We start from the raw sequence: 89,205 nt of genomic DNA, 5'->3' as shown, positions 1-89,205 counted from the left end.
AGGAACCCGTCACCGACAACCCCGACGCCAGCACCACCGGAGCATCACCGACCCGATAGGTCACCAACAACCCACCCGGCACCACCACCGGCAACGTCAACGCCGGCAACACCGTCAACACCACCGGCACCGACACCGCCGGCAACAACGCCCCCGGATCGGTCACCCCATAGGTAATCGCGCGGGCCAACAACCCCACCGTCGTCGAGGAGAACGTCACCGACTGCAACGCCGCCTCGTACTGCGCCACCGTGCCCGTACCGGACAACGTCAACGTCCCGGCCGCCGCGTCATACCCCACCGAGGAGATCAACCCGGTCGCCGCCGACGGCGTCCAACTCAACACATCCCCCGCCGACTTCACCCCAATGGTCACCGTCGCCGAAGACAACTGCGCCGAGGAACCCGTCACCGACAACCCCGACGCCAGCACCACCGGAGCATCACCGACCCGATAGGTCACCAACAACCCACCCGGCACCACCACCGGCAACGTCAACCCAATCACGGTGACCGCCAACGGCACCGAGATACTCGACAGATCCCCGTCGTCGGTCACCACGAACGACACCGTTCGCGCCCCAACCAACGCACCCGCCGTGGTCGAGAACGTCACCGCACGCAACGCTTCCTGATACTGCGCCACAGTCCCCGTACCGGACAACGTCAACGTCCCGGTCGCCGCGTTGTAGGCGCCCGTGATCGGATTGTTCTGCGGCGCCGTATAACCCAGCTTGTCACCAGGACTGAAGCCCAAGCCCAGCGAAACCTGAGCACCCTTCATCGATCCGGAGCCATCGATGATGGTGACATTCGAATCGAGGGTGACCGGCGGGCTACCGACGGTCACGATCGGCCCCACTACCGACGTCGTCACGATAGGCGGCAGATTCAACGCCGACACGGTCACCAAGAGGGGTACCGAGATACTCGGCAGATCCCCGTCGTCGGTTACCACGAACGACACCGTCCGCACCCCAATCAACGCCCCCGCGGTGGTGGAGAACGACACCGCCCGAAGTGCTTCCTGGTACTGGGCGACCGTGGCGGTCCCCTCCAGCGTCAAGACACCGGTAGCGTCGTCGTACGAACCGGTGATCGGGTTGTTCGCCGGCGGCGTATAACTCAGCGTGTCACCGGGTTTGAAGCCCAAGCCGACCGACACCGTGCCACCCGACAGATTCGACGACCCGTCGATGACCTTCAGATTGGAATCCAGCACCCTTGGTGCGCTGCCCGCCGTGTACGGAATCGGGTTGATCACCGAGGTGACCACGAGCGGCGGCAGGTTGATTCCGGTCCCCACCACCGTTACCGGCACCGTCTTGACGATCGTGTCTGGCTGTGCGATTCCGATCAATTGCGCAAACCCGTGCAGGATCCCCTGGACGACGCCGAAGATGCCGGGTAGCTGCGTGCCGACCGAATCGTCGATGGTCACGCTGAAGCTGTCGGTCAGGGTCGTCGTCGGAGCACCCGCCGTCGGCGTGTAGGTGTACGTCCCATCGGGCCGCACCACCACGGTGCCGTGCGCAGGCTGTTGCGTCACGGTGTAGGTCAAGGGCTCGTCGCCATTCGGGTCGGTGGCATTGAGGTTGCCCGACACCTCACCGGTCACGGTCTGGCTGATCTGCACCGGGTTGGCGATGGGGCTCCGGTTGAAGAAGGTGTGCGAGATTTCCCTTCGCACCCAAGCCAATACGGTCCACAGCAACGGCATCTGGGCCGGCGCATTGGGAGTAGGCGCCAGGAATGGGGTGATGACGAGGGCGACGAAACCCGAGGCGAAGTCGAACACTTGGCCCGGAATCGCCAGGAGGGCGCCAACGGGATCGAACGGGGCAGGCGTAGGTGCCTGGACCTGCGGGGCGGCGAACGTTGACATCTGTGCGTTGTTGGACGAGTCCGCCGTTTGGACATCGGCGGTCAACGCCGACCTGTGTCGCGCGGTGTCGTCGGCCGCCGCCGATGCCGTGTCCGATCCGCCCTTGTCAGTGGGCCCGCTCTGCACGTGGTCCACGACGACGCCGGGCTTCCCGTCAGAGCCGGCGGTCTGCCCGTCAGAGGGCTTCGGTGAATCATTCTGAGGGTCAGTCGGATTCACCACCGGCTCGACCGGCACCTCTACGACCGGAACCACCGGCACCTCTACGACGGGCTCCACTACCGGAACCACCGGCTCTACCGGAGCCACGGGCTCCACCGGAGTCACTTCCGCCGGGGCAACGGTTTCCTCACTGGTGCTTGGTTCGGAAGCGGTATCCGACGCCGCGGGCGTCGACTTCGCCGCAGCCTCACCGGCGGTGTGATGGGTGGACGTGAGCGCTCCACCGGAGCTGTCCACCTTCATCGTGGGGACGCGATCGTTGGCCGGGGTGGTGTCGCTCTTCGAGGGCGATCCGTCGGTCGACGTCTCGGTGGCCGTGGTCTGCGACGTGGTTTCCGTGTCCGGCTTCGATGGCGTCGACGCATCGGGCTTGGAGTCGGGCGACGTCTTGGGGCCAGGCGATGCCGACGCGCCGGGATCGGAGTCGGCATCCGGCGCCGCCCACGCCATACCCGGAGTGGTGGCGACGGCAACCCCGACGCCCAGCGACACGGCCAACGCCCCGATGCGGCCGACGTACTTGGCGTAGGTGGTTTCCGCCTTGCGCGCATGCTTCGGCGAGCGGGACGCCTCCAGACCCCGGAGCGACATCAGGTCGATCGTCGGGGGATCGACCCTCGCGATCAACGCCTGAGGCCTGTGCGCGGGCTCATTCGCGCGGCGTTCGGCACGATGCCGGGGTGTGTTTGCGCACATTTGATCGCCTCCGGGGGTAGGGGGACAACTTCGCCGACTGGAGGCGGACTTCGCTGAGGAGACAGGACGGCCGACGCATTGTGCCGACGCCCACCTGCGGCCGCGTTTGCGGGCTCATGCTGCTCCAAGGTCCGTGCCGCTGGTCTCCGACGCCTGTTTCGAGCTGGGTGTTGCCAGCGGGCGCCCAGAATCGCCAGCTTATGCTGCTGGATTGACGCGACAGTTATTTTTGTGGGTGTAAATTAGAATATTGTTGCAAACGTAAATACTTTGCCGTAGCGGGTTTGCGGAACAAGATCAAAAAGCTGTGCTCAGAGCGGGTGCACGCGCCAGTAGGCCGGTAGCGACGGCAAAAAAATTGGTAGGCGAAATCCGCCTAGCTCAGAGCGGGGATGACCTCGCGTTCGAATTGCTCGATGCCCGATCGGTCATACGCCGCCTCGGGGAAGTTCAGGATCGCGTACTCACAGCCGAGGTCGCGCAGACGGCTCAACCGTTCGACGATCTGCTCCGGCGTTCCGCTCGCGGAGTCGGGCGAGGTGATGGTCGTCAACATGCCCTCGACCACCTCCGGGGCGGCCTTCGTGATTAGCCGGGAACGGATCCGTTCCACGCGGTCCTTCACCTCGGCCTCGGACGATCCGACCACGGCGTTGAAGTTTGCCGAGCGCACGATCGATCCGTAGTCGGTTCCCACGTCGCGGCAGTGCCCTTCGAGCACCTCCGACTTGTGCCGGAAACCCTCGGGATCGGACACGAAGTTGGTGTACTGCGCGTACTTCGCGGCGATCCGCAGCGTCACCTTCTCGCCACCACCGGCGATCCACAGTGGGATGCCATTCTCCTGCAACGGTTTCGGCGCCACGATCGCGTCGTCGGCCTGATAGTGCTTGCCGTCGAAGGTGACTCTGCCGTCACGCCAGGCACTGCGCATGATCTGCACGCCCTCGTCGAGGCGGGCCAGACGCACGCCGGCTGACGGGAAGCCGTATCCGTAGGCGCGCCATTCGTGTTCATACCAGCCGCCGCCGATGCCCATCTGAACACGACCGCCGGAGATGATGTCGACGGTGGCGGCCACCTTCGCCAGGTAGACCGGATTGCGGTAGCTCATCGCCGTGCACATCTGGCCGAGCTTGATCCGCGACGTCGTGGCCCCGTAGGCCGCCATCAGCGACCACGCCTCGTGGGTGGCCTCGTCGGTCGGCACCGGCACGGTGTGGAAGTGGTCGTAGACCCAGAGCGAATCCCACGGCCCGCCGTCGGCGTAGGTCGCGAGGTCGCGCATCACTCCCCACTGGCTTGCGGTGGGGATGTCCACCAGATCCAGTCGCCAACCTTGCGGGATGAACAGTCCGAAACGCACGGTGCCCAACTCTAGGGCGTGGCGAACGACTCTGCGCGGGTTCTGCTCAGCCCCTCTCGCGCTGGGAACGCGACGGAATCACCACACCAGCGGGACGCCGGGCTCGCACCGTTCCGTCGCCGCGTGAATCAGGGCATCGTGAATGGCGACGGCCGATATGACGTGCTCCGAGCCCCTCCATCCGCAGCTGCATTCGCCGTGCGCCCATATCCGCCCCTTGGCGACGATTGCCACACCGCCTGCCATCGCGTCGAGCCGGCCGTACGGCTGGCCCATTTCATGCATGGACGCCGAAGCTAGCACCCTCGTCGCATGACCGGGACGGCTTCCAACTACACGCTGAACCGTGCAAACATCCAATTCATTGCCCAAACGAGCATGGAGGTTTGGTTATCGCACGTAGACATCGAAATAGCGGGCCCCCAAGGGATTTGCTCAGTTCGCATGTTCATTACCAAAGATCGAGATAGGTGGATCGGCGATTCCGCGTGGCGGTAACGTGCCATGCTGTGCCGCGATCATTCGTCGTTTCGGCCGAATCCCCCGGCACCGTCGATCAGGTCCACCGGGCATTCGGAAGCGAGACCTACTGGCAGGCAAGGCTTGCCGCATTCGATACGGGTTCGCCGACGCTCGACTCGTTGACCACCGACGCGGACGGCACCACGACGGCGACCATGACACTGAGCTTCGGCGGGGACCAGTTGCCTCCACCGCTGAACCGCTTGCACACCGGCGTGCTGCACGTGCTTCACCGCGAGCGTTGGTACGCACCGGAAGACGGCCGCACCCATGGCGAGATCACCGTCGACGCCCGCGGCCTGCCACTGTCCGGCGGTGGCGCGCTGTCGCTGACACCAGTTCCCAACGGCTTGCGGTTCGAGTGCACTGCGACGGTGACGGTCAACGTTCCGTTGATCGGCGGCACGATCGCCAAGCTCATCGCCGAACCGCTGGCCGACGGCATCCTCGACATCCACGTGTTCACCAATGAATGGGTAACCGAGAACCTCTGACCGCGGCCCGCGGCGTTACACGATGTTCACGCGGGCAAACCGACGGGTAACACGTATACCGCATCGTATACAGCAACGAAGATGCCGGTCGGCGTCCGCTCACACGACGAAGGAACCCCAGCCGTGGCCACTTCCTCCACGACGTCCGCGCCACCCGGGACTCACCAGGAGTCCGCCCTCGGCGAGGAGTACGAGCACGACCCCGTCCCCCTGTCGGCCCGCCGCTCACTGTTCTCGCGGTTTGGGTCGGCTTCCCGATGATCATGACGTCCGCGGTGTTCGCGGGCATCATCGTCTACAACCTCGGGTTCACCACCGGAATGCTCGCCATCCTCCTCGGCAACGCGGTGCTGATGGTCTATGTCGGGACACTGAGCTACATCGCGGGCCGGTCGGGCAAGAACTTCGCATTGACCGCGGCAGACACGTTCGGCGGCAAGGGTTTCCGCGTCGTGTCGGCCTTCCTTTCCACGTTGGTGATCGGTTGGTTCGCCTTCCAGACCGGCATGGTCGGACCCACACTGAACATCTCGATGGGTTGGAGCGTCGGGTGGATCACGCTGCTCGCCGGCGTGCTGTTCGTAGCGTTGACGTTCATCGGCATCCGGGCGATCTCGTGGATCGGCGTCGTGGCCTCGATCATGTTCGTGCCGCTTGGCATCGTCGCGGTCGTCATCGCAGCGCGCGACGGCGGGATCGGCTCCGCGATGTCGTATCAGGGTGGCGCGGGAGCGAGCGCGATGAGCTTCGGCGTCGCCGTCACCATGGTGATCGCATGCTTCGCCGACTCGGGCACCATGACCGCCGACTTCACCCGCTGGGCGAAGGACGGCAAACAAGGTGCGCTGGCAGCGTTCGCGGCCTTCCCCGTCGCCTACTTCATCGCCCAACTGGTCGGCACCTTCGTGGTCGCCCTCGGCGCCTCGGCCGAACCGCAGAAGACCGGCGGCGACTTCCTGCACGTCCTGGTCAACAACGGCGGCGTGCTGCTGCCCCTCGGGGTGCTGTTCGTGTTCGTCAACCTCGGCAGCGTCTGCGCCCACTGCCTCTACAACGGCGCCGTCGGTTTCGGCCACATCACCGGCAGGACGATGCGCCAGCTGACGATCGTGCTCGGCATCGTCGGAACCATCGCCGCCGTCGCAGGCATCTGGTCCTACTTCGAGGCCTGGCTCAACATCCTCGGCGTACTCGTCCCGCCGATCGGCGTCATCCTGATCCTGGACCAGTTCATCTTCGCCAATCGGCGCGCGCCGGCCGCAGTGCTGTACTGGAAACCATTCGCGGCCTGGGCAATCGGCGCCGGTGTCGCACTTCTGACCCACTTCGAGGCGCCGCAGTTGTCCGACGCCGTCGTCGCCATGGTCGTCGGCGGGCTCGCCTTCACCGCCCTGACCTACCTACCGGCGGCGCCCCTCGAGTCGCAGGAACCCGCACTGAGCGGTGAGGCCGCATGAGCATCCACCCACCGATCACCGTCGACGCCAACCCCTACGCATGGCCCTACGACGGCGACATCCCCGTCGGCCGGACGGCGCTGATCAACATTGACTGGCAGGTCGACTTCTGCGGCGAGGGCGGCTACGTCGACACGATGGGCTACGACCTGTCGTTGACCCGGACACCGCTCGGCCCTGCTCAGACCGTGCTGCACGCCGCACGCGAGATCGGCCTGTTCATCCTGCACACCAGGGAGGGTCACCGACCCGACCTGTCCGACCTCCCCGCCAACAAGCGCTGGCGGTCGGCCCAGATCGGTGCCGAGATCGGGTCGCGCGGCCCACGCGGCAGAATCTTGACCAAGGGCGAGCCGGGGTGGGAGATCGTCGACGAGATGGCGCCGCTGCCGGGTGAGCCCGTCATCGACAAGCCCGGCAAGGGTAGTTTCTATGCCACCGACCTCGACCTGATCCTGCAGAGCAACGGCATCTCGCACATCGTCTTCACCGGGATCACGACCGACGTGTGCGTTCACACCACGATGCGCGACGCCAACGACCGGGGCTACGAATGCCTGGTGCTTTCCGACTGCACTGGCGCCACCGACTACGCCAATCACGTCGCGGCGTTGAACATGGTGACCATGCAGGGCGGCGTGTTCGGAGCGCACGCCACCAGCGCAGCGCTCCTGGACGCATTCGACGCGATTCGCGGAAGGGTAGCCGCCGCACCGGAACCGGTGCCCGTGCAGTAGTTCGTCGGCCCGGGCCACCAGTCGGTGGCCAGGACTAGCCTGGCGACCATGGCCCTTTCACGAGAAGAACGCGAACTATTTCTCGCCGAGCCGCACATCGCGGCGCTGGCGGTGAACGCCGGCGACAAGCGGGGACCGTTGACGGTTCCGATCTGGTACCAGTACACCCCGGGCGGTGAGCCGTGGGTGATCACCGGAAGCGGTTCCCGCAAGCACCGCCTCATCGAGGCGACGGGGGAGTTCTCGCTGATGGTCGACCGCGTCGAACCAACCGTGCGCTACGTCGCGGTCGACGGGGTGGTCAGTCGTATCGAGCCCGGCACCGATGATCAACTCGTCGAGCTGACCAAGCGCTATCTGCCGCCAGAGAAGGTCGAGCCCTACCTCGAATTCGCCCGCCGCGAGCATGGCGACAGCGTGGCCATCTTCCTGAAACCGCAGCACTGGCTGTCCGCGGACCTGGGTTCTCTGTAGGCCCATGTCGTCGCGACGGCGGTTGTTCCAGGTGCTCTACCGGTTGGGGTTCACACCCTGGGACGGGCACCCGATGTCGACCACTCTGGCAGCCCTCGTCGAGGGCGATGGCGCACTGGCGGCGGGTCCCGCACTCGACATCGGTTGCGGCACCGGTGACAACTCCATCTACCTGGCCAAGCACGGCTGGCGGGTCACCGGAGTCGACTACGTGGCCAAGCCACTGGAGGCGGCGCGCGCCAAGGCCAGGGCGGCGGGCGTCACCGTCGACTTCCGCCTGGCCGACGCCACCCAACTGGAGTCGGCCGGTGTCGGTACGGGCTTCACGCTGATCGTCGACAGCGGCTGTCTGCACGGCATGTCGGCCGAAGACCGTGACGCGTACGTCCGCGGCGTCGAGTCCGTCATCGCGCCCGGCGGCCGGCTCCTGGTCATCGCCTTCACACCGGGTGGTTCATTCGGCGTGCCGGGGATCTCGCCGGACGAGGTGACCCGCCGCTTCGGCGACGGCTGGACCGCGATCTCGTCTGGACCCGAGTCGGAGCTCTCCAAGGCCGCGCGGCACTACTCGTTCCAGCGCGACGCCTGACGGGAGGCTAAATGCCCAGCGCCGCAAGCGCTCCCGTCAGCCCCCCGACTATCCATTGCCGGTCGCTTAGACGACGCAGCCCCCGGGACGTCGCCGGAGCCGCCTGGCGGCGACATTCAGCGGTGGTCCCGGGGGCCTTGCCTACTACTGCTAGCTGGTGAGCGAGGCCGGCGGGATGAAGCGGTCGCCGTACTTGGCTGCCAGTTCATTGGCGCGGGCCACGAAACCTGCCTTGCCGCCGGGGTATCCGACGATGTACTGCGCCGAGCCACCGGTCCACGGCGGGAAGCCGATGCCCATGATGGAGCCGATGTTGGCGTCGGCGGTGGTGGTCAGCACGTTCTCGTCGAAGCACTTCTGGGTCTCCAGCGCCTCGGCGAACAGCATGCGGTCGATCATGTCCTGCAACGGCGGCTGCGAGCTTCCGGAATTGAACGTCTCCTTCAGGCCCGACCACAGGCCGACGCGCTTGCCGTCGGCGTACTCGTAGAACCCAGCACCCTTCAGTCGCGACGGGCGTCCGAGCTCGATCATCTTCTCGACGACCGCCTCGGCAGGATGGGGAACATGGACTCGTCCCGCATCTTCTTCGCCCAAGCGCGTAGCTACGGCGATCTTGTGCATGAGCTCCAGGTTGAGCTCGTCGGACAGCTGCAGCGGCGGCGCCGGGTAGCCGGCCTGCGAACCCGCCTGCTCGATGCTGGCCGGCGCGACGCCCTCACCCAGCATGGCGAGCGCCTCGTTGACGAACGTGCCGATAACGCGACTGGTGAAGAAGCCGCGGCTGTCGTTGACCACGATCGGCGTCTTGCCGATGGCCAGCGTGTAGTCGAACACCCGGGCCAGTGCCTCGTCAGAGGTCTTCTCGCCCTTGATGATCTCGACGAGCGGCATCTTGTCGACCGGCGAGAAGAAGTGGATCCCGATGAAGTCCTCTTGACGCTTCACTCCGGCCGCGAGGCCGGTGATCGGCAGCGTCGAGGTGTTCGACCCGAGCAGCGCGTTGGGCTCGACGACGTCTTCGATCTCCTGGAACACCTTGTGCTTCAGTTCAACTGACTCGAAGACGGCCTCGATGACGAAGTCGACGCCCTTGAAGTCGGCGGCGTCGGCCGTCGGGGTGATGCGGGCGAGCAGCGCGTCGGACTTCTCCTGCGTGGTCTTACCACGCTCCAACGCCTTGGCCTCGAGCTTCTCGGAGTAGCCCTTACCCCGCTGCGCCGCTTCGAGTTCGACGTCCTTGAGCACGACGTCGAATCCGGCCTTGGCCGAGACGTAGGCGATGCCCGCGCCCATCATGCCCGCGCCAAGCACGCCGATCTTCGTGATCGGGATCTTGCCGATGCCGTCGGGGCGCGAACCTCCGCCGTTGATGGACTGCAGGTCGAAGAAGAACGCCTGAATCATGTTCTTCGAGACCTGGCCGGTGACCAGCTCGGTGAAGTACCGGCTCTCGATGCGGCTGGCGGTGTCGAAGTCCACCTGCGCGCCCTCGACGGCCGCGTCGAGGATCTTGCGCGGCGCGGGCATCGGTGCACCCTTGAGCTGCTTCTTGAGCAGTGCGGGGAACGACGGCAGGATGCCCGCCAGTCCTGGCGACGACGGCGTGCCGCCGGGCATCTTGTAGCCCTTCTTGTCCCAAGGCTGTTCGTGCGCATCGGGATTGGCCTTGATCCACGCCTTGGCGGCCGGCACCAGTTCCTCGACGGTCGGCAGGACCTCGTCGACCAAGCCCGTCTCGAGTGCCTTGGCCGGCTTGAACCGGGTGCCCTGGCTCAGGATCTCCATGAACGCCTTCTGGATGCCGAACATGCGCACGGTGCGGGTGACGCCGCCGCCGCCGGGCAGCAGACCCAGTGTGACCTCGGGCAGGCCGATCTGGCTGCCCTTGACGTCAGCGGCGATGCGGTGATGGGTGGCCAGGGCGATCTCGAGGCCGCCGCCAAGGGCGGCGCCGTTGATGGCCGCGACGACGGGCTTGCCGAGGGTCTCGAGCTTGCGCAGGTCGGCCTTGATGGTCTCGACGGTGCTGAAGGCCTCGCCGGCATTCTCCGGGCCGATCTCGATCATGCCCTTCAGATCGCCACCGGCGAAGAAGGTCTTCTTGGCGCTGGTGATGACGACACCTGTGATCGAATCCTTCTCGGCGACAAGGCGTTCGACGGCGTTGTGCATGGACTCGGCGTAGTGCTCGTTCATCACGTTGGCCGACCCGGTGGGGTCGTCAAGCGTCAGTGTGACGATGCCGTCGGCATCCTTGTCCCACTGAATGGTGTTCTCTGCCATGGTCTTAAACCCTCTCGATGATGGTGGCGACGCCCATGCCGCCGCCAATGCACAGTGTGATGAGCGCGCGCTTGGCGCCGCGGCGCTCGAGCTCGTCGACCATGGTTCCGGTGATCATGGCGCCGGTGGCGCCGAGTGGGTGGCCCATCGCGATGGCGCCACCGTTGACGTTGAGCTTCTCGTCGGGGATGTTCAGGTCCTTCTGGAACTTCAGCACCACCGAGGCGAAGGCCTCGTTCAGCTCGAACAGGTCGATGTCGTCGACGGTCAGCCCGGCCCGGTCGAGCACCTTCTTGGTGGCCGGGGTCGGGCCGGTCAGCATGATGACCGGGTCGGCGCCACTGGTCGCGGTGGCCACGATGCGCGCCCGCGGGGTCAGGCCCTGCGACTTGCCCGCCGCCTCCGAGCCGACGAGCACCAGCGCGGCACCGTCGACGATGCCGGAGCTGTTGCCGCCGGTGTGCACGTGATTGATCTTCTCGACGTAGTGGTACTTCTGCAGCGCCACGTCGTCGAAGCCGCCCATCGCGCCGAGTCCCTCGAACGCGGACTTCAGCTTGCCGAGGCTCTCCACGGTTGAACCGGGCCGCATGTGCTCGTCGTTGTCGAGAATGACCAAGCCGTTCTGGTCCTTCACCGGCACGACGGACTTGGCGAAGTAGCCGCCCGACCACGCAGCCGCAGCCCTGTCCTGCGAGCGCGCTGCATAGGCGTCGACGTCCTCGCGGGAGAAGCCCTCGATGGTGGCGATCAGGTCGGCACCAATGCCCTGGGGCACGAAGCCGACGCTGTAGTTGGTCTCCGGGTCGGTCGCCCATGCGCCGCCATCGGAGCCCATCGGAACGCGGCTCATCGACTCGACGCCACCCGCGAGCACCAGGTCGTCCCATCCGGAACGGACCTTCTGGGCGGCCGTGTTGACGGCTTCCAAGCCCGAGGCGCAGAACCGGTTGAGCTGGAATCCGCCGGTCGTCTCGGGCAGCTTCGCCACCAACGCCGCGGTGCGGGCGATGTCGCCACCCTGGTCGCCAACCGGCGAGACGACGCCGAGGATGAGGTCGCTGATCAGATTCTCGTCGAGGTCGGGGAAGCGGACGCGCAGCTCGTCGATCAGGCCTACGACCAGGTTGACGGGCTTGACCTCGTTCAGCGACCCGTTGCGCTGCTTGCCGCGCGGCGTGCGGATGGCCTCATAGATGAAGGCTTCTTCGGACATGGTGAATTTCCTGTTCGTCAGATCTGGGGACCCCTCTTATGGCAGAATAACAGCCCCTCCCAACCTGTTGGTTGGGCGGTCTAAGTACTGCTCTCACCGCTAAGCCGCAGGCGGCGGACCCGTCGACCCGCGCACCACGAGTTCCGTGGGCAGGAGTCGATGTACCGGCTCGCCGCGTTCTGCCATCCGGCCCAGAATCAGCTCGGCGGCTGCGGCTCCGATGTCGTATTGCGGGATCGCGACGGTGGTGAGCGGAGGATCGAGAAAGCCCGACAGCGGCATGTCGTTGAATCCGACGACCGACACGTCAGCGGGGCAACGGGCTCCTCGGCTTCGAAGGGCCGCATAACACCCGATCGCAATCATGTCGTTGCCTGCGATCACCGCCGTTGGCGTGCGCCGCTCAAGGAGGCTCGCGAAGGCACGGTTGCCCTCGTCGACCGCGTAGCGCTCGGCCGTCTCGATGAGCGCCGGATCCGCGGTGAGGCCGACTGCGCGCATCGCCTCCTCGAATGCGGTGAGCCGAACCTGGGTCATGGACAGCGCGTCGGGCCCGGTCACGTGGGCGATCGCGGTGTGGCCCAACTCAACGAGGTGGGCGACGGCCGCCCGCATCCCGGCGGCGTCGTCACTCGCCACGGAGGACGCCGCGGCGCCGACGAGTCGGTTGACCAGCACCACGGGGGTCGCCGACCTCACCAAGCTCTCGACTGCGGGGTCGTCGCGCCGCGACGAGGCGATGACGAACCCGTCGCACTGCCGGGCCTTGAGTAAGTCGATGAGTCGCTCTTCGCGCTCCGCGCTGTCGTCCGTGTTGGCGATCACCGCCTCGTAGCCGGCGCCGCGCAGGGTGTCCTCGATGCCGCGCACGATCGGCGGGAACACCGGGTTGCCGAGGTCTGGGATCAGAACCCCGATCGTGTGGGAGCGACGGGTGCGCAGGTTCCTGCCGAATTGGTCGGGTACGTAGCCGAGCCGCGCGGCCGCCTCCTCGACGCGCCGCGTGGTTTCGGTCGTGACGCGGCCTGCGAGCTCCGGGTTCAGCGCGCGCGACACGGTTCCCGGGTGGACGCCCGCGGCACGCGCGACGTCCTGGATCGTCGGCCTCGCCACGCGGGCAATCGTAGTCGGATCCGGCGGCGGGGTTGTGTTCCAACGCTCCTGGAGCTAGATTCTTGGCAATCGATTGCCAACAGCTAGGAGGAGTTCTCATGCCACGCATCAGCTACGTTGACCCCGACTCGATCACCGACCCCGAGCTCGCCGGGTACATCGCCGACTCTCGGAAGTACGGCACACCCCGCGTCGAGAGCCAGGCGATCCGCGCACACGTCCCCGCCGTACTGCGCTCGTTCAACCAGTCGTGGCAGGCGGTCTTTCGCGAGGGCGTGCTCGATCACACCATCAAGGAGCTGGCCCGCGTGTTCGTCGCCAAGTCGCTCGACTGCGGTTACTGCGCCGGCCAGCGATCGCACCTCGCCACCGCCGCCGGCCTGACGGAGCGCGAGTTCGACGACGTCATCGAGTTCCGTCGGTCCGACGTCTTCAGTCCGCGCGAAAAGGCAGCACTGCTGTTCGCCGAGGCGATCGCCTGGGATCCGACCCTCGCCGACGACGATGTCTGGACGGCACTGCACGCAGAGTTCACAGAGCCCGAGATCGTCGAACTCGGCTACTTCATCGGCCTCACCATGGGTCAGCAGAAGTTCCTCAAGACGCTCGGCATCCAGCACGGAGACCTCGGCACGGCGTCGACCGCAGGCCTTGCGCCCGCGGTGGCGGAATCCCTCGCAACGTCCGCCCGCGGCTGAGCGACTCCGCGCCATGCGCCAGACGATCATCGTCGGGTCCGGGCCAGCCGGATACGCGGCCGCGATCTATGCGGCCCGCGCCCGCCTGCGACCGCTGCTCATCGCCAGCTCGGTCGACGTCGGTGGTGAACTCATGAAGACCACCGACGTCGAGAACTTCCCTGGATTTCCCGAGGGCATCATGGGGCCGGACTTGATGGTGAAGATGCGGGAGCAGGCCGAGCGCTTCGGTACCGAGATCGTCCACGACGACGTCACGAAGCTCGAACTCAGCGGCGACATCAAGCGCGCCACACTCGGCGACGGCGGCGTGCGCGAGGCGCTCACCGTGATCTACGCTGTCGGCTCGGCGTACCGCAGGCTCGGCCTCGACGACGAGGTTCGGCTCTCGGGACATGGCGTGTCGTGGTGCGCCACGTGCGACGGCGCCTTCTTCAAACAGCAGACCGTCGCGGTGGTCGGGGGCGGCGACTCCGCCCTCGAAGAGGCGACCTTCCTAACCCGCTTCGCGGACAAGGTGTTTCTGGTGCACCGGCGCGAAAGTCTGCGCGCCTCGGCCGCCATGCAAGACCGCGCGCGTGCGAATCCGAAGATCGAGTTCTCGTGGAACCAGAAGGTGGCGAACATCTACGGAGACGAGAAGGTTGATGGTATCGGCCTTGTCGGCACCGACGACGGCGCCGAGATCAGGCTCGATGTCGCGGGTCTGTTCGTGGCGATCGGTTCGGACCCGCGTACCCACCTGGTGCACGGACAACTTCACCTCACAGCCGAGGGCACGATCGCGGTCGACGGCCGTTCGTCCCGCACCAACCTTCCTGGCGTGTTCGCGGCAGGGGACGTGATCGACCCGACCTACAAGCAGGCGATCACAGCGGCGGGATCGGGAACCGTGGCCTCCCTTGACGCCGAGCACTATCTCGCCGCACTTGCGGCACACAGCAGCCCCGCCCCAGTACCGGTGTGACCCGCGCCGAGTTCGCCACGACGAAAGCAGGAACGATGCCAAGCACCAAGGCTGTCACCGACGCCACCTTCCAAAGCGAGGTGCTCCATCACGAGATTCCGATCCTGGTCGACTTCTGGGCGGAATGGTGCGGTCCGTGCCGTGCCGTTTCACCGATCCTCGACAAGATCGCCGAGGAGAACACCGGCAAGTTGTCGATCGTGAAGATGGACGTCGACGAAAACCCGGAAACCGTAGAGAAATACGGAATCGTTTCGATCCCGTCGATGCTGGTATTCGACGGGGGCGAGGTGGTCAAGCGCATCACCGGCGCAAAGCCGAAGCCAGTGCTCGACGCCGACCTGAAAGAGTTTCTCGCCTAACTACTTCCGGAGCTGGTCAGGTGGCAGGCGTGGTGTGCACGGCGCCGCCGAAGTAGAGGTCGGCGATTTCCGGGTTGGCCAGCACCGAGGAGGCCTCCCCTGTCAGCAGCACCCTCCCGCTTTCCATCACGATGCCGGTGGTGGCCATGCGCAACCCGAAACGCACGTTCTGCTCCACCATCAGCACGGCCTTGCCGCTGCCGCGCATGATCGCGACCGCCTCGTCGATTACGGTGAGCGACTTGGGATCCAGGCCCAGCGACGGCTCGTCGAGTAGGACCAATTTGGGGTCGAGCATCAACGAGCGGGCGAACTCCACCATGCGGCGCTGGCCGCCGGACAGGTTGCCGCAGCGGATCGAGGTCTTGTCGCGAACCAGCGGGAACATGTCGAGCACCTCGTCGTAACGTTGCCGCACCAACGCGCGCTGCCTGCGAATGATGTACGCGCCCATCAGGATGTTCTCCCGAACGGACAACGTGGAGAAGAGCCCGTTGCTCTGCGGCACCTGGGTGACGCCCCTGCCGAGCACGGCGTCGGGTGAAAGGCCGGTGATGTCGTCGCCGTCGAGCAGGATGCGGCCCGCGCTCGGCTTCAGCAGGCCACTGACCGCACGCAGGACGGTCGACTTCCCCGCGCCGTTGGGTCCGACGATGCAGCCGAGCTCGCCTGCTCCGACCTCGAGGTCGACGCCCTGCAGGACGTTGCCGCCGCCGTAGCCCGCAACCACTCCTTCGAGCCGAATCATGCCGGATTCCTCTCCACTGCAGGGACATTCGCGGCCTGCTTGGCCTTCGACCGCGCTTCGAGCAGGTAGTCGTCGCCGAGGTAGGCGTCGAGCACTAGCGGGTCCTTCTGAATCTGCTCGGGTGTGCCGTTGGCGATCACCGCGCCGCGCGCCAGCACCCGGATCGGGTCGCACAGGCCCACCACGAACGGCATGTTGTGTTCGACCAGCAGGAACGTGGTGCCCTTGGCGTTGAGATCGCGGATCAGATCGCCCATCCGCTCGATCAGGGTCGGGTTGATACCGCCTGCCGGCTCGTCGAGCAGGATCAGCTTCGGATCAAGCATGAGCACCTGGGCCAGCTCGACCAGCTTCTGCTGGCCGTAGGACAGCGACCCGGCACGGGCGTCGCGGTAGGCCGACATCCCTACGAACTCGAGCAGTTCGGCGGCGCGGGCGGCCTCCGAGCCGCTCACCGCGTCCAGTCCCAGTTGGCGCACCGAGAAGTCGCGCAACGGGGCGACGGTGTTCTCCAACACCGTCATCTCGCGGAACAGCCGGGTGATCTGGAAGGTTCGACCCACCCCGCGGTGGGCCCTCGACCACGGCGAAAGACGTTCCATGCGTTCGCCGTCGAGCAGGATCTCGCCTTGGTCGGCGATCATGGTGCCCGAGATCAGGTTGAACACCGTGGTCTTGCCCGACCCGTTGGGTCCGATCAGCGCGGTGATCGAGCCCTCGGGCACCGTGAAGCTGCAGTCGTTGACCGCGTGGTTGCCGCCGAAGCTCTTGTGCAGACCGCGGACCTCAAGCAGGGTGCGCCCCGTCGGCACGGGCCGCTTGACGTCGACCGGCAGGAGCGGGCGGTCCAACGGGTTGAGTCGAGCACCGGAAAGACCAACGGTCCCTTTGTTTCTCGCCTTCTCAAGCAGTGCCGCCACGGTCGGCAGGATGCCCTTGGGCAGCAGGATCACCAGCAGCACCAGCAGACCCCCGAACAGCACGAGGCGGGCGTTGCCGCCTCCGAAGGTGTCATTGGCGAAGGTGTTGACGGGTTGGATGATGAACGCGCCGAGCACCGGTCCGAACAGCGTGCCGCGCCCGCCGAGGATGACCGAGAGCACGATCAGCGCGCTGGTGACGATCGAGAACATGCCGGTCGGGTCGACGAACGACAGGTAGTAGCCGTACGCAGATCCGGCCATGCCGACGAACAGCGCGCTGGCGCCGAAGGCCAGCAGCTTGTACACGGGAGCGTTGACGCCGATCGTGCCTGCCTTGCCCTCGTCCTCGCGAATCGCGATGAGCCCCATACCGAATTTGGTGCGCCGGATGGCCCACGTCATCAGCAGCGACAGCGCCAACAGCGTCACGAGGACCAGGTGGAACGGCCAGTTGCCCCACGCGTCCGGCCAGTCCGGTAGCGGCAGGGTCAGCCCTGCGGTGCCGTTGGTCACCGGCACCCACTGAATGGCGACGAACTGCGCAAGGAACAGGAAGGCCACCGTGATGATCACGAACGCGGGTCCCCGGGAGCGGTAGGTCACCAGACCAAGCAGCATGGCGATCGCCGCGGCGAACACGCCGGCGACCGGCACCCACACCAGCGGCGGAACGTCGGGGATCCGGATGGCCAGGATTGCGCCAACGTAGGCACCGATACCGATGAAGGCGCCCTGGCTCAGTGACAGGTAGCCGGTGAAGCCGGTGATCACGTTGAGACCGCTGGCGCCGATGGCCAGCACCAGCGTCATGATCACCGTGTTCTGCGCGGATATGCTGGGCGACAAGGGGAATAGCACGATCACGGCGGCGGCGACCACGACGACGGCCCGAGTCACCAGCGTCTGCAGCCTGGGATCCAGCAGTCGGGCGGCCGAGGTCTTCGTTATGGTGCTCATGCGACCGCGTCCTCTCGTAGCCGGGTGCCGAGGATGCCCTGCGGGCGGGTGATCAGCACGACGATGATGACGAGGAAGGGCACCGCGACTGGCCAGGCCGCGCCGAGGTAGCTGGTGGCCGCGATCTCACCAACGCCGATGACGAGCGCCCCGAGGATGGCGCCGGGAAGGCTGCCAAGACCGCCGAGCACGACGATGGCCAGCAGTCGGGCGATCCACTGGTAGTGCGAGCCGGGCAGGAACGGGTAGATGGTGCTCAGCATCGCCCCGCCCGCGCCCAGCGTCGACACACCGATGGCGAAGGTGAGCGCGGCGATCGTGGCCACGCTCACCCCGACCAGCAGCGCACCGGCCTCGTTGGCAGAGGCGGCGCGGATGGCGCGACCCGCCCAGGTGTGGTTGAGCAGCAGGTAGAGACCGCCGAGGATCAGCATCGCGATGCCTGCGCCGATGAGCATCACCTGAGGTATGTACAACGGCCCCAACGCAATCGAGGCGTCGGTGTACGACACCCGGACCGCGGTGGACGTGTTGCCCCAGATGAAGCCCATGATCCCTTCCAGCATCAGAGCGATGCCGAAGGTGGCCAACACAGTCATGCTGACGTGGGATCCCCGGACGTGCCGGATCACCGCGACGTAGACCAGCCAGCCGACGGCGAACATCACCGCCATCACGATGGGAATCGACAGGATCGGGTCAAGCCCGAGGTGTTGCCACAGCGTGAAGGTCAGGAATGCCGCCAGCACCGCGAAGGCCCCGTGGGCGAGGTTGATCACCCGCATGACCCCGAAGATCAGTGTCAGCCCCGAGGCCATCAGCGCGTACAGCGCGCCGACCAGCAGGCCAAGGATGAGGGTTTGGATGAACGACGTCATGAGGTGAGACTCCTAGCGCTGCGTCGGTCCTGCGGCGTCAGATCGGGCCGCCCTGCCAATGGAGGATCTTGTCGGTGGTGGCGACATCGGTGGGCAGCACGACCTGCGAGACTCCGCCCTGCCACTGACCCACCAGGAACTCGCCCTTGGGGCTTCCGTCGGCGTTCCAGCTCAGCGGGCCGAGGATGGTTTGGACGGTGTTGTTGCGCAGCCAGTCAGCCAGCTTGGCCTGATCGTCGATGGAGCCGACTGCCGTGACGGCAGCGGCGAGCACCTGCCCTGCGGCGAATCCGTCGGCGGCGTCCTCGGGCGGGAGCCCGCCGAACTTCTCCCCGAACTTCTTGACGAACTCGGCGTTCTGATTCGTCTTGGCAAGTGAGCTGTAGCTCGACGAGAAGAACACGCCCTCGGCGTTCTGCTCTCCGACACCTTCGAGGTACTGCTGTCCGTAGGTGGGCGAGCTGCTCTGGTACACGATGGACGGCTTGTAGCCGGCACGGTTCATCGACCGGATCATGTTGACGCCATCCTCGAATTGTGCGCCCTGCACCACGATTTCGGCCCCGGCATCGCGCATGGCGTTGACGATGGGGTCGAAGTTCTTCGTCGTCGCCGGGTATTGGTCCTTGTAGACGGTCTTGATGCCCGCCGCGGACAGGATCTTCTCGGCTCCTTCGACCACCGGGCCCGCGAACGGATCATCCAGCGTCGGGTAGGCAGCGGTCTTCGGCCGCTGGTCGGCGGGCAGGTTGGCGATCCATTCGGCGAACACCTTGGCCTGGTCGGTGGCGACGGTCTGTTGGGAGAAGAAGATGTACTTGAAGCCCCGGTTGTACATGTCAGGCGAGCCGCAGGACGGGCAGACGAACAGCATCTTGTTCTTCTCGGCGACCGCCGAGGACGGGATGTTCAGCAGCGACGACTGGCTGCCAAGCACCAGATTGACCTTGTCCTTGGAAATCAGGTTGTTGTAATTGCTGACGGCCGTGTCCTGAGTCGTCGCATCGTCACGGACGATGACTTTTACCTGCTTGCCGAGCAGCCCACCCGCCTCGTTGGTCATCTCGACCCAGGTCTCGTACCCGTGCTGGGTGTCAAGGCCGCCCTGACTGAACTCACCGGTCAGCGGTAGCGAGGCGCCGATCGTGATGGTGTCCCCGTTGTTCGGGCTGTCCGCACTACACGCCGATACGGCGAGTGCGATGGCGGCGATCCCGACCATCGCGCGAAATGCAGTTGTTCTGCGCATGTCCAACCTCTCTGTCAGACCGATTGTCACTGCAATTTGCAATCGATTGCAGTGAATCGTGCCACAGTCCGAGGCGACCCGTCAACGGTTTGGGCACAGACTGCATCAACTGGTGCGCTTCACGTGAATGAATTCGTCACGGCCCCTTCCGCGCTCGCCGCCGCAAGAGCTATGCTCTGCCCGCAATCGATTGCAACTGCTTTCGAGCGCGCACACAGACCCAACGGAGTGGCAGATGACGTTGACCGACACCCATTTCGCCGAGCATGGACCCCTCGATCGCCAGGAGTGGGGCGCATTCATCGACGGCGCGTTCGTCCCGATGGGCCACGGCGCGACGTTCGAGGTCATCGAACCGTCGACGGCAACAACGCTTGCTCGGGTGGTGGCCGGTGACGCTGCCCTCGTCGACCAGGCGGTCTGCTCGGCGCGCGCCGCCCTGCCTGCATGGCGGTCGCTGAGCGGCAGGCAACGCGGCGCGTATCTGCGCGACGTCGCCGCTCACATTCGTTCGCATGCCGATGAGCTGGCCGAGCTGGTATCGCGCGAGAACGGCAAGCCCAAGCGCGACGCGCTGGCCAACGACGTTGCATTCAGCTCGAACTGCTTCGACTTCTTCGCAGGCCTCGGCGACACGCTGCCCGGCGAGATCATCGACCAGGGGCCCATCGAGACGCGGGTGATCTACGAGCCCTACGGCGTCGTGGCGTGCATCCTGCCCTTCAACTGGCCCCCGATCCACTTCGCCAAGAAAGGCGCCCCCGCGCTGGTCACCGGCAACACCGTGGTGATCAAACCGGGTGAGCAGGCGCCGCTGACGGTGCTGCGACTCGTCAAGATCGCGAACGAGGTGCTGCCGCCGGGGGTGCTCAACGCGGTGCCTGGCATCGCGGCGGGCGCCGCGCTGGCCACACATCCGAAGGTCGAGCGCATCAGCTTCACCGGGTCGACGGCCACCGGACGCCGCGTCCTGCAATCCGCTGCGGAGAATCTCACCTACGCGACCATGGAACTCGGCGGGAAGAACAGCCTCATGGTGCTCCCCGACGCCGACCTCGACCAGGCCGTCGAGATCGCGGTGGAGGGCATGTTCTACAACCAGGGCGAGGCGTGCACGTCGACTGCGCGCATCCTCGTGCACGACGAGGTTTACGACGCGTTCCTCGAGCAGTTCACCGCCAAGGCGGTCGCCCTCGTCGTCGGCGACGGGCTCGACGCGCGCACCGACATCGGCCCCATGGTCGACGCCAAGCAGCGCGACCGGGTGCTCGGCTATCTGCAAACGGCGATCGACGAAGGCGCGCGCATCGTCGGCAGGGGCGTCATACCGATGGACCCCGCATTTGCAGGCGGCTACTGGGTGCCGCCGACGGTGCTCGCCGACGTGACCCCGGATTCGACTGTGGGACAAGAGGAGATCTTCGGTCCCATCGCCCTGATCATGCGATTCTCGACGCTCGACGAGGCTGTCGAGATCGCCAATGGCACCGCGTACGGGTTGACGGCGGCGATCTGCAGTCGCGACGAGGCGCAGGCGTGGCACATCGCGCAGCGGCTCGAGGCGGGCATGGTCTTCGTCAACAACTACATGCGCCGCTCGTTCCTCGGCTCGCCCTTCGGCGGGGTGAAGGGCAGCGGGTTCGGACGGGAGAACGCACCCGAGACGCTGCACGAGTTCGTACGGTCGAAGGCCGTGCGGTTCCGCTCGGGACGTGGCGAGGTTCCGGTATGGCCACCCAAGCGTTGATGGCTCACCACTGATCGCGCGCACGCGCGGATGACGGACCAGGAGGCCCGGCTAGGCTCGACGGCCATGACGGTGACTCGGCTCCAGCCCTACGCCACCACGATCTTCGCGGAGATGTCGGCGTTGGCCGCGCGCATCGGCGCGGTGAATCTCGGCCAGGGCTTCCCCGACGAGGACGGCCCGCCTGCGATGCTGAAGACCGCCGAGAATGCCATCGCCGACGGGATCAACCAGTACCCGCCAGGACCCGGCATCCCTGCGCTGCGCGAGGCGATCGCCGCGCAGCGCAAACGCCACTACGGCGTCGAGTACGACCCGGACACCGAGGTGCTCGTCACGACCGGCGCGACCGAGGCGATCGCGGCGGCCGTCATCGGTCTGATCGAGCCGGGATCGGAAGTCGTCCTGATCGAGCCGTTCTACGACTCCTACTCCCCCGTGGTCGCCATGGCCGGGTGTCATCGGCTGACGGTTCCCCTGGTTGCCGACGGCCGGGGCTTCGCGATCGACGTCGACGCGTTGCGCACGACGATCACGCCACGGACCCGCGCGCTGATCGTCAACTCACCACACAACCCCACCGGCATGGTGGCCACCGACGCGGAGCTCTCCGCGATCGCGGAGATCGCGGTGACCAACGATCTCCTGGTGATCACCGACGAGGTGTACGAGCAGCTGGTGTACCCCAACTCTGCTGGCCATCGTCACCTGCCGTTGGCCGGCTACCCGGGGATGGCCGAGCGCACCGTCACCATCTCCAGTGCCGCGAAGATGTTCAACTGCACCGGATGGAAGATCGGGTGGGCCTGCGGGCCAAGCGAACTCATCGCCGGGGTGCGGGCCGCCAAGCAGTACCTGACCTACGTCAACGGGGCACCGTTCCAGCCCGCGGTGGCTCACGCGCTGGACACCGAGGATGCATGGGTAGCCGCGCTGAGGGAGTCGTTCCAGGCCAAGCGCGACCGGCTGGCCTCCGCGCTCACCGACATCGGCTTCGGCGTGCACGACAGCTTCGGCACCTACTTCCTGTGCGCCGACCCACGCCCGCTGGGGTACGCCGACAGCACGACGTTCTGCGCCGAGTTACCCGAGCGGGCCGGGGTGGCGGCCATCCCGATGTCGGCGTTCTGCGATCCCGGCGCGGCGCACATCGGCGACTGGAATCACCTGGTGCGCTTCGCATTCTGCAAACGTGACGACACGATGGAAGAGGCGATCAGGCGCCTTGGCGTGCTTCGCCAGGGTTGATCAGACCTGCTTCTGCCCTGGGATGCCCTCGTAGGCGATGTCACCGGTCTTCAGGTTCGACTTCGTCAGCGCGACCAGGCCGTCCAGAAACTTCTGCCGCTCGGTCACCACGTGCTGGATCGCGACGTCGACGTTGTCCTTCGTGATCGCGGGCATGATGTAGACCGGATCGGTCTTGACCTGCTCGCCCTTGACCAGCGCGTCGGCGACGGCCAGCCCAGCCGACAATTCGACGGTGCCGTTCTGCAGTGAAGTACCGATGAACTCGCCGCTCTTGACGGCGTTCAGGCCATCCTCGATACCGTCGATGCCGACGATCGGCACGCCGATGCGGCCCGCCTCCTTGAACGCCTGCAACGCGCCGAGGCCCATGTCGTCGTTCTGCGCAACCACGCCGTCGATCTGCGGCCCGAAACTGGAGATCCAGTTCTTGGTCTTGTTGACGGCCTCGTCGCGCTTCCAGTTGGCGGTGTCCTTGGCCAGCACCTTGATGCCGGGATACTTCGCCAGCACTTGGTCAATGCCCTTGCCGCGGTTGATCTCACCGGATCCGCCGAGTGGCCCCTGCAGGACGACGACGTTGCCCTTGCCACCGAGTCGGTCGGCCATCATCTGCATCTCCTGCGCACCGGCCGCAACGTCATCGGGCTGCACGTTCCCGGACAGCTCGGTGCTCTCCAACGCCGCGTTGACTGCCAGCAGCGGGATCTTCTTCGCCTTGGCCGATGCGACCTGCGGGCCAAGCGAATCCGCCTGCGCCGGAACCACGATGATGGCGTCGACGCCCTGGTTGATCAGCGAATCGACCTGGCTGGCCTGGGTAGAGACGTCGTTGTTGGCCGAGTTCCACAGCAGCTCGATGCCATTGGCCTTGGCGTAGGCGTCCATACCTTCCTTGCCTGCGGTGATGAACGAGCTCATGTCGTACACCGTCACGCCGATCCGGGTCTTGCCGTTGTTGGCCTCGGTGTCACCCGCGCCGCAGGCCGTCATCCCGAACCCCAGCGCGGCCGCCGAAGCGATGGCCGCGATCTTGGTGGTCAGTCTCATCGCTGCACTCCTCCTCATCGCTGCATTCCTCGGGGGAAATCGATCACTGCTGCTTCTGGCCAGGAATGCCTTCGTAGGCGATGTCGCCCGTCTTGAGGTTCTGTGCGGTCAGCTCACTGAGGCCGTCGAGGAACTTCTGCCGGTCGCTGACGACGTGCTGGTAGGCGACGTCGACGTTGTCCTTGGTGATCGCGGGCATCATGTAGACCGGCTCGGTGTTGACCTTCTCCTTCTTGACGAGGGCGTTGGTCACGGCGAGCCCGGCCGACAGCTCGACGGTGCCGTTCTGCAGCGAGGTACCGATGAATTCGCCGCTCTTCACCGCGTTCAGGCCGTCCTCGATGCCGTCGATGCCGACGATCGGCACGCCAGCGCGACCGGATTCCTTGAGCGCCTGAAGGGCACCGAGGCCCATGTCGTCGTTCTCGGACACCACGGCGTCGATCTGAGGCCCGAAGCCCGAGATCCAGTTCTTCACCTTGTTGACGGCTTCGTCGCGCTTCCAGTTGGCGGTGTCCTTGGCCAGCACCTTGATGTCGGGGTACTTGGCCAGGACCTGTTCGATACCCTTCGTGCGGTCGATCTCGCCGGACTGCCCAAGCGGACCCTGCAGGATGACGATGTTGCCCTTGCCGCCGAGGCGGTCGGCCATCATCTGCATCTCCTGCGCGCCCGCGGCGACGTCGTCGGGCTGCACGTTGCCCGCCACGTCCTTGTTGTTCAAGGCGGCGTTGACGGCCACCAGCGGGATGCCCTTTGACTTCGCGGTCTGCACTTGCGGGCCAAGCGAATCCGCTTGAATCGGAACGATGATGATGGCGTCAACGCCCTGGTTGATCAGCGAGTCGACTTGGTTGGCCTGCGTGGAGACGTCGCCGTTGGCGGAGTTCCACAGCAGCTCGATGTCGTTGGCCTTGGCATAGGCATCCATGCCTTCCTTGCCTGCGGTGATGAACGAGCTCATGTCGTACACCGTCACGCCGATCCGGGTCTTACCGCTCTTGGATTCGGTGTCACCCGCGCCGCAGGCGGTGAGGCCGAGTCCCAGCATTCCTGCGGAGGCGATCACGGCCAACTTCGTCGTCAGTCTCATCTATCTCTCACTCTCTTGGTGACGTTCGGTGGTGAAGGGTATTGCGTGCCAACGGATCACGTTCGTCTTCTGGTCGACCACACGTCGACGGCCACCGCCGCGACGATGAGCACACCCTTGATGACGTCCTGCCAATAGGCGGGCACCACCAGGATGTCCAGGCCGTTGTTCAGCGTCTGGATCATGAACAGGCCCAGCACCGTTCCCCATACGGTGCCGCGGCCGCCCATCAGGCTGGCGCCGCCGATGACCACGGCGGCGATGGCGTCGAGTTCGTAACCCTGCCCGAGGTTGGGTGGCCCGGAGATGACGCGCGAGGCCAACATCACCCCGGAGATGCCCGCCAGCAGACCGGAGAAGGCGTAGACACTGAACAGGACGTTCTTCGCGTTGATGCCTGCGATCTCAGCGGCATTGCGGTTGCCGCCGACGGCGTACACCCGCATCCCGTAGGTGGTCCGCTTCATCACCACGGCGAGAACCACGATGCCGATGATCATCACCAGCACCGGGATCTGCAGTCCCATGATCTTCGTGTTGGCGATCGAGCCGAACTCCGCGGGCAGACCGTTGATCGGGGCACCGCCACCGATGACATACGCAAGTCCGGAGCCCGCCGTCAGTGTGCCGAGCGTCGCGATGAACGGTGGAACGTTGATGCGCGACACCAGGATTCCGTTGACCGAACCGACCGCCAGTCCGACCACCATCGCGACGAGCACGGTCATCCATACCTGGCCGGGGTTGGCCTTGGCCGTCGCCGCGGACGCCATTGCCGATACCGCGATCACGCTTCCGACCGAGAGGTCGATGCCGCCGGTGAGGACCACCAGGGTCTGGCCAAGCGCGATCAGCGCGAACGGGGCGGCGGCGACCAGGATGGTCAGCAGGTTCTCGGGAGTGCTGAATCGTGCACTGCGGTAACTGAAGTACATGATCACCAGCAGCATCACGATGACCATCGAGTAGCGCAACGCCACTCCGGCGAACCACTCCCTTGACAGCAGACGGACCGGTTCACCGGTGGTCGGGGATGGAACGATCGCCTTGTCGATTTCGGGTGGGGTGTCGTCGGTGCTGAGACCGGTTGTCACGATTCTGCCTCCGGTGGTTCTGGCGAGCGCACGGCGGTTGAGGAGGGTTCGGGTGTCCGACCGCCGAGGGCGGTCGCCATCCGGAAGACGGATTCCTGCACGGCGTGATGATCGAGGGCGTCGCGGTCCAGTTCGCCGACGAGGGCGCCGCCCCGCATGACGAACGCCCGGTGCGACAACCCGACGATCTCGGGCATGTCCGACGAAGCCATCACGACGGCCATCCCGGCCGCCGCGAAATCGGTGATGATGCGGTAGATCTCGCTGCGCGCGCCCACGTCGACGCCGCGGGTCGGCTCGTCGAGCAGCAACACGTTGACGTCACCGGTGAGCCATCGGGCCAGGACGACCTTCTGCTGGTTGCCACCCGACAGCGTGCCGACGGACTGCTTCAACCCGTTGCTGTGCAGGTGGACGGACGACATCACGTCCGAGACGGCCTTGGTGCGCGACTTGCCGCGCAGCCAGCCGGCGACGGACAACGACGACAGTCGTGGCAGCGAGCCGTTGTCGAGCACGCTCATCGACAGGACGACGCCGGAGAGCTTGCGGTCCTCGGGGACCATCGCCATGCCCTCGGTGATCGCGGCGGCGGGGGCATTGCGCTTGACCCGCTTGCCCTTCACCGTGATCTCACCACCCGTGGTCTTCCTGGACCCGAAGACCGCTTCGAGCAGTTCGGTGCGGCCCGCCCCGACAAGGCCTGCAAGACCAAGGATCTCGCCGGCCCTCACCGAGAACGACACCGGCGCCGAAGCCCCAGCGACCTGCAGATCCTTGACCTCGAGCACCGCATCCGCTCTTGGCACGCCACGCTCGGGGAACAACGTGTCGAGTTCGCGGCCGATCATCGCGGTGACGATGTCGTCGTCGGACACTCCCTCGATGGGCTCGTCCATGATGAGTCCGCCATCGCGCAACACCACGACACGGTCGGCGATGGCGCGGATCTCGGCCATCTTGTGGGTGGTGTAGACCATCGCCACGCCGTGCTCACGCAGTCGGCGCACGATCTTGTAGAGGCCTTCGACCTCACGCTCGGAGATCGCCGACGTGGGCTCGTCGAGCATTACCACCTGGGCACCGGTGCGAGAGGCCTTGACGATCTCGACGATCTGCCGCATGCCGACCGGCAGGCTCCCCATCCGGGCCGTCGGCGAGATCGCGACGTCGAACGCCGCCAGGGTCTCCGCGGCCATGCCGATCATCGCGTGCCGGTTCAGGAATGGGCCGACCCGCAGTTCCCTTCCGACGAATAGGTTTTCGTAGACCGTCATGTCCTCGATGGACGCCAGCTCCTGCGGCACGATGGCCACGCCGTGCTTGACCGCATCGCGGGTATTGCCAGGGGCGAGGTGGCTGCCCTTGACCGAAACGGTGCCGTGATCGGCGCTGTACTGACCGCTGACGATCTTCATCAACGTCGACTTGCCAGCGCCGTTCTCGCCGGCCAGCGCGGTCACCGTCCCCGGCTGGAGATCAAGGGTGATGCCCTTGAGCACCGGCACCCCGCCGAAACTCTTGTGGATGTCGGCGCATTCGAGCACCGCCTGGCTCATCGGGATCTCCCGGGATCGCTTCCGACGGTGACGAGCACCTTGACGTTCTCCGCATCCGCCGACGCGGCGAACGCCTCCGCGGAATGTTCGAGATCGAACTCGGCGCTGATGATCTCGTCGACCGGCACCGCACCGGAAGCCAACATGTCGAGCGCGGCAATGAAGTCCTCGCGGACGTACATCAGGCTGCCGATCAGGGCCAACTCTCGGTCCTGGATGAGGTCCAGCGGCACAGGGGTGGCACCTGCGGCGACGCCGACGATCATGATCGCGCCGCCCTTGTCGACCAGCTCGACGGCCTGTGCCACCGAGCTCTCCCTCGCTACGCAGTCGATCACCACGGCAGCCGGGCCGCCGAGGAGCCTGCGTGCGGCGGCGATCGCGTCAGGTGCCGTCGGGTCGAACGTTCCAGCAGCACCGAGACGTTCGGCCCTGGCCCGCTTGGACTCCAGCAGGTCGGCGACGATCACCCTTGCTCCGACGTGCCGTGCCGCGAGTAGCGCGAAGAGCCCGATGGGTCCGGCGCCGATCACCACTACGGGCCGGTCGAACAGATCGCCGACAGTCTCCTCGGCCCGGCGCACCGCGTGCACCGGGGTGGCCAACGGCTCGATCAGCACGGCGTGCCGGTCGTCGAGTTCGTCGGCCAACCGGACCATCCTGTCCTCGGCGATGGTGAACGAGTCGGCCAGCGCACCGGGTGTCTGGCAGCCGAACACCTGCAACTCACGACAGATGTTGTACCGGCCGGAGCGGCACTGCGTACAGTGCCCGCACGCCAGATTCGGTTCGATCGTCACCCTTCTCCCGATCCAGGATTCGTCGACGCCGGGCCCGACCGCCTCGACAACGCCGACCGCTTCGTGGCCGGGCCGATAGGGCAGATCGATGAACGGATGGTGGCCGGACGCGGCGTGCAGGTCGGAACCGCAGATCCCGACGACGGTGGTCCGCACGCGGGCCTCGCCTGCGACGGGCACCGGTTCTGCCACCGTCTCCACGACGACGTCGTGGAGCCCGTTGACCACGACGCGCCGATTCACCGCCGCACCAGTCACCATGCGGTGTACCCGCCGTCCGCGACGAGCACCGAACCGGTGATGAACGAGGCAGCGTCGCTGGCCAGGAACACCACGCTCGGCGCGATCTCCTCGGGCAGGGCATAGCGCTGCTGCGGCGTGTCGTCGATCCAGTGCCGCTTGAACTCCGGCCGGTCGACGGGCGCCATTTCCGTCTTCACGTAGCCGGGTGCCAGAGCATTGACCCGGATTCCGAGCCGAGCCCATTCGGCGGCAAGCGATTTGGTGAGGTGGTGCACAGCGGCCTTCGAGGCGTTGTACGCGGGTTGCATCTGAGGTCGGTTGACGATGAGCGCGGAGATCGATCCGATGTTGACGATCGAGCCGCTACCCCGCTGGCGCATGTGCGCGCCCACGGCGAGCGAGCACGCCCACAGCGCCTTCACGTTGAGGTCGAATACCGCGTCCCATTCGCCTTCGGTGACCGTCCAGGACTCACCGTGATAGCAGGTGCCTGCGTTGTTGACCAGGATGTCGAGGTGCCCGAGGGCCTCGATGGCTTGGCCCGTCATCCGGTCGACGTCCGCGGCGCGGGTGATGTCGGCGGTGATCGGATGGATGCGATGGCCGGCGGCGGCCGCTTCTGCGACCACCTCGTCGTTGCGCTCGGCACTGCGTCCGGCGATCGCGACCTCCGCGCCCGCCTCGGCCAGGCCGATGGCGAACGCCTTGCCGAGCCCTTGGTTGCCGCCGGTCACCAGGGCGGTGCGCCCGGTCAGGTCGAACGGTGAGCGTCCCGTCACGACGGCCTCACGATCGACTTCAGGCTGGTCGGTTCGGTATCGCTGTCGAGGGCGTCGGCGACGTGTTCGAGGTCGTACCGGCCGGTCACCAGCGAGTCCAGATCGACTGCGCCCGAACTCACCAGATGTATTGCCGCGGGCCAGGTATCGGTGTACCGGAAGACCCCGGTGACGGTGATCTCCATGATCTGGATGTAGCCGATCGGCAGCGCGTAGTCACCAGGGCCCATGCCGACGAGCACCACCCGGCCCGCCGGGCCGACCGCCATGATTCCGCTGACCACGGCAGGCGGCGCACCGCTGGCGTCGACGAAGGCGTCGACTTGCGGGTCGAGCGCTGCGACGTCGTCGACGGCGGGATCGAGGACTTCGGTGGCGCCGAAGCGCAGCGCCCGTTCCCGACGCGACGCCACCAGATCGGTCACCACGATCCGGGAGGCGCCGAAGGCACGGGCGGCCTGGGCGCAGATCACGCCGATCGGCCCCGCGCCCGCGATGAGGACGGAGGAGCCGGGGACGATCCCGGCCTTGCGCATCGTGGCGATCGCCACCGAAAGCGGTTCGAGTAGTGCCGCCGCGTCGTCCGACATGGAATCCGGTACCGGATGGGCCATTTCGGCGCCGATGGTGACGTAGCGGCAGAACGCCCCGTCGACCGGCGGGGTGGCGTAGAACTTCATCTCGGGGCACATGTTGTAGCGGCCCGCGGCGCACTGCTTGCACCGGCGGCAGGGGTGCTGCGGCTCGACGGCGACACGCTGCCCCACCCGGTCTGCGTCGACACCGTCACCGACCGCGACGATGCGCCCCGATAGTTCGTGGCCGAGGATCATCGGTTCCTCGACGATGAAGTCGGCGATCCGGCCGTGCCGGTAGTAGTGCACGTCGGAGCCGCACACGCCGACGGCGGCGACCTCGACGAGGACTTCGTGCGGGCCGGGTGACGGGGTGGGACGGTCCTCGACCACGAGGGTGCCGACCCCTGTCATCACGCTCGCACGCATGGTGGGGCTGATCGGGGTGGCGCTACTCATGGTTTCCCTTCGTTCGAGATGGCAAACAGGCCAGGTGTTTCGGCGGTTCCGCCAAGCAGCGCCCGCCCGACGACGATGGAGCGGGCACCCGCGGTGACGCTGCGCTCGGCGACCGATTCGGTGACGCCGCCGTCGACGGCGACCGGCAGGTGGCCCGCGCAGGCCGCCACGACGTCCAGTCTTCTGATTGCACTGCGGCCCCGGCTCCCCGGTTCGATGAGCATGACCAGGAGCCCGTCGGGGGTGGCACGCCACGGCGGCGCCGACGGGTCGAGGCCGTCCCACTCCCGCCACAGCGCGATCCAGGCCGAGCTGCCAACGGCTCGAAGGGCGTTGGCCCGCCGCTCGGTGAACGCGTCCCACGGCAGAAACACCTTGGCGGGGCGCAAGTGCAGGATGCGGAGCAGCTTGGTGTCGACGAACTCGGGCGAACCGATCAGGTGCACCTCGACGCTGGACGAGCCGACGGCGGCGACGATGTCGGCCAGCTCGGCCATGCCCACCCCGGCGGGCAAGCCCTCCGTTTCGGCCATCACGTCGACGTGCACGGCCATCCCTGCCTCCGAGAGAGCGTGGGCGGCAGTGATCCTCGATCCGGGCGGCGCGGCGTACACCGAGCCGGCGAGCTGGCCGCGGAATCGGTAGTGCCACGGGGCGAGGTAGGGCGCCGCGGTCACGAGGCGGGCCCGCCGTCGATCAGCGGCGACTCGGCCACCGCCGCCCAGCGCGCCCGCAGCGCGGGCACGTCGCGACCGGTATGCCGCGGTACCGCGGCGGCCCGCACCGCGGGCTGCCAGCGCTTGGCGAGATCGACGAGGCCGCCGGTGTCGGCACCGGCGGCGACCGCCGCGGCCTGAATGCAGGCCCCGCGAGCAGTCGCCTCCTCGGCATCGAGGGTGACCACCTCCTCGCCCGACAGGTCGGCCAGCAGCTGTCGCGTTGCAGGCGAGCGCGACCCGCCACCCACCGCGGTGATTCGCGCGTTGAGTTCAACTCCACAGGCGCGCAGGTTGTCTCGTCCACTCAGCAGCGACAGCAGCGGCCCTTCGACGAACGACCGCGCCAACTCTGCACGACTGGTGTGCGAAGTGATGTCGACGAAGGTGCCACGGGCATCGGGGCGGTCGGGCTTGCGCTCGCCGTCGAGGAATGGCACCAACACCGGCCCCTGGGTATCGCCGGCGTCCAGCGCCAACTCGGTCAGCCCGTCGAGGTCGGTGCCAAGCAGCCGGGCGGCCACGTCGCCGACCCTTGCCGCGTTGAGGGTGCTGACGAGGGGCAGGTAGCCGCCGGTCAGGTCGGCCACCCCGTCGACCAATCCGCTGGGATCGAACACCGGGGTGCGCGACGACGTCGCCACGACGCCGGAGGTGCCGATGCCGAAGTACTGGTCCCCGTCGATCAGGCCGAGCCCGAGGTAGCCGGCGTGCTGGTCACCGCCCCCTGGGCCAACCAAGACTCCTGACGGCAATCCGAGCTGGTCGGCCGCTACGGCGCGCACGGTTCCTGCGACATCGGTCGGGTCAAGGACGGTCGGCAGCTTCGGCGCCCAATCGCGGGCGCCCGCAGCCAGATTCAGATACCCGGTGATCCATTCGCGGGCAGTGGCATCGAAGTAGCCGGTGCCCGATGCGTCGGAACGGTCGGTCACCCTGGCGCCTGTCAGCCAGTAGGTCAGGTAGTCGTGGGGCAGCAGGATCGTGGCCACTCGGTCCAGCAGGCCGGGTTCGTGTTCGGCGACCCAGGCGAGCTTGGCGATCGTGAATGCGGCCGTCGGCAACGACCCGATGCGAAGCACCCAGCGGCGCGTACCGATCCGGTCGGCCAGCCGGACCAGGTTGGGTGCGCCCGTGGTGTCGTTCCACAGCTTCGCGGCCCGCAGCGGCTGCCCCGCCGCGTCGAGCAGCACGAGCCCGTGGCACTGCGCGGCCACCGAGATGGCGCGGACGGTGACGGGCCGCTCGCAGGAGGCGAGTGCGGCGCGGGTCGCCGCGACGAACGCCGCCACCCAGTCGCTGGGGTGCTGCTCGCTGCGGGGCGGGAAGGCGGGCGGGTGCGGTGCCGCGCCGGTACCCAGCAGTTGTCCGGTGTCGACGTCACGCAGCTCGACCTTGCAGGATTGCGTCGACGAATCGACGCCGAGCACGGCGTTCATCGTCGGACCACCTGAGCCGATTCGTCGCCGGGCTGACGGCCGCGGGCTCCGACGCCACCCGCGGGGTGACTGTCGACGACGTCTTCCACGGTGTGGCCGCGAAGTGCCATGGAGACCACGGCCAGCGCGTCTCCCCATGCCCCGACCGCAAGCGTGCTGGCCATGGCGATCATGTCGCCGGGGTCGGCGTCGGCCGGGGTCGGAGGCAGGGCGACCACCTCGGTGGCGGCAAGCGCGAACGACGAGCCGGGGTTCTCGGTCAGAGCGACGACGTCAACACCGCGGCGGACGAAGCGCTCGACCAGGCTGGTCAGCTCGCTCGAGAGGCCGGTCTTCGAGACGGCGAGCACCAGGTCCGACGCGGTGACGGCACCCATGCCGCCGTGCAGGGCGTCCATCGATGGCAGGTAAACCGCGGGTGTTCCGCACACGGACAACAGATGAGCGAGACGCTCGGCCATGATCCCGGACGTGCCCGAACCGGTGGTGACGACCTTGCCGGGCGTCGCCAGTACCCGGCGGGCGATGCGGATCACGTCCGTCTCCACGCTGGTGACGAGCGCGGCCAGCGCGTTTGCCTCCCTGGACAGCACGGCGCTGGCCAGATCGGCCAACTCCGCGTCGCCCGTGCTCATCTGATGTCTCCAATACTCACATGTTGTTGTGATCCAGATCATGCAACCCCTATGCTCATGTGTCAACACACCCGCACACATGAGCGGAGTGCCAGAATGGCGACCAGATTCCGAAGGGAGCGCGACGATGGGTCCGGACGAACTGTTCCAGCGCGCCGTCATCGCGCGCCGCTACTACCTCGAAGGCCGCACGCGGATCCAGATCGCCGAGGAGTTCGGCATCTCCCGGTTCAAGGTGGCCCGTGAACTCGACGAAGCGCTGTCCACCGGGATGGTCGAGATCACCATCCACAACCCCGGTTCCATCGATGTGGAGTTGTCCACCCAACTGCAGCGGCAATTCGGGCTCGAACACGCCTATGTCGTCGTGACCGATGAACACACCCCCGACGAACGTGCCGACGCCGTCGCAAAGGCGACCGCCGAGTTGTTGCAATCCATCCTCCGCGAGGAGGACGTTCTTGGTGTCGACTGCGGACGCACCCTGAACAAGGTGGCCAACCACCTGACCTCCCTGCCGCGCAGCGACCTCGTCCAGCTGACCGGAATGGCAGGCGCGCTCAACTCGAACGGGGCCGATCTGGTTCGGCGGCTCAGTGAGATCAGCGGAGGCAAGACGTGGCCGATGTACGCGCCGTTGGTGGTGGCGGATGCCCGCACCGCGGCGAGCCTGTCCGGCAACCATCAGATCCAGGAAACCGTTGCCCGCCATGCCAAGGTCACGTGCGCGATCGTGTCGATCGGCGCATGGCGCCCCGGCGCGTCGCAGGTCTATCAGGCCCTGACCACCGACGACGCCCACGAATTGGAGCGCGCTGGCGTGTGCGCCGAAGCCTGCGCGCTGCTGCTGGACGTCGACGGCGTTCGGATGCCTGGCCTTGACGAGCGCCGGATGGGCGTCGACGAGGCGACGCTGCGGGCGATCCCGACGGTGATCGGGGTGGCCGCGGGCCCGCAGAAGATCGCCGCTACGCGGGCGGTCCTGCGCTCGGGACTCGTTTCGTCCATCGTCACCGACGCCGGGATCGCTGCCGCGGTCCTGGCCTGAATTCGGATTGGCTCCCCAAATGTCGCAACCCGTAGTAGATCTCGACTTTCGGCTGGACGACAAGGTCGCCCTCATCACGGGCGGCGCATCGGGAATCGGCGCCGCCATCGGTGCGGCGTTCGCCACCAAGGGCGCCACCGTCGCCATTGCCGATCTCTCCGATGGCTGCGAATTTCATTGCAACGTCGCAGATCCCGACTCGGTGCAACACACCGTCGACGCGGCCATCGACGCCTACGGACGAATCGACATCCTGGTCAACAGTGCGGGCATCGCGCGGCTCGGCCCCGCTGAAGAGCTGTCGCTGAAGGACTGGGACGCGACCATCGACGTCAATCTCAAGGGCACGTTCCTGATGTGCCAGGCCGTCGGAACCCGGATGCTGGCCGCCGGTCACGGCGTCATCATCAACATGGCGTCTCAGGCCGCCACCGTCGCACTCGACGCGCACGTGGCGTACTGCGCGTCGAAGTTCGGCGTGGTGGGCGTCTCCAAAGTCCTCGCCGCCGAATGGGCGGGCCGGGGTGTGCGGGTCAACACCATCTCACCGACGGTGGTGCTGACCGAACTCGGACACCAGGCGTGGGACGGGCCGCGTGGTGACGAACTCAAGAAGCTCATCCCAACGGGCCGGTTCGCATACCCCGACGAGATCGGAGCTGCCGCGGTGTATCTCGCCTCCGATGCCGCGGGCATGGTCAACGGTGCCGACCTCGTCATCGACGGCGGCTACACCATCAAATAGTCAGATCGATGCGGCAACTTCCCAGAGCAACTGCCGATCCGCGGCCACGCCACGCAGCGGGCTCAACACGAGGTCCGTCGCCCCCGCATCGCGGTAGCGCTGCAGCTGCGCGCGCACCGTTGCGGCCGCGCCGACGGCTGCCAGCTCCGCCACGGAGTCGACACCCTCCCGTGCGATGACCTTCTGATACGACGGGATCGTCGTGTAGAAGCCGAGGACCTCCGCGGCGGCGGCGCGACCCGCGTCGACGTCGTCGGTCACCAGTACGGGCACGGCCGCGATGATGCGCGGTTTCGGGCGGCCCGCATCGGCGGCGGCCTCGGCGATGGTCGGCAGGATGAACTCCGCGATGGTGCGCGGCCCGGCGAGATAGGGCAACGTGCCGTCGGCCAACTCGCCCGTCACCCGTAAGGCCTTGGGCCCCATGGCCGCGACGTACACCGGAAGCGGCGTGCCGCCCGGCAGTGCGACGGGCCACTCGGGGGCCGCGGTGAACTCCGTGCCGTGGAAGTCAACCGCGCCGGTGTCGATGATCGATCGGAGCACCTGGAGGTGTTCGCGGAGCCGTTCGATGGTGTTGGGCCACGCCGTGCCGAACGCCTGCGCTTCTGGTGCGTGTGCGCCGAGCCCAAGCCCGAGGCTGAAGTTCCCGTGCGAGGCCGCCTGTGCGGTTTGCGCCTGCGACGCGAGCGTCAGCGGGTGCCGCGGGTTGACCGGAACGACGAACGTGCCGACGCCAAGGCCCGGCACCACGGCGCCGATCAGCCCCGCGAGGGCGATCGCATCGTGATCGAACTGCTGGGCCAGCCAGACCTGACGGACCCCTAGGGCGAAGGCCTCGCGGGCCTGGTCGATGACGTCGTCGACGGCGTTGGCGGCCGACTCAGACCGATTGAGCACTACTCCTGTGGGCATACTGCGGACAACCGACCGACGTGGCGAAGGCATTCCCTTCGGCTCACCGTGCGCCTTTCCCGTCGGGCTCATACTGTGCCGACATGACCAGTGCGGCCCCCGCGAGCGGTATCGACATCACGGCGCTGACCAAGACCTTCAAGATGGGGCGCCGATCGGTCGAGGCGTTGCAAGCGGTCGACCTGCACACACCGAAGGATGCGTTCCTCGCGCTGCTGGGACCGTCGGGATGTGGCAAATCGACGGTGCTGCGCATTCTGGCGGGCTTGGACCAGCCCACCAGCGGAACCGCACTGATCAACGGAGAGTCACCGAGCGAACTGCGCAAACATCACGAACTCGGCATCGCCTTTCAGGATTCGGCGTTGTTGCCGTGGCGCAGTGTCATCTCCAACATCAAGCTGCCGTTGCAGGTGGCGGGCATCCCCGCCGAACCAGGCCTGATCGCCGACCTGGTCAAGCTGGTCGGGCTCGAGGGATTCGAGAAGGCCAAACCCGCGCAGCTCTCCGGCGGTATGCGACAGCGGGTGTCGATCGCCCGCGCTCTGGTCGTCAAGCCGACGGTACTGCTGCTCGACGAGCCGTTCGGCGCCCTCGACGACATGACAAGGCAACGACTCAACGTCGAACTCCTGCGCATCTGGACCGAGAAGCCCGCGACGACGCTGATGGTCACCCACGGCATCGCCGAAGCCGTGTTCCTTTCGGACGTCGTCGCCGTCATGAGCCCGAGACCGGGCCGGGTGATCGAAACGGTGCCGATCGACCTTCCGCGTCCGCGCACCCCCGACATCATGCGCACGCCCGAGTTTCACCGAATCCACGACTATCTGACCGAGTTGTTGTTCGGCCGGTCCGACGGCGCACGGGGAATCGCGTGACGGGTCGTCCGCCATGGTTCAAAGTCTTCTCCCGTCGCTTCGCTCGCCCTGGCGGCTTCTCCCGTCGCTTCGCTCGCCCTGGTGGTGCCGTCGGGATCGGCGGCCTGCTTCTGGTGTGGTGGCTCCTCGCCGCAATGGGGGCGGCCGGCGGAACCATACCGACGCCGGTCGACGTGATCTCCACGATGGCCCGCGATGGCACGGCCCTGTACTGGCCTAACTTCGCGGTCACGTCGAGCGGCGCTCTGCAGGGCTTCCTCTGGGGCAATGGCTTGGCGATCGCCCTCGCGGTCCTCGTGGTCCTGATTCCGCCCGTTGAGTCCCTTGCCACCCAGCTGGCGATCTTGAGCTACTGCACCCCCCTGCTGGCGCTGGGCCCGATCATCCTGGTGGTGTTCGGCGGTCGGGCGCCGACGATATTCCTTGCGGCGATGTACTGCTTCTTCACCACGATGGTCGGCACGCTGACCGGACTGCGGTCGGCGGACAAGGCCAGCCTCGACCTGGTCGAGGCCTACGGCGGCGGGAAGTGGCAGAAGTTCACCAAGGTCCGGCTGTTCGCTGCCGCGCCGAATACCTTTGCAGCACTGAAGATCGCGGCGCCATCGGCGGTGCTCGGTGCGATCCTCGGCGAGTATCTCGGCGGTGTCGACAGCGGAATCGGCGTCGCGCTGACCGCCGCGCAGACCTCCTTCAACGTGCCGCGCACGTGGGGCCTTGCCATCGCGGCGGCGGCGATGGCGGGCCTTGGCTATGCCATCGTCTCCGTCGTGGCGTGGGCGGCGACGCCATGGACAGCTGCGTCGTCGGCAAGGGCAGCGCAATCATGAACTCGAGCCTGCGTCGTATCGGCCGCTTCCTTGGCCCGCTGGCCATCTCGATGACGCTGCTCTTCGCGCTGTGGTATTTGTTCCTCGCGGTCTTCCCACAGGTCGGGCCCCGCGTTGGCAAGTCGCCGACGGACGTATGGCGCTACCTGTTCAGCGGCCCGACGAGTCACACGGCTCGGGCCAACCTGCTTGACAATCTCCAGATCACCTTGCGCGACGCATCGATCGGCTTCGTCTCGGGAATCGCTGCAGCGGTGGTCGTTGCCACGTTGTTCGTCCTATTCGCCAGCCTGGAACAGACGCTGCTGCCGATCGCCGTGCTGCTGCGGTCGGTGCCCCTGGTGGCCATGACACCGATCATCGTCCTGGTGTTCGGGCGCGGCCTTGGTGCAGTGGCAGTGATGGCCGGAATCGTGGTCTTCTTCCCCGCGCTGGTGATGATCATGGCGGGCCTGCGGGAAGCACCACGGCAGGCGCAGGAACTCGTCGAGGCCTACGGTGGCAATCGGTGGACCGCGCTGTACATGGTCGCGATCCCGTCGTCGTTGCCTTCGCTGTTCGCGGCGGCCAGGGTCTCGGTCCCTGGCGCGCTGATCGGCGCCTTGATCGGTGAATGGCTGGGCAGCGGTGAAGGTTTGGGCTCCAGCCTGATCAAGTCGATACCGCGTTATCAGTACAACGAGCTGTGGGCATCGGTCGCCATCGTGACCATCGTCTCGATCCTGCTCTACGCCGTCGTCGGCGTGCTCGAGAGTCTCGTCCTTGCGCGTTTCGGTCCGGACGCAGGGCGGCCATCCTGACAACTCCCTGCCTGGCGCTTAGTCTTCGACGATGACACCCTCCTTCCATCGCCGGGAGTTCCTCCGCTACAGCGCCATGGCCGGGTTTGCCATCGGCGGAGCCGGGCTGATCACCGCATGCGGCACAAGCGATTCGGCGGGTTCGTCCGGTGGCAGTTCATCCGACGGATCGAAGTTCGGATCTGTTGCGGTCCAACTGTCCTGGATCAAGAACATCGAATTTGCCGGCGAGTTCTTCGCGCTGGAGAAGGGCTACTACACGGAGGCCGGGTTCGGAAGCGTCGATCTGGTCTCGGGCGGCGCCGCGGGCACGGGTGTCGAAGCGGGGCTGGACACGGGGAAGATCTGGATCGGGATGTCCGCGCCGCAGCTCACTGCGCCGGCCGTACTCAACGGTCTGCCTGCGAAGATCGTCGGCGCGACCTATCAGAAGAACCCCTTCTGCATCGTCAGCTCGGCGGCCAAGCCGATCAATGTGCCGCAGGACATGGTCGGCAGGAAGATCGGCGTCCAGGACTCCAATCAGCTGGTGTTCGGCGCGCTGTTGGACGCCAACGGCGTCGATCCCAAGTCGATCACCGTGGTGCCCGCCCAGTTCGATCCATCACCGCTGGCCAACGGCGAGGTCGACGGCTGGGTGAGCTATGTGACCAATGAGCCGATCACCTTGGCGTCCAAGGGATTCAAGAACCACGCCATGCTGTTCGCCGACTTCAACCTGCCGCTGGTCGCAGAGAGCTTCACGGTCAAGCAGGACACCATCGACAACGAGCGCGACAAGCTCAAGGCATTCCTCATCGCCGAGATCAAGGGCTGGCGGGACGCCATCGCCAACCCGGCAGAATCCGCCCGCCTCGCAGCCGAGGTGTACGGCAAGGACCAGCACCTCGACGTGGCCGAGCAGACGCAGGAGGCGACCGCTCAGGTGGGGCTGGTGGTCTCCAACGACACCAAGGCCAACGGGCTGTTCACCATGACCAAGAACCTCGTCGAAGAGAACATCGCCGCGCTGAAGGCCGCGAAACTCGACATCGCCGCCGGCGACCTGTTCGACCTGTCGATCATCGACGAGATCTACCAGGAACACCCCGACCTGAAGGTCTGATCGTCTACGTCAGCCGTAGAACCGCGTCACCCGGCGGCGCAGCCTGTCGATGGCGACCTCGAGCACGATCTTCTTGGCGCGCTTGATCAGGAACTCCGGGATCGGCGCGGCCAGGTCGACGATGATGTCGAACCGCACCCGCGTCTGGTCACCCTCGCGGGTCAGGTTGTACTCGCCGTGCTGACCCCGCTGCTGGAACGTGTCCGACGCGTCCCACACCACCCAGTCGCGGCCCCAGTGGTACTCCAGGACTTCCTTGTCGGTGAAGCCCATGATCTTCACCGTCGCCTTGACGTGGTGCGGACGGCCGTCGGGGTATCGGTCGAGCACCTCGGCATGTCGGTGCACCGTCGACCACGACGGCACTTCCTCGATGTCGGCGAGCGCGTCGAGAATCGCCTCGGGCGCAGCGTCGAACATCACTTCTCGTGACGCCCTGACTGCCATGAGAGCAAATGCTAATGGATACTCCGGCCTTGTGCAGTACATTCTGTAGCTAATTTCGAGCGATCGGTCAATATCGTTCAGATCGGCCAGGGGCCGCACCCTCTACCAGCCGATTTGGTCCAGCGCGGTGGTGCCCTTCGGCGGGGTGCCACCCACCGCGGGCGGCGTGCGGGAGAACCGCGGCGCCGGTGCGGCCTGATCGACCCCGTCGACCGAAACGACCGTCGACCGCGCCTTGAGGTGTTCGTTGGCCGCCGCCTCGCTCCAGCTCAGCACGGGCGTCACGCAGGCGTCGGTGCCCGCGAACACCTCCGTCCACTCGTCGCGCGTCCGGCTCGCGAAGCGCTCGGTGAAGATCGCCTTCATCTCGTCGTAGCGGCCGAGCTCGAACTGGTTTGGCACCTCGTCGGGCGACAGGCCGAGGCCGCTGATCAGTTGGGCGAAGAACTGCGGTTCGATCGAGCCGACGGCCATGTACTCGCCGTCTGACGTCTCGTAGGTGCGGTAGTAGGGCGCGCCGCCGTCGAGCAGGAATGACTCCCGCTGATCCTTCAGCGACCCCGTCGCCTTCATGGTCCACATCATCTGGGCAAGGATGCTGACGCCGTCGACCATGGCGGCGTCGATCACCTGGCCCTTGCCGGAGCGTTCCCGTTCGTAGAGTGCGGCGACGATGCCGAGCAAGACGAACATCGATCCGCCGCCGAAGTCGGCGACCAGGTTCAGCGGCGCCACGGGCGGCCGGTCGCGGTAGCCGATAGCACTGAGCGCTCCGGTCTGAGACAGGTAGTTGATGTCGTGGCCCGCTGTCATGGCCAGTGGGCCGTCCTGTCCCCAACCGGTGATGCGCGCGAAGATCAGCCGCGGGTTGACGGCCTCGCAGTCGTCGGGGCCGATGCCGAGCCGTTCGCACGTGCCGGGCCGGAAGCAGTCGAGCAGGACGTCGGCCCTCGCGGCCAACTCCAGTAGCGCCTGGGGTTCCTTCTTCACGTCGAGGTCGACGATGCGCTTGCCCCTGTGCAGTAGGTCGAGGTCCTCCGCGGGCATCTGCAGACCGCCGGGCCGTCGCACCCGCACCACGTCGGCGCCGAGGTCGGCGAGGATCATCGCCGCGTGCGGCCCTGGGCCGATGCCGCCCAGTTCGATCACTCGTACCCCGGCCAGGGGTCCCGCGCCTTCGGTCAAGGGTCAGCCGCCCTTCTTGATCTTCAGCACCTGCTTGCGCAGGCCTTCTGTCGCACTTTCGGTGCCGCCCTTCAAGGCGCGCTTCAGCAGAAATCCGGGAAGGGGTATCGACAGGTCGACGGTGATGTCGAACCTGACCTTGGTCTTTTCACCGTCCGGGGTCAGGGTGTAACTGGCGTCCTGCTTCTTCAACGCACCCGACTTGATCAGGGTCCAGCTGACCGAGTCGTCGGACCAGGTGTACTCGATCTCCATCACGTCGGTGACGCCGACGGTCTTCACCGTCATCTTGACCCGGCGCGGCCTGCCGTCATCGCCGGTGTCCAGGATCTCGGCGGATTGGTACTGGGGCGACCAATCGGGAGTCGCCGGGATGTCGGCGATGACGTCGAGGATCTCCTCGGGGGACGCTTCGATCACTACTTCGCGGGAATCGCTGGTTGCCATGCCGCGACACTAGCGACCTCGCGCGAGCTCACGGACATTTCCCCCGCCCCGATGTAGTGCGCCGTTAACGTCTGAATGGAAGCATGCCGGGTGTGTCCACAGATCCGCAGACCATCGCCTACCCGGCGCCGGGCGCCCGTCCGCACCGCCGCGACACCGATGCGCTCGAGCCCCACGTCATCGTCCTGTTCGGCGCGACCGGCGACCTCGCCAAGCGCAAGCTGCTTCCTGGCCTGGCCTACCTCGTGCAGTCCTCCCTCGCACCGGAGATCCGGGTCGTCGGCACGTCGCTCGAGGAGCTCACCGACGACGAGTTCCGAGAGGTCACCAAGGAGGCAGTTGACGCGTTCGGCACCCACAAGCTCACCGATGAGCAGTGGAAGAACTTCGCGAGCCGGATCAGCTACGTCCCACAGGGCGCGGGACCCGAGGCGCTTGCCGCCGCGGTGGAGGCCGCCGAGACCGCACTGGGCCCGGAAACCCTTCGGCTGCACTATCTTTCGGTTCCGCCAAAGGCTGCCCGCGCTGTCATCACGATGTTGAGCGACGCGAAGCTGGTCGAGCGTTCCCGGGTGGTGATGGAGAAGCCGTTCGGCACCGACCTGGCCAGCGCGATCGAACTCAACGACTTCGTGCACGAGACCTTCCGCGAGCGGCAGATCTTCCGCATCGACCACTTCCTCGGCAAGGAGGCCGCGCAGAACATCCTCGCGTTCCGCTTCGCCAACGGCCTGTTCGAGCCGATCTGGAACCGCAACTTCATCGATCACATCCAGATCGACATCCCGGAGACACTCGGCCTGGACCAGCGGGCAAACTTCTACGAGAGCACCGGCGCCTTCAAGGACATGGTCGTCACCCACCTGCTGCAGGTGATGGCGTTCGTGGTGATGGAACCGCCGACGGCACTGGAGCCCCGCGCGATCAGCGAGGAGAAGAACAAGGTCTTCCGCTCGATGTTGCCGATCCACTGTGACCACGTGGTCCGCGGTCAGTACGCCGGTTACCGCGGCGAGGTCGGGGTCGCAAAGGATTCCGACACCGAGACGTTCATCGCGCTGAAGGTGGGCATCGACAACTGGCGCTGGGCGGGCGTGCCGATCTACCTGCGCACCGGTAAGCGGATGGCCGAGGGCATCCGGGTCATCTCGATCGCCTTCAAGGAGGCGCCGCGGACGATGTTCCCTGCCGGTTCCGGTGTCGGCTCGCAGGGGCCGGACCACCTCACCTTCGACCTTGCCGATAGTTCCAAGGTGTCGCTGTCCTTCTACGGCAAGCGCCCTGGTCCCGGCATGAAGCTCGACAAGCTGTCGATGCAGTTCTCCACCCAGGAGACGGACTCCCAGGGCGACGTGCTCGAGGCCTACGAACGGCTGATCCTGGATGCCATGCGTGGTGATCACACGCTGTTCACCACCGCCGAGGGCATCGAATCACTGTGGGAGCGTTCGGCTCCGCTGCTTGACGATCCGCCGCCGGTGAAGATCTACCCGCCAGGCACGTGGGGTCCGAACGCCATCCACCAGTTGATCGCACCGAACGCGTGGCGGTTGCCGTTCGAGCGGGCGTGGCGCGAGAAGAAGTCGCCCTGACAACTACGACGCCGGCGGCACCAGCATCTGCTGCCACGTCTTGTTGCCAGGGTTGGCGAGATCGCCCTGCGTGTAGTTCCGCCCATCGGGTCCGATGTAGTTTCCGGTCGCGGGATCGTAGGGCACCGCGGCGACCGGCGGCGGGGTGCCCGACGGCTGCGCCGGGTGGGCGCCGGGCGGGTCCTGCGGGATGCTCTGACCGGAGAGCGTCGCGTTGGGGTCGCCCTTCCAGTTGTAACCGTCGTTGAGCGGTACGTACTGCTCGTCGCTTTCGCACAGCTCGACAGTCGCCGCCCGTTTGCCGGGCTTGGTCTCGCACGGAATGTTGCGCACGCCACGGACATTGAGGTCCGAATCCTGCGGCACCCGGCAGTACAACTCACCGGCGGGCCTGTCGGGATAGTCCTGATCGGACGGTGAACGCTGCTGGCGGACGGGCAGGAATCCGGTGTTGCAGGGCGGTGGCGTGTTGAGGTTAAGGTTGAAATCGAGGTAGATACCTCGATAAGCCTGCTTCACACCGGAATCCGCGAGGGCGATCGCCGACATGACGGCAGTCCCCTGCGGGTAGAGCACCAACATTTGCTCGATGTCGTTGCGGTAGGTCACCGCGATGTCGCCGAGGCTCACCAGATTTGCGAGAAGCACCGGAAGGGCCGGTGCCACCCGGTCGAAGAGGGCCTTGCCTTCACCCAGCGCCGGGCCACCCATGTTCAGCAGATCTCCGAAGGCCTGATCCTGCGCCTTGAACTGACCGGTGATCGAGGCCGTTCGCGCCGCCCAGGTCGCAATCGCATCCGACGTCTGCACTTGCGAGTTGAGCACGGGCGGGGACTGGTCGATCAACTGGCCCAACTGATCAACCGACTTGCCGCCCTCGATGGCAAGTGACGTCGACCCGCCGACGATGCGTGAGAGTTCCGGTCCCAAGCCGCCGACCGCCTTGGCTGCTTCGTCGACGACGGTTTTCAGATTGTCCTGCGGGATCGCCTGCAGCGCTTTGTTGGTGGCGTCGAGCAAGTTCCCGATGTCAGGCGGAATCCGCACCTTGTCAACGGAGATGTTGGCCCCGTTCTGCAGCTTCGGGACGCTGTCTCCTGCGGCGTGCGTCTGCGGGGTCAGCTCGAGGAACTGTTCACCGACCGCGGAGCGGCTGTGCACCGCGGCCGATACGTCGGACGGAATCGTGGTGTCCGAGTTCAGCTTTAGGACCGCACGCACACCGGTGCGGTTGACGTCGACCGATTCGACCCTGCCGATTTCCGTGCCGCGATAGGTCACCACGGACGTCGGGTACAAGCCACCCGACGCGGGAAGATCGACCGTCACCGTGTAGCGCCCTATTCCAAGCAGCGCGGGAACGTTCACGAATCCGAACGCCATCACGCCGACGGCGACGACCGTGATCGCGCCAAGGATGGCCAGCTGCGTCCACACCGAACGAGACAACCGCAGACTGGGGCGAGCGAAGCGACGGGAGATGGGCACTGTCAGTACGCTCCCCAGTTGTAGGGGGCGATCAACGGGTTGCCCGCCGTGTACGGGCTCGGCATCTGGCCGATCGTGCGGCCCCACTGCAATTCGAGTGTGGTGAGGTCGCCCTCCCACCTCGTCCCGGTGAAGAAGCCGCTGTCGATCCGACTCAACGTCAAATCGATGACGAGGGTGATGTTGGCGAAGTCACCCCGGAACCAGTTGGCAACCGTGCTCTTCACCCACGGATACGTCGACAGGAAATCCAGCCCCCTGGTGAGTGCGGGCCCTGCGTTGGCGAGTTCCCGAAACACGGGCGCGATGTTGCTCAGATTGTCCACCAGCGACTCCTTGGTCTGATTGACCGTCGATGTCGCGATGGCACTGAACTTGCCGAGGGCGTCGATCGCGTCCGCCAGTTTGGTGCGCGAATCCGCCAGCACGGCAAGGGCTTGCGGGATCGCGGTGAGCGCCTTGTCGACGACCTTGTCGCTCGCAGCGACCTGTCCCGCCAGCGAGTTGAGCTTCTCGGTGGCGGCGATGATGTCGTCGGTCTGGTCGTTGAGCTGCGCGATGAAGACGTCCAGCTGGGTCAGCAGGCTTCGCATGTCGTTCTCACGGCCCGCCAATGCCTTGGCGAAGGCTTGGTTGATTTCCTGAAGCTGGCCGAGTCCGCCGCCGTTGAGCAGGATGGACACCGATGCCAAGGTCTGCTCGGTGGTGGGATAGGTACTGGCCGCCGATAGCGGGATCACCGAACCGTCCTTCAGCTGGCCCTCCGGCGCCTGGTCGACGGGTGGTGCCAGTTCGATGTGCATGGCGCCTAGGAGGCTGGTCTGTCCGACTTTGGCGGTGCTGTTCGCCGGTAGGTGTACGTCCTTGTTGATGCGCATGGTCACCAACGCATGCCAGTCCTGTACTTCGATCTTGGTGACGTTGCCGACGTTGACGTCGGCGACGCGCACCCGCGTGTTCTGCTGAATGACGACCACGTCGGGCAGCTGGGCCTGGATGGTGTACGAACCATCGCCTCCGCCTTCGGTTCCCGGCAGGCTCAGCGAGTTGAGGCCACGCCATTCGCATCCAGGGATCGTGAACAAGCACGCGGCGACGAACACCGCGATCAGCGTGTGCCTCACGGCGTGCCGCCTGGTGGTGGCACCATCAGCCCTGGCAATCCCTGGCTGGGATCGGTTGGCGTGGTCGCCGACAACGGCGCTTCTGCCGGAAGCAGCGCGGCCGCGTCGAACGGCGGGGGTGCGGCTGCAGGCGGCGGCAGATGCGGATTCAGCCGGTCTTCGCTGTAGGTGATCTCATTGGGCCGCGCGGACGCTCCGACGAAGAGGTTCTCGCCGAGCGGCGGGAAGTTGTACTGGCGGTTCTTGATGATGGGCGCGAGATACTGGACGCACAACTTCGACGATTGCTCCCAATTCTCCCGCGACGCGGCTTGAATTGCGCTGCAGATGAATTGGGTGGTGTTGGCGAAGTTGACGGCGGCAAAGATGCCCGTGACCGCGCTCTGCGCAGGTTGGTAGATGTTCATGAAGTTCTGGAACACCGTCGGCCCGATGTGCAGGATCTGCTTGACGTCGCCGCGGCTGTCATTGAGAGCCGCGGTAATCGAGTTGAACCGGTCGAAGGTGACGCCAAGCCCTTCCCGGTTCTCGGCGACGAAGCCGCGCACGTCGTTCACCGCGCCGTCCAAACCCTTCGTCGCGTTGGCCACTTCGTTGGGCGTGTTGGACAACACGGTGGTGATGTCGGCCAGGTTCGTGTTGAACGAGGCGAGCAGATCACTGCTGGAGGACAGCGCGGAGACGAGCAGCTGCAGGTTGCGCACTGTGCTGAAGATGTCGGTGCTGTGGTCACCGAGTGCCGAAACCGCTTGGGAGAGTCTGATGACCGTGTCGCGCGCAGTGTCACCCTCACCGCGCAAGTTGGCCGCGGCGCTGTTGACGAACTCTCTAACCGCGCTAGGCCCACCGGGAGTCGTTGGTTGCAGGGAGTCGGTGAGCTTCTCCAGCTGCTGGCGCAAGTCGTCCCACTCGACGGGAACCGCGGTGCGCTCGATCGGAATGGTGGTGCCCGGCGTGAGTTTCGGGCCGCTGGAGTAGGCAGGGACCAGCTGCATGGCGCGTGCGCTGACCAGTGATGGCGAGAGGATCGCCGCCTCGGCGTCGGCGGGTACCGAGTACTGCTTGTCGACCGAGAACGTGACCTTCGTGGCATTGGGTTGCGGCTCGATCTCGTCGATGGTGCCGACGGCGACACCAAGGATGCGGACCTCGTCGCCGGTGTAGAGACCGTTGGTGTTGGTGAAGTAGGCGCTGAAGGTGTTCCTGCTGACGGGGTTCCACCACGAGGTCGCGACCACCGATACCGCGACGGCCAGGATGACGACCAGACCGATCGCCGTGGCTATCCGCACTCTGCTCTTCACGGTCACTGCCCCCCAGCCGTCGACGCGGCGACGGGCTGCGGCCCGATGAACGGCGGCACTTCGCCGGGCGCCGGTACGTAGACGGGTGTCGGCGTCGGCGGTGCCTCGAACGGGATGGGCGGACCTGGCGGAGGCCCGCCGGGCGGGGGTGCGGGCAGGGGTTCACGGTACGGATAGCAGCCGGTCGGGCCGGGCAGCGGCAAGCCAGGCGGACCGCACCCCTGATCGCCGGGCTTGCCGGTAATGGCATCGGGCAGAGTCAGATTCGGGTCTCCGCCCTGCCCGGTACGCGGATAGGGCACTGGCAGCGCCGGGGTGCCCGGCTGCCCGGTCCCCGGGTCGACGAGTTGCGATGGCACCAGCATGTTGGGGTCGAGACCCAGGTCGGAGAACGCGCTGTCGATGAACGGCTGCGAGAACTGGCCTGGGGCCAAGTTGACCACTGACGCCTTGAAGAAGGGACCGGATCCGAGCACTTCGCCGAAGGACATGGCGTATCGCCGCAGCAAATACAGCGTGCGTTGAAGCTCCTTCTTGCGGTTGTCCAGGATCTCCAGCACACCGTTGAGTTTGTCGACCGCAGGCTTGAGTTGCGTCCGGTTGTCGTCGACGAGGCCGGACAGCTGGTGTGATACCGCGGTGAGGTTGTTGAACAACGCGTCGACGGAACTCCGTTGCGACAGAAGCTCGGCCAGCAGGGCATTGGTGTTGACGACCTGGCTGGCAATCTGATCGCTGCGCTTGGCCAGCACTGCGGTGACCTTGTTCGCGTTGGCCAGCAAGTTGCGCAGCTGCGCATCACGGGTGTTGAGGGTATCGGAGAAACGGGCCACTCCCTCAAGCGCGAGCTTCAGATCGGGTGGGGTGTCCTTGAAGGTGTCCGCCAGCGTGGTGAGCGCCGAGGACAGCTGCGTGGTGTCCAGGGCGCTGATGGTCGAGGTCAAGTCGCCAAGTGCGGTTGGCAGGTCGTAGGGAGAGGTGGTCCGCTCGAGCGGGATCGTGCCGTCGAGGTTGCCGTCGCCGCGCGGGGTCAGTTCGAGGAACTTGGTACCGAGCACGGTCTCGGTCTTGATCGCGGCCTCGGTCTGCGCACCCAGCTCGACGCCGTCGTGGACGGTGAAGTCCACCAGTACCTTCGTGCCCTCCAAACGAATGTCGGAGACCCGGCCGACGCCGAGGCCCGACACCCGCACGTCACTGCCGACCTTGATCCCGCCGGCCTCCGCGAAGTAGGCCGAATAGTCGGTGGTGCCCTTGACGAAGGGAATCTTGTCGTAGGAGAAGGCTGCGATCACCAAGGCGATCAGAATCAGGGTCCCGACGCCACCGACGGCCAACCGATTGCGTTCGGCCAGCGGCTTCATCCGTGGCCGAGCCAGCTTGATTCGCGTCATTTGGGTGTGCACCGTCCGGAGTCTTGGCCGGCGAGTTTGACGAACACGGGCTGGCCGCCCTTTCCGTTGACCTTGAGGATCGCATCGCAGAGGTAGAAGCCGAAGTAGTCGCCGTAGAGGCCGTTCCTGGCCAGCACCTGGTACGCGTCGGGAAGGGTCCTGACGAGATCGTCGACGTATTGGTGATCGGCTTCGATCTGGCCCGCGAATCGGTCGGTCTGCGCGACGGCCTCCTTGATCGGTTGGCGGGCGACCGACAGGAGGTCGGCAATGGATCGCGCCGCTGCGTTGATGTACGCCGTCCCCGTTGCGATGTCGGTCTTGCGGTCGGCCAGTTCCTTGACGAGCTGGGACAGATTGCCAAGACCTTGCGAGAACTGTTCGTCGTGGGTGGCGAAGGTGCCCAGCACGGTGTTCAGGTTGGTGATGACCTGACCGATGAGCTGATCGCGGCCGGCCAGCGTCGTAGTCAGCGCCGAGGTCTGCGACAGCACCGACGCGATGGTGCCGCCCTGGCCCTGAAAGACCTTCAGCAGCTGGCCCGACAGCGCGTTCACCTGGTCGGGATCCAACGCCCGAAACAGCGGTCGGAATCCGCCGATGAGAGCGTCGACGTCGAGCGCGGGCGACGTCCGGTCCAGCGGGATCGTCTGTCCCGGTTGTAGTTTCCGCACCGAGCCCGGCCCCTCTTCGAGGGACAGATAGCGGTCCCCGATGAGGTTCTCGTAGCGCACGGCCGCTTTGGTGCCATCGGTGAGAACCAGTCCCTTGTCGATGGCGAAGTCGACGGTGACCGTCCCGTCCTTGTGCAAGGTCATGTCCTTGACCTTGCCGACCTCGACGCCGGCGATGCGCACGAAGTTGCCGCCCTTGAGGCCAGACACGTTCGTGAACACCGCATGAAAGGAGACGCGCGAGTCGAACCGGAACTGCCCGAACACGGTCACCAGAACGAACGTCGAGACGAGGCACAAGACGGTGAACAACGCGACCCGCGTCACGACCCGAACGGTTCTCCCTCTCATGGCTGTCCCTCGTTAGCTGCCGGCGGTGCGGATGGCGGCGGTGGTCCCGGCAGCTGTGGCAGGCCGGGGTAGAGCGGTGTCCCGTCCAGCGCGTACTCGGGTGCACCGTAGGCCGGTGCCCCGGGGTAGGCCGGCCACGGGCCCGGTGCCGGGCCGCCCGGGTAGCGGTTCTTCGGCGGTTCCGGCACGCCCTTGGTGACCGGGAAGTAGTTGGACCAGCCGGGGAAGCCGATGCCGGGATTGGGCCGAACGTCAAGGCCCGTACCGAATCCCGTGTCGGTGACCAGGTACTTGACCGGGAAGTTCTTGCTGACATCGGGTAGCGAACCGCAACTCGGCTTGCCACCGGGCCCACCCGTGGCGTTGACGATCGGCAGGTTGTCGGGATAGCGATATGGATCATCGCCGAGCAGCAGCCCGGCATCCATGATCACCGATTTTCCGTTGCCGCCCAACGCATCCCTGCCGCCGTGTTCCAGGAACCACTGTGCGCCCTGGAACAGGCACTTGTAGGTCGGCGAATACTTGTTCAACAGAGCGGTCGTCGGATCGAGGGTGTTCAACGCGCGCACCAGGTTCGGCTGGTTTCCGCCGATCGTGTCGATGCCCGATTGGGAGAACCCGACCGCGGAGAGGAGCAGCTCGTCCAGTGCCTTCGCGTGTGCGGTGATCGTCCCGCTGGTGGCCGTGAACGAATCCAGGATCGACACGATGTCCTGCGCCGCATCCGAATACGCCTGGGCGGTCTCGCCGAACAACTGCCAGTCCTGCCGAACCGTCTGCATCCTCGGGTTCACGGCGAGCAGCACGTTGTTCGCACCGGTGATCGCCTCACCGATGCGATCGCCCTTGCCGCGCACTGATTGGGCCACCGCCGAGAGCACCGAGTTCAGCTTCGCCGGGTCGACCGAGTGAACGACCGACTGCAGGTTCTCGAAGACGGTGTTCACCTCGACGGTCACGTTGCGGGAGTGCAGCACCGAGCCTGGCTTCAGCGGTGCGGAACTCGCGTCGGGAGGCACGATCAGATCGACGTACTTGGCGCCGAATGCGGTGCTGGACTTGATCTCCGCCTCGGTGTTGCTCGGGAGGTACTGGAACGGGTCGGAGTCGATCTTCAACTGCAAGGACGCCAGGTTGGAATCGCTACCGATGGAACTGACTTCGCCGATCTGGACGCCGCGCAACTTCACCTTGGCGCCGTTCTCCATGACGAGGCCTGCCCTGTCGGAAACCAACGTGAGCGGAACGTTGTCCCGCAGCGTCCCCGAGAACGACAGGACCGTCATCGTGGACAGTGCCACGATGACGAGAAGCAGCACCGGTGCCCACCAGATCGGGTCGATCTTCCCGCGCCTGGCTGAGTTGTCCATCCCGTCACCCCGAGAGGTGGAAGTTGCCGGACTGCCCGTACACGGACAGCGTGATGGTCAGCAGAATGAAAACCCCTGCGGTAATGGAGGTGCGCACCGCGCGGCCCACGGCCTCGCCGACACCGGCAGGACCGCCGGTCGCGGTGTACCCGTAATAGGTGTGCACCGCCATCACGGCGGCTGCCATGGCCAACGCCTCCGCAAAGGACCACAACAGGTCGGTCGGCTGCAGGAACGTCGAGAAGTAGTGGTCGTAAACGCCGCGGCTCTGCCCGTAGATGATCGTCGTGCCGAACCGGGTCGCGAGGAACGACATCAACACGGCGACGGTGTAGATCGGGATGACCGCGATGACCCCAGCCACGATGCGGGTGGAGGCCAGGTACGTGACCGCGCGGATGCCCATCACCTCGAGCGCGTCGATCTCCTCGTTGATGCGCATCGCGCCGAGCTGAGCGGTCGCGCCGGCACCGATGGTCGCGGCGAGTGCGACGCCCGCGGTCGCCGGCGCGATGAAGCGGACGTTGAGGAACGCCCCGAGGAAACCGGTGAGGGCCTCGATGCCGACGTTGGACAGGGTGTTGTAGCCCTGCACGGCGATCAGCGCGCCGGTGGACAGGGTGAGGAAGCCGATGATGACGATGGTGCCGCCGATGACGGCAAGTGCCCCTGTGCCAAGACCCATCGTTGCGATCAACCGCAGCACCTCGGCCGGGTAGCGTCGGATGGCGTCGGGGGTGGCCGCGAGCGCATTGCCGTAGAAGGCCGTCTGCTCCCCCAGCCGACGGGTCCCGTCGACCACCTTGTTCAGCGTCTCACCGCCGTGCGGGGCGTCCTCCACTTGAGCACTCACGGGGCGACCTTCACACCGAATGCCGTGGCCAGAATGTTGATCAGGAACAGTGCCATGAAGGCGAACACGACGGTTTCGTTGACGGCGTTGCCGACAGCTGTCGGGCCGCCGCCGACGGAAAGCCCCTTGTAGCAGGCGATCATGCCGGCCGACAGACCGAACAGCAGCGCCTTCACTAACGAGACGATCACCTGCGGCAGGCCAGTCAGCAGCGTCATTCCTGCGACGAACGACCCAGGGGTGACGTGTTGGACGTACACCACGAAGAAGAAGCTTCCAAGGAGTCCGACGACCGCGACTACTGAATACAGCATCAGCGCAACGAACGTCGCGGCGATCACCCGCGGCACCACGAGTGCCTGGACGGGGTTGACGCCGATGACCTTCATCGCGTCGATCTCCTCGCGAATCGTCCTGGCGCCCAGGTCAGCACACATCGCGGTCGAGCCCGCGCCGGATACGACGATCGCGGTCACCACGGGACCCACCTGCGTGACCGATGCCAGCGCGGCACCAGCACCGGACAGGTCGCCTGCGCCGACCTCCAGCAGCACGATGTTCAGCGTGAAGACGATCAGGACTGTGTAGGGAATCGAGAGCACGATCGTAGGTACGATCGAAACCCTTGCGACGAACCAGATCTGATCCAGAAGCTCGCGCCACGCAAACGGCCGGCGAAACATCGCCGCAAAGGCCTCGCCCGCGAGCACGAAGAAATCTCCCATGGCGTTCAGGGGCCTCGCCAGCGCTGACGCGTTCACTTCGCGGACGTTAAGCGCACCGAAATTAGCTGTCAAATGGAGCCTTGCCGTATATCCGCACGTCAATTACGGAGCGTGCAGGTACCCTCCCCCACGCCGCCTTTCGCTCACATTGATTAGATCTAGTGGATTAAAAGGCTTGCGGGCCTGTTCCGTACCAGTCCGAGAATGTCGCCGCCTGTCACCGTGTTCGCGCGTTCGCCGACGCGCAGGAGTTTCAACTCGACGAGTCGGCGGGGCATCGCGTCGATCTCCCCGGCGAGTATGTCTCGGACCTCGGCCACGTCGAGCAGTTCTTCGTCGTCACGATCGATCCTAATCACGTTCTGGCGGACCAGATCCACCATCGCGTCGAGTAGAGCGTCGCGATCGTGGTCGCCGTCCAAGAGAGGCAATAGGTGGCGGTCGAGCGGCGACAACGGCACGGACTCGTGCCAGTGATTGAAGACGAAGGCCTCGCCGTCGTCACGGGTCAGCTCGGCCGTTCGCCTGACCGACTCGTCCAGCCGCACCGGAGTCGATGCGGGGCGGGGAAACACCGGATCGAGTCGGTATCGCGCCAGACCTCGGGTGATCAAAACCTCGAGAAGGCCGTCGATGCGGGTGTCCAAGTCGGCCGGTGCGTCCACGTCGGCGCGAGCAAGCCGCGCACGGACGGCGGCGCGCAGTTCGTGCCATGAGCACGTCCACGGCCAACGGGTACTGAGCGCGTCGATGGCCGCCTTGACGGCTGGGTCGTACGCGATGATCGCGGCCACGCCGTCGGCACCATACCGTTGGTTCGAGTGATCCAGCAGCGTCCGCCCGGTGACGGGGTGCAACCGAGCCGCGACGTGCAGGCGGCGGTTGCGGTTGCGATCGACGGTGCGCGAAATCTGCTCTGCCCGTTCAACCTTCACCAACAGCGTTTGGCGGTAGCTTCGGTTCACCATGAAGTCCAGATGTTGTTCTACTTGGACTTGGTCTCCGCCGTCGACCTGGCGCAGATGATCGACGGCCAACGGTCCGTAGTTGCGGGCGAGCATGTTCTCGGGCTGCGCCTCGGCGAGGTACTCCAGGCCATTGGCGCGTGCGCGGTGCACGAAGTCGCGGAAGTAACACGGCGCGTTGAAGGCCTCCAGCTCTTCGTGCAGTAGGTAGTAGTCACCGCTCACCGACGCCATCGCCCGATGATCGGCGACGGCACGTGCCAGCACGCTGTCCGGTTGAGCGACGTCGTGGAGGAACTCGACCATGCGACGCGCACTAGCCACCTTCTCTGGCGGACTGGCCGTGTCGTCGACGCTCAGCAGCATGGCGTCGCGCACGATCTCCTTGGCCTTCCACCCCGGATACGTGTTGTAGCTGATGTAGGCGACGCCCGTGTCGGCCAGGAGCGAGCTACAGACGGCCAGGATCGCCTCCTGCACGTCATCCGGCACCCAGCTGTACACGCCGTGGCAGATGATGAAGTCGAACGGCCCGCGGGATGACAGGTCGACTTGGGCGATGTCCCCGTCGAGCAGTTCGACATTGTCGAGCCCGAGTGCGCGTACCCGCTCGCGTCCCTTGGCGACCTGCACCGGGGACAGGTCGATGCCCACCGCACTTGCTCGCGGATGCATCGCGGCGAAGGGGATCAAGTTCCCTGCGGCCGCGCAACCGATTTCGAGCACTCGCGCACTGTCTACCTCGGGCGTGTCGAGCCCGAAAATCCATGCGATGGAGGCCAATTGGCCTGGCGCTGATCGAGGATGGGCATATGACTCGTAGGGTGCTTCGTCATACGAGGCGCGCAACCTGTCGAGTGCGGCCTCGGCCCCGTCGTCGCCGCTCACCCTGTTATGCCTCCAACCACGGCCCCACGATTCGTGCGGGTCCTTGGCACCAACATCGGCGCGAACTGTGCATTTCCCGTGATCCTGTGCGCACATCCCGCCCTTTCAACGGGAGCCCCGCCGGTAGGCTCGACGCTCATGAGCGATGCGATAGACCCGGCGGTGCCTCCGAGTGGTACGGGTTGCGTCGAGTGTGATGACGTCAGCGGATGGTGGGTGCACCTGCGGCGATGCGCGGCGTGCGGGCACGTCGGGTGTTGCGACGACTCGCTGGCCAGGCACGCCGCGGCGCACTGGCGTGCGACCGGGCATCCGATCATCCGGTCGTTCGAGCCCGGCGAGGACTGGTTCTGGAACTACCAGACCAACGAGTACTACGACGGCCCCGAACTCGCTGAACCGCAAAACCATCCCGTCGACCAGAGCGTGCCCGGTCCACGCGAGCGCGTGCCCGGCGACTGGATGGCGCAGCTGCAGCATCGGAGCGATTGAGCCGCTGTGGTGAAGGTGGGGGGCGACAGTACGTTCACGGTGCTGGTCGCGTTCGCCGCGAATCTGGCGATCGCCGTGGCCAAGACCGCGGCCGCTGCGGTATCCGGTTCCGCGTCGATGAGCGCGGAGGCGGCACACTCCTGGGCTGACACCGGCAACGAGATCTTCCTTCTCATCGCCAATCGGCGCGGTGGCAGGGCCGCCGACGAGCGGCGCCCGCTCGGCTATGGGCGCGAGGTCTACGTGTGGTCGCTGCTCGCCGCCGTCGGCCTGTTCGTCGTCGGTGCGGCGGTCTCGATCTGGCGGGGCGTCACCGAACTGCTGCACGGCGCGGCGGGCGGTGAGGACTACCGACTGGCCTACCTCGTGCTGGCCGTCGCATTCATCCTGGAAGGCGCGTCCCTGATGCAGGCCGTCCGCCAGCTCCGGCGCGAGGCAAACAGATTCGATGCCGACCTCTTGGAGTACGCGCTGCAGACGTCGGATCCGACGGTGCGTGCGGTGTTCGCAGAGGACAGCGCGGCACTGATCGGCATCGCCATCGCATTCCTCGGCATCCTGCTGCACCAGCTCACCGGCGAGGTGCTGTGGGATGCCATCGGTTCCATTCTGGTCGGGATCCTGCTCGGCGTCGTGGCGGTCGTGTTGATCGACCGCAACCGCCAGTTCCTCACCGGTGAGCCGGGTTCCCCGAGGATCCGCGAGGCGCTCGTCGCCCGCCTGGCCGATTATCCCGAGGTAGCCGCCGTGCGCTTCCTTCGCGCCGAATTCATCGGACCGAAGCGGCTTTTCGTCATCGCCAGCGTCGACCTAGTGGGCGATAGCGTGGAGTCGTCGGTCGCCAAGACGCTGCGACTGCTCGAGAATCGCCTCGAGGAGCAGCCCTACGTCGCCGAAGCCGTGCTGACGGTTTCCGAACCGGACGAACCGGGTATACCAGCGCTGTGACCAGCCCAGACCCCAAGACGAGCCAGTCCGACGCCGGCCCTGACGGCGCCGAGGACGTGCAGAGCGACCCTGCCAAGGGCGCCGACGACAAGTCCGACTGGTCGGACGAAGGCGGCGCCACCGCGGACGACGGCGATTAGTCGCAGTAGCCGCCCAACGTACGGTTCCTGACGGGCTTTCGCGAGGTTTGCGTACAACAACCGCACGCTCGGCGCGTGGCGACGCTAGTGCGCGTCGGCCAGCGCCTCCTGCGCAGCGTTGTAGCCCGGGATGAACGTGATGCCGGGCCCGCCGTGGCAACCCGCACTCGCGAGGTAGAGCCCATCGATCGGAATCGGTTGGTCGACATAGCCCTTCGGGCCGGGGCGATTGACCCCCATCTGGTCCGGATGGATCAGCCCGTGGCAGTAGTCGCCGCCTGGCGCACCGAACATGGTGCCCATGTGCTTGGGCGTGAAGGTCGTGTGCTTCAGAATCAGGCTCTCGAAATTGGGGGCCAGCCGGGTCAACTTGTCGATGACCCGTTGCCCCATCTCCGCCTTCATGTCGCCGTAGCTCGTTGGCGATTCCTCAACCGGGAACCACAGCGAGAACGCCGACGCCGCATGCTTTCCGGGGGGCGCCAAGCCGGGGTCGTTGACCGACGGGATCTGCAGCGCGATTGACGGGTCCGCGGGCACGACACCGTGCCGGCAGTCCTCCCACTGCTGCTGCAGCTCCTCCGGAGTGCTGAAGATACCGATGTTCGACTGCAGGGCAGGATCATTGAGCAGTTCATACGGTGCGGCGAACTCCGGTATGCCGTCGAGGGCGAAGTGCATCTGCAGGTAGCTTCCGCGATGGTCGATCCGCGAGAACCGCTCGCGGACGTCGTCGGGCACCGCGGACGGCGCACACAGTGTGTTGACCGTGAGATCCGGTGCGACACCCGAGATGACGACGGGCGCGGTGATCGTCGTGCCGTCATCCAGGCGGACACCGGTGACGCGGCCGTCGACGACCTCGATCTCCTCCACCTTGGACCGCAGCCTCAGCTCGCCGCCGTTCGACGTGAACACCTCGCAGAGGTGGGAGGTCAGCGCGCCGATGCCGCCCCTGAGCTTCTTGACGAGCAGCGCGTTCTCGTCGGGGACGGCGAACCCGTAGGCCAGCGCCGCGGCGCTGCCGGGAGTCGCGGGCCCGCGGTAGGTCGTGTTGACGGCCAATAGCGCCAGCATGCCCCGCAGCGCGCCGTGCTTCTCCCTGTCCGGCAGATAGCGGTCAAGCACGTCGGTGACCGATCCGAACAACAGGTCGGTGATGGTCGTTCGTTCGAATTCGTTTGTGGCGCAGGCATACATCTCGTCGAGAGTCTTGGGCGGCTGGCCTGCGTCGAACCGACCGAGCGCCCGGGTCGGCGCCTGACACCAGGCCATCAGACCCATCATCCCGTTGACGGCCTCGGCTCCGTGCACCTCGTTGATGTGCGTCATCAGCTTCATCGGGTCGGTGTAGTAGACGAGGGGTTCGTCGCCGACGCCGCGCAGTGACACCGACATCACGTCGAGGTCGACCGTGGGCAGTTCGTCGAGGCCGAGTGCGCGGCTCACCACCGCCGACGTCGGAATCTGCACCGAGCCGGCGATCTCGAACTTGAAGCCGTCGAACAGCTCCACCGTCGAGGCCATCCCGCCCGCGTAGAGCTTGGACTCCAGGCACAGCGTGCGCAGTCCGGCGCGCTGAAGCAGGGTGGCCGCGGTCAGTCCGTTGTGGCCCGCACCGATGACAATCGCGTCGAAGGCCTCCGCACGCGAGGAGGAAATGGGGTCCGTCATGAACTGAGGCTGGCACTCACCCCATGTTTTGTCAATAATGACAAAACATCCGTCAGTGCACCATCAGTGCGTCGGCGTGTGTGAATCTGACGACGCGACACGCCAGCGACCCGTCGCCGGATTCACGCCCGGAGCCGCGGGTCGACGATTCCCGACTGCAGGGACTCCAGCGCCATGCGGCACAAACGCGCGAGCTCGGGCAGCGACCGGTTGGGATCGAGCATCCACACCTCCATCGCCCCGAACACCGCCGCGGCGATGCACCGCGCCGTCACGGTGATCCGCAACCGCTCGTCGGTGCCAGGCGCCGGGGGCTCGTCGCGGGTCAGGAACTCCTCGACCGCCTCGGCGAAGTCCGCCTCGACCTGCCTGATGTGTCGCACGATCCGGCCGGGATCGAGTTCCTGGGCACGCAATTCGGCGATCCTCGAGACGGCGTCGACGTCGTAGGGCGCCGACATCACCGCCGCGTGCACGGACTCGATCAACGATTCCTCGCCAGACTGGTTGGCCAGCGCGGCGCGGAACCACTCCACCCCCGCGTCGTAGTCGGCGAATAGCAGATCCTGCTTGGACGCGAAGTGCCGGTAGAACGTGCGCAGCGACACCCCGGCGTCGGCGGCGATCTGGTCGGCCGACGTGTCGTCGACACCTTGCGCGAGGAACCGCACCAACGCCGCTTTGCGCAACGCCTCACGAGTTCGCTCGCTGCGCGCTGTCTGCGCAGGTCGGACCATCTGGGTAAGGTACCTGACTCAGTGCCGCGGATCGATGAGGGCGATGGCGGCTGCTACCGCTTCCTCGGTGACGTCGCTCATCCGCCCGCCGTCCTCGACGGTGATCGCGGTCAGCTCGCGAAGCCCGCCGAGCAGCATGATGATCCGCTGCCGCGACACCGGCGCCGCGGCGCGGAACCCCTCCGAGTCGGTCAGCGCCTGCACCATCGTGATGAAGTTGTCCATCGCGTCGCGCTGCAGCCGGCGGGCCGTATTGGCGAGCGCTGGAACGTCGCGAATCCAGCTGAGCATCAGGGCCGGACGGGATTCGACGGACGCGATCCATGCCTCGATGGCCTGCCGCGCCTGAACGTCCCACGGCGCGGCAGGGTCGACGGCGGCGGTGATCCGTCTGATCTGCTCGGCGTTCGCTTCGGCCAACAACGCGACGAAGCATTCGTCCTTGCTGGTGAAGTGCTCGTAGAAGGTTCGGCGCGAGGTCCTGGCGCGCCGGACGACGTCGGCGATCGTCGTCTTCGGATAGCCGTCCTCGGCGATCGACTCCTCGAGGGCGTCGAACAGACGTTGCCGGAAGCTTGCGTTCACTGGGTTGGGATCGTACCGGGGCCGCGCGTGCGTCCACCCGCCAATGGCGGATCGACCGGGTCCGCGACTTTGCCGACGAGGTGCCGAGCGCTATCTGGGGAGTTTCGACTCCATCTTGTCGGCGACCTGGGCGGCCTCCGTCAGGGTCGCCGGCTGCTGCGGCTTGCACGCCTGAACGTCGAGGATCAGGTTGGCGACGACCCCGAGAAACCGTTGGCACGACCGCGTCTGCTCACCACTGCCCCGCGTGAACGGCATCGACAACTCGGTGTCGGTTTTGGTCAGGTCGCCGCTCAGCCACGCAGGCAGGGGCTGGTCGTTGAGCCTGATGTTCACGTGGTGATTGGTGCACTTCGACCATCGGTCGACCGACTGCGTGAAGAAATCCCGCGCCCCGTCGGCCGTCCGGTAGGAGACGACGGACTGCACGACGAGAGAGTCCCACTTGTCGGAGTCCGGTTGCCGAAACAACTGTTGGCGCATCGACTTCCAGTGGGTCGGGTCGTAGACCGGGCCCTCGTTGACCTGCCACACGCCCAGGCAATTGAGATTGGGGAGGAGGTTGCGGTGATCGCTCATCGCGGTGACCACCGGATGCGGGTTCATCGCCGTCGTCCCCATGATGGCGTTGATCTCCCCGGCAGTGAGCAACAGCCCGTCGAGCGCGGAGTCCGGAACGGCCTTCGGCGATTCCGATGCCCCGGTGGCCGCTCCTCCCCCACATCCGACCAACGCCAGACAGAGCACGAGCACGCCAATGACACGCAGCTTCACGGGGTACCCGGGTCTAGGCGTGCGTACCTGCCGCCGCGCACGCCTCCTGAACCTGTTCGGCGTTGTTGTTCATCGAGGTCGCGGTGTTGTTCAGGCTGTCGCCGGGGATACGCAATCCCATCTTGACGAGCAGCGCCGTCGCCCCCATGGACCAACTCCGCATCGGACTCGCGATCTCGGGCTGCAATCCCGGGACGTTCGACGCGTCCATCGCGGTGCCGGCGGCCTGGCGCAACGCGGTACGGCCGACTTCGTTGCTGCTCTGCACTGCCGGGTCCGAGTAGTCGGAGCCCTCGAAGGAGTCGGCGAAGCTGCCGTAATAGTTCGAGGCACCATCGAGCACCTGGCCGAATGCCTGGCACGCCGCCACCGCCGGCGCACCCGCGTCATCCGATTGCACCGGGGCCACGGCTACCTGAACCGGACCAGGGTCGGCGGCATCGTCGTCGGCCCACGCCGTTGGCAGGACCGAGAACCCAATGCCGAGCGCGATCATCGTTGGGACAGATGCTCGCAGGCATGTGCGGAATGAAGTCAAGATTTCCTCCGTGGTAGTCGGTTTCGCAAGGGTTTGCCTGTATCCGGTGCACCCACGTCGACAAGCCCCGTCTGGTCTCGAAGGCGGTACAGCCACCCACGGTCGGTTGGTCACATGTCCAAATCATGAACACACCACCAACGACTGACCTCCAGTGGCCATCCATTGGCTTTCATCGCGATTGGGCCTCGATGTGAACTGACTGAGAACGCCCTTCCCAGACGCTCATTCGATGGGAGTGGGGCGCGAATTGTTCGGCGGCCGTTCATCGTTTGGCAACCCCACCATTAGATGCTCCGACGCGACAGATTCGTTGGATCCACTCGGATTCCGACCCACGAGAGGCGCTCTTAACACCATGTTGAACCGTTTAGCCATGTTGGCAACTGTCTGCATCGCGCTACCCGTCGGAGTCGCGCCCCTCGCACTGGCCGACCCGCCTCCGCCGCCGGATCCCGCCGTCCAGCCGGTGAACGCCACCAATCCGCTGCCGCCCGAGGGTGCCGTTCCGTCGGCCCCTCCCGGCGTTCTGGACACCCCGGACGGGTGGCACCTCGAGGTTAGCGGTGCCAACGAGACTCAGCTGCCGGTCGCACCGTTGACCACCGCGATCTCGTCGCGTGAGTACCTGATCGCTGGCACCTTCACCGGCAAGATCACCGGCGGCGGCAAGACCAAGCTGACCGGTGGATCGCTTGAGGCCGGTGAGCAGATCGGCTGCGGCATCATCTCCGACGAGACGGAGATCAACCCCGGTGCGAACATCACTCCGGGCCTCAGCGCGATCGGCCTTCCCAGCGTCTCCGCAGGCATCAGCCTGCAGGGCAAGGTCTACCTGAAGCCCGGCACCGTGACCACCGTCGCGATCGACAAGAAGTCGTTCAAGGGCACCACAACGCGCGTCACCATCACCGGTGTCCGCGTCAAGACCGACCAGTGCGCCGGCCAGTCGTTCATCCGCTCGTACGCGACGCTGACCGCCTCGACCGACAACACCGACGACGTCATCACCTACCTCGGCGTCACCAAGTCCGTCTAACCCCAGCCGACCTCGAACGAGAGAACACAATGAATCGCTTCGCCGCAGTGGCAGCCGCTTGCATGGCCCTCACCTTCGCCGCCACCTCGCCCCTCGCGTCAGCGGACCCGCCGATCGATCCGGCCGCCGACCCCGGGCCGCCGCCCGACAACGGCGTCGTCCCGTCCGCCGACCCAGGCATCGTGACGAGCCCCGACGGGTGGACGCTGACCGTCGTCGCAAAGGACGAGACCCAGTTGCCCGTTGCCCCGCTGACCACCGCCGTCTCGTCGCGCGAGTACCTGGTGGGCGGCACCTTCACCGGCACCGTCACCGGCGGGGGAAAGACGTCGCTGAGCGGCGGAACGTTGGAAGCCGGGTACCAGATCGGCTGCGGTATCGAGCTCGGGCAGGTTCGTCTGATCGGCCAGGCCGGCGTCTCGGTGGGTGGCCTTAGCTTCCCGGCGACGGGCCCCGTCTTCGCACCGGCGCTGTCGTTCCCGCTGTCCGGCACCATCGAGATCCACCCGAAGCCGGGAACGGTGTCGACGGTGACGGTCGACAAGAAGACGTTCAAGGCCGCCCCGGTTCGCGTCACCCTCAAGGACACGCACATCAAGGTCGACGGTTGCGTCGGTCAGTCGTTCATTCGGTCGTACGCAACGCTGACGAGCTCGACGACGGACACCGACGACATCGTCGCCTACTACGGGGTGACCAAGTCCGTCTGACGTCATTCGCAGAGCACCCCGGGCATCCACACCGAAAGCAGGGCAGTTGGCCATGATTGACCGAAATCGCATCGCGGCCGCAGCATTCGGCGTGCTCGCCGTCGGAGCGGCGGTCGCCTTCCCGGCGACCGCCGTCGCCGACGACGGACCGCCCGATCCGCTGCCGGTTCCCGGGGATCCCGCACCACCTCCACCACCTCCCGGCCCGACGATTCCGATAATCGGCGCACCGGTGGGCCCGGCCGGGTTCGACGTGCTGGCCCAGAACAACGTTCCTTCTGCAGGCCCAGGGAACCTCGGGGCTCCACCGGTCTATGGCATCGATGGGACGAGCGTTCTTGCCCAGACCGCAGCACCGTCGCTGCCTGGGGCGGTGGGGGCACCTCCGAACCTGAACGTGTTCAACAACGCCTACGGCGCCGGGGCCATCAACGACGTGCCGGCTGCGCCCGGCAAGGGCACGCAGTTCGACGTGGCTCCCGGCCAGGAGAATGCGGACGTATCCCGTAGGGAGTGGCTCGGCCGGTACATCGACCTGTACCGCGCCGGTGACCTGAAGGGTGGACTGCTGGGCCAGGTTCCGAAGGACCAACTCGGCGAACCGCTTCCGGGCACCGCGCCACCGCCGGGAACCAACATTCCGTCGGGGCTCGGCGAGTTCCTGCCGGACCCTGCGGACGCTGCGCCTCCTGGCGCCGTACCTCCGCCTCCTGGCGTCGTTCTACCCGTGCCTCCGCCGCCCGGGTGATTCGACTCTCCACCGATTGACCTCTCGCGCCCACCGGCCAACGCCGGTGGGCGCGAAATCTTTTGGGGGCCAACCGGTCTCACTACACCAGCAGCGCCCGGACCGCTTCGACGATGACTGCGCGCCGGTGCGCATGGTTCTCGTCGGCGACCAATGCGGCGTACTCCGGCGTCATCCCCGACCACAACCCGGAGATCTGCAGCACCAACCCGAGTAGATCGACCGCCGACCATCGGTCCGTCAGCGCCCCGTCGGCCTGAGCCTTCGCGATGGCATCCACCTTCGCGGCGTTCGACTCGGCGATGATGTCGATCGGATCCTGCGTTCCCGCGCGCTCGAGCCGGTACCACGTGGCGAGCCGCTGCACGTGCGGGCGCGCCACGTAGCCGTCGAACAACCGTCCGGCGTACTCCGGTAGATCGGTGGCGTCGATTGGGCTGTCGCGAAGCGTCGTCACGACGAGGTCGTGGAACACCGCTTCGAACAAGCCGTCCTTGTTGCCGAAGTAGTGATAGATCTGCGCCTTGTTCGACGCCGCCGCGACGGCGATCCGGTCGACGCGTGCACCGGCGATGCCGAACGCCGCGAACTCCTCGGCGGCGGCGTCGAGCAGGCGCCTGCGGGTCGCGTCCGCGTCTCTGACCATGAACGCACTCTAGTCAACTAACCGTCTAGTTGACAACGCGCCACGCTGAGCGTTCAATGCAACTAACCGTTCAGTTGACTATTGGAGGAAGCGACATGACCCAGGTATTTCTCGTCACCGGCAGCTCCCGCGGGCTCGGCAGGGAGATCGTCGAAGCGGCGTTGGCGGCGGGACACCACGTGGTGGCGACCGCACGGAAGGCCGAGCAACTCGCCCACCTCGTCGACACGTACGGCGATCAGGTGCGCGCCGTCGCGCTCGACGTCACCGATCCCTTAGCGGCCGCCGCCGCGGTCCGCACCGCGGTCGACGCGTTCGGCCGGCTCGACGTCGTGGTGAACAACGCCGGGTACGCCGATCTCGCCGCGATCGAGGACGTCAGCCTCGACGACTTCCGCGCGCAGATCGAGACCAACCTCTTCGGGGTCGTCACCGTCACCAAGGCGGCGCTGCCGCAGCTGCGCGCACAAGGCTCCGGCCACATCATCCAGGTCTCGTCGGTGGGTGGACGCATGGCCAGCGTCGGCCTCGGCGCCTACCAGTCGGCCAAGTGGGCGGTCGGCGGCTTCTCCAGCGTGCTCAGCCAGGAAGTCGCGCCGCTCGGGATCAAGGTGACCGTCCTCGAACCCGGTGGCATGCGGACGGATTGGGCCGGCAGCTCGATGGCGATCCCGGCAGTCAGCGCGCCATACGAGCCGACCGTCGGCGAACGCGCCCGGATGATCAGGGACGGCCTCACCACCGAGGCGAGCGACCCGGCCAAGGTGGCCCGAGTCGTCCTCGACGTCGCCGCGATGGCGGAGCCGCCGCTGCGACTGCTGCTCGGCAGCGACGCCTTCCGCTACGGCACCGCGGCGGGACGAGCACTCGCCGAGTCAGACCAGTCATGGCGCGAGCTCAGCATCTCCACCGACCACGACGATGCCACCGAGGCGCAGTTGGACCCGCTTGGCCAGGGCGCATCGTGACCACGTCGATCACCGTTGGCACCACCCGGATCACCGGGGGCGGCCCTCGGTCGTCGACTCTGCGCGGAGGGCGCGGAACCGCGAGTCGCGCGCGCCGTCGGTGCAGAGTCGACTGGAGGCCAGGGGGATTGGGCGCTTTGGCTCACGGCGTTGCCTGGCCTTCCGGCGCGCAGTGCGAGTCGTGCTAGACAGGTCGAGTGAGCACACTTGCCGACCAGACCCGTTGGATGGACGCGACCGACCAGGCGGCCCTCGTTGCGTCGGGCGAGGTGTCGCCCGGCGAGCTGCTGGAGGCGGCGGTCGAGCGCATCGAACGGTACGACCCGGCCATCAACGCAGTCGTGATCCGCTGGTTCGATCACGCCCGCGAGACCGCCGCGAGCGCCGACCTGCCCAACGGTCCGTTCCGCGGCGTGCCGTTCCTGATCAAGGATCTGTACGCCTCGTACGCAGGGCAGCGGATCAGCAACGGCAACGTCGCGTTCAAGGAAGCAGGGTTCATCGCCGACGCCGACACGACCCTCGTCAGCCGCCATCGCGCGGCCGGGCTGGTGATCGCCGGGCGCACCAACAGTCCCGAGCTCGGCAGCGTCCCGACCACCGAGCCGATCGCGTGGGGCGCGACCCACAACCCGTGGGACACGACGCGCTCCCCCGGTGGATCGAGCGGTGGTGCGGCAGCCGCGGTCGCCTCGGGGATGGTGCCGTTCGCCCACGCCAGTGACGGCGGTGGATCGATTCGCATCCCCGCGTCGTGCTGCGGACTGGTCGGGCTCAAGCCGAGCCAGGGCCGCATCACCGTCGGTCCGGTGCGCGACGAGACCGGGCTCGGGGTCGAGCATTGCGTCAGCCGCACGGTTCGTGATTCGGCCGCGTTACTCGACGCGACGCGTGGGCCAGGCGTCGGCGACACCGTGATCGCGGCACCGCCCACACGTCCGTACGTCGACGAGCTCGGCGCCGACCCGGGCCGGCTGCGGATCGGCATCCTCGATCACCATCCACAGGACGGGCCGATCGACGCCGAAGTCGCGGACGCGACGCGTGCCGTCGGCCGGCTTCTCGAATCGTTGGGCCACCACGTCGAGCCGGCTTGGCCGACGGCGTTGGAGGACAAGGCCTTCAGCGCGAAGTTCATGGCGCTGTGGAGCACCAACATGGGGCTGGCACTGCGCCGCTTCGAGGATCAGTTGGGCCGCCCGTTGGCGGATCGCGAGTTCGAGCCGATGAACCGGATCCAGGCCGACTTCGCCACCAACGTCACCTCCGTCGACTACGCACTCGCACTGTCGGAGGTCACCCAGTACCGACGAGCGCTGCAGTCGTGGTGGCACGACGGCTGGGATCTCTTGCTCACGCCGACTGTCGCCGAGCTACCCCTCAAGCTCGGCACGATCGTCAACGACCCCGACAACCCGATGGCGGCGATGGCGCGCGCCGGCCAATTCGTGGCGTTCACTCCCCCGTTCAACACCAGCGGCCAGCCGGCCATCAGCCTGCCGCTGGAGTGGACGGCCGAGGGCCTGCCGATCGGTGTGCAGCTCGTTGCCGCCTACGGTCGCGAAGACGTCCTGCTTCGCATCGCCAGCCAGCTCGAGCAGGCGAACCCCTGGGCACACCGCACACCGGGGATGTGAGCGTCACGGGCGTTTGCCCGCAGAAGTAATGGCTCGCTGCTTATCGTGAGCCGGTGGAGGGGACGCCATTTGGCCGCTACCGGCTGATCGAACTGCTGGGCCGTGGCGGAATGGGTGAGGTGTGGCGCGCCCACGACACCGAGATCGATCGAGTGGTGGCGTTGAAGGTGTTGCTACCCCGCTACGCCAAGGACCCGGAGTTCGAGACGCGGTTTCGCCGCGAGGCGCGCGCCGCCGCACGTCTGGACGATCCGCACGTCGTGCCGATCTACGACGTCGGGGAGATCGACGGCCGGCTGTACGTCACGATGCGGCTGATCGACGGGGTGGATCTGCAGACCCTGTTGGACGCCGGGCCGTTGGACGCACAGCGCGCAGTGCACGTCATCGAGCAGATCGCCTCGGCGCTGCACAGCGCGCATCAGGCCGGGCTGGTGCACCGCGACGTCAAACCGTCCAACATTCTGTTGGCACACAACGACTTCGCGTACCTGATCGATTTCGGCATCGCCCGCTCCACCGGTGACTCCGCGTTGACGTCGGCCAACACCACCATCGGCACGTGGGCCTACATGGCTCCGGAACGCTTCAATACCAGGGAGATTCAGCCCAGCTCGGACATCTACGCGTTGACGTGCGTGCTCTACCAATGCCTCACCGGCGAACTGCCCTTCCCCGGCGATACCCTCCAGCAGGTCGCGGTCAGCCACATGGTCATGCCGCCACCCAAACCCTCCAAGGACCGCGACACCGTCCCGGGCGCGATGGACCAGGTGATCGCCACCGGACTGGCGAAAGCACCCACCGACCGCTACCAGAGCCCCGTGCAGATGGCCGCCGCGGCGCGACAAGCCATCACCGAGCCGACGAGCATCCCCGCCGACCCGGCATTCGCCCAGCCGTGGCTGTCCAGCGGCGAGTCACCGACGGTGCCGGCGCACCTCAGCGGATCCTCGCCCCCGCCCGCCGGAAATCGTCGCCGACTCCTGATCGGCGCCGTGCTTGGCGTCGCACTGCTGATCGCCGGTGGTGTCTTCGCCGGCGTGAAGCTCTCACAGAAGAGCGAGCCGGCGGCCCCCGCCGCATCCCCGGCCCCAACGTCCGTGGCGCCCACCGCGACACCCAACACCGGCCCCTTCACCGGCGTCTACCGAGCCAATTACGGACCGATCACTGGGCTCAACGACGAGCCGGGTCCCGATACCGGGAAGCCAACGGACACGTATGCGGTTCGCTCGGCGTGCCGCCCGACGGGGTGCGTGGCGACCGCATCACGCCTCAGCGGGACGACCGCGTTGCCTGCGCCGATGGTGTTCGACGAGATCGGCGACCGGTGGTTCGTGGTCGGTCTTTCCACGGTTCCATGCAAGACCGATCCCGCCACCGAATCCTGGGAGGTGCTCACGCTGCAACCGCGTCCCGACGGCACCCTCGCCGGTGAATTCACCGCGACGACGAGCAATGACTGCCTGGCCAAACGCACCGTGACATTCACTCGGACCGGAGACGTCGACGTCGAGACGCTGCCCGACCCGGTCACCGTGCCGCCGCGAGTGGTGTCGCCTGCCGAAGCGCTACGCGGCCAGTACCGGCAGTCGCGAACCTTCCGGTCGGTCGGCCAAACGCAGCAGACCGTCTACCGCGTCGACACCAACTGCCTGCGCACCGGCGATCGGTGCATCAGTTTCTTCCATGGCCAAGCAGGCGAGGCGGAACCGCTGACCTTCCGCGACGGCAACTGGAACCTGTTCACCGAGAGCGACAATGCGTGTCGCGGCGGCCAGATGCAAGTCACGAAGTCCGGACGGTATCCACTGCCCCAACCCCTGCAGAATCCGATCACGCTTCTCACCGGGAACGGCCGCCAGGATCAGACCGCACCGTGCGCAGGCAACATCGAGTTCAACGAAACATTCACGCGCATCGGCGATTAACGATCGCGCCCACGGACACGGCGATTGATCGCTATCGTGAACCGGTGGAGGGCACCTCATTCGGCCGCTACCAGCTGATCGAACTGCTGGGTCGCGGCGGCATGGGCGAGGTGTGGCGCGCACACGACACCCAGATCGACCGCGTGGTGGCGTTGAAGATGCTGCTGCCGCACTACGCCCAAGACCCCGAGTTCGACAAGCGCTTTCGCCGCGAAGCGCGCGCTGCGGCACGCCTCGACGACCCTCACATCGTGCCGATCTACGACGTCGGCGAGATCGACGGCCGGCTTTACGTCACGATGCGGCTGATCGCAGGCCAGGACCTGCAGACCGTGCTCAACGACGGCCCCATGCCACCCGCACGCGCGGTGAACGTCATCGAGCAGATCGCCTCGGCACTGCACAGCGCCCACCGGACCGGGCTGGTACACCGCGACGTCAAACCGTCCAACATCCTGTTGGCCGACAACGACTTCGCGTACCTGATCGACTTCGGCATCGCCCGCGCCACCGGCGACACCGCGTTGACGTCGGCCAACACCACCATCGGTACGTGGGCCTACATGGCGCCCGAGCGTTTCCAGGCGGGCGAGATTCGGCCAAGCTCGGATGTCTACGCGCTGGCATGCGTGCTGTTTCAGTGCCTGACCGGAAGGGTGCCGTTCCCCGGCGACACCCTCGAGCAAGTCGCGGTAGGGCACATGGTCACTCCGCCGCCGAAACCGTCGCACGACCACGACACGGTCCCCGTGGCGATGGACCACGTGATCGCCACCGGCCTCGCCAAACAGCCCGGCGACCGCTACGCCAGCACCATCGACCTGGCCACCGCTGCGCAACAGGCAATCGCCCCGCAGGCCAACCATATCCACGCGGCGCCACCGCCGTCGATCGATCCCGATCCCGCCCACACCCAACCCTGGCAATCCAGCAGCGAAGCGCCGACCACGCCAGCGCACGTCGGTGCACTCCCGCCGCCACCGGCGGGGAAGCCTCCAAGCCAGCGTCGTGGCATCCTGATCGGCGCGCTGGTCGCGGTCGTCCTGCTGATCGCCGGTGGCGTCTTCGCAACGGTAAAGCTCACGCAGCCAGCCGATCCGACCTCGACCGAGCTGCCGTCCACCACCGCCAACGCCGCTCCAGGCACCGCTGCCCCGCCACCCAACACGGGTCCCTTCACCGGTGTCTACCGCGCCGACTTCGGTCGGGCGACCGGACTGGACGGCGCGCCGAGACCCGGCACGGCGCCGTCGACCGGCACGTACGGCATGCGCTCGGTGTGCATCTCGGGCCGGTGCGTGGCGACCGCATCGCAATTCAAGGGCGACGCCGCCTTCGCATCGACGATGGTGTTCGACGAAGTCGGCGACCAATGGCTATCCGTCGTCGTTGCCCCCGGCCAGTGCAAGGGCGCACAGACCGAGACCTGGCAGGTGTTCAGCCTGCAACCCCGACCCGACGGCACCCTCACCGGCGAACACACCAGGACCACCGCCGACCTTTGCGCGGAGACGCGAACCGTGACGTTCACCCGCACCGGAGACGTCGACGTCGACGCCGACTTCTACACGCTGCCCGATCCTGCCGACCTCCCGCCACGGGTGGTGTCGCCCGCCGAAGCACTACGCGGCAATTACCACATCACGCGGACCTTCACGATGAAGGGACTTCCGGTACTGCAGGCGGACTCGCGCGTCACGACCGAGTGTCTGCGTACGGGTGATCGGTGCATGAGCTACTTCTCCATCACATCGGGTGACATCCCACTCCTGTTCGACGGCGCGAAGTTCACGTCTACCGATCGAACCCAAAGTCCCTGCCCGAGCGGCGATCTGTCGAATCTGACGACCGACGCGCAGTATCCGCTGCCCCAACCACCGCAAGATCCGATCCAGTTCCTTAGCGGGCACGGCACGTGGGTGCAAACCGGGACCTGCGCGGTCAACTTGGAGTTCGACGAAACGTTCACGCGCACGGGCGATTAGCTCAGCTAACCGTTTCTCCTACTAATCGGATGGCAATTCTTCTATTCGGCTGACGTGCATGCCATTACGTGGTACCGCGCGCGAGTCCAAATGTTGCGCTCGCACGTAAGCGGTTGCAGCGCAAGCACAAACCGAGACCGGACTGCGGGTTCGGACGACACACGCGATCCGGTATGCCACGAAAGTTGCCGAGATGTGACCTGGACCGCATAATCAGCCGGTGACCCGACTGGTGCGTCGTCTCCGCGTCCTTGCCGTAGCGATGATCTCGGTAGTTCCACTGCTCTCGATTCCGGTCGCAGCCGCCGACCCGCCAGGGGGCGCAAGTATCACCGGCATCGAACACGTCACCGACCGCTGGGACAAGGTCTCGGTGTTCTCGCCGTCGATGAACAAGGTCATCGTCAACGACGTCTTCAAGGCCCCAAGGTCGGGTGCGCCCACGTTCTATCTGATGCCCGGCATCGACGGCGGCGACAACCTCGACCCGGGTGGAAACTTCGCGCCCGGCAGCAAGAGCTGGTTCGGATTCACCGACCTGCAGGGCTTCTTCGGCAACAAGAACGTCAACGTCGTCTCACCCCTCGGTGGGGCCTTCAGCTGGTACACCAACTGGGTCAACGACGGCAGCAAGCAGTACCAGACCTACATGACGCAGGAGCTGCCCCCGCTGATCAACGCGCAGTACAAGACCAACGGCCGCAACGCGGTTGCCGGCTTGTCGAGCACCGGCGGCACCGCCGTCGACTACGCCATCCAGGCGCCGGGACTTTACCGGGCCGTCGGCTCCTACAGCGGATTCCTGACCCCGTCGACGGGTGCCCAGAACATCGCGCTGACGCTCACTGGCGGCGGCGCAAATGCCGACGACATGTGGGGACCGCAGGGCGGCCCGTTGTGGGTGGCGCACGATCCGACGGTGAACGTCGCGAGGCTCAAGGGCACCGCCGTCTTCGTCACCGCTTCGGGCGGCGGCCAGGGCGACGTCGACAAGCTGCCCCCCGGCACCAACAACTTCGCCGGCGGATTCATCGAGGGCATCGTCAACGACAGCACCAGGCAGTTCGCGGACGCCGCGGCGGCTGCCGGGGTGCCGATCAAGTACGTCGTCCGACCGCAGGGTTCCCACTCGTGGGGCCTGTTCGAGTCGGAGATGCAGGATTCCTGGAACGCCACCATCGGGCCAGCACTCGGGGTCTAGTCCTTCCCGTCATCGCCCGGCCGAGGGTCGGATAATCGGAGACGCCCTTCTTCGGCATCTTTGAGCTGCGGAAACAACGCGCTTCGTCGACGGCCAAAACGGCTGCCAAGCGCCGCCAAGAATCCGCCAAGCGGTTCGCTGCAATCTTTTCGTGACCGGCCACCAAGGGCCTACAGCACGAAAGGAGCCAACCATGAACACCACCGTCGCGACTCTCGAGTCCAAACTTCCGACGACCACACCGCGCGTGCGCCAGATGGCTGGCCTCTACGCGCTGAAGCCGTGGTTCACCGGCCGCCTGGCACCGATCGTCAACGTCGCCGTCACACGGAGCATCTCACCGGACGCGTTCACCGCCGCAGGTGTCGTCGCCGCCGGAGCGGCTGCAGTGGCGATCGCCTTCGGCTACTGGCCGCTGGCCGCACTGTTCCTGGTGCTGCGGCTGGCCGGTGCCAACCTCGACGGCGCGGTTGCCCGCGCCGCAGGGAAGAGCCGGCCGTGGGGATTCGTCGTCAACGAGATCGGCGACCGCACCTCCGACCTCCTGGCCTTCGCCGGGTTGGCGGTGTTCGTCGCTCGCCACGACGGCTCGGGGATGCACTGGTTGTCCTGGCCGGTGCTCCAGGTCCTGCTGGCCGCACTGGCCGCGACGATGCCCACCTTCGCCTCGCTGGCCGCAGCGGCCGCAGGCGCGCAACGCCGCAACGGCGGCCCGATGGGCAAGACCGAACGGTGCCTCTTCATGGTGCTGGCGACCGTATTCCCGGTCCTCCTGCCGGTCTTCTTGATGCAGCTGGTGAACGGTTCGCTGATCACCACCGTGCTGCGGCTGCGGGGCGCCCGCCGCGAGCTGGCGGCCAAGCAGCTGGAACGACCGCGAGTCGTCGTCGAGGCGAGCGAAGCGACGGGGAATCACTTCGTCGAGTACTTCGACGCCGTGACGCAGCCGCTGTACGCGGTGACACAACCGCTGACCGCCGTGACGCGCCCCTTGATCGGTGTGGCGGCATGACCACGACGCGAATCTCGAGCGTGCTGCGGCACGGGCTGTGGCGGATCGCGTGCGCAGTGTCGGGCGGACTGACCGTGACCGGTCGGTGGGGCGTCTCGGGTGGCTGCATCGTCGTGGCCAACCACTCCTCACACGCCGACACCGCAGCACTGCTTGCGGCGCTGCCGCCCTCGGCCCAGCCGGTGTTCGGCGCGGCGGCCGACTACTGGTTCGACGTGCCGGTACGCCGTTTCGTGGCCACCTCGCTGGCAGGCATCCTGCCGGTACAGCGGTCGGGCGACGGCGGCTATGCCGCGCTGCTGGCGGCCGTCCGCCCCGCTCTCAAAGCTGGACGCACGGTGGTCGTCTACCCGGAGGGCACCCGCTCGACGGACGGAAGCATCGGCGAATTCCGCTCAGGCGCCTTGCGATTGGCGCGGGACTGCGGGGTGCCGATCGTTCCCGTCGCAGTGCTGGGCACCGCCGAGGTGCTGCCCAAGGCCGGCCACTACTCCCCAGCCCCGATACGCGTCCACATCGGCGATCCCGTCGACCCGGCCACCACCTCGGCACCGCAGCTGCGGGAGCAGGTTATGGCCTTGCGGGACAACCGTCTTCCGGAGAGCGTAGACGGATATGCCCTCGTTTCTTGACGGCGCCTTTCTCAACGGCGATCTCGCGGCACCGACCGATATGGTTGGCCAGATGAGCCGGCCGCTGCCGCCCCCGATCACCGTTCGCTCTGGTGGTTGGCAGCGGACGTTTGCGCCGGGTCGCGACGTCGTCATCGGGCGCGACGTGCGAGCCGACGTACGCATCCCGCACCTGGGAGTCTCCCGATCGCACGTGGTGCTGCGCTGCCTCGACGGGCATTGGGTCGCGGTGGACGACAAGAGCTTCAATGGAATGTTCGTCGGACAGCGACGGGTGAGTTCGGTGGACATCCGCGACGGGCAGACCATCCACGTCGGCGACCCCGACGGTCCGCTGTTGACGTTCGAGCTCGGCCCCGTCCCGCAGCCGGATGATCGGCCGACGACGCGGCTGCCACGGCAGGGCGAACCCGAGACCGTCGTCTCGACGCGCATCGGCCGCGCGCCCGACAACGACGTCGTCATCCCCGATGTGCTGGCCTCGAGCCACCACGCATCGTTGGTGTCGACGCCAAAGGGCATACGGATTCAGGACGCCGGCAGCGCGAACGGCACCTTCGTCAACGGCGAGCCCGTCAAGGACGCTGTGCTGCAGGAAGACGACGTCGTCACGATCGGCAACGTCGACTTCGTTTTCACCGAAGGCGATCTCGTCCGTCGCTCCGCACCCGCGACGAAGACCGGCGGCCTCGAAGTCCACGGCGTCAGCCTGACGATCGAGGGCGCGGTCACACTGTTGGACCGGATCTCCTTGACCGCAAGGCCGGGCACGCTGACCGCGGTGATCGGCCCGTCCGGTTCGGGCAAGTCGACGCTTTCGAAGGCGATCATCGGCGCCGCACGGCCGACGAGCGGCACTGCGTCATTCGACGGACACGACGTCCATGCCGAAAATGCGTTGCTGCTCAACCGGATCGGCATGGTGCCGCAGGACGACGTCGTGCATCGTCAGCTCACCATCAGTCAGGCGCTCGGCTATGCCGCAGAACTGCGGATGCCGCCGGACACCACCAAGGCCGATCGGCAGCGGGTGATCGCGCAGGTACTCGAGGAACTCGAACTGACGCCACACGCGCAGACGGGCATCGACAAGCTGTCGGGTGGGCAGCGCAAGCGCGTGTCGGTCGCCATGGAACTGTTGACCGGTCCGTCGCTGCTGGTGCTCGACGAGCCGACGACGGGGCTCGACCCCGCACTCGACCGGCAGGTGATGGTGATGCTGCGCCAGCTCGCCGACGCAGGCCGCGTGATCGTGGTGGTGACGCACTCGTTGACGTACCTCGATGACTGCGATCAGGTGCTGCTGCTCGCCCCTGGCGGCAAGACCGCGTTCTGCGGGCCGCCGAGTGAGCTCGGGGCGGCCATGGGATCGACCGATTGGGCCGACGTCTTCGACGGCGTGCGCGACGATCCCGACGGTGCGCAGCAGCGCCATCTGGCCCGCACCGGGCCGGTGGTGGCCATGCCCACCCAGGTCGTGCCCGCCACGCCCGTCGGCACGGTCAAGCCGGCGCGCACCAGCACGTGGCGCCAGTTCTCGACCGTCGCCCGCCGCCAGGTGCAGCTGCTCCTAGCCGACCGCGGCTACGTCGCCTTGCTGCTGGCGCTGCCGTTCATCGTCGGCCTGCTGCCGCTCACCGTGGCTGGTCACGCCGGCTTCGGTGCGCCTGCGCCCGGCGCCCCCCCGCTCGAGCCGAAGCAGATCATCGCGCTGCTGAACTTCGGCGCGATCCTGTTGGGGACGACGCTGACCGTTCGTGACCTGACCGGTGAACGCGTCATCTTCCGCCGCGAGCAGGCGGTCGGACTGTCGGCGTCGGCCTACCTCTTGGCGAAGATCGCGGTGTTCGGGGCGGTCGCGGTGATTCAGTCGGCGATCCTGACCCTGGTCGTCACAGCGCCCAGGTTCGGCAAGCCGGCGCCGTCGGGCGCGGCGGCGCTGGGCAGTCCGATGTTCGAGTTGTTCGTCGACGTCGCGGCCACGTGTGTAGGGGCGATGATCCTCGGGCTGGCGGTGTCGGCCGTGGCGAAGAGCAGCGACCAGGTCATCATTCTGCTGGCGGCGACGTTGGTGATTCAGCTGGTGCTCGCGGGCGGCTTCATCCCGGTGACCAACCGGCCACTGCTTGAAACCATCTCCATGTTCACTCCCGCGCGGTGGGGGTTCGCGGCGACGGCCTCGACGGCTGACCTGAGCAACCTGGCGGTGGGCATCGCGAAGGACTCGCACTGGAAGCACACCTCCGCGGCGTGGTTCTTCGACATCGCGATGCTCGGGGTGTTGTCCATCGCCTTTGCGGGTTTCGTTCGCTGGAAGATCCGGCTCAAGGCCGCCCGCAGTTAGGACCACGCCATTTAGGACCACACGGCGATCACCGCGGACAGGCCGACGGTGAAGATGACGACCGCGATGATCAAGTAGACGCCGTAGAGCCGTCGCAGCACGGGATGCAACAGGCTGGCGAGTAGCCACACGACCAGTCCCACCATCGAGATGCGCAGGCCACGTTCCAGCAGTGTCCAGCCGGCCAGGTTCCACAGGTCGATGTGGTGCTCACCGGCGGCGCGGGCATACACCTTGACGGGGATGCCCGAGAACGCTTGATTCATGATCGCGCTCGGCCCGGCGGCCAGCTGGTCGAACGCCGTCGCCGCCATCCGCGGGGTAGTCAGCGGCGCTGGCAACAAGACACCACGCGACGCAAGCCCCGCGGTGGTCAGTACGCCGAGCACGGAGCCGGCGATGACCGCCGCAGCCCATGCCATCACGCGGCGGGGAACGGCGGCGGCGAACAGGATCAACGCCATCTCCGCGACGATGAACCAGCTCAGTGCCTCGGCGAAACCCCACACGAACGCCACGACCAAGCCGTACGGACCGGCGGCGAGACGGGCGATCACCGACCAGACGCGTGATTGGCGCTCCGTCTGGTCGCTCATCCGAGGAGATACGCCAGCGGGAGCACCAGCAACAGCGAGTCGATCCGGTCGAGCAGACCGCCGAAGCCCGGCAGCCAGTCGCCGGCGTCCTTGACCTGAGCCTGCCGCTTCAGCATGGATTCGAGGAGGTCGCCGAACAGACCACCGATCGCCACCGCGACGAGCAGACCGACCGAGATCGTGCCCAACAACGTCAGGATGACGAACGCTCCGATGACGGCGCCGACCATCCCACCGATCGTCTTGTTCGGGCTCAACGGGGACAGCGGCTGACGCGCCCAACCCAAGCGACGCAACCCCTTTCCGCCACACCAGGCGGCGACGTCGGTGACCGCTACGGCGAAGCCCACCAGAAACGTGTCCGGCAACAACACCACTAGGTGCGCCAACGACCAGCAGATCCACACCGATCCGAATGCGGTGAACGCCGTGCGCCTCGAGCCGTTCTCGACGTCGCCGCCGAGGAGTGCAGGCAGCGCACAGAGCAGCATGACGATCGGTGCGAGGTTCAACAACGATGGACGTAGCCAGGCCGCGAGCGGATACAGCACGGCGAGCGCAAGGAGTACGTAGGTGTCGACCTTGCTCAGTCGTGCCAACCGCGCGTACTCGATCACCGCGACGACGGCGAGCGCGGCGGCCAGCACCGCGGTGGTGCCAGCGCCGATCCAGACGGGGATGCCGACCACCGGTGCGATGAGTACCCATGTCCGCCACTTGAGGATCAATTCCTGCTTGCGCGAGACGAGTACCGCGATGCCGCCGATCACCAGAAGCCCCACGGTGATCCACATCAGGAACACCGAGCGGCCGTACAGGTGGACGTGCAGGGGACCCAGGTCGACGTTGAGCGGCATCCGGCGATCGAGGTGAAGAAACCACAGGTACTGGTCGACGAGCATCGGCCTCCCCCGACAAAGTGCGGTCCAGGACAACATAAGCCGTGCTGGCAGATCCAGGAACGGTTTATCGTGAGCCGGTGGAGGGGACGCCATTTGGCCGCTACCAGCTGATCGAGTTGCTGGGCCGTGGCGGGATGGGTGAGGTATGGCGCGCCCACGACACCGAGCTCGACCGGGTGGTGGCCTTGAAGATGCTGCTCCCGCACTTCACTCAGGACCCCGAGTTCGTCACGCGGTTCCGCCGCGAAGCCCGCGCCGCCGCCCGCCTCGACGATCCGCACGTCGTGCCAATCCACGACGTCGGAGAGATCGACGGCCGGCTGTACGTCACCATGCGGCTGATCAACGGCGTTGACCTGCATACCCTGCTGGACGACGGGCCGTTGGACGTCGGACGCGCGGTGTACGTCATCGAGCAGATCGCCTCGGCGCTGCACAGCGCGCATCAGGCCGGGTTGGTGCACCGCGACGTGAAGCCGTCCAACATTCTGTTGGCGCAGAACGACTTCGCGTACCTGATCGACTTCGGCATTGCCCGCGTCACTGGCGAAACCGGGCTCACCTCAGTCGGTTCCACCCTCGGCACGTGGTCCTACATGGCACCCGAACGCTTCGGCGATGGCGAAATCGGGCCCGGCTGCGACGTGTACGCCCTTGCCTGCGTGCTCTACGAATGTCTGACCGGCGAGCTGCCGTTCCCCGGCACCACGCTCGAGCAGATCGCGGTGGGCCACATGGTCATGCCGCCACCGAAGCCCTCCGAGGACCGCGACACCGTCCCGACGGCGTTGGACGACGTGGTCGCCACCGGACTGGCGAAAGCACCCACCGACCGCTACCAGAGCACCGTGGAGATGGCGGCCGCGGCGCGACACGCCATCGCGCCGCAGATCGGCCCCAACCCACCGGTGACGCCCGATCCGGCGCAGACCCAACGGCGCCAAGCCATCACCGGCGAATCGACGACCGCAGCCACACAGCTCAGCGCGCCTGCTCCACCGTCGCCGCCCGGGAAGCGGCGCCGCGTCCTGATCGGCGCGCTCGTCGGCGTCGCGGTGCTGATCGCCTGCGCCGTCTTCGGGGTGGTGTGGCTGGCATGGGACCACGAACCCGCCGCCACGCCGACCACTACCGCCACCGCGCCACCCGGCATGGCGCCCTTCACCGGGATCTACCGGGCCGACTTCAGCGCGACCACCCTCATGGACGGCCAGATGGCCGAAGGTGCGACGCCGATGACGGCCAGATGGGGCGTGCGCTCGGCGTGTCGCCAGGACGGGTGCGTGGCGACGGCGATGCGTCTCAGTGGCGAAGGGCCTGCGGTGTCGAGCCTGGTGTTCGACGAGGTCGATGGACGCTGGATGACCGTCGGCCTCGGCTCGGATCAGTGCCACAACGCCCCCGCCGAAGTCTGGGATGTGTTCACCCTGGAGCCCCGACCCGACGGCACCCTCTCCGGAGAGTTCAGCGGGACCACCAGCGATGGCTGCTCGGGAAGGGGAACCGTGACCTTCGCCCGCACCGGAAGCATCGACGAGAACACCCTTCCCGACCCGGCCACCCTGCCGCCACGCGCGGTGTCGCCCGCAATGGCATTGCACGGCCACTACCACCTCACCCGCAACTTCTCGAACGGCTCCCCACAACAGGATCTGCTCTACTCCGTCACCACCGACTGCCTTCGCGGTGGCGATCGGTGCATGAGCTACTTCCATGCACCGTCAGACTTTCGGCCCCTGATCTTCAGTGACGGGAAGTGGACCTCCGAGCTCGAGTTCGACGGCAAGTGCCCGCCGCCCGGAGGCCCGACGCACTTGAAGTACACCGCGCAGTTCCCGCTGCCCGAGCCACCGCAGGATCCGATCACGTTGCTCATCGGGAACGGTCGCCAGGAGCAGACGGGGAACTGTGCGGCTAGCACGGCCGTCACCGAAACATTCACGCGCACTGGCGATTAGCCGATGCCAGGAAGTCCGTAGGGCCGATGCCACTTATAGCCGACGAAGTCGAGGACACGAAGTCCGCTCGTGTTCGGCGCCCTCGGCCTCAGAAACAGTCAGGATCGGCTGCCTGCGACATACGCGTCGACACGCCTGTTCGTGAGCGGATTGTTGAATTCGTTCCACTGACGTGCCGCAACGGAGGCGGCGACGTCGATCTCTGCAATCAGGATTTCCTCGTGTTCGGCCGATCCGGGACCCGCTGCGGGCCAACCGGTTGCGTGGGTGATGATGCTGCGGCCGAGGAACAGTTGTTCGCGTTCGAGTCCGCACCGGTCGGCGGCGACGATAGGTATCCCGTTGCAGTGGGAGTTGGCCATGCACAGTACGTTGGCCATTGCAGTGTCATCGTCACCGTTGCCCGCCATGAGCGGCACCCAGTTCGTTGGTACGCACAGCAGATCGGCGCCCGAAAGTGTGAGAGCCCGAGCGGCTTCCGGAAACCATAGGTCGTAGCAGATGAGAATCCCGATACTGCCAAGCGGGGTGGCAAAGACCGGCAACCCGAGATCGCCGGGAGTGAAGATCGTATTCTCGTTGTCCCAGAGATGAAGTTTGCGATAGGTGCCGATGTATCCCCGTGGACCTAGGATGGCGCTCGAGTTGTAGAGGTGATCGCCGGCTTTCTCCGCGATGCCGAACACGATATGGATGTCGTTGTCGGCGCATGCCTCGATGAGACGGTTCACGGTCGGTCCGCTCGGCACTTCCTCCGCCACCGCACCGGCTTCGGCAGCGTTGTCGAACATGTAACCGGTGGTGGCGAGTTCGGGGAACACGGCCAACTGGACACCGTCGCGGGCCAGTGCCTCGATGGTGAGAACCATGTTGGTGACGTTGTCGTCGACCCCATTCATGATGGGGTTGCTTTGCACGCTGGCGACTTTGATCACGGGGTCGCCATCTCCGCCGCAACCGAACCAATCTGCGCCGATTCACTTGGGGCAGAGATTGATCGGTTCCTGAAGTGGGTTCGCCATCCTGGCGCTACGGGTGATCGTCGCCAGGGGGTGAGGATCATCTCGACCAGGGCCACGACCCCGAACGCCGCAAGGCCGAGGACGACGAGTAACACAATCGCCGCGAACACTGAGGCTACGTCGAGTCGGGATTGAGCCTCCAGGAGAGCTACCCCCAGTCCTCCTGAGGTGCTGGCCGTCCACTCGCCGAGCACGGCACCGGTGACGGCGAACGTTGCTGACATCTTCAGTGCGGAGAACAACGGAGTCAGCGTGGCGGGCAGAGTCACTGACCGGAAGATCCGCCATCGCGTTCCACCCATCGCGGTGGCCAGCGCAACGAGGTCCTTGTCCACCGCGGCCAAACCGTCGAGCACGTTGACGACGACGGGGAAGAACACGATCAGTGCGACGATCGTCAGTTTGGGCGCCAACCCGAATCCCATCCAGATGACCAAAGCTGGGGCGACGGCGATGATGGGCACGGCTTGCGACGTGATCAGCACCGGGTAGATGAGCCGCTGTATGAGTCGCGACCACGACATCGCGAGCGCGAAGACGAACCCTGCGAGGGCGCCGATGAGGAACCCGGTGATGAACTCCCTCGAGGTGATGGATGTGCCGGCGCTCAACGTGTCCCAGTCGTCTTGGAGGGCTGTGAAGGTGCGTTGCGGGCTGGGCAACACGTAGGGGGCGATGTCGAAGATGCGGACGGAGAGATCCCACACCACGAGGACGGCGGCGAGGCTCACCAGCGGTATCGCTATCGCGGTGAAGACGCGTGCGCTCTTGGCTGACTTGGTTGATGACATGATGCGCGTCCTATGCTGCCCGACCGTAGATGAGGTCTAGGAGATGGCCTTTGAGGGAGGTGTACGGAATCTCGGCGGTGAGATGGACGTCGCGTGGCCGTCCGAGGTCGACTGTGACGACTTCCTGTACTCGGCCAGGACGCGGCGACATGACGATCACCCGATCGGAGAGGAACAGGGCTTCGTCGATGTCGTGAGTGACGAACAGGATCGTCTTGCGTTGCTCACGCCATACATCGAGCAACCACTGCTGCATCAATAATCGGGTATGGCTGTCGAGCGCACCGAACGGTTCGTCGAGCAGCATCACGGAGTGGTCGAGGGCGAGGGTCCGCATGACCGCGACCCGTTGGCGCATACCGCCGGAAAGCGCGTGCGGATAGTGGTTCAGATAGTCGCCAAGCCCGTACCGCGCAGCCATGTCCGCCGCGCTCTGGCGCTCCTGGCGGGTCGCGCGGCCACGGAGGTCGGCGCCCAGCACGATGTTGTCGAGGACGGTTCGCCAGGGTAGTAGCAGGTCTTTCTGCAACATGTACCCGACGTGACCGGTCTGACCCGTTATCGGGTTACCGTCCAACGTCACTGAACCCGACGTCGGTTTGAGTAGGCCCGAGACGATGTTGAAGATCGTCGACTTACCGCACCCTGACGGGCCGACGATGGATACGAATTCACCGGGTTCGACTTCGAGGTCCACCGGAGCCAGGGCTTCGACGTTACCGAAGCTCTGTGAGACCCCGCTCAGGACGAGACTCACCGCGCAGCCGACTCGGCGATCCGTGGCCCAGCGGTAGGTTCGAGCGATTCGGCGGAGAGCCACGTCGCGGTCTGCCCCCACAGCCGGGCAAATCCATCCCACTGGGTGAAGGTCGAGGGCGCCCAATGGGGCCCGATGTCGCTGGCGAAGGCGGCGCACCGTCCGAGGCCGTAGGTGCCGACGGTGAGCAAGGGGTGACCGTTGACCTGTGCGAGGACTTCTGACGCTGAGCGGGCGCGCAGGCGTTGGAACCCCAGAAGCGCGGGCCACGCGTCAGGCAGGCCTGCCGTGCAGGGATGTTCGGGTCCGAACGTGCGGGGAACAGCCCCTTCGGGGCACTCCTCGCGGTCGTCGCCGTCCTCCATCAGCACTGGCAGTGCTTCGGCGAGTAGCGAGTTCTTGTAGTTGGCCTTGCCTTCGATTCCCTGGAAGCTGAGGTACCCGCCGACCATCATCAGGGAGCCACCGCTCTTGACCCAGTCGCGCAATGAACGAAGCCGGTTGGGGCTGGCCTTACCGCTGAGGTAGACGTCGTTGGGTAGCAGCAATGTGTTCGACCCAATATCGCTCAGTACGACGACGTTGAACTGCTCCAGCTCCTCGACGGTTCGTGGGAATGACTGGGCTGCTACGTGATTGGGCATGAAGGACACCGAATGCCCGGCGCCTTCCAATGCCGACCTGAAGTCGTGGACACCCTCCTGATAGGACACGGTGGTGAAGGAGTCGAAGCCCTTCGTGTGAATCGACGTCGTCGTCCACGATTCGCCGGCGATCAAGACGTTTGCCATGAGATTTCTCTTCCTTGCCGAGTGCGGTGGAGATCGACGTGGGATGTCGCTATCGGACGACGGTGCATCCTTCGGAGCCGAACCAGACGACGTCTTCGACTTTGACTCCGTAGTTGTGGTTGCCGATGAAGGGCTCCACTGCCCAGCCGCCCCACATCCTGGTGGTGTTGTGACGATCGATGTACCCCTTTGTGTAGGAGACGTTTTGGCCGATCGAGTGTCCGATGTTCCCGAGGCGGTCCATGTGATTCCATCCCGTGCCGGCGATGGAGTCGTGGAACGCTGCCCAAAGTTCGTTTGCCGGCATTCCTGGATACGCGGCCGCGAGGACCGTTTCGTGAATCGTCTGGATCTCGTCTTTGGCTTCGAGATATTCGGGCTGCTCGCCGACGACGAAGGTGCGGGTGCAGTCTCCCCACCAACCGTCGACCACCGGATGGACGTCGATGAAACCGCAGTCGATGTTCCAGAGCATGCGGTCACCAGGCATCTCGGTCGGGAAGCATTTCAGGCTTCCCTCGCCGAACCCGACATTGACCAGGGTCCAGAGTCCGGTCGATCCGCCTGCGCGAAGGGTCTCCTCGGCCCACCGTGCCAGATCCCTTTCGGTCATCCCCGCCCAGGCGGCACCAGCCGCGGCCTCCGCGACATCGCGGGCGAGAAGCTGTGCCTTGACCAGCCCTTCGGGTGGAGCAGCGCTGAGTCCCTCAGGCACGACCAGAGATGAGAGTTCGTTGTTCATGTGGCGGTCCAAACCTTCGTTCGCAGTGTGCTTCTTTACTTCGACAGGTAGTCGTTGGTCCAGTACGAATTGGGCGCGCCAGTCGACTTTACGAGTCCCTGTGCCACGGCGGCCTTCAGCAGCCCTTCCCACTGCTGGTCACTCTGCACCAGCGGGGGTTGCTGCTCCTTGAGGATCTTCACGGTCGTCTGCCATGCATCGGTGACGAAACCCATGTCGTCACTGGGGTATAGCTTCTTGTACACCGCCAGAGCCCCCGTCGGATCCGTCACGGCGTCGTTGAGGCCCTTGATGGTGGCCGACATGAACGCGCGGGCCTTGTCGCGATTCTTGTCGAGCCACTCGGTGTTGCCGGCAACGACGAAGATCGGCGTGTTCGGCGCCCCGTGATCACGGGCCGGCATGAAGAACGGGTCAAAGCCGCCAGTCGCCCGGACTTCGGACGACTCCGCGTTGGTGACACCGGTGATGACGTCGACCTTGTTCTGGAGCAGCAAGGGCACTGTGTCGTCTGCCGCGGTGACCAGTTGGACGTCGGACAGCTTGAGGCCGACCGAGTTCAGCATCATCGAGAGTTGCGCCTTGGACCAGGCGTCGTTGTAGATGCCGACGGTCTTGCCCTTGATCTGGCCGAGGTCGAAAGGCGCTTTCGCTATCAGGCCCCAGTTGTTGCTACCGCCGTAAGAGCCGGTGGCGATGACGGGTGCCTCCTGGTCGCGCGCGAAGAGGACATCGAGCGTGGTCGTGAACGCCACATCGGCTTGAGACGTGCCGAGGATCTTCATGGTGTCGGCGACGGTCGGGGGCGGGGTGATCGTCAGGTCGATTCCGCCCTCCCGGTAGAAGCCCTTGTCCTTGGCGACGAGGAAGGGGATCCAGAAGGCGTCCGCGACGGGCCATTCCATGACCATGTTGACCTTCGTCAGCCCGTCCGCCGTCTGCTGACTGGCGTCGTCGCTGCTGCACGCAGTAGCAGCGCCCAGCGTGGCGAGCGCAAGAAGCGCGGCGACGATGGTTTGTATGTGGCGTCTCATCCGAGGGCCTTCCTTCGTGGATGTAATCGATTACTGACGGACGTGCGACCAAGGAAACACCGAATTGCCCTACAACGCAACAGGCAGGCCGTTTCCAATTTGTAAACGATTACACAAATGCTTCGGAACGTGCTAGATATGGACAGGTCTGGTCGCCTACGAGAGGAGTGCTTGGTGGGTCCGACGATCAAGCAGGTCGCCGAGTTGGCCGGTGTTTCCACCGCGACGGTGTCGCGCGCGCTGGCGGGCGCTACGAACGTCTCGCCCAAGCTGGCGAGTCGCATCGAGCGCGCTGTCGCCGAGTTGGGATACTCGGGCAACGTGATCGCCAGCTCGTTGCGGCGCAATCGCACCGACACCATCGGCATGGTGGTTCCCGACATCTCGAATCCGTTCTTCACGGCGCTCATCCAGCACGTCGATCACGCTCTCGCCCAACGCGGTTGGCAGATGTTGCTATGTGATGCCCAGTCTGACGTCGACATCGAGGCAAAACGCCTGGACTCGCTGATCACCAGGAGGGTCGACGGAGTGATCATCAGTCCCACCAACGAGACCGAGAGTGCGGCCGCGGTGAGGTCGGCTTCGACTCGTGTACCGGTGGTTCAGGTCGACAGACGGGCGAGTGATACCGATACGGACTGGATCGGAATCGACGACGACTTCGCCCAGTCGCTGATCGTCACGCATCTGGGTGAACTCGGCGTGCGCAGTGCGGCGTTCGTGAGTTCAGAGCTGACCAACTCATCGACTGAGTTGCGACGCGCTGGTTTTCTCAAACACGCTGGTGCACACGGAATTACGGTGCGACCTGAGTGGATCGAATTGGGCGACTACTCCGTGAAGTGGGGTCAGGAAGCCGGTCGACGGATTCTGGGTGGGCCGTCACGTCCCGATGCGATCGTGTGCGCCGACGACCTGATCGCACTTGGTGTCCTGCAAGCATGCCGAGGACTCAACGTCGACGTACCCGCCGAACTGGTCGTCGTCGGGTTCGACGACATTCCCTTTGCCGCGTTGAGCACTCCGCCACTGACGACGATCGCCCAGCCGCTTGGTGCGATCGCGACGGAAGGCGTCCGACTGCTCGCCCAGGCAATCGAGGGCACGCCAGGACATCAGTCCATGCGCACATCGCTTGGCTCAAAGCTCATTGTCCGGGAGTCGACGGTGGCCACCCGAGTGGAATCCGGCGCGCGATGACCGCGCGGCTCCAGTAGGCATGGGCGCCATGGACCACGAGGGTCTATTGACCGAGTTGGTCTCGGTCGACACGACGTCCGGCAACGCCGCAGCGCAGCGACGCGTGATGGACGTCTGCATCTCCGAGGCCCGGCGGAGGTGTCCCACCGTTCGCGTTCAAGGCGATCTCGACGGCGCACACCCGTGGACCCTGCTCACCAACGACGTCGACCCGCGCACGGACCGGCTGTTGTTCGCATGCCACGTCGATACCGTGCCGATCGGCATTGCCTCGGACTGGGAGTTTGCACCTCTTGGTGGCGACGTGGAGGACGGTTACCTTCTCGGTAGGGGTTCGGTCGATATGAAAGCCGGTGTGGTGGCCGCACTTTCCGCACTTTCCGACGCGCTCTGCGGCGAAACTGCCCTCGGCTTGTTGCTCACCAGCGACGAAGAGATCGGGGCGCTCGGAGCCGAACGCGCCATCCCCGCACTTGCCGAGCACCGGTTCGGCGCGGTGATCATTCCCGAAGCCACCACGAACGTCGTCCATCTTGGCCACCGAGGCGCGCTCTGGCTGGAAATCGTCACACGTGGCTTGGCCGCGCACGGCAGCACGCCGCACCTCGGCGTCAACGCCATCCACAAACTGATCGACGTACTTCATCGCGCGCGGACCCAACTCCCGATGGCATCCGACACGAATTTGGGCCAATCGACGGGGAATCTCGGTTGCCTCGTCGGCGGAACCGTCCCGAACATCGTTCCTGCACGGGCGAGCGCCACGATCGATTACCGGACCGTCCACAACCAGGAAGAGTTGCTGCACTGGTGGAGATCGCAGCCGGAGATCGACGAACTGAACACTCTCATCGACCTGCCTGCGGTCTGGACCCCGGCCGAAACACCCTGGCTGAGCACGCTTCCGGCCGCCATCTCAGACGTGCCCGTGCCGTACTTCACCGACGCGTCGTACATCGCTCAAGCCCTCCCCAATGTCCCCGTGACGGTATGGGGTCCTGGAAGCCCCTCGGCGATGCACGCCATCAACGAATGCGTATCGCTCCGCGAGCTCGAACTAGCAATTCATCTGTTCGCCACGGCGATCGATTCGTGGCACGGCAATCCGCCCGTCGAGTAGCACGGCCGATGTGGCCGGACACCGACTTCATTTTCCTGCTTCCCTTCGCGCCCGCATTATGGGTTGTATAACCCATAATATGTGGACGCAGGAGCAAGCCACCAACTCCCAGCTGACCCTCAGCGAGAAGTCTTGCCGGACAAGCGACGTCAGATCAGTTGACCTCACACCCCGGGTGCGCACGTGACCGTTAGCGGAAGGTGCTCGTGGCGGCGGACCAGGAAGCTCTCCGCCCATCGCGGAGCGTCGTTGGGATCGATGGTGAACTCGCGGGTCCGCTCCAACAAGGTCGTCAATACGGCCCTGGCTTCGATGCGGGCGAGCGCGGCACCCACGCAGTAGTGGATGCCGTGTCCGAAGGCTAGGTGGCGACGCGGGGACCCGCGGGTGAGGTCGACGACGTCCGGGTTGTCGAACTGGTCGGGATCCCGGTTCGCCGATCCGAACAACAACACCGCCGTTGAACCGCTGGGGATGTCGACCCCGCCAAGTGTGGTGTCGTGGGGGATGCTGCGCATCTGTTGGCGGAACGGCGATTCGAGCCGCAGCGCTTCTTCGATGAACGTGTCGATCAGCTTCGGTTGTTCACGCAGAAGCTGTTGTAGTTCCCGGTCGTCGGCAAGCAGACGGACGGCGTTGCCGACCAGGCTGCTGGTCGTTTCGCCGCCCGCGCTGAGCAGGGTGTGCAGAATGATCTGCACTTCGCCCTCCTGCAGGGTGCCCGCATCGAGTGCCCGTCGGACGGCGAGCAGAATGCCGTCGTCATCAGATTCCGTTGTGTCGGCGACCTGTCCACGGATCCACTCTTGAATGACGCCGATGCGCGTGACGAGTTCGGTCAGGCGGTCCAATGTCATGGTGCCGCCGATCATGGCGGTCGAGTCGAATGCGGCTTCCAGCAGCTGTGCCGGGTCGATGTCGCGGAACCCGATCAGCTTGGCGACCACCGTGATCGGCACGACGTTGCCGACGGTACTCATGAACTCGAACGGGTCGTTGCGGAGCGCCCCGTCGACGGCCGTCGCGCACAGCGCGCGGATGTCGTCCTCCAGGGTCAGCATCCGCCGGGCGACCAGTTCCGGGAAGACGGCACGCCGGTGGGTCGTGTGCAGCGGTGGATCAGCAGTCGCGAGTGTCGGTGGCGCGGTGCCGCCGAAGTCGAGCCGCGCAGGCAGCCCATCGTCATCGCGGTAGAGCAGGGACGAGATGTTGGACGAGAAGTCTTCGGGGCGACCGACCGCCTCGGAGATCAGCTCGAACGTGCTTACCGTCACGACGTCGGTGTCGGGCACCGCCCAGACCGGCGCCTGGGTCCGCAACGTCCGGTAGAAGTCGTGGGGGTCGTCGAGGACGTTGGGGTGCAACAACATCGACGCGGTCAGATCAGTCATGCGTACTCCCAGAAAGCTGGTTGAACAGGCTCATCGTTTCGCCGTAGACGTGGCACTCGGTGACCTTGCCTCCGGTGAACGTGTACACCTCACACGTCTCCACGGCGATCTCACGGTGTGTGGGAGCAATACCGCCGTACTCCCCGGTGTGGATGCCGCTCAGGGTCCAACGGGCACAGACGTGACCGTCGCCACCGAACAGCAGGTCCTCGTGTAGCTGCAGCCGATCGAACGCGGCGAACAGCTGACTGAGGTTCTCCCGGATGTCGGGCACCGTGAAGGGCACGTCCAGTCCGCTCACCCATCGCAGGCAGTCGAGCGCGAACGCCTCGAGGTACGCGTCGATGTCACCGCCGTTCAGCGCGGCGACGGCGCGCTGAACCAGGCGCGCTTCGACGTTGTCGTTCACGGGGCCGCCCCTACCGCACACCATTCTGTGGACATTCGTCCACTTTGGTGGATGGAGGTCCAGAAATCAAGACGGATGTCCGCTAGAGTGGCGCCGTGACGGATTCGGTAGGCGACGACGACCCGCGTAGCCGGCGCCGGGCGGCACGCCGCGCTGCGAGCACGGCCGACATCCTCGACGCCGCCGAGCGGGTCTTCAGTGAGGACGGCCTGCGCGACGGCTCGCTACGGCGGATCGCCGAGTTGTCCGGGTACTCCACCGCGGCCATCTACAAGTTCTTCGACAGCAAGCAACACCTGGTCACCGAAACGCTCAATCGTCGCGCCGACGAATACCTCGGCGAAGTGAAGGCGGCCGCGGCAAGCGAGGGCACGCCGTTGGAGCGCCTCCATCTCATCGTCGACGCCGCGGCAGCATATTTCAGTGCCCGAAAGTCCTTCAGCTCGCTCATCCGGCAGGTCCAAGGAGGAGCGGCCATCCTCGGTCCAGTGCTCGCCGCCTTCGCCGATGACGTCGGCGGACTCTATGGGCAAGCCATGGGGTTGATGACCGAGCTGGTTCGGGAAGGACAGGAGAACGGGGAGATCCGAGTCGGCGATCCCCGCGCACTGGCCCATCTCGCGTCGGTACTGACCAACGAATTCGTCCTGGCGGATCTACCCCTTAGTCGGGCAGAGTTTCACGCGGTCTTCGACGGCACCTTGAGAGCACCGCGAACCCCGGCCCGAAAGCCCAACGGCCGCCGATGATCTTGCGTTATGGGATGTACGAGTGCAACAGCTCTGCCACCCGTCGCGGGTGAGAAGTGAATGGAGAGTGATCCGTTGGCCACTCGATCACCTCGTCGGCGCGGGTGGCCATGGATCGTTGAGCATCGGGGGGAATCGCGCGGTCTCGCGTAGAGACGAGATACGTGCATGGCAGTGACTTCCAGGCCGGTTCCCCGTCGTAGTCCATGTCACCGGCAGTGAGGGGCATCGGGCGCAACCGGGTGACGAATTCGGCGCCGGTCTCGTCGTCGGCATCACCGAAGAAGAGGTGCCTTGCCTTCGCGGGATCGACGTCGACACCTGCCTCGGTGATCCGGATTGCGTCGAGCAGCTCGCTCCGATGGTCGGCCAGGATGGTGGACGGGTGCTCGTCGCGCTCGGATAGGAACGCCGCCACGTACACCAGCCTTGCGATGCTGGGATTCCCGCTGGCTGCGGCCGATACCACATTGCCACCGTAGGAATGGGCCGCGACGACGGCGCCAGGCCGGGCTGCTTCGATCGCTCGTCGTGCAGCGGCGACGTCCGCCGCGAAGCCGGCGAGGGGCAGTTCGACGGCGACAGC

At 66.1% G+C, this 89,205-nt stretch carries 86 protein-coding genes (1 of these 86 only partly in view); 36 read left to right on the top strand and 50 right to left on the bottom strand.

Features of this window, described 5'->3' with window-relative positions; translation table 11 throughout:
• The 3 genes from HNP02_RS11275 to HNP02_RS11265 all read right to left on the bottom strand — a co-directional run.
• On the bottom strand, window positions 1–2,698 hold a 2,698-nt coding region (locus tag HNP02_RS11275), incomplete at its 3' end, for an Ig-like domain-containing protein (RefSeq protein ID WP_184438176.1).
• Between the two features lie 481 nt (window positions 2,699–3,179).
• A complete protein-coding gene (locus tag HNP02_RS11270) occupies window positions 3,180–4,169 on the bottom strand; it encodes an LLM class F420-dependent oxidoreductase (protein WP_184438173.1) in 990 nt (329 codons plus the stop codon).
• 78 nt (window positions 4,170–4,247) lie between these two features.
• Window positions 4,248–4,454 carry a hypothetical protein gene (locus tag HNP02_RS11265; RefSeq protein ID WP_184438170.1) on the bottom strand — a complete coding sequence of 69 codons (207 nt, stop codon included), beginning with the start codon at window positions 4,452–4,454 and terminating at the stop codon, window positions 4,248–4,250.
• Window positions 4,455–4,678: 224 nt separating this feature from the next.
• Here HNP02_RS11265 and HNP02_RS11260 point away from each other — a divergent pair, with 224 nt between their 5' ends.
• The 6 genes from HNP02_RS11260 to HNP02_RS11240 all read left to right on the top strand — a co-directional run bounded on the left by HNP02_RS11260 (window position 4,679) and on the right by HNP02_RS11240 (window position 8,442).
• Window positions 4,679–5,185 carry a DUF2505 domain-containing protein gene (locus HNP02_RS11260; RefSeq protein ID WP_184438168.1) on the top strand — a complete coding sequence of 169 codons (507 nt, stop codon included), beginning with the start codon at window positions 4,679–4,681 and terminating at the stop codon, window positions 5,183–5,185.
• Between the two features lie 123 nt (window positions 5,186–5,308).
• The gene (locus HNP02_RS42230) at window positions 5,309–5,446 is read left to right on the top strand and encodes a hypothetical protein (RefSeq protein ID WP_221317463.1); all 138 of its coding nucleotides are present in this window, start codon (window positions 5,309–5,311) and stop codon (window positions 5,444–5,446) included.
• Window positions 5,443–6,642: a cytosine permease gene (locus HNP02_RS11255; protein ID WP_221317462.1), complete on the top strand. Its 1,200-nt coding sequence runs from the start codon at window positions 5,443–5,445 to the stop codon at window positions 6,640–6,642. The genes HNP02_RS42230 and HNP02_RS11255 overlap by 4 nt, the downstream gene beginning before the upstream one ends.
• Window positions 6,639–7,379 carry a cysteine hydrolase gene (locus tag HNP02_RS11250; RefSeq protein ID WP_221317461.1) on the top strand — a complete coding sequence of 247 codons (741 nt, stop codon included), beginning with the start codon at window positions 6,639–6,641 and terminating at the stop codon, window positions 7,377–7,379. Before HNP02_RS11255 ends, HNP02_RS11250 begins: the two co-directional genes overlap by 4 nt.
• A gap of 48 nt (window positions 7,380–7,427) precedes the next feature.
• Window positions 7,428–7,853, top strand: coding sequence for a pyridoxamine 5'-phosphate oxidase family protein (locus HNP02_RS11245; protein WP_184438165.1), 426 nt, complete (start codon window positions 7,428–7,430; stop codon window positions 7,851–7,853).
• A 4-nt stretch (window positions 7,854–7,857) separates the two neighbouring features.
• The gene (locus HNP02_RS11240; RefSeq protein ID WP_184438163.1) at window positions 7,858–8,442 is read left to right on the top strand and encodes a bifunctional 2-polyprenyl-6-hydroxyphenol methylase/3-demethylubiquinol 3-O-methyltransferase UbiG; all 585 of its coding nucleotides are present in this window, start codon (window positions 7,858–7,860) and stop codon (window positions 8,440–8,442) included.
• Window positions 8,443–8,592: 150 nt separating this feature from the next.
• On the opposite strand, the gene HNP02_RS11235 is transcribed toward HNP02_RS11240, so the two are convergent.
• From HNP02_RS11235 to HNP02_RS11225, 3 genes are all read right to left on the bottom strand, one after another.
• A complete protein-coding gene (locus HNP02_RS11235; RefSeq protein WP_184438161.1) occupies window positions 8,593–10,728 on the bottom strand; it encodes a 3-hydroxyacyl-CoA dehydrogenase NAD-binding domain-containing protein in 2,136 nt (711 codons plus the stop codon).
• Between the two features lie 4 nt (window positions 10,729–10,732).
• Complete coding sequence (locus HNP02_RS11230; protein ID WP_184438159.1) at window positions 10,733–11,944, bottom strand: acetyl-CoA C-acetyltransferase; 1,212 nt, start codon at window positions 11,942–11,944, stop codon at window positions 10,733–10,735.
• 99 nt (window positions 11,945–12,043) lie between these two features.
• Complete coding sequence (locus HNP02_RS11225) at window positions 12,044–13,057, bottom strand: LacI family DNA-binding transcriptional regulator (protein ID WP_184438157.1); 1,014 nt, start codon at window positions 13,055–13,057, stop codon at window positions 12,044–12,046.
• Between the two features lie 98 nt (window positions 13,058–13,155).
• Between HNP02_RS11225 and HNP02_RS11220 the strand changes: the two genes are divergently transcribed.
• Genes HNP02_RS11220 through trxA form a run of 3 tightly spaced genes read left to right on the top strand, consistent with a single transcriptional unit; the run spans window position 13,156 to window position 15,084 of the window.
• A complete protein-coding gene (locus HNP02_RS11220; RefSeq protein ID WP_184438155.1) occupies window positions 13,156–13,755 on the top strand; it encodes a carboxymuconolactone decarboxylase family protein in 600 nt (199 codons plus the stop codon).
• A gap of 13 nt (window positions 13,756–13,768) precedes the next feature.
• Window positions 13,769–14,722, top strand: a complete 954-nt coding sequence (trxB, locus tag HNP02_RS11215) for a thioredoxin-disulfide reductase (RefSeq protein ID WP_184438153.1) — start codon at window positions 13,769–13,771, stop codon at window positions 14,720–14,722.
• Between the two features lie 35 nt (window positions 14,723–14,757).
• Window positions 14,758–15,084 carry a thioredoxin gene (gene trxA / locus HNP02_RS11210; RefSeq protein ID WP_184438151.1) on the top strand — a complete coding sequence of 109 codons (327 nt, stop codon included), beginning with the start codon at window positions 14,758–14,760 and terminating at the stop codon, window positions 15,082–15,084.
• 16 nt (window positions 15,085–15,100) lie between these two features.
• On the opposite strand, the gene HNP02_RS11205 is transcribed toward trxA, so the two are convergent.
• The 4 genes from HNP02_RS11205 to HNP02_RS11190 are packed head-to-tail and all read right to left on the bottom strand — an operon-like array spanning window position 15,101 to window position 19,839.
• On the bottom strand, window positions 15,101–15,832 hold the full coding sequence (locus tag HNP02_RS11205) for an ABC transporter ATP-binding protein (RefSeq protein WP_184438149.1): 732 nt from the start codon (window positions 15,830–15,832) through the stop codon (window positions 15,101–15,103).
• A complete protein-coding gene (locus HNP02_RS11200; RefSeq protein WP_184438147.1) occupies window positions 15,829–17,712 on the bottom strand; it encodes a branched-chain amino acid ABC transporter ATP-binding protein/permease in 1,884 nt (627 codons plus the stop codon). Before HNP02_RS11200 ends, HNP02_RS11205 begins: the two co-directional genes overlap by 4 nt.
• Window positions 17,709–18,590 (bottom strand): branched-chain amino acid ABC transporter permease, encoded by an 882-nt coding sequence (locus tag HNP02_RS11195; RefSeq protein WP_184438145.1) that lies wholly within the window; start codon window positions 18,588–18,590, stop codon window positions 17,709–17,711. Before HNP02_RS11195 ends, HNP02_RS11200 begins: the two co-directional genes overlap by 4 nt.
• Before the next feature lie 37 nt (window positions 18,591–18,627).
• On the bottom strand, window positions 18,628–19,839 hold the full coding sequence (locus tag HNP02_RS11190) for an amino acid ABC transporter substrate-binding protein (RefSeq protein WP_184438143.1): 1,212 nt from the start codon (window positions 19,837–19,839) through the stop codon (window positions 18,628–18,630).
• Between the two features lie 235 nt (window positions 19,840–20,074).
• Here HNP02_RS11190 and HNP02_RS11185 point away from each other — a divergent pair, with 235 nt between their 5' ends.
• Both HNP02_RS11185 and HNP02_RS11180 read left to right on the top strand, forming a co-directional pair.
• Window positions 20,075–21,586, top strand: a complete 1,512-nt coding sequence (locus HNP02_RS11185; RefSeq protein WP_221317460.1) for an aldehyde dehydrogenase — start codon at window positions 20,075–20,077, stop codon at window positions 21,584–21,586.
• A 66-nt stretch (window positions 21,587–21,652) separates the two neighbouring features.
• Window positions 21,653–22,834 carry a pyridoxal phosphate-dependent aminotransferase gene (locus HNP02_RS11180; protein WP_184438141.1) on the top strand — a complete coding sequence of 394 codons (1,182 nt, stop codon included), beginning with the start codon at window positions 21,653–21,655 and terminating at the stop codon, window positions 22,832–22,834.
• Here the strand turns inward: HNP02_RS11180 and HNP02_RS11175 are convergent, their stop codons facing one another.
• Genes HNP02_RS11175 through HNP02_RS11130 form a run of 10 tightly spaced genes read right to left on the bottom strand, consistent with a single transcriptional unit; the run spans window position 22,835 to window position 33,276 of the window.
• Window positions 22,835–23,884, bottom strand: coding sequence for a substrate-binding domain-containing protein (locus HNP02_RS11175; protein WP_184438139.1), 1,050 nt, complete (start codon window positions 23,882–23,884; stop codon window positions 22,835–22,837).
• 43 nt (window positions 23,885–23,927) lie between these two features.
• The gene (locus HNP02_RS11170; protein WP_184438137.1) at window positions 23,928–24,977 is read right to left on the bottom strand and encodes a substrate-binding domain-containing protein; all 1,050 of its coding nucleotides are present in this window, start codon (window positions 24,975–24,977) and stop codon (window positions 23,928–23,930) included.
• A gap of 56 nt (window positions 24,978–25,033) precedes the next feature.
• Window positions 25,034–26,071, bottom strand: a complete 1,038-nt coding sequence (locus HNP02_RS11165) for an ABC transporter permease (RefSeq protein ID WP_309241510.1) — start codon at window positions 26,069–26,071, stop codon at window positions 25,034–25,036.
• Window positions 26,068–27,630 (bottom strand): sugar ABC transporter ATP-binding protein, encoded by a 1,563-nt coding sequence (locus HNP02_RS11160; protein ID WP_184438135.1) that lies wholly within the window; start codon window positions 27,628–27,630, stop codon window positions 26,068–26,070. Before HNP02_RS11160 ends, HNP02_RS11165 begins: the two co-directional genes overlap by 4 nt.
• Window positions 27,627–28,691 (bottom strand): zinc-binding dehydrogenase, encoded by a 1,065-nt coding sequence (locus HNP02_RS11155; protein WP_184438133.1) that lies wholly within the window; start codon window positions 28,689–28,691, stop codon window positions 27,627–27,629. Before HNP02_RS11155 ends, HNP02_RS11160 begins: the two co-directional genes overlap by 4 nt.
• A complete protein-coding gene (locus HNP02_RS11150; RefSeq protein WP_184438131.1) occupies window positions 28,685–29,452 on the bottom strand; it encodes an SDR family NAD(P)-dependent oxidoreductase in 768 nt (255 codons plus the stop codon). The genes HNP02_RS11155 and HNP02_RS11150 overlap by 7 nt, the downstream gene beginning before the upstream one ends.
• On the bottom strand, window positions 29,449–30,486 hold the full coding sequence (locus HNP02_RS11145) for an NAD(P)-dependent alcohol dehydrogenase (RefSeq protein WP_184438128.1): 1,038 nt from the start codon (window positions 30,484–30,486) through the stop codon (window positions 29,449–29,451). Before HNP02_RS11145 ends, HNP02_RS11150 begins: the two co-directional genes overlap by 4 nt.
• The gene (locus HNP02_RS11140; RefSeq protein ID WP_184438126.1) at window positions 30,483–31,163 is read right to left on the bottom strand and encodes a ribulose phosphate epimerase; all 681 of its coding nucleotides are present in this window, start codon (window positions 31,161–31,163) and stop codon (window positions 30,483–30,485) included. The genes HNP02_RS11145 and HNP02_RS11140 overlap by 4 nt, the downstream gene beginning before the upstream one ends.
• On the bottom strand, window positions 31,160–32,641 hold the full coding sequence (xylB, locus tag HNP02_RS11135) for a xylulokinase (protein WP_184438124.1): 1,482 nt from the start codon (window positions 32,639–32,641) through the stop codon (window positions 31,160–31,162). Before xylB ends, HNP02_RS11140 begins: the two co-directional genes overlap by 4 nt.
• Window positions 32,638–33,276, bottom strand: coding sequence for an SIS domain-containing protein (locus HNP02_RS11130; RefSeq protein WP_184438122.1), 639 nt, complete (start codon window positions 33,274–33,276; stop codon window positions 32,638–32,640). Before HNP02_RS11130 ends, xylB begins: the two co-directional genes overlap by 4 nt.
• 127 nt (window positions 33,277–33,403) lie before the next feature.
• Between HNP02_RS11130 and HNP02_RS11125 the strand changes: the two genes are divergently transcribed.
• Window positions 33,404–34,324 (top strand): sugar-binding transcriptional regulator, encoded by a 921-nt coding sequence (locus HNP02_RS11125; RefSeq protein WP_184438120.1) that lies wholly within the window; start codon window positions 33,404–33,406, stop codon window positions 34,322–34,324.
• A 19-nt stretch (window positions 34,325–34,343) separates the two neighbouring features.
• Entirely contained in the window at window positions 34,344–35,069 is a 726-nt protein-coding gene (locus tag HNP02_RS11120; RefSeq protein ID WP_184438119.1) for a GolD/DthD family dehydrogenase, read from the top strand.
• Here the strand turns inward: HNP02_RS11120 and HNP02_RS11115 are convergent, their stop codons facing one another.
• A complete protein-coding gene (locus HNP02_RS11115) occupies window positions 35,070–35,984 on the bottom strand; it encodes a TIGR03564 family F420-dependent LLM class oxidoreductase (protein ID WP_184438118.1) in 915 nt (304 codons plus the stop codon). It lies immediately after the preceding gene.
• A gap of 83 nt (window positions 35,985–36,067) precedes the next feature.
• Between HNP02_RS11115 and HNP02_RS11110 the strand changes: the two genes are divergently transcribed.
• The 4 genes from HNP02_RS11110 (at window position 36,068) to HNP02_RS11095 (ending at window position 39,600) form a co-directional block, all read left to right on the top strand.
• Window positions 36,068–36,865: an ABC transporter ATP-binding protein gene (locus HNP02_RS11110; protein ID WP_184438117.1), complete on the top strand. Its 798-nt coding sequence runs from the start codon at window positions 36,068–36,070 to the stop codon at window positions 36,863–36,865.
• A gap of 134 nt (window positions 36,866–36,999) precedes the next feature.
• Window positions 37,000–37,695: an ABC transporter permease gene (locus HNP02_RS11105; protein ID WP_184438910.1), complete on the top strand. Its 696-nt coding sequence runs from the start codon at window positions 37,000–37,002 to the stop codon at window positions 37,693–37,695.
• Window positions 37,656–38,495, top strand: a complete 840-nt coding sequence (locus tag HNP02_RS11100; RefSeq protein WP_255506428.1) for an ABC transporter permease — start codon at window positions 37,656–37,658, stop codon at window positions 38,493–38,495. Before HNP02_RS11105 ends, HNP02_RS11100 begins: the two co-directional genes overlap by 40 nt.
• Window positions 38,496–38,526: 31 nt before the next feature.
• The gene (locus HNP02_RS11095; protein WP_184438116.1) at window positions 38,527–39,600 is read left to right on the top strand and encodes an ABC transporter substrate-binding protein; all 1,074 of its coding nucleotides are present in this window, start codon (window positions 38,527–38,529) and stop codon (window positions 39,598–39,600) included.
• Window positions 39,601–39,609: 9 nt separating this feature from the next.
• Here HNP02_RS11095 and HNP02_RS11090 read toward each other — a convergent pair whose 3' ends face one another.
• The 3 genes from HNP02_RS11090 to HNP02_RS11080 form a co-directional block, all read right to left on the bottom strand.
• A complete protein-coding gene (locus tag HNP02_RS11090) occupies window positions 39,610–40,047 on the bottom strand; it encodes an SRPBCC family protein (protein ID WP_184438115.1) in 438 nt (145 codons plus the stop codon).
• Window positions 40,048–40,149: 102 nt separating this feature from the next.
• A complete protein-coding gene (locus HNP02_RS11085; protein WP_184438114.1) occupies window positions 40,150–41,232 on the bottom strand; it encodes a CaiB/BaiF CoA-transferase family protein in 1,083 nt (360 codons plus the stop codon).
• Window positions 41,233–41,235: 3 nt separating this feature from the next.
• Window positions 41,236–41,679 carry an SRPBCC family protein gene (locus tag HNP02_RS11080; protein WP_184438113.1) on the bottom strand — a complete coding sequence of 148 codons (444 nt, stop codon included), beginning with the start codon at window positions 41,677–41,679 and terminating at the stop codon, window positions 41,236–41,238.
• An 83-nt stretch (window positions 41,680–41,762) separates the two neighbouring features.
• Between HNP02_RS11080 and zwf the strand changes: the two genes are divergently transcribed.
• Window positions 41,763–43,271 carry a glucose-6-phosphate dehydrogenase gene (gene zwf / locus HNP02_RS11075; RefSeq protein ID WP_184438111.1) on the top strand — a complete coding sequence of 503 codons (1,509 nt, stop codon included), beginning with the start codon at window positions 41,763–41,765 and terminating at the stop codon, window positions 43,269–43,271.
• Between the two features lie 3 nt (window positions 43,272–43,274).
• Here zwf and HNP02_RS11070 read toward each other — a convergent pair whose 3' ends face one another.
• The 9 genes from HNP02_RS11070 to HNP02_RS11030 form a co-directional block, all read right to left on the bottom strand.
• Window positions 43,275–44,759, bottom strand: a complete 1,485-nt coding sequence (locus tag HNP02_RS11070; protein ID WP_309241509.1) for an MlaD family protein — start codon at window positions 44,757–44,759, stop codon at window positions 43,275–43,277.
• 2 nt (window positions 44,760–44,761) lie between these two features.
• Window positions 44,762–45,883, bottom strand: coding sequence for an MCE family protein (locus HNP02_RS11065; protein ID WP_184438109.1), 1,122 nt, complete (start codon window positions 45,881–45,883; stop codon window positions 44,762–44,764).
• Complete coding sequence (locus HNP02_RS11060) at window positions 45,880–47,187, bottom strand: MCE family protein (protein WP_184438107.1); 1,308 nt, start codon at window positions 47,185–47,187, stop codon at window positions 45,880–45,882. The genes HNP02_RS11065 and HNP02_RS11060 overlap by 4 nt, the downstream gene beginning before the upstream one ends.
• Before the next feature lie 2 nt (window positions 47,188–47,189).
• Window positions 47,190–48,551, bottom strand: a complete 1,362-nt coding sequence (locus HNP02_RS11055; RefSeq protein WP_184438904.1) for an MCE family protein — start codon at window positions 48,549–48,551, stop codon at window positions 47,190–47,192.
• 26 nt (window positions 48,552–48,577) lie between these two features.
• Window positions 48,578–49,606 carry an MCE family protein gene (locus HNP02_RS11050; RefSeq protein ID WP_184438105.1) on the bottom strand — a complete coding sequence of 343 codons (1,029 nt, stop codon included), beginning with the start codon at window positions 49,604–49,606 and terminating at the stop codon, window positions 48,578–48,580.
• Window positions 49,603–50,979 carry an MCE family protein gene (locus tag HNP02_RS11045; RefSeq protein WP_184438103.1) on the bottom strand — a complete coding sequence of 459 codons (1,377 nt, stop codon included), beginning with the start codon at window positions 50,977–50,979 and terminating at the stop codon, window positions 49,603–49,605. Before HNP02_RS11045 ends, HNP02_RS11050 begins: the two co-directional genes overlap by 4 nt.
• 4 nt (window positions 50,980–50,983) lie before the next feature.
• Window positions 50,984–51,832, bottom strand: coding sequence for an ABC transporter permease (locus HNP02_RS11040; RefSeq protein ID WP_309241508.1), 849 nt, complete (start codon window positions 51,830–51,832; stop codon window positions 50,984–50,986).
• The gene (locus HNP02_RS11035; RefSeq protein WP_184438101.1) at window positions 51,829–52,593 is read right to left on the bottom strand and encodes an ABC transporter permease; all 765 of its coding nucleotides are present in this window, start codon (window positions 52,591–52,593) and stop codon (window positions 51,829–51,831) included. The genes HNP02_RS11040 and HNP02_RS11035 overlap by 4 nt, the downstream gene beginning before the upstream one ends.
• A 122-nt stretch (window positions 52,594–52,715) precedes the next feature.
• On the bottom strand, window positions 52,716–54,410 hold the full coding sequence (locus HNP02_RS11030; protein WP_184438099.1) for a class I SAM-dependent methyltransferase: 1,695 nt from the start codon (window positions 54,408–54,410) through the stop codon (window positions 52,716–52,718).
• Between the two features lie 138 nt (window positions 54,411–54,548).
• On the opposite strand from HNP02_RS11030, the gene HNP02_RS11025 reads away from it, so the two are divergent.
• From HNP02_RS11025 to HNP02_RS11015, 3 genes are read left to right on the top strand one after another with little or no spacing between them, the layout of a single operon-like run.
• On the top strand, window positions 54,549–54,902 hold the full coding sequence (locus tag HNP02_RS11025; protein WP_184438097.1) for a UBP-type zinc finger domain-containing protein: 354 nt from the start codon (window positions 54,549–54,551) through the stop codon (window positions 54,900–54,902).
• A gap of 6 nt (window positions 54,903–54,908) precedes the next feature.
• Window positions 54,909–55,850, top strand: a complete 942-nt coding sequence (locus HNP02_RS11020) for a cation diffusion facilitator family transporter (protein ID WP_184438095.1) — start codon at window positions 54,909–54,911, stop codon at window positions 55,848–55,850.
• Entirely contained in the window at window positions 55,847–55,990 is a 144-nt protein-coding gene (locus HNP02_RS11015) for a hypothetical protein (protein ID WP_184438093.1), read from the top strand. The genes HNP02_RS11020 and HNP02_RS11015 overlap by 4 nt, the downstream gene beginning before the upstream one ends.
• Before the next feature lie 84 nt (window positions 55,991–56,074).
• Here the strand turns inward: HNP02_RS11015 and HNP02_RS11010 are convergent, their stop codons facing one another.
• The 5 genes from HNP02_RS11010 to HNP02_RS10990 all read right to left on the bottom strand — a co-directional run bounded on the left by HNP02_RS11010 (window position 56,075) and on the right by HNP02_RS10990 (window position 60,298).
• On the bottom strand, window positions 56,075–57,664 hold the full coding sequence (locus HNP02_RS11010; RefSeq protein ID WP_184438091.1) for an NAD(P)/FAD-dependent oxidoreductase: 1,590 nt from the start codon (window positions 57,662–57,664) through the stop codon (window positions 56,075–56,077).
• A 122-nt stretch (window positions 57,665–57,786) separates the two neighbouring features.
• A complete protein-coding gene (locus HNP02_RS11005) occupies window positions 57,787–58,401 on the bottom strand; it encodes a TetR/AcrR family transcriptional regulator (RefSeq protein WP_184438089.1) in 615 nt (204 codons plus the stop codon).
• Window positions 58,402–58,419: 18 nt separating this feature from the next.
• Window positions 58,420–58,986: a TetR/AcrR family transcriptional regulator gene (locus tag HNP02_RS11000; protein ID WP_184438087.1), complete on the bottom strand. Its 567-nt coding sequence runs from the start codon at window positions 58,984–58,986 to the stop codon at window positions 58,420–58,422.
• 90 nt (window positions 58,987–59,076) lie between these two features.
• Complete coding sequence (locus HNP02_RS10995; protein ID WP_309241507.1) at window positions 59,077–59,760, bottom strand: sensor domain-containing protein; 684 nt, start codon at window positions 59,758–59,760, stop codon at window positions 59,077–59,079.
• 13 nt (window positions 59,761–59,773) lie between these two features.
• Window positions 59,774–60,298, bottom strand: a complete 525-nt coding sequence (locus HNP02_RS10990; protein WP_255506425.1) for a hypothetical protein — start codon at window positions 60,296–60,298, stop codon at window positions 59,774–59,776.
• A 358-nt stretch (window positions 60,299–60,656) separates the two neighbouring features.
• On the opposite strand from HNP02_RS10990, the gene HNP02_RS10985 reads away from it, so the two are divergent.
• Genes HNP02_RS10985 through HNP02_RS10975 form a run of 3 tightly spaced genes read left to right on the top strand, consistent with a single transcriptional unit; the run spans window position 60,657 to window position 62,795 of the window.
• Complete coding sequence (locus tag HNP02_RS10985; protein ID WP_184438085.1) at window positions 60,657–61,337, top strand: MspA family porin; 681 nt, start codon at window positions 60,657–60,659, stop codon at window positions 61,335–61,337.
• A gap of 29 nt (window positions 61,338–61,366) precedes the next feature.
• Window positions 61,367–62,047 carry an MspA family porin gene (locus HNP02_RS10980; protein WP_184438083.1) on the top strand — a complete coding sequence of 227 codons (681 nt, stop codon included), beginning with the start codon at window positions 61,367–61,369 and terminating at the stop codon, window positions 62,045–62,047.
• Window positions 62,048–62,099: 52 nt separating this feature from the next.
• A complete protein-coding gene (locus HNP02_RS10975) occupies window positions 62,100–62,795 on the top strand; it encodes a hypothetical protein (RefSeq protein WP_184438081.1) in 696 nt (231 codons plus the stop codon).
• 82 nt (window positions 62,796–62,877) lie between these two features.
• Here HNP02_RS10975 and HNP02_RS10970 read toward each other — a convergent pair whose 3' ends face one another.
• Window positions 62,878–63,441: a TetR family transcriptional regulator gene (locus HNP02_RS10970; protein ID WP_184438079.1), complete on the bottom strand. Its 564-nt coding sequence runs from the start codon at window positions 63,439–63,441 to the stop codon at window positions 62,878–62,880.
• Between the two features lie 95 nt (window positions 63,442–63,536).
• Here HNP02_RS10970 and HNP02_RS10965 point away from each other — a divergent pair, with 95 nt between their 5' ends.
• The 8 genes from HNP02_RS10965 to HNP02_RS10930 all read left to right on the top strand — a co-directional run bounded on the left by HNP02_RS10965 (window position 63,537) and on the right by HNP02_RS10930 (window position 75,154).
• Complete coding sequence (locus tag HNP02_RS10965; protein WP_184438077.1) at window positions 63,537–64,409, top strand: SDR family NAD(P)-dependent oxidoreductase; 873 nt, start codon at window positions 63,537–63,539, stop codon at window positions 64,407–64,409.
• A 197-nt stretch (window positions 64,410–64,606) separates the two neighbouring features.
• Window positions 64,607–66,046: an amidase gene (locus HNP02_RS10960; protein WP_184438075.1), complete on the top strand. Its 1,440-nt coding sequence runs from the start codon at window positions 64,607–64,609 to the stop codon at window positions 66,044–66,046.
• Window positions 66,047–66,099: 53 nt separating this feature from the next.
• The gene (locus HNP02_RS10955; protein ID WP_184438073.1) at window positions 66,100–67,980 is read left to right on the top strand and encodes a protein kinase; all 1,881 of its coding nucleotides are present in this window, start codon (window positions 66,100–66,102) and stop codon (window positions 67,978–67,980) included.
• A 44-nt stretch (window positions 67,981–68,024) separates the two neighbouring features.
• The gene (locus tag HNP02_RS10950; protein WP_375373657.1) at window positions 68,025–69,965 is read left to right on the top strand and encodes a serine/threonine-protein kinase; all 1,941 of its coding nucleotides are present in this window, start codon (window positions 68,025–68,027) and stop codon (window positions 69,963–69,965) included.
• A gap of 220 nt (window positions 69,966–70,185) precedes the next feature.
• On the top strand, window positions 70,186–71,166 hold the full coding sequence (locus HNP02_RS10945) for an alpha/beta hydrolase family protein (RefSeq protein ID WP_184438069.1): 981 nt from the start codon (window positions 70,186–70,188) through the stop codon (window positions 71,164–71,166).
• Window positions 71,167–71,359: 193 nt separating this feature from the next.
• Window positions 71,360–72,178 carry a CDP-alcohol phosphatidyltransferase family protein gene (locus HNP02_RS10940; protein ID WP_255506424.1) on the top strand — a complete coding sequence of 273 codons (819 nt, stop codon included), beginning with the start codon at window positions 71,360–71,362 and terminating at the stop codon, window positions 72,176–72,178.
• Entirely contained in the window at window positions 72,175–72,810 is a 636-nt protein-coding gene (locus HNP02_RS10935) for a 1-acyl-sn-glycerol-3-phosphate acyltransferase (RefSeq protein ID WP_184438067.1), read from the top strand. The genes HNP02_RS10940 and HNP02_RS10935 overlap by 4 nt, the downstream gene beginning before the upstream one ends.
• A 52-nt stretch (window positions 72,811–72,862) precedes the next feature.
• On the top strand, window positions 72,863–75,154 hold the full coding sequence (locus HNP02_RS10930) for an ATP-binding cassette domain-containing protein (protein ID WP_184438065.1): 2,292 nt from the start codon (window positions 72,863–72,865) through the stop codon (window positions 75,152–75,154).
• Window positions 75,155–75,165: 11 nt separating this feature from the next.
• Here HNP02_RS10930 and HNP02_RS10925 read toward each other — a convergent pair whose 3' ends face one another.
• Together HNP02_RS10925 and HNP02_RS10920 are read right to left on the bottom strand one after the other, a co-directional pair.
• Window positions 75,166–75,750 (bottom strand): hypothetical protein, encoded by a 585-nt coding sequence (locus tag HNP02_RS10925; RefSeq protein WP_184438063.1) that lies wholly within the window; start codon window positions 75,748–75,750, stop codon window positions 75,166–75,168.
• Window positions 75,747–76,652, bottom strand: a complete 906-nt coding sequence (locus tag HNP02_RS10920) for a phosphatidate cytidylyltransferase (RefSeq protein WP_184438061.1) — start codon at window positions 76,650–76,652, stop codon at window positions 75,747–75,749. Before HNP02_RS10920 ends, HNP02_RS10925 begins: the two co-directional genes overlap by 4 nt.
• 77 nt (window positions 76,653–76,729) lie before the next feature.
• Here HNP02_RS10920 and HNP02_RS10915 point away from each other — a divergent pair, with 77 nt between their 5' ends.
• On the top strand, window positions 76,730–78,610 hold the full coding sequence (locus HNP02_RS10915; RefSeq protein WP_184438059.1) for a serine/threonine-protein kinase: 1,881 nt from the start codon (window positions 76,730–76,732) through the stop codon (window positions 78,608–78,610).
• Window positions 78,611–78,708: 98 nt separating this feature from the next.
• Here HNP02_RS10915 and HNP02_RS10910 read toward each other — a convergent pair whose 3' ends face one another.
• Genes HNP02_RS10910 through HNP02_RS10885 form a run of 6 tightly spaced genes read right to left on the bottom strand, consistent with a single transcriptional unit; the run spans window position 78,709 to window position 83,747 of the window.
• On the bottom strand, window positions 78,709–79,527 hold the full coding sequence (locus HNP02_RS10910; protein ID WP_221317459.1) for a nitrilase-related carbon-nitrogen hydrolase: 819 nt from the start codon (window positions 79,525–79,527) through the stop codon (window positions 78,709–78,711).
• 14 nt (window positions 79,528–79,541) lie between these two features.
• On the bottom strand, window positions 79,542–80,423 hold the full coding sequence (locus HNP02_RS10905) for an ABC transporter permease (RefSeq protein WP_184438057.1): 882 nt from the start codon (window positions 80,421–80,423) through the stop codon (window positions 79,542–79,544).
• A gap of 10 nt (window positions 80,424–80,433) precedes the next feature.
• The gene (locus tag HNP02_RS10900) at window positions 80,434–81,180 is read right to left on the bottom strand and encodes an ABC transporter ATP-binding protein (protein WP_184438055.1); all 747 of its coding nucleotides are present in this window, start codon (window positions 81,178–81,180) and stop codon (window positions 80,434–80,436) included.
• Window positions 81,177–81,971 carry a glutamine amidotransferase gene (locus tag HNP02_RS10895; RefSeq protein ID WP_184438053.1) on the bottom strand — a complete coding sequence of 265 codons (795 nt, stop codon included), beginning with the start codon at window positions 81,969–81,971 and terminating at the stop codon, window positions 81,177–81,179. The genes HNP02_RS10900 and HNP02_RS10895 overlap by 4 nt, the downstream gene beginning before the upstream one ends.
• Before the next feature lie 49 nt (window positions 81,972–82,020).
• Window positions 82,021–82,713 carry a M24 family metallopeptidase gene (locus HNP02_RS10890; RefSeq protein WP_184438051.1) on the bottom strand — a complete coding sequence of 231 codons (693 nt, stop codon included), beginning with the start codon at window positions 82,711–82,713 and terminating at the stop codon, window positions 82,021–82,023.
• 35 nt (window positions 82,714–82,748) lie between these two features.
• Window positions 82,749–83,747 carry an ABC transporter substrate-binding protein gene (locus HNP02_RS10885; RefSeq protein WP_221317458.1) on the bottom strand — a complete coding sequence of 333 codons (999 nt, stop codon included), beginning with the start codon at window positions 83,745–83,747 and terminating at the stop codon, window positions 82,749–82,751.
• Between the two features lie 174 nt (window positions 83,748–83,921).
• Here HNP02_RS10885 and HNP02_RS10880 point away from each other — a divergent pair, with 174 nt between their 5' ends.
• Complete coding sequence (locus HNP02_RS10880; RefSeq protein ID WP_309241506.1) at window positions 83,922–84,950, top strand: LacI family DNA-binding transcriptional regulator; 1,029 nt, start codon at window positions 83,922–83,924, stop codon at window positions 84,948–84,950.
• A 28-nt stretch (window positions 84,951–84,978) separates the two neighbouring features.
• Window positions 84,979–86,070, top strand: a complete 1,092-nt coding sequence (locus tag HNP02_RS10875; RefSeq protein WP_184438047.1) for a M20 family metallopeptidase — start codon at window positions 84,979–84,981, stop codon at window positions 86,068–86,070.
• A 164-nt stretch (window positions 86,071–86,234) separates the two neighbouring features.
• Here HNP02_RS10875 and HNP02_RS10870 read toward each other — a convergent pair whose 3' ends face one another.
• The gene (locus tag HNP02_RS10870) at window positions 86,235–87,461 is read right to left on the bottom strand and encodes a cytochrome P450 (protein ID WP_184438045.1); all 1,227 of its coding nucleotides are present in this window, start codon (window positions 87,459–87,461) and stop codon (window positions 86,235–86,237) included.
• Entirely contained in the window at window positions 87,454–87,870 is a 417-nt protein-coding gene (locus HNP02_RS10865; protein ID WP_184438043.1) for an ester cyclase, read from the bottom strand. Before HNP02_RS10865 ends, HNP02_RS10870 begins: the two co-directional genes overlap by 8 nt.
• Before the next feature lie 95 nt (window positions 87,871–87,965).
• On the opposite strand from HNP02_RS10865, the gene HNP02_RS10860 reads away from it, so the two are divergent.
• Window positions 87,966–88,619 carry a TetR/AcrR family transcriptional regulator gene (locus HNP02_RS10860; RefSeq protein WP_184438041.1) on the top strand — a complete coding sequence of 218 codons (654 nt, stop codon included), beginning with the start codon at window positions 87,966–87,968 and terminating at the stop codon, window positions 88,617–88,619.
• 7 nt (window positions 88,620–88,626) lie between these two features.
• Here the strand turns inward: HNP02_RS10860 and HNP02_RS10855 are convergent, their stop codons facing one another.
• Window positions 88,627–89,205, bottom strand: the 3' portion of a protein-coding gene (locus tag HNP02_RS10855) for an alpha/beta hydrolase (RefSeq protein ID WP_184438039.1). 117 nt of this gene lie beyond the right edge of the window; the window shows 579 of its 696 coding nt (coding positions 118–696); the start codon falls outside the window, past its right edge; the stop codon is at window positions 88,627–88,629.

This window comes from Mycobacterium sp. AZCC_0083 (genome assembly GCF_014202335.1).
Lineage (GTDB): Bacteria > Actinomycetota > Actinomycetes > Mycobacteriales > Mycobacteriaceae > Mycobacterium.
The sequence above is the reverse complement of the archived record's forward strand: the minus strand, read 5'-3'. Positions and strand labels throughout refer to the sequence as shown.

What these genes read in the sequence shown, in the direction of transcription:
- HNP02_RS11265 (WP_184438170.1), bottom strand. Translation starts at nt 4,454, where the DNA reads ATGCATGAAATGGGCCAGCCGTACGGCCGGCTCGACGCGATGGCAGGC.
- HNP02_RS11255 (WP_221317462.1), top strand. Translation starts at nt 5,443, where the DNA reads ATGATCATGACGTCCGCGGTGTTCGCGGGCATCATCGTCTACAACCTC.
- HNP02_RS11250 (WP_221317461.1), top strand. Translation starts at nt 6,639, where the DNA reads ATGAGCATCCACCCACCGATCACCGTCGACGCCAACCCCTACGCATGG.
- HNP02_RS11245 (WP_184438165.1), top strand. Translation starts at nt 7,428, where the DNA reads ATGGCCCTTTCACGAGAAGAACGCGAACTATTTCTCGCCGAGCCGCAC.
- HNP02_RS11240 (WP_184438163.1), top strand. Translation starts at nt 7,858, where the DNA reads ATGTCGTCGCGACGGCGGTTGTTCCAGGTGCTCTACCGGTTGGGGTTC.
- HNP02_RS11235 (WP_184438161.1), bottom strand. Translation starts at nt 10,728, where the DNA reads ATGGCAGAGAACACCATTCAGTGGGACAAGGATGCCGACGGCATCGTC.
- HNP02_RS11230 (WP_184438159.1), bottom strand. Translation starts at nt 11,944, where the DNA reads ATGTCCGAAGAAGCCTTCATCTATGAGGCCATCCGCACGCCGCGCGGC.
- HNP02_RS11220 (WP_184438155.1), top strand. Translation starts at nt 13,156, where the DNA reads ATGCCACGCATCAGCTACGTTGACCCCGACTCGATCACCGACCCCGAG.
- trxB (WP_184438153.1), top strand. Translation starts at nt 13,769, where the DNA reads ATGCGCCAGACGATCATCGTCGGGTCCGGGCCAGCCGGATACGCGGCC.
- trxA (WP_184438151.1), top strand. Translation starts at nt 14,758, where the DNA reads ATGCCAAGCACCAAGGCTGTCACCGACGCCACCTTCCAAAGCGAGGTG.
- HNP02_RS11205 (WP_184438149.1), bottom strand. Translation starts at nt 15,832, where the DNA reads ATGATTCGGCTCGAAGGAGTGGTTGCGGGCTACGGCGGCGGCAACGTC.
- HNP02_RS11200 (WP_184438147.1), bottom strand. Translation starts at nt 17,712, where the DNA reads ATGAGCACCATAACGAAGACCTCGGCCGCCCGACTGCTGGATCCCAGG.
- HNP02_RS11195 (WP_184438145.1), bottom strand. Translation starts at nt 18,590, where the DNA reads ATGACGTCGTTCATCCAAACCCTCATCCTTGGCCTGCTGGTCGGCGCG.
- HNP02_RS11190 (WP_184438143.1), bottom strand. Translation starts at nt 19,839, where the DNA reads ATGCGCAGAACAACTGCATTTCGCGCGATGGTCGGGATCGCCGCCATC.
- HNP02_RS11185 (WP_221317460.1), top strand. Translation starts at nt 20,075, where the DNA reads ATGACGTTGACCGACACCCATTTCGCCGAGCATGGACCCCTCGATCGC.
- HNP02_RS11180 (WP_184438141.1), top strand. Translation starts at nt 21,653, where the DNA reads ATGACGGTGACTCGGCTCCAGCCCTACGCCACCACGATCTTCGCGGAG.
- HNP02_RS11175 (WP_184438139.1), bottom strand. Translation starts at nt 23,884, where the DNA reads ATGAGACTGACCACCAAGATCGCGGCCATCGCTTCGGCGGCCGCGCTG.
- HNP02_RS11170 (WP_184438137.1), bottom strand. Translation starts at nt 24,977, where the DNA reads ATGAGACTGACGACGAAGTTGGCCGTGATCGCCTCCGCAGGAATGCTG.
- HNP02_RS11160 (WP_184438135.1), bottom strand. Translation starts at nt 27,630, where the DNA reads ATGAGCCAGGCGGTGCTCGAATGCGCCGACATCCACAAGAGTTTCGGC.
- HNP02_RS11155 (WP_184438133.1), bottom strand. Translation starts at nt 28,691, where the DNA reads ATGGTGACTGGTGCGGCGGTGAATCGGCGCGTCGTGGTCAACGGGCTC.
- HNP02_RS11145 (WP_184438128.1), bottom strand. Translation starts at nt 30,486, where the DNA reads ATGAGTAGCGCCACCCCGATCAGCCCCACCATGCGTGCGAGCGTGATG.
- xylB (WP_184438124.1), bottom strand. Translation starts at nt 32,641, where the DNA reads ATGAACGCCGTGCTCGGCGTCGATTCGTCGACGCAATCCTGCAAGGTC.
- HNP02_RS11130 (WP_184438122.1), bottom strand. Translation starts at nt 33,276, where the DNA reads ATGAGCACGGGCGACGCGGAGTTGGCCGATCTGGCCAGCGCCGTGCTG.
- HNP02_RS11125 (WP_184438120.1), top strand. Translation starts at nt 33,404, where the DNA reads ATGGGTCCGGACGAACTGTTCCAGCGCGCCGTCATCGCGCGCCGCTAC.
- HNP02_RS11120 (WP_184438119.1), top strand. Translation starts at nt 34,344, where the DNA reads ATGTCGCAACCCGTAGTAGATCTCGACTTTCGGCTGGACGACAAGGTC.
- HNP02_RS11115 (WP_184438118.1), bottom strand. Translation starts at nt 35,984, where the DNA reads ATGCCCACAGGAGTAGTGCTCAATCGGTCTGAGTCGGCCGCCAACGCC.
- HNP02_RS11110 (WP_184438117.1), top strand. Translation starts at nt 36,068, where the DNA reads ATGACCAGTGCGGCCCCCGCGAGCGGTATCGACATCACGGCGCTGACC.
- HNP02_RS11105 (WP_184438910.1), top strand. Translation starts at nt 37,000, where the DNA reads ATGGGGGCGGCCGGCGGAACCATACCGACGCCGGTCGACGTGATCTCC.
- HNP02_RS11100 (WP_255506428.1), top strand. Translation starts at nt 37,656, where the DNA reads ATGGACAGCTGCGTCGTCGGCAAGGGCAGCGCAATCATGAACTCGAGC.
- HNP02_RS11095 (WP_184438116.1), top strand. Translation starts at nt 38,527, where the DNA reads ATGACACCCTCCTTCCATCGCCGGGAGTTCCTCCGCTACAGCGCCATG.
- HNP02_RS11090 (WP_184438115.1), bottom strand. Translation starts at nt 40,047, where the DNA reads ATGGCAGTCAGGGCGTCACGAGAAGTGATGTTCGACGCTGCGCCCGAG.
- HNP02_RS11080 (WP_184438113.1), bottom strand. Translation starts at nt 41,679, where the DNA reads ATGGCAACCAGCGATTCCCGCGAAGTAGTGATCGAAGCGTCCCCCGAG.
- zwf (WP_184438111.1), top strand. Translation starts at nt 41,763, where the DNA reads ATGCCGGGTGTGTCCACAGATCCGCAGACCATCGCCTACCCGGCGCCG.
- HNP02_RS11055 (WP_184438904.1), bottom strand. Translation starts at nt 48,551, where the DNA reads ATGAAGCCGCTGGCCGAACGCAATCGGTTGGCCGTCGGTGGCGTCGGG.
- HNP02_RS11050 (WP_184438105.1), bottom strand. Translation starts at nt 49,606, where the DNA reads ATGAGAGGGAGAACCGTTCGGGTCGTGACGCGGGTCGCGTTGTTCACC.
- HNP02_RS11045 (WP_184438103.1), bottom strand. Translation starts at nt 50,979, where the DNA reads ATGGACAACTCAGCCAGGCGCGGGAAGATCGACCCGATCTGGTGGGCA.
- HNP02_RS11025 (WP_184438097.1), top strand. Translation starts at nt 54,549, where the DNA reads ATGAGCGATGCGATAGACCCGGCGGTGCCTCCGAGTGGTACGGGTTGC.
- HNP02_RS11010 (WP_184438091.1), bottom strand. Translation starts at nt 57,664, where the DNA reads ATGACGGACCCCATTTCCTCCTCGCGTGCGGAGGCCTTCGACGCGATT.
- HNP02_RS11005 (WP_184438089.1), bottom strand. Translation starts at nt 58,401, where the DNA reads ATGGTCCGACCTGCGCAGACAGCGCGCAGCGAGCGAACTCGTGAGGCG.
- HNP02_RS10985 (WP_184438085.1), top strand. Translation starts at nt 60,657, where the DNA reads ATGTTGAACCGTTTAGCCATGTTGGCAACTGTCTGCATCGCGCTACCC.
- HNP02_RS10980 (WP_184438083.1), top strand. Translation starts at nt 61,367, where the DNA reads ATGAATCGCTTCGCCGCAGTGGCAGCCGCTTGCATGGCCCTCACCTTC.
- HNP02_RS10975 (WP_184438081.1), top strand. Translation starts at nt 62,100, where the DNA reads ATGATTGACCGAAATCGCATCGCGGCCGCAGCATTCGGCGTGCTCGCC.
- HNP02_RS10970 (WP_184438079.1), bottom strand. Translation starts at nt 63,441, where the DNA reads ATGGTCAGAGACGCGGACGCGACCCGCAGGCGCCTGCTCGACGCCGCC.
- HNP02_RS10965 (WP_184438077.1), top strand. Translation starts at nt 63,537, where the DNA reads ATGACCCAGGTATTTCTCGTCACCGGCAGCTCCCGCGGGCTCGGCAGG.
- HNP02_RS10940 (WP_255506424.1), top strand. Translation starts at nt 71,360, where the DNA reads ATGAACACCACCGTCGCGACTCTCGAGTCCAAACTTCCGACGACCACA.
- HNP02_RS10935 (WP_184438067.1), top strand. Translation starts at nt 72,175, where the DNA reads ATGACCACGACGCGAATCTCGAGCGTGCTGCGGCACGGGCTGTGGCGG.
- HNP02_RS10930 (WP_184438065.1), top strand. Translation starts at nt 72,863, where the DNA reads ATGAGCCGGCCGCTGCCGCCCCCGATCACCGTTCGCTCTGGTGGTTGG.
- HNP02_RS10925 (WP_184438063.1), bottom strand. Translation starts at nt 75,750, where the DNA reads ATGAGCGACCAGACGGAGCGCCAATCACGCGTCTGGTCGGTGATCGCC.
- HNP02_RS10920 (WP_184438061.1), bottom strand. Translation starts at nt 76,652, where the DNA reads ATGCTCGTCGACCAGTACCTGTGGTTTCTTCACCTCGATCGCCGGATG.
- HNP02_RS10905 (WP_184438057.1), bottom strand. Translation starts at nt 80,423, where the DNA reads ATGTCATCAACCAAGTCAGCCAAGAGCGCACGCGTCTTCACCGCGATA.
- HNP02_RS10895 (WP_184438053.1), bottom strand. Translation starts at nt 81,971, where the DNA reads ATGGCAAACGTCTTGATCGCCGGCGAATCGTGGACGACGACGTCGATT.
- HNP02_RS10890 (WP_184438051.1), bottom strand. Translation starts at nt 82,713, where the DNA reads ATGAACAACGAACTCTCATCTCTGGTCGTGCCTGAGGGACTCAGCGCT.
- HNP02_RS10885 (WP_221317458.1), bottom strand. Translation starts at nt 83,747, where the DNA reads ATGAGACGCCACATACAAACCATCGTCGCCGCGCTTCTTGCGCTCGCC.
- HNP02_RS10875 (WP_184438047.1), top strand. Translation starts at nt 84,979, where the DNA reads ATGGACCACGAGGGTCTATTGACCGAGTTGGTCTCGGTCGACACGACG.
- HNP02_RS10870 (WP_184438045.1), bottom strand. Translation starts at nt 87,461, where the DNA reads ATGACTGATCTGACCGCGTCGATGTTGTTGCACCCCAACGTCCTCGAC.